The sequence below is a fragment of the Dyella dinghuensis genome, assembly GCF_003977615.1.
Lineage (GTDB): Bacteria > Pseudomonadota > Gammaproteobacteria > Xanthomonadales > Rhodanobacteraceae > Dyella_B > Dyella_B dinghuensis.
Map to the genome: position 1 here is coordinate 633846 of NZ_RYZR01000007.1, position 112945 is coordinate 746790.

Below are 112945 nucleotides of genomic sequence, written 5' to 3' on the forward strand. Positions count from 1 at the left end.
ACCATGTCTTTCTCGCTACCCGTGCCCGCATGGCTAAAGCCGACACCGGATTCGGAAGCCGCCGAGAATATCCGCAAAGGGCACAACCCCTGGACCGATGCCATTCACCTGTTGTGGTCGGTATGGATCTTTTTTGATCCGCTGTTCGACAAGGGGTTCACGCAGAGGTGGTTCGTCACCGTCGGGATTTCGTATCCCATCTTTCTGCTTCTCTATGCGTCATGCATCGTTCGCCCACAGCGGTCTGTTTACCTCTATGCGTGGTGTATTGCGCTGCTCGGTTTCGTGATGTTGCCGTTCAACGCCGGAGCCGGGTGCTGTTATTTCGTCTTTGGCACGGTCATGGTTCGTGCTTGTACGCGGGGTTGGCAGTTCTATCTGGCGAACGTGATCGCGATGAGCGCGATCTTCGCAGCGGCGGCGGCTTCCAATCATCTGCCCTGGCAGATGATCCTCTATCTGCTTGTCATGGTCGCCATCATCAATGGCGTGATTACCGTTGGCATCAATAGTTCCAAGAAAAACGCAGCACTGAAATTGTCACAAGACGAGGTGCGGCGCCTTGCAGCGACCGCCGAGCGCGAGCGAATTGGCCGCGACCTGCACGATCTTCTCGGGCACACACTCTCGTTGATTACGCTCAAGCTCGAGTTGTCGCGCAAGTTATTCGATCGCGATTCCGAAAGCGCACTTCGTGAACTCACCGAGGCGGAAAACGTCGCGCGTCACGCGCTGGCCGAAGTTCGGTCGGCGGTGACCGGCATTCGCGCCACGGATCTGGCGGCGGAATTGGCATCGGCACGCCTGCTGCTGGAATCGTCTGCCGTGCATCTGGATTACGGTGCGTTGCCGGTGTCGTTGCCTGTGGATGTCGAGCGCGGTCTGGCACTCGTCATCCGCGAAGCCGTGACGAACATCCATCGTCATGCAGGTGCCACACAGGCATCTGTGCGATTTGAATCAACACCGGAAAAGCTAACCATGCAGATTTGCGACAACGGACGCGGTGGGCAAGGCACGGAAGGAAACGGCATCAGCGGCATGCGTGAGCGCATCTGCGCGCTGGGTGGAACGCTTTCCATTGAATCGCCGCCCAAGCGCGGAACAAAGCTCAACGTTAGCGTTCCGCTTGGCGCAAAACGTCGACTGCAACAGGATGTCGCCGCAGCAGCGGACCCAGCACCGGATGATCTCGCGCGAGGTGCCGCATGATTCGGGTGCTGTTGGCCGAAGATCAGGCAATGGTACGTGGCGCGTTGTCGGCATTGCTCAATCTCGAGTCAGATATCGAAGTTTTGGGCACCGCATCCGACGGCGAGGCAGCGTGGCGCGAAGTGCAACGGTTGAAGCCGGATGTACTTGTGACGGATATCGAAATGCCCGGCATCACGGGACTTGAACTGGTGCAGCGTATCCAGCGCTACGAATTGCCGGTGAAGTCCATCATTGTCACGACGTTTGCACGTCCCGGTTTCCTGCGCCGCGCACTTGATTCGGGTGTCTCCGGTTATCTGCTCAAAGATGCGCCCGCCGAAAATCTTGCAGAAGCACTACGCACCGTGCATCGCGGCGGACGCTCCATCGATCCACAGCTGGCACTGGAAGCGTGGTCCGAAGCCGATCCCCTCAACGACCGCGAACGCCAAGTGCTGCGCCTCGCTGGCGAAGGTCAATCCGCCAGCGACATCGCCACGAAACTCAACCTCTCCCACGGCACGGTGCGCAACTATCTTTCCGAAGCCATCGGAAAACTGGGTGCGGCTAATCGTATCGAGGCCTATCGGCTGGCGCGCCAGAAGGGCTGGCTCTAAATCATCCGTACAGGTGGCTAGCTCAAAGAATGCGATAATGACCGGTGTTATACCCGTCACGAAGCGCGTACTTTGAAGAAATCCGATTTCCATTTCGATCTGCCGCCCGAGCTGATTGCGCAGGCGCCGCTGTCTAAGCGCAGTGCCAGTCGTTTGCTGGTGCTCGACGTGCCGGTGCGCACATGGCAGGACCGCAAGTTCAGCGAGTTGGTGTCGTTTCTGCGCAAGGGCGACTTGCTGGTGTTCAACGACACGCGTGTGTTGCCGGCGCGCTTATATGGCCGCAAGGAGAGTGGCGGTCAGGTTGAAATTCTGATCGAGCGCGTGACCGGCACGCACGAAGCGGTCGTGCAGTTGGGTGTCAGCAAGAAGCCCAAAGAAGGCGGCGTGATCGTGTTGGCCGATGGCAGTCATGCCACGGTGCTTGGCCGCGATGAAAGTTTTTTTCGCTTGCGCTTTGAATCGCCCGAACCGTTGGAGCGTTTGCTGCAACGACTGGGCGAGATGCCGTTGCCGCCCTACATTTCGCGGAATGCGGATGCGAGCGACATGGAGCGTTATCAGACGGTCTATGCGCGCGAGCCTGGCGCCGTGGCAGCGCCGACGGCGGGTTTGCATTTTGACGATGAGATGCTTGCCCAATTGCGCGACAAGGGTATGGATTTCGGATACATCACGCTGCACGTCGGTGCGGGAACCTTTCAGCCGGTGCGCGCGGAAGATCTGTCGCATCATCAGATGCATCGCGAGTGGCTCAATGTGGGTGCGGGGCTCATCGATCAAATCCATCGCACGCGCAAGAACGGCGGCCGTGTCATCGCGGTGGGGACGACGGTGGTTCGCGCTCTGGAAAGCGCGACGGTAGATGGTGTATTGCGTCCCTTTGCGGGCGAAACGCAGATCTTCATTTTTCCGGGCTACCGCATTACCAGCGTCGACGGGCTGATCACCAATTTCCATCTGCCGCAATCGACGTTATTGATGCTGATTTCCGCGTTGGCCGGCCGGGAATTTATCCTTTCGGCGTACGAGCATGCGGTGAAAGAGCGCTATCGCTTTTTCTCCTATGGCGATGCCATGTTGATCCTGCCGCAAGGCGCGATCTCCGCAGACACGCAATAATAGGCAAATGACTGCCATGCATTTCGATCTTCTAGCCACCGATGGCGCCGCGCGCCGCGGGCGTCTTACCTTTGACCGCGGAACCGTGGAAACGCCCGCTTTCATGCCTGTGGGCACCTACGGCTCAGTGAAGGCCATGACCCCGCGCGATCTGGTCGACGTGGGGGCTGAGATCATTCTCGGCAACACGTTTCATCTGTTTTTGCGACCGGGCCTGGAGATCGTCGGCGAGTTCGGTGGCCTGCATCGTTTTATTGGCTGGAAGGCGCCGATCCTCACCGACTCCGGCGGTTTTCAGGTGTTCTCGCTGGCGCACAAGCGCAAGATCACCGAACAGGGCGTGACGTTCGCGTCGCCTGTCGACGGTTCCAAGGTGTTCCTGTCGCCGGAAGAATCGATGCGAATCCAGACGGTGCTGGATTCGGACGTCGCGATGATCTTCGACGAGTGCACGCCGTATCCGGCGACTGAAAAAGTCGCGGCCGAATCGATGGAGTTGAGTCTGCGCTGGGCGGAGCGTTCGCGTCGCGCATTCGACGATCTGCACAATCCCAACGCCTTGTTCGGCATCGTGCAGGGCAGCGTGTATGAAAACCTGCGCCGTCGTTCTGCGGAAGGTCTGGTGCAGATTGGATTCGATGGCTACGCGGTGGGTGGCCTGGCGGTGGGCGAACCCGAGGCCGAACGCAATCACACGCTGGATTTCACGTTGCCGTTGTTGCCGCAAGATCGTCCGCGTTACCTGATGGGTGTGGGGCGTCCCGAAGACATTGTCGAGGCAGTGCGCCGCGGCGTCGACATGTTCGATTGCGTGATGCCCACACGTAACGCGCGCAATGGATTTCTCTTCACATCCGAAGGCACGCTACGCATCCGCAACGCGAAGTTCGCCGCCGACACGCGGGTGATCGAGGAAGGGTGTGCGTGCTACGCCTGCAGTCAGGGCTTCAGCCGTGCCTACCTTCGCCATCTGGACCGCTGCAACGAGATCCTCGGCAGCCAGCTGGCCACCATCCACAACCTGCATCACTACCAGCGTCTGATGGCCGGCCTGCGCGAAGCCATCGCGGCCAGCAAGCTGGACGATTTCGTGACGGAGTTCTACGCCCGGCGCCGGGGCGACACCGCCTAGGCCGTTGTGCGCTTGCAACAGCCGGCCCCGGCCCCAATCAAGCGGCTGGGAGGGGAAGGCCTGCCCGTGTGCAGAGCACTGGGGCGCATGGCATAATCCAAGGTCTTTTATTGGGCACGCAGCGAAAACTCCTGCTGCGGCCATAACTTGCGGAACGGGCTAATGAATTTTCCGACGACTTTTGTGCTGGCACAGGCGGCACCGGGCGGTGCGCAAAATGGCACCTTCATGCTGATCCTGTTGATCGTCATGTTCGGTTTTATGTATTTCACGATGATCCGGCCGCAGTCGAAGCGGCAGAAGGAGCATCGCGACCTGATCGCGGGCCTGTCCAAGGGCGACGAAGTGGTCACCAACGGCGGTATTGCGGGCCGCATCGACGAGGTGGGCGAGAACTTCGTGACCGTTGAGATCGCGCCGAACGTCAAGATCAAGGTTCAGAGAAGCGCTGTCCAACAAGTGTTGCCGAAGGGCACGTTGAAGTCGTCTTGAGCGCTCCGCTCGCCGGATCGGTTTTCCTATTAATTCACGCTACCGCGGCCGGGCGCCGCGGCTTTTATGGATGCAAGGCATGAGTGATTTTCCACGCTGGAGATACTACCTGGTCGCCGTCGTACTGGTGCTGGGCATCCTTTATGCGCTACCGAATCTGTACAAGCCGCTGCAAGCGGTACAGGTCTCGGCCGCGCAAAGCGGTGCCACGCTCGATCCGACGGTGCAGCAGAAAATCACCTCGGCGCTGCAGGCCGCCAAGATTCCTTACGTCGATGAAAGTCTGAAGCACGACACCAATCGCGGTGATTACGTGCTGATCGGCTTCGACAACGGCGACTTGCAGAAGAGCGCGGCCGACGCACTGAAGACCGCACTGGGCGACAATTACACCATCGCGTTCAACCTCGAATCGACCGTGCCGGGCTGGCTCAGGGCGATCGGCGGCCGTCCGATGCCGCTGGGTCTGGACTTGCAGGGTGGTGTGCGCTTCCTGATGGCAGTCGATCAGGACGATGTCATCGACAAGCAGGAAAATCGTTATACGCAGGACATCACGGCGCTGCTCAAGGACAAGAAGATTCAATTTGTCTCGGTGTCGCGCAATGCGGTGCGCGGCCAGGGCGTGATCGTTGTGCTGGGCTCCGCGGCGGATCGCTCCGCTGCCAGCGATGCCATTGCCAACGAGTACACCGATCTTGCTGTGACGGACGGCACCAATACCGGCGATCGCTATGTTCTCAATGCGGTGATCAAGCCGGACAAGCTGCGCGATCTGCAAACCAACGCTATTCGTCAGAACCTGGCCACGCTAGGCAATCGCATCAATGCGCTGGGCGTGTCCGAGCCGGTTATCCAGGCGCAGGGCCAAGACCATATTTCGGTCGAGCTCGCCGGTGTGCAGGATCCGGCCGAAGCAAAGAAAGTCATTGGCGCTACGGCGACGCTGGAATACGTCGCGGGCCTTGGCGATGTGCGCGATCCCGCCGTGCAAGATGCGGCGAAGACAGGCAACGTCCCGCCGGATGCACACTTGTACTACGGTCCGGAAGGGCAGCCCTATTTGGTCAGCAAGAACATCATCGCCAGCGGTGATGAGCTGGTCGATGCGTCTTCAGGCACGGATTCGCAGTCGGGTACGCCAAGCGTAAATGTCACGCTGAATTCGGCTGCCGCCGCGAAGATGCTGGATTTCACCAGCAATAACGTCGGCAAGCCGATGGCCGTGGTGTACGTGGAGACCACCACCGACACCAAGATCGTCGATGGCAAGGAAGTACGTACGCCAAAGACCACCTATAAGGTCATCAACTACGCCACCATCCAGGGCGTCTTCAGCAACCACTTCCAGACCACGGGCCTCGGAACCGCGAAGGCCGCGTCCGACCTTGCGTTGATGCTCAAGGGCGGTTCGCTCGCAGCGCGCATGGATATCGTGCAGGAAGGCGTGATCGGCCCGAGCCTCGGTCAGGACAACATCGACAAGGGTCTGAAGGCCGTGTTGCTGGGTCTGGGCCTTGTGCTGCTCGCCGCTGCGATCTACTACAAGCTCTTTGGCCTGGTCGCCGACGTCGCGCTGTTCTTCAACCTGGTGATCCTGGTTGCGGTGATGTCGCTGATCGGTGTGACGCTGACGATGCCCGGCATCGCCGGTATCGTGCTGACGCTGGGTATGGCGATCGACGCGAACGTGCTGATCTGCGAACGCGTGCGTGAAGAATTGCGCAATGGTTCCACGCCGCTGGCGGCTATCCGCGCCGGCTACGAAAAAGCCTGGGCGACGATTCTCGACGCCAACGTTACCCACCTTATCGCCGCGCTGGCACTGACCACGATGGGCTCGGGCCCGATCAAGGGCTTCGGTGTCACGCTGCTCATCGGTATTCTGACCTCGATGTTCACCTCGGTCACGGTCACTCACGCGATCACCGCACTGATTCACGGCGGCCGCAAGCTCAAGACGCTGTCGGTGTAATCGGGGAACGACATGGAAATTTTCAATCACAACAGCAATATCCACTTCCTCCGAATCCGCAAGTTCAGCGTCGGCATCGCGATTCTTTTGATGGTCGCATCCATCGCGCTGCTTGCCACGCGCAGCCTGAATTACGGTCTGGATTTCACGGGCGGTGTGCGCATCGGCGTCACCTACGACAAGCCGGTGTCGACGGAAGATGTGCGTTCGGCACTAACCGCCGGTGGCATCGACAATGCCGTGGTGCAGAGTGTCGGCGGCACGCGTGAGGTGGACATCCGCTTTCAGCCCAAGGACGACAAGAAATACGCTGGCCCGGAAGGTAAGGCGCCCAACCTGGATCTGATTGCCAGCGACGTCGCCAAGGCCCTGCAGGTGTCGCGTCCCGACGCAAAGATCGGTAGCCGCGACTACGTCGGCCCGCAGGTCGGTGAGCAGCTGCGCAGCGACGGTGTCACCGCCGCGATCTTCGTGATCATCGGCATCGGCATTTACTTGTGGATTCGTTTCGAACGCCGCTTCGCCATCGCCGCACTCGCCACGGAAGTGCACGACGTGCTGGTGACGCTGGGCGTGATCTCGCTGGTGCAGCGCGAGTTCGACCTGACTGTGCTTGCCTCGGTACTGGCCGTGATCGGTTATTCGATCAACGACAAGGTGGTGGTATTCGACCGTATTCGCGAACTGTTCCGTTCGTCGCGCAAGGCCGATCCGGAAGAGATTCTCAACCGCTCGATCAACAGCACGCTGTCGCGAACCATCATCACGTCGCTGTTCACGGGCATCGCGATGGCTGCGTTGTTCTTCTTCGGCGGCCCGACCGTGCACGGTTTTGCGATCACCATGCTGATCGGCATTCTGGTCGGTACGCTCTCGTCGATCTTCGTCGCCAGCCCGATCCTGCTGTGGCTGGGCGTGTCGAAGAAGGATCTGATGCCGGTGACCAAAGAGAATCCGGAATTGGCGCGCCGCCCCTAAGCGATTTGTGACATACGCGTTTCTCAACGGCCCGGTTATCCGGGCCGTTCGCGTTTTAATGTGTGCAACATCACATTCCCGCAATAAGTGACCTCACGCGTCACATTCGTATGAAAAGACGGCGCGTGTGACGCGTTGATACGTATGAATTTTTCTTGCTTAACTTCGAGGGCCAGCGGTCGATAAGCATGAGTAGGACTATGGCGTCCTGGATGGAGTCCCCATGCTTGTTCTAGTCGGTTCATTGGTGGTGATCTCGTGCGTACTGGGCGGTTATCTGCTCTCGCACGGGCACATCCTCGCGCTTTGGCAACCCTACGAACTGATGATCATCGGTGGTGGGTCGCTCGGCGCATTCCTGTCCGCCAATCCACCCAAGATCGTGAAAGAAGCGCTGAGTGGCATGGCGGGCCTCATCAAAGGTCCCAAGTATCGCAAGCAGGATTACGTCGACTTGCTCGCGTTGCTGTACGACATCTTCAGTCTCATGCGCAAATCGGGTTTGCTTGCGCTGGAACCGCATATCGAAGATCCGCAAACGAGTTCTGTGTTCGCAGCGTACCCGCGGCTCATCAAGGAACATCACCTGATCGAATTCATCACCGACTGCTTGCGTCTGATTGTCGGCGGCAACATGAATCCGCATGAGCTGGAGCAGTTGCTGGAAGTGGAACTGGAAACGCATCACCAGGAAGCCGAAGCACCCGCAGCGGCGGTGATGAAGATGGCGGATGCGCTTCCCGGTTTCGGCATTGTTGCGGCCGTGCTTGGTATCGTTACCACTATGTCGCAGCTCGGTGGCGACACGTCGCAGATTGGCGAACACATTGCGGGCGCATTGGTCGGCACCTTTCTTGGCATTCTGCTTTGCTATGGCTTCGTGGGTCCGCTCGCGGCCGCGATGGAAAGCCGGGTGCATGAAGACGGCAGGGCGTTCGAATGCGTGAAGGTGGCACTGCTATCTTCGCTGCGTGGTTACAACCCCAAGGTGTCGGTCGAATTTGCACGCAAGACCTTATCGGCACACATGAGGCCGAACTTCCAGGACTTTGAAGAACACCTCAAGGGAGCGCGAGCCGGAGCCCCGGCATGAGCGAGGAGGGCGGCGAACAGTTAATCATCGTGCGCCGCGCACGGCGCAAGAAGCACGGCCATCATGGTGGTGCGTGGAAAGTCGCGTACGCCGACTTCGTGACCGCGATGATGGCGTTCTTTCTTGTGATGTGGCTGATCGGCGTGGGCACGCGAGAGCAGCGTGCTGCGATTTCCGAATACTTCAAGAATCCGAGCATGGTCCAAGGCAATGCCACGGTCGCGCCGCCAGGCAAGATGGGGCCGGGCGGAGCGAGCGACAGCGCCATCAAACTGGGTGGTGCGATGGATATGGCGCACGGTCCCGGCAAAGATCGTCGCGCCGCGCAGAAGGCCGAAGTGCCGAAGGACGTGGAGAAGCTCGCGCGCGACAAGGAAAAGCAGCGGCTGGAAGATCTGATGGAGCAACTGCACGCCGCGATTGATAAAAGTCAGGCGCTGGAGCCGTTCAAGGATCAGCTATTGCTCGATATTACGCCGGAAGGTCTTCGCATCCAGATCGTGGATAAGCAGAACCGCCCGATGTTCGACACCGGCAGCGCGACGTTGAAGCCTTACACCACGGCCATTCTTCACGAGCTGGCGACCTTTATCGATGAAGCACCCAACAAGATAAGCATCACCGGGCATACGGACGACGCGCAGTACATCGGAGATCAGGGCTATAGCAACTGGGAGCTTTCTGCCGATCGCGCAAACGCGGCGCGTCGCGCGTTGCTGAGCGGCGGTCTGGTTTCCGACAAAATTGCGCGTGTGGTGGGACTTGCCGCATCCGTGCCTTTCGACAAAGGCGATCCGAGCGATCCGATCAATCGCCGCATCAGCATCATCATGATGACCAAGCAGGCGCAGGACGCGGCGCTGTCGCAGGAAGAAGGCGAAACAATGGTGACGCCGCCAACTCCCGCTGTACCGCCCGTCAACGCTGCGATGCATGCAACACCGGTTGCGCCCAGTGCGCCCTGAGCAGACTGCAATCAGGTCGCTGTGTTGAGTGCTGCAAGCCGTTCGGGTGTGCCGACGTCTGTCCAGGCCCCCCGATAGTGCGTACCTGTGATCGCGCCTTGATCGATCGCCGAACGCAACAGCGGTGCCAGTTTGAAGCGCGGTGGTTTGGCGCTTGCGTCGGGGTTATCGCCGATCACGCCGCGCCAGTTGTCCAATAGTTCGCGGCGATACACACCTATTCCGCTGAACGTCAGTCGTGCTTCGCCGTCGTTGTGAACGACGCCCTGTTGATCGAGCGCGAAGTCACCTTTCGGATGGTGGCCTGGATTGTCGACCAGCAGCAGGTGCGCGAGGCCGCGCGGTTCGACAGGTAATTGGGCGAGGTCGGCGTCGGTCCAGATGTCGCCATTGATGGCGATAAATGGTTCCGGGCCCAACAGTGGTAACGCATTCAACATGCCGCCGCCGGTTTCCAGCGGAACAGGTCCTTCATACGCATAGCGAATACGCAAACCCCAGCGAGAACCATCGCCAAGCACTTCCGAAAATTGATCGGCCAAGTGCGAGGTGTTGATCACGACGTAGTGCACGTCGACAGCCGCCAGTTTTTCCAGATGCCACACAATCAGCGGCTTGCCACGAACGTCAAGCAATGGCTTGGGCGTGCGATCTGTCAGCGGGCGCATGCGTTCGCCGAGTCCTGCGGCAAAGATCAGGGCGTGCCTCATGCGTTTGCCACCTGCGTCAGATCGCGGTTTTGCACATGGCGTTCAAGCAATGCGACGAAGTCCGACAATTCGGGATAGCTTCGGGCGACAGAAACAACGTAGTGATACACGCGCGGAACATCGGACAGATAACCCGGTTTGCCATCGCGATACCACAGCCGATAAAACTGGCCAAGCACGCGGATATGGCGGTGTAATCCCGTCAGGTCGAACCAACGCTGAAACTGAGCGCGATCGACGTCGGCTGCAAGCGCATTCGCATCTCTCAAACGCAATCGATACGACTCCACCCAGTTCTCTACGCGCTCACGCTTCCACGCGATATATCCGTCGCGCAGCAGTGAGGCGAGATCGTAAGTCATCGGTCCGGCGAGCGCACCCTGAAAATCGATGACGCCCGGATTGTTGTGATCGACGATCAGCAGATTGCGGCTGTGAAAATCACGATGGACAAAGCAGCGAGGTTGTTCCATCGCGTTCTTGATGATGAGTGCAAACGCGTCGTTTAGAACCTTCTGCTCATGCGAATCAGGTGTGTGACCGAGATGTCGCCGGAGAAACCATTCCGGCATGATGTTCAGGCCGTTGATCAATACAGTTTCATCGAATGGCGGTAGATCGCTGTAGCGCATACGCGTTTGCATATGGAGCAGCGCATCCATTGCATCGCAATAGAGTGCATCGGCGCTTTCGTCATTCAAGGCCGGCAGATACAAACGGCTGCCAAGGTCTTCGATCAGCAGGAAACCCTGCTCAAGATCCTTGTCGTACACCTTGGGTACGTGCAAACCAGCCGCGGCGAGCTGTTCGCCGATCTTCAACCACGGGCGCGGATCTTCCTGCGCGGGTGGCGAGTCCATCACGATCACGCTGCGGCCGTCGTGATGCGTGCGCCAATAGCTGCGGAAACTCGCGTCCGCCGAGGCCGGTTCCAGTATGAGCGAGTTGTCGTGGAGGCTGGCGCGCGTCCAGGCGAGGCGGGCGGCTGCGCGATCGGTGGCGTGGTCCATGGGGCTGTTCGCAGATAACACGCGAACAGCTTAGAGCCTGTGCGCCATCGGCGCACAGGCTGTTCTTGCCTCAGGAAAGGTTGTAGGCGCGTTCTTCGTGCTCGGCGATATCCAGGCCGACCTGTTCCTGCTCGGGACCGACGCGCAAGCCGATGGTTTTTTCGATCAATTTCAGGATCACCCAGCTCAGCACGGCACTCCAGACAATGGTGAAGCCCACGCCTTTGGCCTGTATCCACAATTGCGCCAACGGCGACGTCACGGTGCCGAATCCACCGAGCACGGGCGCGGCGAAGATGCCAGTGAGCAGGGCGCCGATGATACCCGCGATGGCGTGCACGCCGAACACATCCAGCGTGTCGTCGTAGCCAAACTTGTGCTTAAGGCGTGTTGCCGAGAAGAAGCACACCGCGCCGGCGATAAAGCCCAGGATCAACGCGCCACCGGGCCCCGCGGTTCCCGCGGCCGGAGTGACAGCGACGAGACCCGCCACAGCGCCCGACGCAATGCCCAGCACGCTGGCGCGTTTGTGCACCATCCACTCCATCGCGACCCAGCCAATCGCCGCCGCAGCCGTGGCGATCTGCGTCACCAGCATCGCCATGCCTGCGCTGCCATTGGCGGCAACCGCCGAACCCGCGTTGAATCCGAACCAGCCCAGCCACAGAAAACTGGCGCCCATTACGGTGTAGCCAAGATTGTGCGGCGGCATATGCGTATGCGGATAGCCGCGGCGTTTGCCAAGCACAAGACAGGCAACAAGACCGGCGATACCCGCGTTGATATGCACTACGGTACCGCCCGCGAAATCCAGCACGCCCAGATCGCCCAGCAACGAACCCGGACCGCTCCACACCATGTGCGCAATCGGCAGATAGACGAAGGTCAGCCATAGTCCGCTGAACCACAGCATCGCGCTGAATTTCATGCGTTCGGCGTAGGCGCCGACGATCAATACCGGCGTGATGATCGCGAACGTCAACTGGAACATGATGTACACGCTTTCCGGCACCGTCTGGTAAAGCGACGACGGTGTGAGTCCGCGCAACAGAAAACGATTCGTATCGCCAAGAATCGAATGCCAGTTCGTGACACCCGCCGTCATGCCGCCGGTGCCGAACGCAAGCGAATAGCCGTAAACCATCCACAACACAGTGACGAGCGAAGTGATCGCCATGCATTGCATCATCACCGAAAGCAGATTCTTGGCGCGCACCATGCCGCCGTAGAAAAGCGCGGCGCCAGGAATCGTCATCATCAACACCAGCGTACCGGCGACGATCATCCATGCGGTGTCGCCACTGTTGAGCGTTGGTGCTGGTGTTGCCTGTGCGAACGCTGGTAGCGCAAAAAAGACAGCGAGTAGCGCGACGATCGCTCGCATCATGTTGCGTCGCTTTTTAATTCCCGAATCAAAGCGCATCGGCGTCGACCTCCTGCGTGCGAATGCGAATGACCTGTTCGAGATCGCTGACGAAGATTTTTCCGTCGCCCACTTTGCCGGTGCGGGCAGCTTTGGTGATCGCCTCGATCGCCAGCTCCACCTGCTCATCGCTCACGGCCAGTTCGATCTTCAACTTGGGCAGGAAATCGACCACGTATTCCGAACCGCGATAGAGCTCCGTATGCCCCCGCTGCCGGCCGAAGCCTTTGACCTCGGTAACCGTCATGCCTTGCACCCCCGCCTCGCCGAGCGCCTCGCGGACGTCGTCGAGCGTGAAGGGTTTGATGATCGCGGTGATCCACTTCATGCGTACTAGCTCCCCATCGTCCGGCTTTGTTGCGGTACAGCAGATTGCGTGCCATGCGGGGGCGTGTGATGCAAAGCGCAGTGGTAAGCCGTTTGCCCGAATGGGTGCGCGTGTCCGGCAGTACGGTGCGGTTCGTTATGGTGCGCCATCTGCTCCAGGATGGTGCAAAGCTGCAGCGGCGGCGATAGCTTCAGATTGACCCCAAAGCCGTTAATCAGTACCATTTTAGTCTGGATTAACGCGGTGCCTCCCCATGTTCCGTGTCAGCCGACTGACCGACTACGCCACCGTGGTGATGACCTGCATCGCCGCGCACCCTGATGACGTCCTCAGCACGGCGCAAATTGCCGAGGAAGCGCATCTGGAATTGCCCACGGTCAGCAAATTGCTGAAGTCGCTTGGGCATGCTGGACTGGTCGAGTCGTTCCGCGGCGTCAACGGCGGTTATCGTCTCGCGCGTCCGGCCAGCGACATCAGCGTCGCCGACATCGTCGAAGCGATGGAAGGGCCGCTCGGCATGACCGAATGCAGCATGAGCGACGGCCATTGCGAACGCGAAAAACAATGTGGCGTGCGCGGTAGCTGGCAACGCATCAACAACGTCTTGGATAACGCATTGCGCTCGATGAGCTTGGCCGACATGTTGCGCCCCGCTGCGCACGCGCCCGTCGCCACCGTCGCGCTTCCCGAATTGAAAGGCAGGACTGCACCATGACCATCGAAAACGATAGCCCCGCCGTGCTGCGCGACAACGCAGAAGTCGCCGCCGCGCTCGGCCGTCGCTACGAAGCCGGCTTCATCACCGACATCGAAACCGACAGCTTGCCGCCGGGTCTGTCGGAAGACATCGTGCGCCAGCTCTCCGCGCTCAAGGGCGAGCCGGAGTGGATGACCGAGTGGCGTCTGAAGGCCTATCGTCACTGGCTGACGATGCCCACACCGCATTGGGCGAAGCTCAATATCGCACCGATCGATTTTCAGGCGATCAGCTATTACGCCTCGCCGAAGAATCGCCCGAAGTCGCTCGATGAGGTCGATCCGAAACTGCTTGAAGCCTACGACAAGCTCGGCGTGCCGTTGCATGAGCGCGCGAAGCTCGCGGGTGTCGCGGTCGATGCCGTGTTCGACTCCGTTTCCGTCGGCACCACGTTCCGCAAAGAACTTGCCGAAGTCGGCGTGATTTTCTGTTCGATGAGCGAAGCCATCCGCGAATATCCGGAACTGGTGCAGAAGTACCTCGGGAGTGTCGTACCAACCGGCGACAACTACTTCGCTGCGCTGAACTCGGCCGTGTTCTCCGATGGCTCCTTCGTGTTCATTCCGAAGGGCGTGCGTTGCCCGATGGAACTGTCTACCTACTTTCGCATCAACGCCGGTCACACCGGCCAGTTCGAGCGCACGCTGATCATCGCGGAAGAGGGCGCTCAGGTGTCCTATCTCGAAGGCTGCACGGCGCCCATGCGTGATGAAAATCAGCTGCACGCGGCGGTGGTGGAGCTGGTGGCGCTGGAAAAAGCGAATATCAAATATTCCACGGTGCAGAACTGGTATCCGGGCGACGAAGAAGGTCGCGGCGGTATCTACAACTTCGTGACCAAGCGCGGCGATTGCCGCGGCGACGATTCGAAGATTTCCTGGACGCAGGTCGAAACGGGTTCTGCGATCACATGGAAATATCCGAGCTGCGTTTTGCGCGGCGACCGTTCAGTGGGCGAGTTCTACTCCGTCGCGCTGACGCATCATCGCCAGCAAGCCGACACCGGCACCAAGATGATCCACATCGGCAAAGGCACGAAATCCAAGATCGTGTCCAAAGGCATCAGCGCCGGCCGCAGCTCCAATAGCTACCGCGGTCTGGTGAAAGTGGAGAAGGGTGCCGATGGCGCGCGCAACTACACGCAGTGCGATTCGCTGCTGATCGGCAAGAAGTGCGGCGCGCATACCTTCCCGTACATGGAAGTGAAAAATCCGAGCGCCATCGTCGAACACGAGGCAACCACATCCAAGATTTCCGACGACCAGCTCTTCTACTGCCGCGCACGCGGTATCAGTGAAGAAGACGCGGTCTCGATGATTGTTGACGGCTTCTGCAAGCAGGTGTTCCGCGAGCTGCCGATGGAGTTCGCGGTCGAAGCGAAGAAACTCCTTGAAATCTCACTGGAAGGGGCAGTCGGATGAAACTCTCCACAAAGCTTTGCGTGGCAGTTTTTGCTGTGGCTTTCGGCGGCATCGCTACCGCCGGTACCGCGCCGGCACCCGCGGCCACAGCGGCGGCTTCGAGCGACAAGTGCATGGACAACGCTCAATCGCAGGCGGCTATGGACGAGTGCGCATCCAAAAGTCTGGCGGCCGCAGACAAAGAGCTCAATCAGGTCTACCAGCAGGTGCTCGCCAAGTACGCTTCGGACAAAGTGTTCACCGCAAAACTGCGTACGGCGCAGAAAGCGTGGGTGGCATTTCGTGATGCCGAACTGGAAGCGCGTTATCCCGCTAGCGACAAGGGTCTCCAGTACGGCAGCGTCTATCCCATGTGCGCCGACAATGAGCTCGAAGCGATGACCCGTAAACGCATCGAAGAACTGCGAGCGTGGCTGAAGGGCACCCAGGAAGGCGACGTTTGCGCCGGCTCCTATCAAAGCAACAGCTGAAACGGATTAACGAAACGTGGTGGCATCGCGTGATGCCGCAACAGGAAACAACATGCTGAAGATCGAAAACCTGCACGCCCGCGTCGAGGGCAAAGACATTCTCAAGGGACTCACGCTGACCGTGAATCCGGGCGAAGTGCACGCCATTATGGGCCCCAACGGCGCGGGCAAATCCACGCTGGGCAACGTGCTTTCCGGCCGTGACGGCTACGAAGTGACCGAAGGCTCGGTGATCTTCGAAGGCCGCGATCTGCTCACCCTGGAACCGGAAGAGCGTGCCGCGGCGGGCTTGTTTCTGGCGTTCCAGTATCCGGTCGAAATTCCAGGTGTGAACAACACCTACTTCCTGCGTGCAGCGCTGAATGCGCAGCGTAAGCAGCGCGGTGAGCCGGAACTCGATTCCATGCAGTTCCTCAAGCTCGTGCGCGAGAAGTTGAAGATCATGCAGATCTCCGACGAGCTGCTGCATCGCGCCGTGAACGAAGGTTTCTCCGGTGGTGAGAAAAAGCGTAACGAGATTTTCCAGATGGCGGTGCTTGAGCCGAAGCTGGCGATCCTCGACGAAACCGACTCGGGCCTGGATATCGATGCGCTCAAACAGGTGGCACAAGGTGTCAACGCGCTGCGCTCGCCCGATCGCGCCTTCCTTGTCATCACTCATTACCAGCGCCTGCTCGATTACATCGAGCCGGATTTTGTGCATGTCCTGTCCGATGGCCGCATCGTCGAAAGTGGCGACAAGACGCTGGCGCTGAAGCTTGAAGAACACGGCTACGCCTGGATTGCCGATCGCGATCCAGCGCTCGCTTCCGAGGCGCGTGTATGAGTCCGACGCCGGCACCGGTTCCGTTTATCGACGGCCTGCGTGACATTGACAGCGTGCGTTTGGCCGGCAGCGGGCACGCGTGGCTGGATACGGCGCGTCGTGAAAATCTCGAAGCATTCATCGCGGCGGGTTTGCCCGATACGCGTGCCGAGGCGTGGAAATACACGGCCCTGCGTGCGCTGGGTCAACGGCGGTTTACGCATGGCGATCCCGGCGCACCGACGCGCAACGTTGATCCAAAGGAACTCGTGCTTCCGGGTGTCGATGGTCCGCGGCTGGTTTTCGTCAACGGTGCTTTCCGTGCGGATCTTTCACGTCTTGAAGCGCTTCCTGCCGGTTTGACGTTGCAGCCGCTTTCAATGGTGCTGAGCAAGGACCCTGAGCCGCTGCGTTTTGCGTTGAGCCGTCACTATCGCGAAACGAGCGATGCCTTCGCACGCCTCAATGCGGCGCTGGCCGGCGATGGCGTCGTGCTGCGCGTTGCACCGGGCACACGCGTCGGCAAACCCGTGCAGCTGTGCTTTGTCGGCACACCAGCAGAAGGCGATCTTGCATGGCATCTGCGGAATGTCATTGAGCTGGGTGAGGGTGCCGAGCTCGATCTCGTCGAGCATCATGTGTCCAACATCGCACACAAGCATCTTGGCACCGTGGTCACCGATATCGTTGTGCACGACGGTGCGCGCCTCCAGCACGCGCTGCTCCAGAACGCAGCCGAAGAAAGTACCTTGATTCGTCGCGGCAGCTTGCATCTCGGCGCCAAGGCGCACGCGGCACTGCACGTGCTGGAACTCGGCGGTGCGCTGGTGCGTCACGATCTGCATGCCGAACTTCGTGGCGATGAAGCGCGTCTGGACACGCGCGGTGTATTCGTATTGCGCGGCCGTCAGCACGTCGACACGCAGCTGTCGATCCGTCATCAGGCACTCAATACCGCGTCGGAATCGACGTGGCGTGGTGTCGCCGACGAGCGCGCCCACGGCGTGTTCCGTGGCGCCATCGTCGTTGCGCAAGGGGCGGACGGCAGCGACGCGAACCTCAGCAACAAGAACCTGCTGCTTTCCGGTCTGGCGGAAATCGATACCAAGCCGGAACTCGAAATCTATGCGGACGAAGTGAAAGCCGCGCATGGCGCCACGATCGGTCAGCTCGACGAGCGCGCGCTGTTCTACCTGCGCTCGCGTGGCCTGCCATACGCCGAAGCGCGCGCGTTGCTTACGGCAGCGTTCTGCCGTTCGGTCTTCGCATCGCTGCCCAATGAATCCCTGCGCGAACACTTCTCCGAAGCGCTGCTCGCACACTTGCCGTAAATCGATCCCCTATGAACGCCAAGCCCAATCAGCCTCTCGACTTCGACGTCCAGCGCATCCGCACGGATTTTCCGCTGCTTGGCCGCAAGGTGCATGGCAAGCCGCTGGTGTACTTCGACAACGCCAATACCAGCCAGAAACCGCTGCAGGTAATCGAAGCGGTCGATCGTCACTATCGCGAGCACAATGCGAATGTGGCGCGCGCCGTTCATCAGTTGGGTGAAGAGGCGACGGCAGCATACGAAGGCGCGCGCGACAAACTCGCAGCATGGATCAACGCCGCTTCGCGCAACGACATCGTGCTTACGTCGGGCACGACGCAGTCGATGAATACAGTGGCTTACAGTTTCGCGCTGCCGCGCTTGAAGCCGGGCGATGCAATTCTCACGACGGTGATGGAGCATCACGCCAACATCGTGCCGTGGCAGCTTGTGGCGGCGCGTGCAGGCGCCACCGTGAAAGCTGCGCCGATCAATGAACGCGGCGAGCTTATCCTTGAAAAGTTTTTCGAAATGCTCACGCCGGAAGTGAAACTGGCTTGCGTGACGCATGTTTCCAACGTGCTCGGTACGGTCAATCCCGTGCGCGAGATTGCACGCGAATGCCGTCGACGCGGTATTCCGTTGCTAGTGGATGGTTCACAAGCGCTGCCGCATCGGCCTGTCGATGTGCAGGCACTTGGTTGCGACTTTTATGCGTTTACCGGCCACAAAATGCTGGCACCGACCGGCACGGGCGGCTTATGGGCCAAGCGTGAGCATCTGCAATCCATGCCGCCGTTCTTTGGTGGCGGCGAGATGATTCGCGAAGTGCGTTTTGACGGCACCACCTTTGCCGAGCCACCGCACAAATTCGAGGCCGGTACACCGAACATCGCCGGCTTCGCCGGTGTGGGTGCGGCTATCGACTACGTGCAATCGATTGGCTTCGATGCCATCCGGGCTTGGGAACACGAGTTGCTGGCGTATGCCACCGAACGCCTGCGTGAGATTCCGGGGCTGCGCATTTTTGGCGAGGCCGCGGAAAAGGAGCCGGTTATTTCCTTCCTCATCGAAGGTGCACAGGCGACTGACATGGCCACCTTGCTCGATCTTGAAGGCGTGGCCGTTCGCTCAGGCCACCACTGTGCGCATCCGCTGATGCAGTTCTACGGTGTCCCCGCCACGCTGCGCGCATCGCTCGCGTTCTACAACACGCGCGAAGAAGTCGACGTTTTCATCGCGGCGCTGCTTAAGGTCCGCAAGCTGCTGATGTGATAAATGGTAACTGTTCAGTGCGCTGCTCGCCCACGCACATCGAGCAGCTTACTGATGAGATTGAATACGAGCAGGCAAGCGATGAGTGCCACGATCCATTCATTCGCTATGGCTCTTAGGGGTAAGTTGGATTGAGCAAGCTTCAGCCAACCTGCACCGAAATACATGACCAAGCCTCCCAGCATTAGCACCAACACACCGCAAAGTGTCAAGCTGAGCACCAGCTCGAAGTACATATTGATGGAAGCACGTTGCCGCGCCCGATTCGCAACGTGACGGGCAAAGTCAGTCGGAAGGTTTTCATTCAATGGTTGGCGCAATGCGTGCGCGATCGCGTCATAAGACGTCGGTGTCGCATCATCCGGCTGCGCTTCAATCCGTCCGGCTTCGGCAGCCCTTTCCTGCATCAGCCATTCGCGTTCTTCGGCTTCGTTGCGTGGCGGTTGCGGTGTGTGGTTCATGGCAGGACTCCATGTGCGGATTCGAGCACTCCGCGCAAATGCAGGCGTGTGCGAAACAGGTGACTTTTGATCGTGCCGATGGCGAGACCGGTAATGGCGGCGATATCGCCGATCGGCAATTCGTCCAGATGATAGAGCGTGAGCACGGTGCGTTGCAGCGGGGGTAGCGTTTCGATCGCTGCATGCAGACGTGTGGCCATGTCCTGATCGGCGTAGGCCGCTTCCAGGTCGAAGCCGTCGCTCACGTTCTCGACCAGGGGAGGCAGATCGTCGTCCTGGACGGCGTCGAAAACGACGATGCGCTTGCGCTCCAAATAACGCAAGGCGATGTTGTAGGCAATGCGTCCAATCCACGACTTCAGCGCGCTTTCGTAGCGGTACTGATGCAGGGTGCGATGTACGCGCAGGAATGTGTCCTGGCACAGGTCGCGCGCATCCTCCGGGTGACGAACCATGCGATAGATGATGTGCCAGCACAGATCCTGGTGCTCGCGCACGAGCCGCTCGAACGCGCCGGGCGCATTCGCCAGGACGGCTTCAACCAATGGACGGTCCGTGGATGGGCTCATGCGGCATCGGGTTCCCTGATACCTTACAGATACAGGCAAGACGAATTCGGTTGCAATGGGGTAGCTGCAACCGGGGGAGTGGTAACTGTATCTATATCCCTGCAAGCGCCAAGACCGGCGCATCCTGAGTCGGGAGAAGTCGATGGATAAGGGAACAGTTGTCCCGGTGTTGTTGTTTCTATGCGTAACGTACGGTGTGACCTATGTGATCAAATTGCTGGTGGACGCCCGTATGCGTATCAAGATGTTGCAAGCATCCGAGTCGAAGGAACTCATCGAATCGGTGATACGCGGTGACGACCACCGCGGCCGCATGAGCTCGCTGCGTTGGGGGCTGCTGCTGCTGCTTGGGGGGCTCGGCTTCGCGATCATTCAATGGGCCGGTTGGACTGACATCACTCCCGGAGCGCTTGCGGTGCTGCTCGTCGCGTTTGGATTGAGCAACCTCATTTATTTCTTCGCCGCGCGACGCATCACACCCTAGTAACGCGTCTGCTGCCCGGCGTGTTCGCCGGGCTTTTCCCCGCATTGTCGAGTCAGGCAACAACGGTGGCATGTCGCCATGCCGCCCGGGGCTTTCTGCGCTCTTTTTCTGGAGAACGCTATGCATCTGCGATGGATAACCATGGGTTTGCTGTGCATTCCATGTCTTGCGATGGCGCAATCGGTCCATCGCTTCAAACTCTTTAACGACATGCCAAGCGAGATTGTGTCGTTTACCGTATCGCAAGCCGGCGGCGAGTCCTCGGCTAAGCTGGTTTTCGACGACCCAGACCGGCCATTCAAATACGGTGCGGCCACGATGATTGATGTGCACGGTGGTAACGGTTGCTTGTTTGATCTCCAGACGCGACTTTCGACCGGGGAGCGGGTCACGACGCGTAATGTCGATCTATGCGCCATCCGCGTTTACCGGCCGGGTTTGCGTATCGATGCCGTGCATTTTGGCTCGCCTTGGGCGCCATAGCCGGACAACGCACAGGTTGCGGATTATCATTGGCGAATGACTGCCGCCATCGCTCCTGTGTTCCGTATTGCCGCGCAAGCCGACGTCGACGCCGTGGTTGCGCTGGTAGAGTCTGCCTATCGCGGCGAATCCGGACGCCGCGGCTGGACCACCGAATCCGATCTCCTGGACGGTCGTCGAACCGATGCTCGGCTGGTGGCCGAGTTGCTGGTCTCGCCGGACGATGGCGTGATCCTGCTGGCGATCGTGGATGGTGTGCTACGTGCGTGCTGTCATCTTGAGCGCCATGATGATTCGGCCTATTTCGGCATGTTTGCCGTCGATCCATCCTGTCAGGGTGACGGACTTGGAAAATACGTTTTGGCTGAAGCAGAGCGCATCGCTCGCGAGACATGGCGGTGCCGCGCCATGCACATGGCGGTGATCGACCTGCGCAGCGAATTGATCGCATGGTACGAGCGGCGCGGCTATCGCCGTACCGGCGAATACAAACCGTTTCCTTATGGTGATGAACGCGTTGGCATTCCGCGTCGCGACGATTTGCGATTTGAATTGCTGATCAAGGAATTTTCAGGAGTGGCGCCGTGAGCGAGGTATGGGTGGAAGTGGGTACGCGTTCGGAATTGCTGCCCGGCGAATTCAAAGTGGTCTGGGACGGCGATACGGCCATTGCGGTGTTCAATGTCGATGGTGATCTGTACGCGGTGGAAGATATCTGCACGCACGATGGCGGCGAACTGGCGGGCGGCGAAATTATCGGCGTCGAAGTGGAATGCCCGCGCCATGGGGCGCGATTCGATCTTCGCACCGGCATGCCGACGTGTCCGCCGGCATATGAGCCGATTGCGCGTTTTCCCGTTATGGAGAAGGACGGATTGATCTGGACGCGCGACGATCGTTGAGTTTTTAACCGCTCGTCATTCCGGCGAAGGCCGGAATCCAGTGGCGTCACCGCTGAATACCTGCCTTATCGCCGAGATGTCTGCTACGAAAGCGAGTCACGTGGCCACGAGGCCTGATTCGACACCGACGTCACTGGATTCCGGCCTTCGCCGGAATGACGAGCAAAAAGGCGCGTGCTAGTGACGCCCGTTACTTCGGATCAAACTTCACCAACACACGCTGACCAATGCGCAACGACGTCGCCGGCACCTGATCAAACGTCAGTACGCATTCAACCGAACGCGTATTGGCGCGTACCTGCGGATCGTCTTCCAGCGTGCTGGCGCCAAACACATTGCCAATGCGCAGCACGTGCGCCTTCAGCGGTGCCAGGCCGCTGCCGCTGTCGTCATCCACTTCGGCCGCCATGCCGTCATGCACGACACCGACGAAGGATTCGTTGAGTTCGGCGCGCACAATGCGCGGAGAGTCGGGCAGAAACACAAAAATGGGGCCGCTCGCAGGCGACACCGAAGCGCCGGGTTGAACCATGCGTTGCACGATCTGTCCATCGACAGGCGCACGCAACGTATGCAGATCGAGTTGATAACGAGACGCGGCGACTTTCTGCGACGCGAGCGCGGCGGAAGCACGTGCGTTATCCAGCTGCGCTTTCACCTGTTGCGCATTTTCGCGAGCGTCATCCGCGCTCTGCATGTCGCCTGCACCAGCATGCGCCGCTTGTTCCAAGCGTGAGGCACGCAGTTCGGCGGACTTCACGCGTTCTTCCAGCGCCGATGCCTGAGCACTGGCTTGCTGCTGTTCGGCGACCGCCGAATCCAAGGCGAGCTTTGCAGGTTCAAGATCGAGCTGCGCAAGCACCTGGCCTTTCTGCACATGCTGGCCTTCGTGGACAGTCACGCTTTGCACGATGCCTTCGCTGGGCATCGTCAGCTTGAGCAATCCGCCTTCGATATCGATGCGCCCGCGCGCAACGGCGACATAGGCCGGCGTTGTTGCCTGGGACGTCGCCGGCGCTTCATCGTGCGAGCAACCGGCCATCAGCACAGTGGCAAGCAGAGCAAGCGGAAGGCGAGGGTGGCGCAGATTCATGCAGAAGGCTCCTTGGCCTCGGGTGCTTTGGATGGCGCAGGCGGGACATGGTCGCTCAGAATTCGGCCGTCTTCCATCGCCAGCACGCGGTCGGCGTGGCCGACGAGGCGAGGGTCGTGGCTGACGCACAGCACTGTGGTGCCGTGATTGCGCGCAATGCGGTGCAGTATGTCGATGATGATCTGACCGTTATCCGAATCCAGCGCACTGGTCGGCTCGTCGGCGAAAAGCAGTTCGGGTTGTTTGGCGAGCGCGCGCGCAATGGCCACGCGTTGCTTTTCGCCACCGGAAAGTTCGGTGGGACGAAGACGCATGCGCGACCCGAGGCCGACTTCTTCCAGCGACTCCACCGCGCGCTTTCGCGCCATGCCCTTGGGAAGGCCCATATAACTCAGCGGCAATTCCACCTGCTCCAGCGCGGTGAGCGCGGGAAACAGGTTGAAGCCCTGAAACACGAAACCAGTGTGTTGCAGGCGAAAGTATTCCAGGTCGTTGATGCTCAAGCCGCTTAGTTCTTGCCCCAATGCGCGCACGCTGCCGCCATCGGCAGGTTGCAGACCGCTGAGAATGGCGAGCAGTGTGCTTTTGCCACAGCCGGATGGGCCGGAAATAAGCGTCAACTCGCTGCCGCGCACGTCGAGTGTGAGGTTCTGCAAGACGGTGCTTTGAACGCGGCCGGAAACAAACGATTTGCTGACGCTGCTGGCCTGCAGTGTCACGTTCGCGTTGGGAGTGATGTGAGGTGTCGACATGGTCACCTCAACAGGCTTGCCGGATCGGCGCGACGCAGAATCCGCATTGCCGCCAGCCCTGACACAATCGCCAAAGCCATGCTCAATGCAAGGCATATCGCAGCGGTGAAGGGATGCAGCTCCATCGGCACGCTCCGGTTGCGCGCGACGATCAACAAGACGATGCCGACGACGACGCTGCAGATCATGCCCAGCGCGCCCACCCAGAACGCCTGCTCCATGATCACCTTGCGCAATGCGCCGCGGCCCACGCCCAGTGCGTTTAACGTGGCGTATTCGCGGATCGAGCCGATCACGGCGGCAATCAGCGTTTGGCTGGTAATGATTGCGCCCACCAGGAACACAATGCCCGCGAGAAACAGCACGCCGGCGCCGGCGCCGGTATCGAGCATCCAGTAGATTTGCGATTGCCGTGCAAACTCTTTGGCCGTCCAAACGTTGTAGGGGCCGAATGCAGCCGATCCGTTCAACCGCCTGGCGACCATCCTGGCCTTGGACGGATCGCGCAGTTTCGCGACGAAGTATGTCATCATGCCGGCATCTACAGGATCGATATCCAGCACGCGCGCCGTTTCCAGCGACGAAACGATGTTTACGCCACCCAATGCACGCAATCCGCTGCTTACGCCGACCACACGGACGCGCTGACCGTTGATCGCTGCGGTATCGCCGATGTTGACGCCAAGGCTGTCGAGGTCAGCCTTGTCGACGATCACGGCGCCGGGCTCGTTCAATCGGGCACGCAATGCGGGCGGCAATGCGTGTGAAAACATCATGCCATCAGGGCGCGAGTCGATACCGGACACAAACACGGATACGCCGCCTGTATCGCGAGGCCCACGCCAATCGGCGTCGACCCAGCGGAACGGCTCGACCTTGGTGACGTCCGGGTCCATGCGAAGCCGCATGGCAATATCTTCATTGATCGGGCGTCCAAGATTGACGCTCTGCGTGCCGGGGTAACCGGCCCACAAGTCGGCCGACGAGCCAGTGATGTAAACGCTCGCGCTACCGAAAATGCCCAGCACCAGCGCCGCCTGCAGCAATTGCAGAAGACTTGCGAATCCGACAGCGAGAATCGCCGGCAGAAACCGTCGCCATTCATAGACGAGCGTCTTGCGCGCGAGAGCGACCATCAGTCGACACTCTGCTTGACGTTGTTTCTGGCGTTCAATCGAGGGGCATCGTAGTCGGCGGAAACATCCGGCGTCTGGACCGGTGCGCCGCCCAGTGCCTTGTACAGCGAGACGTAAGCGAGATCGCGTTCGGTGCGCGCGGACACAAGCTCCAGTTGCGCCTGCTGCTGTTGGATCAGTGCGTCCTGCACGTCGAGCGTGCTGCTGAGTCCTAACTTGCTGCGCTTCTGCAACGCGAGGGTGTTGCTGTCGAGTGATTGCGTCACCTGTTGGGCGGCCGCTTCACGGTCGTGCAGTATCTGCAAATCGCCCATCGCGGTTTCCGCTTCGGCGACACCTTGCAGAACGGCCTGGCGGTACGCGTAAACGGCCGCAGTGAGCTCGTGGTTCTTCGCGTGTTCCTGTGCGACGCGCGAACCCCATTCGAACAGCGGCATGTCGATAACGGGGCCCACCGAAAAAATGCCTTCGCTCGAACGGATGTGGTGGTTGTGCGCAATGTTCAACGACCAATCGAGCGAACTGCCCAGGCCGATATGCGGAAAGATGTCTGCGCGGCTCAAACCGGCTTCGCCCGCGGCACGAAGTACATCCGCTTCGGCGCTAGCGATTTCCGGACGTGTGCGCAGCATGTCGGCCGGTGCACTGGTCAGCTGCCAGTTGCCGAGCTGCGGTTGTGTGCCGCCGACGAGCCACGACGGATCGGGTTCGGGTTGTCCGACTAGTACGGCAAGCTGCTGCGCATTGGCATTGATTACGCGCGCGGGACCGGCAAGTGCTACCTCAGCGCGCGCCAGTTCCGCTTCGCTGGTAGCGACGTCCGTGGGTGAAATCAGTTTCAGATTGACGCGAACTTGCAGCAGCTGCAGTTTTTCACGGTCCGCATCGCGGACGGCCGCCAGCAGGCGAGCCTGTTCCTGCGCCGAGCGCAATTCGATCCAGCAGCGTGCGACCTCGGCAACCAACGTCACGTCGGCGCTTTGCAGCTGCGCTTGGGCGGAGTCCAGTTGACCCGTGGCAAGCCGGCGATTGCTCTTCAGGGCACCAAAGAACGGGATTTCCCAAAGCGCGTCAAAACCGGCGATGAAATACGACGCACTGGCATCGGGCTCGATCACCTGGTTCGTATCGCCCTTCAGACTGGGTAGATACTTATCGTTGGAGTGGCGATAGAGGGTGCGAACGGCAAGCATGCGCTCGCGCGCCGCAGCGACGTCCAGGTTGTTGGCCAGGGCGCGCTGGACGAGATCGTTCAAGGCGGGGTCGTTAAAGGCCAGCCACCAGCTATGCAGGTCGGGTTGTGCGGGGTCTTGCTGCGTCACGGCGCCATTGCGCCAGGTCTGGGGTGCGGGCGGTTTCAGGGCAGGCAAGGGCGCGGCGCTGCAGCCCACCAGCAGGGCCATGACCACTGCGGGAAGCAGGCGCAGCGGGGCCGTTTGAAGGCGGCTCCTGCGGTTTGTGTTACGCAAGGCAAAATCGTGCACGGAGGGCGGGCCGTTAAAAGAGAGCGTGCAAACTGTAAGCATAGCCGGTTAGGCCAAGCTGATGGGCTTGCTTACGCAGGGCTTGCGGGGCCGGAAAGGCGACCGAAAGGGGGTACTGGCCAAGATGGCAGTCACTTTTGATGGAGTGTCTGCGTGACTGCCTGGAACATCCTCTGCGACTTCGACGGCACAATCTCGGTCGAAGACGTGATCGACTCGCTGTTGGACCGCTTCGGTCGTCCCGGATGGGAAGCACTGGAGCAGGACTGGCGCGCCGGTCGCATTGGTTCGCGTGAGTGCATGAGTGGGCAGGTTGCCCTGCTGGACATGAAGCGCGACGAACTCGACACGCATCTGGATGGCCTGTGGATCGACCACGCTTTTCCTGCCTTCGTGGCGCGCGCTGGCGAATTGAACACGCCGATCCGGGTCGTTAGCGACGGCCTCGATTACGCCATTCATCGCATCCTGGGCCGCTACGGTCTGGATAACCTGCCGCTGGCCGCGAATCATCTGGCACCGGCGACACCGCCGCGTCAGTGGCAGTTGACCTCGCCGTTCAAGGCCGAAGGTTGCCGCAGCGGCACCTGCAAATGCGCGTGTGTTGCGCAGGCGCGCACGGGCGGTGCCAAGACGCTTCTGATTGGCGATGGTGCGTCGGATTTCTGCGCTGCCGATCGCGTCGATTTCGTGTTTGCCAAGCATCGTCTGATTGAGCATTGCCGTTCGGCAGGTATTCCGTACGTGCCGATTACCGGCTTCGAGGATGCGCTCGAACTGCTGCCCCGTTTGCTCGACGGCACCTTGCTGGCCGAGCACGAACCGCACGCATTGCCTGCTGTTTCCAACTTCTGATCCATTCCCCTTCTCGGGTTTTCCAATGAACGCTTACGATCCGAACGCCGCAACCGGCGTGATACCTGATGCGCAGCTGCTTGCAGACGAAGCGCAGTACAGCTCCTTTGGCGATACGGTTCACTACGTCGATCCGCCGAAGATTTTCCGTCATGGTGAAGGCAGCTGGATGTACGACACCGCTGGCGTGCCGTTCCTCGATCTGCAGATGTGGTACTCGGCCGTCAACTTCGGTTACAGCAACAAGCGCCTCAACGACACGCTGAAGCGTCAGATCGATGTGCTGCCGCAGGTAGCCAGCCAGTATCTGCACCAGACACGTATCGAACTGGCCAAGACGATTGCCGTCGATGCGCAAGAGAAGTTCGGCCTGAAGGGCCGCGTGCACTTCAACGTCGGCGGCGCGCAGGCGGTTGAGGATTCGCTCAAGCTGGTGCGCAACTACAAGAACGGCAAGAGCCTGATGTTCGCCTTCGAAGGCGGCTATCACGGCCGTACGCTGGGTGCGTCGTCGATTACGTCGAGCTATCGCTATCGCCGCCGCTTCGGCCATTTCGGCGAACGCGCGATGTTCATTCCGTTTCCGTATCCGTTCCGCCGCCCGAAGGGCATGACGCCGGAAGAATATTCCGATGCGTGCGTGCGTCAGTTCGAGCGTCTGTTCGAAACCGAATACAACGGCGTGTGGGATCCTAAAGTGGGTCAGGCTGAATATGCCGCGTTCTACGTCGAGCCGATTCAGGGCACCGGCGGTTACGTCATTCCGCCGAAGAACTTCTTCAAAGACCTCAAGAAGGTGCTCGACAAGTACGGCATCCTCATGGTGGTCGATGAAATCCAGATGGGTTTCTGGCGTACCGGCAAGCTGTGGTCGATCGAGCATTTCGGCGTGACGCCGGACGTGATCGTGTTCGGCAAGGCGCTGACCAACGGTCTCAATCCGCTGTCGGGTCTGTGGGCGCGCGAAGAGATGATCAATCCGACCATCTTCCCGCCGGGCTCCACGCATTCCACGTTCAATTCGAACCCGCTCGGTACGTCGCTCGGTCTTGAAGTGATCAAGATGGGCTACGAGTTGAACTACGAAAAAACCGTGGCAGAGAAGGGTGCACATTTCCTCGACGCGCTGAAAGATCTGCAGAAGCGCCACAAGGAAATCGGTGATGTCGACGGTCTGGGTCTGGCGCTGCGCGCCGAGATCTGCACTGACGATGGCTTCACGCCGAACAAGGCACTCTTGGACAAGATGGTCGATATCGGCCTGGCTGGGGACCTCGAGCATAACGGCAAGAAGATCGGCCTCGTGCTGGACGTGGGCGGTTGGTACAAGAACGTGATTACGTTCGCTCCGTCGCTGGATATCACGCACGAAGAGATCGATCTGGCCATTGCCTTGCTCGATCAGCTGCTGACCAAGGCGAAGAAAGCGATGTGATGTGTTGCTACGGACGTCCAGACGTCCGTAGCCGAGTGCGGTTCTTGTCGTAATTTCCCATGCAGGGGAAGCTGGCAAACCCGGCGGTGCTCAGGCACCGCCGCTTTTTTATGGCTTTTGCATAATCGGGAAAACGATCTCGACGCGCAGGCCGCCCTCGTTGCCAGTCATGTAACGTGCGCGTCCGTCATGCCATTCCGCTATGCGTTGCACGATGGCGAGCCCGAGACCGCTGCCTGCTTCTTCAGCACCCGGGACGCGGAAGAAGCGTTCGCCTAAACGCTCCAGCCACGCCGGTGGCACGCCTGGGCCGTTGTCTTCGACGGCCAGACAGATTTCATTGCCTTCCTGCGCAAGCGATACCGTTATCATGCTGCCGCGTCCGGCGTAACGCAGGCCGTTGTCGATCAGGTTGTCCAGCAGTTCCTGCAGGCGGTGACGATCGCCGTCGATCCACAACGGACCGGACGGTCCCTCGTAACCCAGATCGACATCGGCAGCGAGTGCTTCGTGCACGCGTTGTCCAACCAGCTCGGGGATCACGGTGGCCAGATTGAGCGGTTCCGTATCGCCCGCTTCGTGTTCGGTGGTCTGTGCGCGCGTCAGTGCGAGCAACTGGCTGGACGTGCGGTTAGCGCGCTGGATCAGACGCTCGATATGGTTCAGTGCGTCCCGAATGGTTTCGGGATCGGAGCTGGCTTGCGCACGTTCGGCGTGCACGCTCAGGCCTGCCAGTGGCGTGCGCAACTGATGCGCGGCATCGGCGATAAAGCGTTCGTGCAAGGCCAGCATGCCGCGTAGACGTCCAAAGAGACCATCGATGGTGCGCGTCAACGGAAGAATCTCCGCGGGTACGTTTTCATCGCCGATGGGTGCGAGATCGTGCTCTCGGCTGGCAATTTGCATCGTCAACGGATCGAGCTGACGAAGCCCCTTGCGAACACCTAGCCACACCAGTACGAAGGCAACAAGCAGCAGCAGCGTTTGCGCGGGAATGCTGAGGAAAAGAATCTGCCGCGCTTCCTGGTGGCGATCGCGCAGTGTTTCTGCGACGGTGACGAGCAACTGATCGCTGGGGTCACGCGTGTTGGTCATGACCAGGCTGGCGGCGCGCAACGCACGCTTTTCGATCTGCACATCGTAAAGACGCGGCTGATCGCTGTCGTCGCCATCGGGAAATAACTTGCCTGGCGGTTGCAGTACGGGATTGCCGGCGATGAAGCCACGCTTGGCGCTGAAGACGCTGAAGTAGTTGTGTCCGCCCGGTTCGTATTCCAGCAAAAACTGAGCCTGTGGCGAGACACCGCCATCTGGACTCTCGGTCGCCATCATTTGCACGAGGGTCAGCGTATCGTTGAGCAGGCTCTCGTCGTGAACGTGATTCGCGTAGATCAGTGCGCCGAAATAGGTGATCAGGCTGTTGAAGATCAACAGTCCCGTCAGCGGCACGAGCAGCGTGGTCAGCAGGCGTTTGCGCAGGCTTTGACGCCCTTCGCGCAACAGCGTGCGGTGGTTCATGCCTGCTTGACCTCTTCCAGCAGGTAACCCAGTCCGCGAATGGTGCGCACCTGTGTGCCGGAATCGGTGAGTTTGCGGCGTAACCGGTAGATGGCAATGTCCAGTCCGTTGTCGGTGAGTTCCTCGTCCCAACTGCACAGCGCTTCGATCAATTGCGCGCGGCTGGTGACGCGATCGGGCCGTGCAGCAAGCGCTTCGAGCAAGCCGAATTCGCGCGCAGTGAGTTCGAGCGGGGTCTCGTCGACCCATGCGCGATGACCGGGAAGATCAAGCCGCAGACGGCCGAGCGTCAACTCCGGTGCACCTTGCGTGGTGTAGCGGCGAAGCAATGCGCGCACGCGTGCTTCGAACTCGGCCAGCGCGAACGGTTTGACGAGGTAGTCGTCGGCACCCAGATCCAGCACGCGCACACGCTCGCGCAAACCTTCGCGTGCGGTGATCACCAGCACAGGCAATCCACTTCCACGCTTGCGCACGCGTTGCAGCACTTCGCTGCCATCCAGCGCAGGCAGGCCAAGATCCAGCACGAGTAGATCGTAAGGTGTGTCTTTCAGTGCGGCATCGGCGCGTGCGCCGTCGGATACGTGATCCACGGCATGCCCACCCTGGCGCAGCGCAGCGCTTACGCCTGCGGCGATGGAGGGGTCGTCTTCGGCGATCAGGATACGCATGAGTTACTGGGCTCCGTCAGGCCTGGTCTACTAAAGCGGGGTATTTCCATGGATTTCAGTATCTTCCAACGTTGTGCATGAACACTGCATGCCCGGATGCGCGCAGCTTAGCGCCTGCCGTGAAATGAGCACAGCCGTGCCCTCGTTGAGATAAGGGCGGCGACCGGACGAGTCAAATGCGTTGGACCGATGAAACAGCCGCTTGTTCTTGCACGAAGCTGTGCAGAAAGCGGCTTGGGTCAGGTAGTGTGTGACCTTTGGCCGATGCCGCTTTCGGTATGCTTGGCGCAGTCTCGGCGAATATCTCGAGGGAGAGGGGCAATGAAGTCTGCTATCGGTAGGGGTGGGCCCTGGCTCGCCGCGTTGGTGGTGATGTGGGCATGTCAGGCTGGCGCACAGGGGGCGACGCATGCCGCCAAGCCGCAACCTGCGGCGTCGTCGAGTGTTGCGGTGCCAACAGACATACCGTTTGCGCCCGCACACGACACGATCATTACCCAGCAAAGTTCACCGAACGCTTGGGGTGGCGAGCGTACCGGCAACGAGCCGACGCTTTCCGATCGCGTGGTGAGTTACACGATCAATGCCGATCTGGATGCAGCGAAGCATGCGGTCACCGGCAAGGAACATATGACCTGGCGCAATCGCAGCGATCGCGACGTCAGCAGTGTTTACTTCCATCTGTATCTCAATGCGTTCCAGAACGAAGGCAGCACGTTCTTTACCGAGCGCCGAGTGCTTACGGCGCATGGTTCGTCGCGTGGTGCCGCGGTGCTGGAAAAAGGGCAGTGGGGCGGGATTCGGCTGCAAAACGTGCAGCAGGACGGCGCGCCGGTGAAATGGACTTTCGTGCATCCAGACGGCGGTCCGGATACGGATCAGACCGTGGTGCGTATCGATCTTGCCCGGCCGGTTCCGGCGGGCGGCACGCTTGCGCTGGATATCGATTTCATCAGCCAATTGCCGCGCGTGGTGGAGCGCACGGGCTGGTTTGGCAATTTCAATCTGATCGGCCAGTGGTTCCCCAAGATCGGCGTGCTGGAATTGCCCGGTGAACGCGGTGCCACACAGGTGCGCTGGAACGTGCATGAGTTCCACTTCGAAAGCGAGTTCTATGCGGACTTCGGCTTGTTCGATGTGCATATGACGGTGCCAAGCGATTACACCGTCGGTGCGGTCGGTCAGATGCAAGGCACGCCGGAACAGAAAGACGGCAAGACCACCTATCACTTCGTGCAGGGCGATGTGCACGATTTCGCATGGGTGGCTGCCAAGGATTACAAAACGCTCGATGGTACGTACACGGGTCCTGGTAGCCCGAAGGTCGCCGTCAGGGTGATCTATCCGGCGGAATACGAACCGTCTGCGGCGCCGACGCTCAAGTCGACCATCGACGCGGTGGCCTATTTCTCCAAGACATTGGGGGCGTATCCGTACAACACGGTGACGGCGGTTATTCCGCCGTATAACGCCGAAGAAGCGGGTGGCATGGAATATCCCACCTTCTTCACGTCCGAAGGGTACACGTACGTGGAGCCGGACACGGCAACGCAAATGGCCAGCGACTTCGTGAACATCCACGAATTCGGTCATGGTTATTTCTACGGTTTGATTGCGTCGAATGAATTCGAAGAACCCATGCTCGATGAAGGGCTCAACGAGTTCTGGGACAACCGCATGTTGCGCGAGCGCAATCAGGATGCGGTGCTTGCCAATCGCTTCACCAAATGGCTTGGCGTTACACCGCATATCGGCGGTTTCGATTTTGAGCGTGCGACGGCAACGCTGGACGAGCCGGCAGATCCGCTTGCGCAGAACAGCTGGGATCGTTTGTCGGGTACCAGCTACGGTACGGTCTACTCGCGTACGACAACGGCCATGCACGATCTGGAAGCGCGTCTTGGCACACCGGTACTGGAGCGCGCGTTCCGCCTCTATTACCAGCGGTGGCGTTTCCGTCATCCGTCGGTGGCCGATTTCCGCGCGGCGCTGATTGATAGCTCGGGCAATGCGCGCGATGTCGATGCGATTTTCAGCGAATACGTCTACGGCACCGGCAAGATGGACGATCGCGTGGATGCCATCGACACCTACGAAGTGCTGCCCGAAGCGGGCGTGACGTGGAAGGATGGCAAAGCGACCGAAGTTGTTGCGTCGGATCTGGACAAACAGATCGATAAGCAACGCGACGACTGGAAAAAGGCGCATCCGGATGCCAAACCCGGCGCGCCGGGTCCGTTCCCGTGGCATAACACGGTGACGGTCATTCGTGACGGCGTTGCCGCGCCGGAAGTATTGCGTGTGACGTATGAAGACGGCACGCACGAAGACATCACGTGGAACGACGATCGTCGCTGGGTGCGCTTCGATTTCATCAAGCCGGGCAAAGTGGTTTCCGCCGAACTCGATCCGGATAAGCACAATCTTCTGGACCACAACCGCCTCAACAACAGCCTGACGACCGAACCGAACGGAGCCGCCTCGCGGCGCTGGACCGCCGACGTCGCTGCTGTCGTGCAGACTTTCTACTCCCTGCTGGAGACACTGTAATGGCCTCCAACAACGCTCGTTCGACCGGGTTTGGTTCTGTGCTGTCTGCCATGGCGTCTGCCGTGCAGTGGCGTCTGCTGCTGCTTTGGCTGGTCATCATGCTTATTCCGGCAACCATCGTCGCGTTGCCGCTGCGGCATATGCTTGGCGGTTTGCTGGATAACTCCATCCATGCAGACGACTGGGCGCAAAACTTTAACGCCACGATGTTTAACGACACGATTGCGTCGCTGATGAAACATCCCGGCTGGCTTGGCGCGACGGCAACCATCGGCGTGCTAACGACATTGCTGCTATCGCCGTTTCTCAACGGCATGATCGTGGGCAGTGGCCGTGCGGGACGCGCGCTTGGTTTCGGTGCGTTGCTGCAGAGCGGTTTTGTCGAGTACGGCCGCATGTTCCGCGTCATGCTTTGGTCCTTGTTGCCGTATGCCGTCGTGCTGGGCGTGGCTTCGGTCGCCATGCATATGGTCGACAAGCATTCCGAACAAGCCGTGCTGGAATCACAGGTCGATACGTATCACAGCATCGCTCACTGGGTTCTACTGATTGTGTTTGTGCTGGCGCAACTCATTGTGGAATCGGCGCGTGCGGCATTCATTGCCGACACGGGACTGCGTTCCGCCACGCGTGCATTGGGGCGCGGTTTTAGACAGGTGTTCCGGCGGCCGCTATGGACGGTGGTGTTTTACCTGGTCGTGACGCTGATCGGCTTGCTGATTGCTGCAGTGTTTAGCATGGCGCGTATTCACGTCACCGCATTCGGTGCGCTCGGGTTTCTGTTCGCCCTCGTGCTGAGCCAGCTTATCGTCCTCGCGATTGGCTGGATGCGTACGGCGCGTCTGTTTGCATTGGCCGACGTGGCGCGGTCTATCGTGGTCGCCAAACCGCAAGCGGAATATCGATAAACGTCAATGCGTGATGGCGAGTTGGACCAGCACCAACTCGCCAGCGCCTTCGATCCGTACGCGCTCGCCAGGCAGCGCATCGATCCAGATACTGTCGGTCGGTTCCAGCGCTTCGCGGCCATCGTCCACACGCACATCCGCACGGCCGGCAAGCAAGTGGGCGAACCAGCACGATTGCTCGCGCACCGGCAACCACATGCTGCCGTTGAGCGGCCGCGCAATCACTTCACCGTGCGCACCACCGCGCAACATCACATTAAAGGCGCGCGTGGCACCTTCCGGTAGCGAGGCCTTCGGTGTATCGGCGCCATCAAAGTGCGTGCCGGACAAACGCAGCAGTTCGACGTTGCGGCCATCGCTGAAATGCAGAGTCAGTGGCGCATCCAGCGCGACGATCTGGCGTCGCGTGCCCGGGTAAGCGGAGAACGTACAGTCCTGGGTGATGTCGGCGATGCTCAGCCGCCATTGCCAGTTCGTCTCATGCGGTCCGCTGGCGATGACGGTCGTCGTGCCTGCGCCATTGGCCCACGCTTCGGTGCGCAACGATGCGACCGGCACGGGGCGCAGCCTGTTCATGCAATGGCGCGGCGCGACTGACGATGTGGTGGGTAGTAAGCGAAGACGTGATTTTCGCTGCCGAAGAAGTGAATGTCTTCGATGTGCTCACCGCCGAGGCGTTCGGCGACGCGATCGGATGCATCGTTGCCCACGCGCACCAGGCTGATGACACGCTGCATGTGCAGGTGTTCCCACGCGTAATCCAGCACAGCGGTGCCGGCTTCGGTGGCGTAGCCATGGTGACGATGGTCGGGCTTGAGCATCCAGCCCATTTCGACATCGGGCCAGCCTTCCGGATGCAGCAAGCCGGCGCGGCCGATGAATTCACCTGTGGCCTTCAATTCCAGCGCCCACATGCCGTAACCGCGCAATTGCCAGTGACCAATCAACATGGCCAGCGAACGCCACGCGTTGGTGCGATCGAGCGGTAAGCCGTCGCCAATCCAGCGGGTGCTGTCCGGGTCAGCCAGCATGGCCGCGTAGTCGTCGAAATGGCGTTCGTTGAGCGCCGTTAGGCGAAGACGTGATGTTTCGATGGTAGGGATAGTGATCATTTCGGATCAGTCAGTGAGGCTTGCGCTATCCAGCACATGGGCCAGTGCGCGAGTGGTCGTCATCAGACTCTCGTACCAGGACAGACCTACGATTCTCTCACCCGTGGCGGTATCGATAAAGTCTTCCTCTTGCCCCGGCGGCAGCAGATGCCGGTAGTCCACGGTGATTTCTGTACCCGTAGGCAAGTCGTGCATGGCAAACACAAAACCCAGATGCCACAAGCCGCTGGGCTCAAAACTGTGGTTGATGTAGCACTCGTCCGGCCAATCGGGCGAGACGGTGTAACGGTCTTCGAACCAGCGTGCGCTGGCATACATCAAATCCGGCTGCGCAAGGACTTCTTTCAAGCGAAACGTCTTATCGATGGTGTCAGGCGCCGTGATGATGTGCCCGGCACTCACCGGTTCTTCGAGAAACAGCCCTTTCCCGGCGCCAGTGATTCGTGAAGCATCGATGCGGTAACGCGGGACAATCATGATGGCGCAGTCTTGCCTGGGCATTGGGGTCCGCGCGGAGTGTATTCGCAAGTGGTACGGCCCGCCATGGGCCGTACCCGTTTGTGTCGGGCTGCTCAGCCCCCGGTTGCATCGGCCGCTGCGGCCTTGGGCTTCTTGGGGTGCTTGGCCTTGGAGGCGGCGGCTTCGGCAGGCGTTGCGCCTTGGCCGGTGAGCAGGATGGCGTCCTGATTGCGCTTCAGGGTGGCCGCGCCGATGCCCTTGACCTGTGTCAGATCGTCAACGTTCTTGAACGGACCGTGTTCTTCGCGGAAAGCCACAATGGCCTTCGCCTTGGACAGGCCGATGCCATCCAGCGCGCTGGCGATGGTGGCCGCGTCGGCGGTATTGATGTTGACGGGTGTTGCGGCAAAAGCGGGCAGGGCAAGCGTGAAGGCCAATACGGCAGCAACGAGGATCTTCTTGAACATGTCGTGATTTTCCTTGGTCGATGAATGAGCGGCACGTCCCATGCCGCGCCAGCACTTTGCGCCAGCGCGGTTTTTGCGCGCAGTCGGACGATCACGTTCTTGCGATGACGCAGGCGGCACCGTGCGTCGTCGGCTCAAGCCGCTGAACGTGTGAGTAAGTGGCCCGCGACACGTAGACAGGCACGAAACGTCAGGCTGGTAGAATCACCCTTTCACTTTGTCGATGGAGTCCCGATGGATACCCCCCGTCTGACCCGCTACATCAGCGATCTCTGGGACGCTGAAATCGTGCCCCAGCTGATGGACTACATCCGGATTCCGAACAAGTCGCCCATGTTCGACAAGGACTGGGTCGCGCACGGCCACATGGACGCGGCGGTCAAGCTGATGGAAACGTGGGCGCGCACCAAGCTGCCGGCGTTGCCCGGCGCCACACTTGAAGTGGTGCGGCTGGAAGGGCGCACACCGCTGATCTACATCGAAGTGCCGGGGCAGAACGACGACACGGTTGTGTTGTACGGTCATCTGGACAAACAACCGGAAATGACGGGCTGGTCGGAAGGCCTCGGTCCGTGGATTCCCGTGCTGAAGGGCGACAAGCTTTACGGCCGCGGCGGCGCCGACGACGGATATGCCATTTTCGGTTCGCTCGCTGCGCTGCTGGCGCTGCAAGAGCAGGGTATTCCGCACGCACGTTGCGTGATCCTGATCGAAGCGTGCGAAGAATCGGGCAGCTACGACTTGCCCTATTACGTGGATCATCTTGCATCGCGTATCGGCAATCCGTCGCTGGTGGTGTGCCTGGATTCCGGTTGCGGCAATTACGAACAGTTGTGGCTGACAACATCGCTGCGCGGTATGACCGGTGGCGAGTTGACGGTGCAGGTGCTGGAAGAAGGCGTGCACTCTGGCGATGCATCCGGCGTGGTGCCATCGAGCTTCCGCATTCTGCGCGATTTGCTTTCGCGCCTCGAAGACCCGGAAACCGGCCGCATCAAGCCCAAAGAGCTCTACGCAGAGATTCCGCAGCAGCGTATCGATCAGGCGAAAATTTCCGCTGGCGTGCTCGGTAAAGAGATCTACACCAAATTTCCGTTTGTCGAAGGCATGCATCCGGTGACGGATGACCTCACCGAGCTGGTGCTCAATCGCACCTGGCGCCCGCAGTTGGCCGTCACCGGTGCGGAAGGTATGCCGCCACTGGAAAGTGCCGGCAATGTGTTGCGTCCGAAGACGGCGGTGAAACTCAGTCTGCGCGTGCCACCTACGCTCAATGGCGCGAAGGCGGGCGAGTTCGTGAAGCAGCTGCTTGAAAAAGATCCGCCATACGGCGCCAAGGTCAGCTTCAAGCTGGAAAAAGACGGCAGTGGCTGGAATGCACCGCAGCTCTCCCCGTGGCTGGAAAACGCCGTGGCCGACGGGTCGGAGCGCTTCTTCGGCAAGCCGGCCGCGTATATGGGCGAGGGCGGTTCGATTCCCTTCATGGGGATGCTCGGCAGCAAATTCCCGCAGGCGCAGTTCCTGATTACCGGCGTGCTGGGCCCTCACTCCAACGCGCACGGTCCGAACGAATTCATCCACATCCCGACCGGCAAGAAGGTCACCATGGTGGTCGCCGACGTGGTGGCGCGTCATTACGAACAGGCGGCGAGGGGATGATGCGTTGATCGATACCGCGCAATTGGCGGCCAATTGGGCGGCAGTCCTTGGACGTGTCGACGAAGCCTGTCGTGCGGTAAAGCGTAATCCGGCAGATGTCACCGTACTGCCGGTGAGCAAGACCTTCGGCGTGGATGTGATCCGTGCCGCGATGTCGATGGGCCTGCGCCGGTTCGGCGAAAACAAGGTCCAGGAAATCAAGGAAAAGGCCGAGGCGCTGGGTGACGACACGATCGAGTGGGTCGTCATCGGCCACCTGCAGACGAACAAAGCCAAGGATGTGGCGAGGCTGGCCAGCGAGGTGCAGTCGCTCGATCGCCTTGAACTGGCGGACGCCTTGCACCGTCGGTTGGAGAGCATCGGCCGCCGCCTGAGCGTCCTGGTGCAGGTGAAGACCGCCAAAGAGGAATCCAAGTACGGTCTGCCGGGCGCAGAGCTGCCTGCGTTTCTCGACCAGCTCCATGCCTATCCCACCCTGCGCGTACGCGGCCTGATGACCATGGCGACGCTCTCGGAGGATCCCGACGAGGTGCGCGCCTGCTTCCGTCAACTACGGGAGCTACGGGACCAATGCGAAGCCAAGGGCCACGTGCTACCCCGGCTTTCGATGGGTATGAGTGGCGATTTTCCGCTGGCAATTGCTGAAGGCGCCACGGAAGTGCGGGTCGGAACAGCTGTTTTTGGTAAGCGGTAACCCCACTGAAATGTGCGCCACGTCGAAATTTCAGCGTAAAAATCACGAAAAATTCTGAACGCCATACGCTCGCGAATTTTTTAGGTGCGCATTTTATTTAATTAATTCATGGTGTTATGTTGCATCCTTAAGCCGTGACGAATTCTAGAACGATGGGGTTTAGTTAACTTCATCCGAACATGCTGGGCGGAGTGCTTTGTTACCTTCACTCCTTAGTCACGGCCGCCGCAGGGGGCGACGGTCGGACAAGTAACCGCCCAGAGATTCAACCCACATGCCAAAAACGCGACTTGTACTCGCCGCGCTAGCCTCGGCTATGTGCTTTTCCACACCAGCCCTGGCTGCCACAGTCGACAGTGGTCTCCAGGCTCAAGTGTCCGCAAAGATCTCTTCGTCGTTGCTGAGTCCGCTTAACGCCTTCACGCCCGCTTCCACCATCGCCCAAGCCGCACTGCCCACGCAGCTGCCGATTGGTGCATTGGCGACTGCCAAGGCCGACACCGCTGATACCGCCGACAAGACTGCCGCTACCGATGTTTCCAGCGACACCCAGCTGGCGCGCGATCTGCGCGACACGCTGATCGGTCTGGCGATGGATCTGCGCCACACGCGCTACGTGCGCGGTGGCCACGATCCGTCCACTGGTTTCGATTGCAGCGGTTTCGTGCGTTACGTCTTCGAGCACGCCATTGGTTTGCAGCTGCCAACCAATTCGGCATCGCAGTTCATGATTGGTCATACCGTTGCCCGCAATGACATGCAGCCGGGTGATCTGGTGTTCTTCCGCACCGCAGGTCGTCATGGCAAGGGCCGTGTGTCACACGTCGGCATTTACCTGAGCGATGGTCATTTCATCCATTCGCCGCGTCGTGGTGAATCGGTGCGCGTGGACAGCCTCGCCGACAGCTACTGGTCGCAGCGCTTCGCCGGTGCACGCCGCCCGGCAGCTATGGCTTCGATTGATTCGGGTACGCACAACGGTTGATTCATCGCCGTTGCGAAGCGACATGAAAGGCCACCCACGCGGTGGCCTTTTTGTTAGGCAGCGCGTCATCGATACTACGCATATCCCTTGGTGAGGTTTCCATGCCCACGCGCCTGCCGCCCGTTACGCTTTACTTGCTGATCGCCAACATTGCTGTATTCCTGCTGCAGCAGGTGATGAACGGACCGTTGATCCAGCATTTTGCGCTGTGGCCGTTGGGGCCTGATCACGTTTTTCAGGGCGACGACGGCAGCGCGATATCGGTTGGATTCCGGCCTTGGCAACTGGTCACCTATGCGTTCATGCATGGCGGGTTTCAGCACATTTTTTTCAACATGTTTGCGCTCTACATGTTCGGCGGCACGATTGAGCAGACGTTCGGTTCGCGCAATTTCACCATCTACTACTTCGTTTGCTCGATCTTCGCGGCGCTGGCCCAGCTCGTGGTGGTGGAATACTTCACTCACGGCTTTGCACCCACACTGGGTGCGTCCGGCGCCATCTTCGGGCTTCTGCTCGCTTTCGGCATGCTGTATCCGCGCGAAAAGCTGATGCTGATGTTCCTGCCCATTCCGATACCGGCGTGGCTATTCGTGATTGGCTACGGCGCGATCGAACTGGTGCTGGGCGTGACCGGCCGTCAGGCCGATGTCGCCCACTTCGCCCATCTTGGCGGCATGTTGGGCGGGTTCCTGATGATCGAATATTGGCGCGGAAAATTTCCGATCAAACCCAAGCGCCGTTTGCTGCGTTGACGCGCCTTCTCTCCGGCTAAGGAGAGAAGGTCATCCATGGTTGCTCAACGCAACGCGAGGAAATCTGCGCTGACGACAAAGCGCACGGCATCCAGTCGCAGGCGCGCTTGCGGCAAAGCGCCAAGCAAAGCCGACCGCTCGTGTTCGGCACCAGCGATCTCACCCTCGCTGATCGATGGATTCACCGCGCGCAACGCGTGCAAACGTGCCACTTCGGCGTCGAGTGTTTCCCTTGCTTCGTTGATCGCATCGGCAATGCTGCTCTGCGCACGCAATGCCGCCGCCGCTTCTGCTTTCTCAAGCATGGGCGGCACAAGCTTGGCGAGGAATTTGCGATAGCGCGGCACTTCGATATTGCGATCGGCCGCGCGGCGTAGCGATGCATCGCTAGGTTGAAAGCTTGCGCGTTCGGCGAGTTTAGTGTCGATCGTCGCGAGAATGGGCTGAGTCGGCAGGAACCGCTCTGCATCGAGGCTACGATCTGCTACGCATTCCAGCACGTAGACCGCTTGCAGCAGGGCGCTGCGTGGTGGCAGTCCGTCATCCACCATGAAAGCGGCGTTACCGCGCTCGCTGGAGAGTGCCAGGTCGAGCGCGCCGATGATCATCGGATGATCGATTCGCAATAGCGGGAGATCTTCCCGTGCCAGTGCGACATCGCGCGCAAAGGTCACGGATACCGGGCCTTCGGCAAAGCCGGGCAGGGCATCCGTCGAGAGGTATTGCGGATCGAGCAATATTACCTTGCCGCCGAGTTCTTCGGCGTGGATGCCGAACGATTCGAGCAGGCGCTGCAGGAATGCATCGCGTGAGGGATCGTCTTCCTCACGGCGAAACGCCTGCGCCAGGTCGTCGGCGTGCAAATCGCGGCTGGATGCCAGTTCGAGCAGGTGATCGCGGCCTGCGCGAATCAGCTCGGCCATCTGTTCGTGAGCGCTGCGCGTTTCGGCGAGCAGCACGTCCAGTTCCTGATCGCGTTGATCGTCGCCGCGTGCGTGCTCGTCGGCGAGGCGCGACAGCGTGTCGCCAAAGCGGCGCAGCAATTCGCGCCCATCGGCGGGACTGGTGCGAAATGCATCCACACCTTCGTCATACCAGCGCGCCAACACGTGCTGTGCACTGTCGGTTGCGGCGATGATGTGAATGCTGATGTCATGCTGCTGGCCGATGCGATCGAGGCGGCCGATGCGCTGTTCGAGCAGGTCCGGATCGAGCGGCAAGTCCCACAGCACAAGGCGATGTGCGAACTGGAAGTTGCGTCCTTCCGAACCAATCTCCGAACAGATCAGCAAGCGCGCACCATCGGGCTGTGCGAAATACGCAGCATTGCGATCGCGCTGGATGATGCCAAGGCCTTCGTGGAAGCGCGCGATACCGGCACCCGTGCGCGTGCGCAAGGCTTCTTCAAGCGCAAGCACTTTCGCCTGGCTACGGCAGATCAGCAGAAACTTGTCTTGCGGATGGCGTTCCAGCAATGCGACCAGCGTGTCGATGCGCGGATCGCTGGCGTAGTCGAGTTCCATCACGGGCGTGGGCTGCTGGATATCGGCGTGAAATTCCGCGAGCAGCGCCTGACGCGTGCTCTCATCCAAATGGTCCGCTTCGATCAATTCCCACTGCGGCAGACGCTTGGGAAAACCGCCGATACCTGCACGGCGATTACGGAACATCGAGCGCCCGGTGCCGTGACGATCGATCAAGGCAGCGAGCAATTCGCGGCTGTGTTCGGGCTTGGTCGTATCGGCGAGGCACGCTTGCAGTGACGCATCGCCTTCAAAGGCCTGCTTGAGCTGTTCGAGCTCGGTGTTGTCGAGCGACTGGCGCTCCAGCAGCTTGTCGGCAACGCGTGAGAGCGCCTGGAACTGTTCGGACTCGGCAAGATACGTGTCGAGGTTGTGATAACGTTGCGGATCGAGCAGACGCAGACGCGCGAAATGCCCGCTACGGCCCAACTGCTCAGGTGTTGCCGTGAGCAGGATGACCCCCGGCGTGATCGCCGCAAGCTTTTCGACGAGCGTGTAGCGGGGGCTGGCGGCTTCCGGCGTCCACGCCAGATGATGCGCTTCATCGACCACCAGCAGATCCCAGCGCGCGTCCAGCAATTGCGCGGCGTGTTTCGGGCTGTGCTCGAGGAAGCTGAAATCGGCGATGACAAGCTGCTCGTCATCGAAGGGGTTATGCGAGGGATCGGACAGCTCAAGCGCTTCGCAGCGTTCTTCGTCGTAAATGGCGAAGCTGAGGTTGAAGCGCCGCAATAGCTCGACGAACCATTGATAAACCAGCGTATCGGGCAACAGCACGAGCACGCGCGACGCGCGTCCGGTGGCAATCTGGCGAGCGATGACCATGCCCGCCTCGATGGTTTTACCCAGCCCCACTTCATCGGCAAGCAAAACGCGCGGTGGATGACGTGATGCCGCAATCCCCGCCACGCGCAGCTGATGCGGCACCAGGCCGATGCGCGAGGCGCCGAGGCCCCAGCTAGGCGAGCGACGCGCGTCCGCACGGCGCTTGAGGCCTTCCAGGCGCAACTCGAAGTGCTGCACGGCGTCGGTGCGGCCGCCGATCAGCCGATCATCGGCCTGACTGACGCTCTGCTCGTCATCCAGCTGCCCTTCATGCAGCTCGCGACCCTCGCCGCGGTAGACCAGCAGGCCTTCACGTTCCTCAATGCGCTCCACAAGGAAGGCGATGCCCTTGCCGGCAATGCGCTGCCCCGCGCGGAATTCCGCACGCACAAGAGGGGCCGAATCCACCGCATAAGGGCGCAGGACGCCCGATTTGGCGAACAACACCTGCACGCCACGTCCTTCGACGCGTAGCACGGTGCCCAGACCAAGCTCCGGCTCGGCAGTGGATATCCAGCGTTGACCCGGTACGAACATTGCACAGCCGCGTAGGTTTCGAGGGCTGTCGATTATCCGCGCAATAGCGGTGGCTGGCTATGGTCCCTGGTTTGTGGATGTCTTGTGAGGAATTTCTGTCCCGTGGCCGCGCCAGCTCCCGAAAAACAAAACGCCACCAATTAGGTGGCGTCTGTTGTTTGGGCGTCGAGCGAATGCCTGTACTTCTGGGACCGATGGTTCACGCCACCGAGGTTCGGGAAAAACTTACCAGCAGCCGGTGTTCGGTGTGACGCTATTTCCTTGAATGCCCGTGTCGGTGATGGTGAAGTTTCCGCACGCATCCGTTTTCTGAGTGCTGTTTGAGATCGGTGTGGCCGTTGCCGTGAAGTTGGCGTTCGCGTTGGCCATCGTGACCGTAATGGTGTAGTAATCCGAGGACGGCGTATTGTTAGGCACAGTGAAGCTTGTGCCACCGCCTGGATAACCCAGCGAGTCCAGGTTTGATGTGTAAGCGTTGTTGGTCGAAAAATATCGTTCTTCACGACTGGCCAGGTCGAGCAACCCCGTTCTCGCCGCCGTGCGCCGCGATTCCTGCACCTGCTTTTGATAGATAGGAATCGCAATGGCCGCGAGGATGGCGATGATCACCACGACGATCATTATTTCTATCAGCGTAAAGCCGGCATTGCCGTTTGCACGCACGTGGTGATGGCGTGCAAAAAACGGTTGCGTGCGAATGTTCGTTCCCATGGTGCGTATCGTTCCTGGGTTGTAAGCCGTCTTCATCGTCGACATTGCCATGTCCTTCATCAATGCAGCTGAATCCAGGTAACGCGCGAACCGTTGGCAGTCTGTTGCGGATTCACCTCTTGGCTGCCGCCACTACCACTACCGCCACCGCTACCACTGCCGTTCATGTAGACGAGATTCGCCTGACTACCCACCGACAAGATGCTGGCGCTACCTGTTGCATTGAGCGCCACACCGGCAACCGATGCGCCGTTGACTTGCGTGAACGTACCCGCCGGTGCTTCGAAGAACGATTCGGTGAACGCACCGCCTTCGGCCGGATTGAGCGCCATCGTCCAACCCTGTGCCGTCAGTGCCGAGCAAGTGAGCGGCGAATTGTTGGCCGGAATGGTGGTATCCACGATAAAGGCGCCGTCGAGTTCGACCGGGTTGTAGATCACCTGTTCGGTTTGAGTCGGCACACCCGTTGTCGTGTTGACGCCGACCTGTGGCACGCCCGTAAACCCGGGCAGGTTCATATACCAACCGTATTGAGTGCCGGCCGTGGTTGAGCAGGTCATGCCGACGAAGCAGATCGTATTCTGCGTGACCGTACGGTAGCCCTGCACCGTTGTGTTGCTCGATGTGTATGAGCCCGCAGCCAGTGTCGTGGCGACCTGTTGTTCAAGAGTAGTTAGAGTGATCGGCGTACTGGCGCCTGGTGCGGAGGTTCCAGTCAGTCCCGCATAGGTCGTTCCCGGCGTACCCGCTGCGCCGCCTTGCTTCCAATCCCAGATGCCATAGAGCGCTTGCTGGCCGGCTGAATAAGAAATGGCGGTCGTCGATGTTTGCGGTTGTACGGAGCCTGTGCCGAACTCGAGCATCACGTAGTACTTGCCGTTGGTGACGGGCTCGGTAGCCAGCGCAAGCACCTGAGTGGTGATCGGCTGATACGTCGTGGCATTGACGGTGTTGCCGTTAACGCGTGTGGAGTACGACGTTTGCGGCGTGCTGAACAACGCGCCGTTGGTGGTGTTGGGATATCTCGTCACCGCCCAGCTGGCGGGGGTGGCGCTCGTCAGGTCGAAGCGCCAGAGGTTGCCATAGACATCCCCCGCGTAGACGTAATCCGTAATGTGGTCGCCATCCAGATCTGCAGCCGTGACATACGCAATACCGTTGGGACCTTCCGCGTTACTGGAGCCGGCCGGAGCGCCAACACCCGTGCTCAGGAAGTACACGGTATCAACGCCACCGGAACTGTTGATCGTCATCACGTAGATGCCGGCAACACCGGTGGAACTGTTCAGTCCGTTACCGAAAATGACACCCCATTCGCCATTGTGCAGGCGACGAATCTGCGGAGTGCCGTAGGTCTGGCCGAGATTGGTCATGCACTGGCTGGTCGTCGTATCCGTGCCGCAAACCAATGGACTGTTGGCGGAGTTGGACCACTCGCCAATCACATTGCCTGCGCCCAGCGTGCTGCTACCCGGGCCGCCTGCGGGAACACCTGCCGTAATGGCGGTTGGATTGGTGACATCCAGGGCGAAGATCGCATTGCCGCCGGCACCCAGACCGCTCACCAGCCATGTGTGCCACACGCCGCCGTAATAGAGATCGCCTGTTCCGGGTGTCGAGTCGACGTAGTAGTTGTGCGCGTAATGGGTGGAGGAATAATCCAGAGTGTTATCGCTGGTGTTATGGATGGTTTGCAGGACGGCTTGCGGCATGTAGCCGATCATTTCGTAACCGTCGTTATACGTACCGGTAAACACGCCGTTCGAGGTCGTGCCGACGTAGTTGCCGCTCGCGTTGTAGTAACCAGTCTCGAAGCCGTGCATGAAGCCGTCGTTCGCACCTTCGTACACCACGTTGATACGGGAGGCGTAATTCGTCATGAACGTCGAATAAGTTTGTCCCGAATTTTCCGAGGCTACCTGGGTAGGATGGAGGAGATCCTGCCAGCTGTTTGGGTAATCGGTGGACGGCGGTCCCACCCACGTCGGGCTCGAATCGATGATGTCGCCCAGCACGCTCGTGCGAGCGCGGAAGATGCCGGTGCCGCCAGTCGTTACCTCGTTGGTACGATCGCCTTGCAGATAAGCGGTTCGATTGGCGCCTTGGCTGTCATTGTTCAGCCACCCCTGTTCTGTGGACGTGAGGCGTCCCCAGGTGAGGGGAATTCCGGCCGTGCCGCTCCACGTAACAAGATTGCGCGAACCCGTTCCTTGCGCGGTTATGCCGGTTGCACCTGTCGATGGGCACGAACCGCCGGTGAGAACGCACGAAGCGTCCCAGTTGGGTGTGTTGCCCAGCGTTATCGAGCCATCGCTATTGGCGTAGACCTCGACCGACTGCAGCTGGCCCCACCAGTTGTTGGTGTGATAGAAGCCGAGGTAAATCTGCGTACCGGTATCGACCTGTGAGGTCTCCTGCACGTTGATACCGACTGAGCTCGCTGCCTGTGTTGCCGGCGTTGCCTGGAAGCAGGTGATTTCATGCACGTTGTCGCTACCACCGGTCGAACCACCGAAACCGAACAGGAAGCTGCCCGGCATCGTGCCGTTCGAGGACGCAATGCTTTGGCTGGTGAGTACCGGAATGTAGTTGCCGCCGTTCCAGCTATACCAAAGGCTCAACAAGCCGTCCTGCGTAATCTGAAGCTTGTACGACACAGGCGTTGCCGTGGCGCGCGACGTTGCCGTCTCATTGGCGAGAGGAGTAGTCGAAGGCAAATTAACATAACCATTCGGAATTGCCGCATAGTCGGCGAACGTCGTCGTCGACATAATGGGTGTGGAAATCTGACTCGACGTTATAGTGATAGGAACATAGCTGCTGCCATGAAGCCCGTATGGATTACCCGTGCCGGTATAGCCATCAGAGGTCGTCGATGTCGTACCCGCTGCTGTGTAGCTAACGGTGCCATTCTTGCTGGTGGTTTGCTGATAAAGGGTACCTGAGTAGCTCACCGCGCTGCCGCTGCCTGAGATGCGTGTATACGCCCATTGAGTGGACGTATTCGTCCCAGACTGATATGTATATGTACCGCCATTGCTGCAGACCGTTTGAACGTTGCTCGTTGTCGCACTCGGATTGACAGCTTGCAGCGATATCAGATTGATGTTGCCGTAGCCGCGCAAACCAATACGACCTGGTTGATATTCAGGGCCGCCGCCACCGGTCGTTCCGGAGTAAGGGCCGCTTTGCACGCCTGTACCACTCGCTGCATTCGCTGCGTTGAGAGCACCCGTGCCCGTGTTGTCGCCTGCATTGAGGAAGTTACCGAATTCGTCCATGCCCAGGCCGATGTACGCATCGGTCATGCCCGGATAAGGACTGTTCGTGTTGGAGCAGCTGTAGCCCAAGCTACCGCCCCATGAACCGAGGGTCCAGGTATTCGTGCCACCCGTGTTGCTGGGGTTGGCGGCAGCAGCGGTTACTTTGGCGGCGTCGGCACCATTCAATAGATAGAAACCGATACCGTCAGCACCGTGGCCACCGGAATTGTCGCCACCGTAGGTGTACGTGGTGAACGTGACCTGGATACCTTCGGCGGATGAGAAGGGCGTTTCAGAAATAATCGCGCCGTTCTGATCGTAGTAGCACGTACCGCTGTGGCAACCATTCGTAAGGCGCAGAGCGCCGTTAGGGGCCGTGTCCGCATTGCTGGTCAGGCCCGTCTGCACCTGGCTGCCGTAATAAGCAAGCTGACTGCAGGTGGGAACGGAGCCGGTAGCAGGAACGGCACCGGCAGTCAGGCACGCGCCATTGAACGACGCCCACTGCAGGTTGGCTGCCGTGCCGGTGAAGGTGTCGGAAACGACGTTGGATGTCTGCGCGAGCGTGAGAGGCGCGTGGGTCCACAGGGCGATCAACGCCGCTCCAATGGCAACAAATCGGATCGCTTTCATTAGGGCCCCCCCAAGTTGCAGACGGTAGGTAAGAGTTGATAAGTGCTTTGAACCATGGCGACCGTGTTGGGCGACGCGCCAAAGGCAAGCGCGGTCACTTCGTACAACGCAGGTTTCGAAGTGGGGCAGGTGGTTGCCGTGGTTGTGCCCAGGTATTGCACGTAGTACTCCGGTTCCCGGTAGTACGTGTTTTGTCCTGGGGTTGTGCTGATGGCGACGGACGTGTCCTGGTTATCCGGGTTATAGGTCATGGCGTTTGTGAGCGACCACTCCGGATTGCCAGATGATGGCGGCACTATGACTACGTGCTCCGTGGAGAGAGAGCCGCAGACGGTGAACGTGCTCGATGGCGAGGGTGGCGCAGTACAGGTCGTCGGAAAGATGCCCAACCCGCGGGTCAGCAACTGATATTCGGCGTACTGCAGCGTGCTCTGCGCCATCTGGAAAGCGCGGCCTTTCTCTTTGGTGTTGGCCGTCATGTTCTGTTGCGTCGTGAAGCTGTGATACATGGCGACCGCCATGAAGGTAAGCACGACCAGCATCAGCATGCTGGCGATGAGCACAAAGCCGCGCTGCTTAACATGGTGGAATGGGATTGAGCGTCTCATAGGCGTATTCGATATCGCTTAAGGGCAAGGCTAGAGTGACGTCGTCGTCTGCGTGACGGCGACGATGCGCTCAATCATCGGCAATTCTGCATTTTGTCCGGCCTGGCCGGACAAAGGATTGGGAAAGGTCAGTTGAAGCTTGACGGAGCGGACGTTAGACCAATAGCTGGCTGAGGCCACTTCCGTAGCGGTCATGTATTCGGTGGCCGAACCCGTATTGCCGGGATCGACACCGTAGTACGCCGTAAACAGCGAAACGCCGCTTACCACGGGCATGGCCTGAGTCGTTGTAGTGGTACCGCCGGACGTTGTCGCCGTCACCGCGCACGTTAGATTGCCCGCGGTGCTTACGGTGTAAGTATTGGTGACGACTACCAGGTTAGGCTGAAGCTGTCCGAGGCAATCGAGTGCGTTACCGTCCGACATATAGCGCACCGCAACGGTGTCGCTCGTAGTACCGCCACCATATGTTCCCGTTATGTATTGTCCGGCCGTAAACGAATAAGTGGACGAAGTGCTGGCGGGAAAAGCATTCGTTGACGTCAACGTTGGGCTGGGCGGACTCGTCCCATAATTTTCTGCAATGGGGTAATAGCCGCTGTCTTGGACGGTATTGGCCATCACGGTAAGCGCCATGCGCTCATTGTCCTGCAATTGCGCCAACGATCCTTGTGCATTGAGTGTGTTGCGCGTTTGAAGCCACAACGTGAATAGGCCGGCGAGCAGGAACGCGCCGATCGTCAGCGCGATCATCAGCGAGATCAGACTCATACCGTGTTGCTTGGCTCGTGTCGTCATCATGGCTTTTAAAGTTCGTTGACAAGCGTGTAAGACACGGTGGTCGCCGTCGCCGGTGAGCTGCTGGTAGATGTGGTAGCAGCATTGATCGCGACGGATTTCTTCTGCGACCAGTTCAACTGGATCGTGCACACCGGTGGCGTGCTCGCGGTAAGACAGGAGATCACCGCATTGGACTTCGGAGCTTGCGCGAAATAATTTGCTGCCCAATCTCTGACGTCATACACCGCCATGTTCGCCGCAGAGCAAGCGCTGTCCAGGCAGCTAGTCGAGCCTGTAAATGTTCCGGCCGAGGCACCGCTAAAGGTGACGGATGTGCCACTTGATGCTGGCGACACGATGACCGACGAAGGTGCGGCTGCACTGGCCCAGAATGCGCTATTCGCCAGCATGGCATCAGCGAGGCTACGCGCCTGCAGCGCAACCAGCGATTCGGTTTGCGAAGTGTGCGTTCCGGATAAGGCCGTGGCTTGCATCGCCGCAATGCCAAGCACCCCGATCGAAATGACGACCAAGGCCACCAGTACTTCCAAAAGGCTGAAGCCGCGATGCCGGATCAAGGAAACGTTGATTATGGACATGGTGGAGGATTCTTGGATGCGGTTTGTGGCGATGTGACCGTGATGGCTCCCACTTCCGAGATCGTCAGGCAGCGGAGCGTGCTTGCGTCGAAGTTCGCATCGTTGAGAGTCAGCGCGCCAATATTCGGAGCCGCGGTTTCATTGGCGCCGAACGAGGCCGTGCCGCCCATGCGATTGAAAACGATGCTGTTGACGGAGCCGGAAGGATTCGTTGCACCCTGCAAGGCATTAAAAGACTGCAGCGTGTCGGTGCCCGAAAAGGCTGCATGGGCGCGAAGCACCGTATCGACGCCCGTCACGAACGACGTACTGTTGGCTTCCGTATACATCACCCAGCCAGTGTTCCATTCGTTGGAGCCGGTGCAAGTAGGAACGCTTGCCGCGGGACTTGCTGTCGGACACATGGCTACGTCGACACCAGTGCGAATTGCCGAAGAGCGAGCCAGCTCCACATCCGACTGGATCTGGGCGAGCTCATCGGTCATCCGGTACTGTGTGACCATGTTCTTGTAGGTGGGGAGCGCCCAGACCATAAGGACGGCAGCGATGACGATCACTACCATCACTTCGATCAAGGTAAAACCGGCCATGGCCCTGCGATGCGTGTGCATCGTGCTCATGCTTCCCCCATGTGGCGTTTAGCCGAGTTGGATTGCATCAACCGGAGAATGTCCGGCCGCCCCTTTGTTCCCATGCCTCGTCCGGGTGATTAGCAGGCTTGTTGGCTCGACAAGGAGCCAGAAGCGCGGATTACGCCCGAAGATAGACGCATTATCTTGTAGGGGAAATCCGAATTGAATAGCCGCCCGTCGGACGAAAACGGCCGCTTGTCGCCGGAATGTTGATGGCCATCAAGAATTTGGCTTTTGGCGGTCTGGGTGACGCTGAGCTATCCCTCGCTCAAACGTCGGACCACATTCTCAACAGGTTGTGGTAGCAGCCTGTCAGCCGCACGCGGGCGGCTTCGTCCGCGTTGGTGGCGGTGAGCCGCTGGATGGCGTTGTCCAGGTCGAACAGAAGGGTGCGCTGTCCGTCGTCGCGGATCATGCTTTGCACCCAGAAAAAGCAGGCTACGCGCGTGCCGCGGGTGACGGGGTTGACCTGGTGCAGACTGCTCGCTGGATAAAGAATCATGTCGCCGGCAGGCAGTTTGACGGTCTGCGTGCCGTAGGTGTCTTCGATCAGGAGTTCGCCGCCTTCATAACTATCGGGTGCTGCGAGGAAGAGGGTGGCGGAAAGGTCGGTGCGGATCTTCTCGCCCGTGCCGGGCATCAGGCGCACCGATCCATCCACGTGACTGCCGAAATGCATGCCGCCCTGATAGCGGTTGAACATCGGTGGATAAACGCGATGAGGGAGTGCCGCACTGATGAATAGCGGGTGCCGCTCCAGCGCAGCGAGCACGACGTTGCCCAGCTCGATCGCTGTGGAAGATCCCTCGGCGATCTGCTGGTTCTGTTTGACATGAACACCTTGATGCCCGGCGGTGACACGCCCATCGACCCACGGTGCGTTTCCGGCATCGAGTTGCTTGCGGAAATGCGCGAGTTGTTCGCTGTTGAGCAGGGCGGGCACATGCACCAGCATGAAGTGCTCTCCGTCAGTACTTATAGGTGAACGTCACCATTTCCGTGCGGCCGATACCCGGCACAGAACGGCCGCCGTCCGACTGAATCAGCGCATCGAAATAGCGCTTGTTGGTCAGGTTGAGTACGTTGAGTCGAATATCGTAACTGGGTTGATGGTACGCCACCGTGCCGTCCCAGCGGGTATAGCCGCCGACACTGACGAGGTCGGTGTTGGCTGCATAACGTTGTGACATGTACGTCGGGCCGCCGCCGGCTTCCCAGTTTTGCGCGAAGGTGTAGGTGCTCCACGTCGTGAACGTATTGCGCGGCGTGTTGGCGGGCACATTGCCTTGCGTGCCGTCCATCGCTTTCACGATTCTGCCGTCCATGTAGCTGTAACCGGAGAAGATCTGCCAGTGCGGCGTGATGTGACCGACAACACCCAGTTCGGCGCCACGCACGCGAATGTTGCCATCCAGTACGTATTCGCCCGATGAGGTTTCGGTACGCGCATTGGTTTGTTCAAGGTTGTACAGCGCGGCGTTAACGGCCAGCACGTCGTCGATCAGATTCCACTTGCCGCCGATTTCGTACGAATAATTCTTTTCCGGCGCCAGATCCTGCGTTCCATTCGTCAACGTCAGCTGTTCCAGCGACGGATCGAACGAGGTGCCGTACGACACGTAGTAAGACTGCTTTTCGCTGGGCTGATAAATCACGCCGCCGCGCACGCTGGTGAAATACACCGTTTGCTGCGCATAGGAGGGCAGCGATACGGTATTGCTGATATGCGCATCGAATTCATCGCGGCGAAGGCCGGCGACGGCGATCCATTGATCGTTCAAACGCATGGTGTCGTTTGCGTAAACCGCGGCGGTGTTGCCGGTGGATTGCGCGTAGTTGCCGACGGTCGTGGTGACGTTCGAAGGCGTGGATTCCTGCACGGGATCGACCAGCGACAGCAACGGCAGACCGTTTCGCGTGTAGCCCTGGTTGTTGTACGTCTCATGCGCAAACTCGGTGCCGGTAATCAGCGTGTGCTGAATGAAACCGGTGTCGAACTTGGTGGTGAGATCGGTCTGGCTGTCGAGAATCTTGTCGTGAATGATGCGATCGTGACTGGCCAGCTGCACGTACAGATCCGACAGCGGCAAATCGGTGGGATTGCCCAGTGTTTTGTTGAGCGTCACGCCGCCGGCTGTCACGACACTGTTGGCCGCCGTTTCGCGTGCATTCGTCGTGTAATCGCTGTATTGCAGCTGCGTGCGCAGATTCACGTTGTCCGTGAAAGCATGTTCAAGACGTGCGTTGAATTCGTTGACGCTCTGGTTTGTGCGATCGTCGGTCAGTCCATACCAATTCTTGTAGCTCACATTCGCCGGTCGGCCGTTGATCGGTGGTAGGCCGTAATCGGGCGTGTCGTGATTGCGCTGGATCAACGCCGACAAGGTGATCTGCGTCGGGGTGCCGATGCCGAATCGGACCGACGGCGCAATGCCAGCGTCCTGATTCTTCAGCACGTCACGCGTGGAATGCATGTCCTGGCCGTACACGTTCAAACGCACGGCAGCGGTATCGGACAGCGGCTGATTGAAATCGGCGGTAGTGCGGTAACGGTCGTCGCTGCCGACGGTTGCGGTGATCTGGCCGAACGGCTTCAGCTCCGGCTCTTTCGTCACCTGATTGATCACGCCGCCGGTCGAGCCGCGGCCGAACAACATCGATGACGGTCCCTTGAGCACTTCGATCGCCGACAGATCGAACACGTCGCGGTAGTACTGGCCCGGATCGCGAAAGCCGTCCAGGTAAATGTCTGTGCGCGCCGTGAAACCGCGCAGGTTGATGTTGTTGCCGATCTGCCCGCCCTCAGCGCCACCAATCGTGATGCCTGGGACATTGCGCAGCGCATCCGACAACGATGTCGCGCCTTGCGCGTCCATCAGATCGCGATTCACCACGACGATGGTTTGCGGGATGTCGCGTAGCGAGGTGGGCACCTTGGCGCCGACGGTCGAGGTGTCGGTGTCGTAGTCGTTACCGATCACACTGCCGGTAACGTGCACCGATTCCAGCGTTTTCGTTTTGCTGGAAGTCTGCGTCTCGTTCTGTGGCGTGCTGGTGGTGTCGGTGGCAGGGGTGGTGGTCTGTGCGTGCGTTGCGGCGGGGAGGGCCAGCGCGAGGAGCAAGGCGGCCTGGAGGGTCGTCGGACGGAAGTTAGCGGGCATGGTCAGCAACTTGGCGAAGGTGAAGGAGCCCGAACACCGGTGGGTTGGCTCGCCTGAGGGCTTCAATCCCTCATCCCGCTTGCTATTCCACACATCACTGTGTTCGATGTAAATGCGAATCGTTGTCATTATCGCATGCTGTTACGAACTTGTGAAGTGTTTCTTGCGTAAGGCTGTCGTAAGAAGAAATGAAAAGGCCCCACACTTGCGTGCGGGGCCTCGTTGCTTTCAGACCGGGGCGATTACACCGCGGTGGTATCAGCCACTTACCAGATCTTCACTTGCTTGTCGCCCGAGCGAACCATCGGGTCGGTGGGCTTGCACTGGAACGCCGTGGCGAACGCCGCCATGTTCGACGGGGCGCCGATCGCGCGGAATTCAGCCGGCGAGTGCGGATCGATGTTCAAGTACAGCTCGGCCGTCTTCGGACGGATGTTCTCGCGCCAGACGCGGGCCCAGCTCAGGAAGTAACGCTGGTCCTGGGTGTAACCGTCGATCTTTTGGTCCGCTTCGGCCGGGTTCTTCTTCAGCGCGTTTTGCAGTGCGTCGTAAGCGACATTCAGGCCGCCTAGGTCGGCGATGTTTTCACCCAGTGTCAGCTGACCGTTGACGTGCACGTCCGGCTTGTCCTTGAGCGGTGCATAGCCGTTGAACTGGTCGACCAGCTTGCCGGTGCGCGACTTGAATTGTGACTTGTCCTGTGCCGTCCACCAGTCGGCCTTGTTGCCGTCGCCATCGAACTGCGAGCCCTGATCGTCGAAGCCGTGGCTGGATTCGTGGCCGATCACTGCGCCGATGCCGCCGTAGTTGATTGCGTCGTCGCCGTTGGCATAGAAGAACGGCGGCTGCAGGATCGCGGCCGGGAAGTTGATCGTGTTGGTGCTCGGATCGTAATAAGCGTTGACCGTCTGCGGGGTCATGCCCCATTCGGTGCGATCGGTCTGCTTGCCGATGTGGGCGACATCCCAATCGTGGTTGAACTTGGCGGCGGCCGTCACGTCGCCGTAGTAGTCCCCCTGCTTGATATCCAGGCCGTCCCAGGTACGCCAGTGGTCCGGATAGCCGATCTTCGGCAGGAACTTGTCCCACTTTTCGAGTGCTTTCTGCTTGGTGGCGTCGCTCATCCAATCCGAATTCTGGATGTGCTCTTTGAGCGCCTCGCGCACGTTGGTAACGAGTTCTTCGGCACGCTGTTTGGCTTCCGGCGTGAACTCCTTGGCGACGTACAGCTGGCCAAGCGCCTCACCCATCGACTCGTTCACGGCGCCAAGCACGCGCTTCCACAACGGGCGCTGTTCCGGCTGGCCGGAGAGCGTCTTGCCGTAGAAGTCGAAGCGGTTGTCCTGGAAAGCGGTGCTGAGGTACGGCGATGCGCTGTCGATCGCGTGGAAGCGCAAGTAAGCCTGCCATTGGTCGATCGGTGCGCTGGCCAGCAGCTTGTCGAACTCGGCGAAGAACTTCGGCTGCGACAGCGAGAAGCCCTTGCCGACATTGATGTTCTGATCGGAGAAGTACTTGTCCCAGCTGAAGTGCGGGGTGATCTTGTCGGCCTGCGCCACGCTCACGAAGTGATATTCGTTGTCCAGGTCGCGCAGTTCGGTCGGCGAGAGCGACGCCTTGGCGAGCTGGGTTTCGAACGCCAGAACCTCGTCGGCCTGCTTTTTCGCGTCCGCATCGGAGACGCCCGTCAGTGCCAGCGTCTTGACGATGTGTGCCTTGTAGGCGTCACGAATGTCGGCGTACTTGGCATCGGAGTAGTAGTCGCGTGTCGGCAGACCCAGGCCACCCTGGTTGGCGAAACCGATCTGCAGCTTGGCATCCTTGAAGTCGGCGCCGGCGCCGAAGTCGAACACCTGCATGTCGCCCTGGGCGTCACGATCGGTGATGTACTTGGCGATGTCGGCCGGTGTCTTCAGCGCAGCGATCTGATCGAGCTGCGGCTTCAGCGGGTCGAAGCCAGCCTTGTTGACGGCGTCCTGATCCATACCGGCCTGATACAACCAGCCGATCTTCTGCTCGATCGAGCCGGCCTTGGCCTGTGCGGCATTCTTGGCAGCGGCGTCGACGATGTCGTGCTGCGTGTTCAGACTCTGCTCGGCGAGCTGATTGAACGCACCCCAGCTGGTGTGATCGTTCGGGATCGGATTTGCGGCGATCCACTTGGCATTGACGAAGCTATTGAAGTCCTGACAGGCATTGATGCTGCTGTCCAGCTCATTCACATCAAAAATGCTGGCCGGCTTGGCGGCAGCAGCGGTGGTCGCAGCGGCGGCGGGTGCGGCCGTGGATGCCGGGGCAGGTGCCGGTGCAGCGGCTTGTTCCTGTTTGCCGCAGGCGGTCAGGGCCAGGGCAACGCTCACAGCGAGCACTAGCGGCTTCATAGGCTTGTTAGTCATGAAAATCCCTCTGGAAGTGTCGATAAATCGCCCGCAAGCGATTGTGTTTACTCAGGCTGGCCCGTCGGTCTCTCCCCCTCTGGCCGCCATGACCGTTCACCCTAGGTCAAAGGTCATGGAGGACACAGTGTCAAAGGTCAGGGGTGGTTTGTCGGCGCGTGCGCCGTCGGTTTGTGCGCTGCAGCCGCATCGTTTTTGCCAAATCGTTTTTATCGCCGTCGCATGGTTGTTACCAGCCTGTCATCGCGGCTGGGTATGGTCGTTGACTATCACGCTTAGGGGAGCGTGCCCATCGACTGTCACCGGAGGACTGCCATGCGCACTCGTCTAGCTGTTTGTCTTGCCGCTTGCTTGTTAACGCTGTCCGTAGCTTCATCTGCCCAGGGCCCTGCTTCACCGGACTTCCGTCATGGTGATCACGCCCGCACTGCCACCCCGATCAAGCATCTGGTGGTGATCTTCCAGGAAAACGTTTCGTTCGATCATTACTTCGGCACCTATCCTTATGCGGTCAACGCAGCAGGCGAGCCGGCCTTCTACCCGTCGCCGTTCACGCCGCGCGTCAACGGCCTGACTCCTTCGTTGCTGGCGCATAACCCGACGGCCTCCAACACCGGCAACGGCACCGGCGCGATCAATCCGTTCCGCCTCGACCGCACGCAAGCGGCGACGGCCGACCAGGATCACGATTACCAGCCGGAACAGCAGGCTTTCGACAACGACAAGATGGATCTCTTCCCGGAATTCACCGGTTCGGGTGAAACCCTGCCGGGCGCGCCTGCCGACGAAGACGGCAACGGCCAGGTGATGGGTTATTACGACGGCAACACCGTCACCGCGATGTGGAACTACGCGCAGCACTTTGCACTGAACGACAATAGCTACGGTTCCACCTTCGGTGCGTCCACCCAGGGTGCGATCAACCTGATTTCGGGCCAGACCAATGGCATCGTCGCGTCGAGCAATGCCAGCGGCGTGGAAGTCGCCGACGGCCAGGGTGGTTTCACGCTGGTGAGCGATGCCGACCCCGTGGGCGACGTGTGCTCCACCACCAGCGGCGCCGTGGTGCAGCTGGGCGGCAAGAACATCGGCGATCTGCTCAATGAGAAAAACATCACCTGGGGCTTCTTCGAAGGTGGTTTCGATCTGAGCACGGTCAATAGCAATGGCACCACCAGTTGCAAGCGCAGCACGCTTTCGACGGTGACGCAGACGGTGAAGGCCGACTACATTCCGCACCATCAGCCGTTCCAGTACTACACCTCGACGGCCAACCCGACGCACGCACGTCCTACTTCGGTAGCGACGATCGGCCATCAGGGTGATGCCGGCAACCACCAGTACGACATCAACGATTTTTACGCCGCTGTTCAAGCCGGCAACATGCCTGCAGTGAGCTTCCTGAAGGCGCCGGGTTATCAGGATGGTCACGCCGGTTATTCCGATCCGCTCGACGAGCAGACGTTTGTCACGACCGTGATCAACTTCCTCGAAAAGCAGCCCGATTGGCAAAATACGGCGGTCATCATTGCGTACGACGACTCCGATGGCTGGTACGACCATCAGGCTGCGCCGCACGTCAACGGTTCGCTGACGGCTGACGATGCGCTGACCGGCACCAATCAATGCGAAGCGCGCAATACGCTTCCGGGTATCGCTTCCGGTAACAAGCCGGTGCAGGGCCGCTGCGGTTTTGGTCCGCGCCTGCCGATGCTGGTGATCTCGCCGTGGGCACGTCAGAACTACGTCGATCACACGCTGGTCGACCAGACCTCGATCACCCGCTTCATCGAAGACAACTGGCTGGATGGCCGTCGCCTTGGTGGCGGTTCCTATGATGCCCAGTCTGGCAACATCACCAACATGTTCGACTTCTACTCGCCGTGGCCCATGGCTCGCCGCTTGTTCCTGGACACGCAGACGGGCGAGAAGGTTAGCCAGAACTGAGACGAACATCGCGCCTCATAAAGCGCGGTTTATGATCAAGCATCGCCCCATTTTTTGGGGCGATGCTTTTTGCATATCTGAATTTGCCGGGATGAGTAACTGTGCCGCCATCACGCCGTGAGTTTCTGAAGTGGTCTGTTCTGGGTCTAAGCGCCAGCGCGTGGCCGATGCGCATGCTCGCGCACGACATGGATGACATGAAACCCAAGATGGGCGGTGGCGCGTTGTGCAAACACATGGTCGCCGACCAAGCCAAGGTGCCGCGTTTGCTCAACCCGATGCAGTTGAAGCCGTTTGTCGATCCGCTGCCGTTGCCGCCCGTGTTGAACGCAAGCGATGGCAAGGTGCTTCAGGTCAGCATGAAAGAAACCGAACAAAAACTGCATCGCGATCTGCCGCCGACGCGCGTATGGACGTACGGCGGTTGCATGCCCGGTCCGACCATCGAAGTGCAAAGCGGCAAGGTCGCGCGCATTGATTGGCGCAACGATCTGCCTGCGAAACACTTTCTTCCGATCGATCACCATATTCACGGCGCCGAGAAAGACAAGCCGGAAGTGCGGGGCATCGTGCACGTGCACGGCGCGCGCGTGCAGACCGATAGTGACGGTTATCCGGACGATTGGTACGTGCCCGGGCAATCGCGCTTGCATATGTATCCGAACAAACAGGATGCGGCGGCGCTTTGGTATCACGACCACGCGATGGGCATCAATCGCCTGAATATTTATGCGGGCCTGTTTGGCAACCTGATCATTCGCGATGAGCATGAGCAGTCGTTGAATTTGCCGCATGGAGAATTCGAAATTCCGCTTACGCTGAGCGATCGACTGCTTACGCAGGACGCGCAGCTTTACTATCCCGTCTCCGGAAATAGCGAGGCGCCCTGGGTTTCGGAAGTCTTTGGCGACGCGATGCTGGTGAATGGCGCGCTGTTGCCTTATCTAGAGGTGCAGCCGCGTCGTTATCGTTTCCGCGTGCTGAATGCCGCTAACGCGCGTTTCTTCCATTTGAAACTCGCCGGCGAGCGCCCGTTCCAGCAGATCGGCAGTGATCAAGGGTTGCTCTCAGCGCCGCTAACGCAGAAAGCCGTGCTTATCGCGCCGGCTGAGCGTGTCGATCTCGTCGTCGATTTTTCGACGATGGCCGGTCAGCATATTGCGCTTTACAACGATGCACTGCCGATCATGCAGTTCCGTGTCGGTGGCGGCAACGTGCGCGACGGCAGCGTCGTGCCGGCTGTGTTGCGCGATATCCCGCGCATGCCGGAATCCGCGGCGACAAATCAGCGCTTGATGACGCTGGACGAATACGACGATTGCGTCGCCGAGCCGATGTTGATGTTACTCAACGGCAAGCGGTGGCATGAGCCGGTGACGGAAAAACCGGTGCTTGGAAGCACCGAGATATGGAGTTTCGTCAACCTCACGGATGACACGCATCCGATTCATTTGCATCTGGTGCGGTTCCAAATTCTGGACCGCCGCCGCTTCGATCAGGGCGAATGGCTTGCTTCAAAAACCATCCGCTACACGGGGGCGCCGGAGCCGCCGTTGCCCAATGAGATGGGATGGAAAGATATCGTGCAGGCATCGCCGGGTGTGGTGACGCGCATCATCGTGCGTTTCGATGGCTATGTTGGTAAGTACGTCTGGCATTGCCATCTGCTTGAGCATGAAGCGAACGAGATGATGCGCCCGTTCGAAGTGGTGCCCGCTTAAGTCTTCTGATGTTACGCATTCCGACAACATATGTTCTCACCTCGCCGTCATTCCGGCGAAGGCCGGAATCCAGTCTAAATACGTTGTGCGAAGCACTCAAAACCTGTGCGGTGTCCTTCGGACAATCAATTTGAACTGGATTCCGGCCTTCGCCGGAATGACGGTGAGGTAAAGTGGATGCGCTACTTTGTACCGAGAATTGCCAGCTGCGCGGCATTGAGCCGCAATACGGGATAAGCACCCACCGCCTGCACCGTGTACCAAGGCGAACGCTCAAAAAAGAATGCCAGGCGCGCACGACTACTCGCGGCAAAAGCCGGATCATCATGCAGCCTCTGCTCAAACTCCGCCTTGAGCTTCGGATCCTTCGCCATCATGTCGCGCGCCAGTTTTTCCAGCACGCGCTGCTCACCGAATTCCTTCGCTTCAAAAATCGCGTTGAGATAGCCCCAGTGCAGCAACGAATCGGGTGCCTGCGGTTCAAGCAGTTCGATAGCGACGTTCGCCGCGCGCTGATTCATCGGCACGACAACCGATCCTGCCGGCAGCGTCACTTCGGTGGGTTTCGCCTGCAGTGAGAAGCTGCGAAGCATCAGGTGACCTTCAAAGGGCGTATCGGCCCACTTCGGATCGCTGAGCTGATACGCCTCTGCATCGATCTGTTTCATCGGATGACCGATGCGCAGATAGGCAATGCCATGCTCATCGAGCTTCTCGATGATGACCTTCCACTCCGCTGGAATCACGTAAGCCGCTGGCGGCGTGATCGAGAGGTCGGGCAGCAAGCCATTCCAGTTGTCGATGCGATACGTCTGCGGTTTGGTCGGGTCGTATTGAATCCAGGTGTCGTTCGAAATATCGCTGTGTGTCTGGGTGAAGGCATAGCCTTTCAGTTCGAACGGTGCCGGTGTTGGATCGGGCTTGAACGTCAAGGGCACTTGCGCCTTGGCGTCTTTTGAGCGCGCAACCGTGTCGGCATCGGCTTTGCTCGTCGCGGCAAGCAACGCGGCGGGATCGCGATTGATGTCGTCGAGCAATGCGTGCAGCAGGTCGTAGACGGCATAAACGCGTACTGCATACGACTTGAGCATGTGCGTTTCGATCAGCAACGCCGGCCGGTTCTGAAGTGCGGCATAACCTGTGGAGAAGCGCGGCCCAGAGCCGAAATTTTCGATGCCCTTGCGCGGATCGCGGCCATCCTTGAATTCAAGATAGATTGACGCGAGATGGCCGTGCTTCTCGTACGCAGGCATCGCTTCGTCAACGATGGTTTTCTTCTGCCATGCTGCGATAGCCGGATCGAGTTTGTGCGGATCTTCGGTGTACCACGTCAAGTCGTACTGGTAGTCCGCGCCGTCGGTGGTGTGCACATCGATCAGGAAATCCGGCAACCATGTCTGCCAGAGCTTCAGCCATGCAAGCATTTCCGGCGCGTCGGCCTTGATGTAGTCGCGGTTGAGATTGAGATATTGCGCCTGTCCACGAAAGCCCATGCTTTCCGGACCGTTCTGATTGATGCGGTTGTAAGGCGAGCTCTGTTCGTGACCATCCACGCTGAAGACCGGGATGTAGACCAGCACGACATGGTCGAGCAGATGCGGATACTTGTTCTTGACCGCGACATCGCGCAGCAACATCAAGCCCGCATCTTTGCCTTCAATCTCGCCAGGATGGATACCTGCCTGCACCAGCACAATCGGCTTGTGCGCAGCGCGTGCGGCTTCGGGCGTAAACGTGCCGTCGCTGCTGGCAATCACCACCGTCATCGGGCGTCCTTGCGGTGTGATGCCGAACGTTTCCAGCTTGATCTTTCCGGGCGCTGCCTGTTGTAGCTGCTGCAGATAGGCGAGCGTTTCTTTGTAGGAGGGCGTTGTGCGGAAATGCGAGGTTTCCGCGGGCGTGATCCAGTCGTTGTCGTTCGGGCCGGCTGCATGCGTAGTCATGGCAAAGGCTCCCACCAACAGTGATAGCAAAAGGCGACGCATGATTTAGTCTCGATCCTCGTTGATGTTTGCGTGCAACGTACTGGGCGATGCCGGCAATGTATCCGGTGCCACGGCACCGCCGGAAATAATGAACGCCATGGCTTGATCCATGGTCCAGTCGGTGGGTGTCAATTCATCCAGCGGCACCACTTCGAGGTAACCACCTGTCGGATTGGGCGTGGTGGGAATGTACACAGCGGCCATTTCGCGGCCGGTACCTTCTTCCATCATCGTACGCGTGACGAAGCCGACGACTTTCATCCCCTTGCGCGGAAAATCCACCAGCACCACACGTTGCAGACCGCTCGGTTTACTCTGCAACACCGTCGTGAGTTTCTTCGTTCCGCCATAAATGGTTTGAACTAGCGGAATACGTTGCAGCAGTGTGTCAAACGCGTGCAGCAAACGCTGGCCGATCACCCAGTTTGCAAAGAAGCCGATGAGGTAGAGCGCAATCAGCGTGAGCACCAGCGCGATGCTGTTGGTCATCCAGCTCTCATCGAGCTTCGCTGCTGTCTGTGGCGCCCATAAATTGAGCAAGGCTATGAAGCCGGAAACCAGCGGGGCTCCCATATTGGCCAGCAAGCCGAACACGAATTTGAAGACCAGAAACGTGACCCATAAGGGCAGGAAGGTCAGCAGGCCGGTGATGAGATAGCGTTTGAGGCGCAACCGCGGCATTGGGGAGATACCGATGGAGTGGGGAGGCCCATTGTAGGGGAGTGGAGGGAGGGACGATGGACCGATGCGCCACGCAACCATTTCCCGTGGTCCAATAAGTCGTGCCCGGTAAATACGGTACTGGTGTGCAAAAAGCGCAATTGATACTTGAGCACATCGCGCGCTTACCGTGAGAATGAATCGCTTACAGCGCTAACAGGGGAAGCGCATGCGTCGTCTCGAGGGTAAGGTGGCCTTGGTCACCGGTGCCGCGCGTGGCATCGGCGAAGCGATAGCACGCGCTTTTGCCAAAGAAGGCGCTCACGTCGTGTTGAGCGACATCCGCGATAAAGAAGGTCAGGCTGCTGCGCAGGCCATCGGGGGCGATGCGTCTTACAGTCACCTGGATGTACGCGTGGAACTCGATTGGAAGCGCGTGATGGTGCAGATCCTGCTCGATCAGGGTCGGCTGGATGTGCTGGTCAACAATGCAGGCGTCACAGGTTTCGAAGACGGCATGCGTCTACACGATCCCGAGCACGCTTCACTCGAAGACTGGCATGCGGTCCATCGCACTAACCTGGATGGTGTGTTTCTGGGCTGCCGACAAGCCATACGCGCAATGCGCGACCAAGGCGCGGGTTCTATCATCAATATTTCTTCTCGCTCAGGTTTGGTAGGTATTCCTGCGGCGGCAGCTTATGCGTCATCCAAGGCGGCCGTGCGCAATCACACCAAGACGGTAGCCTTGTATTGCGCGGAACAGGGCCTGGCGATTCGCTGCAACTCGATTCATCCGGCAGCGATCCTTACGCCGATGTGGGAACCGATGCTTGGCCGTGGTCCGGAGCGCGAAGCGAACATGCGCGCGTGCGTGCGCGATACACCCATGCAGCGTTTCGGTGCCCCGGAAGAAGTGGCTGCGCTGGCAGTGATGCTCGCTTCCGACGAAGCCGCATATATGACGGGCACCGAGCTCAATATCGACGGTGGCATTCTCGCCGGTTCCGCGGCTACGCCTGCGCTGGAAAATTAGCGGCTTTTCGGTTTCAGCCGCACGTAGATTTGCTTGCGAACGATGGCGACGATTTCACCGTCGGCTGTCTTGATCGGCACTTCAAACCAGCGCAGTACTTTTTCACCGCCGGCCGCCGCTGCACGCAGTTCATCCAGCACGCCCGGTTCGAGCTTGAAATGCGCATAGACATCGGCGCGTCCCGGTGCGACGAAGTCGATCGTGCCTGCCTTGTCCCAGACGTAATGATCTTTCCCCAAATGCTGGATGATCAGCAGCATCCAGAACGGATCGGCCATCGCGAACAAATTGCCGCCGAATTGCGTCCGCACGTAATTGCGATTCCATGGGCGCAAGCGCAACACCACACGCGCTTCGGTGTAATCCTCGTCCAGACTCACCACGCGAATGCTGTTGAAGAAAAACGGCGGCCACAGGTTCAGCAACCGGCGAAATGTCGATGCGCGCATCCCTCAGCTCCCGGGAAAGAAAGCACAAAGCCTACCATGCGCACGCGTATGGTAGGCTTTGTTTTGGGGTTTTCCCGCAGAACTGCGTTTGAGCTGTTTAGAACAAAAGCGACGTCATGCGGCGGCGATAGCGTCCAACGAGTTCGGCATCGTCCAGCGTGTTGAATGCTGCTAAGAGGCGCTTTTTTGCCTGACCGTCGTTCCAGTCGCGCGCCTTTTCGAGCATCAGCAGCCAATGCTCCATGCCAGCGCCGGGATCGTTGCCAAGCAGAAGGCGTACACCGAGGAGATCGTGCGCTTCCCAATCCTGCGGGTTGGCTTGCACGCGTTGTTGCAGCACGTCCAGCGCAGGCGTGCCTTCGAGGGAGTGGGCAAGATCGAGCTGACTGCGTAAACGAACTGCGCGGGTATCGGTCGCGAGATTCGCTGGCAGTGCATTGAGTTCGGCCTCGGCCGCCGATGCCTGGCCGGCCTGTGCCAGCGCCACAGCAAGATCGAGCTTCAATTCGGGACGATCGGCATCCGCAGCGATGGCTTGCTGCAGGCGATTGATGGCTTGTTCGGGCGATTCGGGTGCAGCATCTTCGATGTCGTCAGCGAGATCGCCTTCGAGCGGTTGCACGTGGCGTGAAAGAAATTCGCGCAGCTGGCCTTCGGGCAGGGCACCTGCGAAACCGTCGGCAATCTGGCCATCTTTGACCAACATCACTGTCGGAATGCTGCGGATACCGAAAACGCCAGCCAGTTCCTGGTTCTTGTCGACATCCACCTTGCCCAGGCGAAACGCGCCGTTGTACTCGGTGGCCAGTTTTTCCAGCATCGGACCCAGCGTTTTGCAGGGGCCGCACCAGGTTGCCCAAAAATCCACCAGCACTGGGGTCTTTAGCGAGGCCTGCAATACGTCGGTCTCGAAGTTTTCCTGGTCGACATCAAAGATAGGCGAAGTGACGGCGGCGTTCACAAATAGGGCTCCCTGAGGATTATCCGCACATAAATCGGGGCATAAGGGAGCTTATCAAGTATGCGCACGGTTGCCGCGGATTTGCGAGAATCGCCCGCATGAGTTTGCCGCCTTCCAGCATCGAGCACACGCAGAAAGCGGCAACGCCCGAATTGCTGATCTGTGAGTATTGCGACACGGTGCATCGCCGCCGTTCCCTGGCGTATGGCGAAGTGGCTCGCTGCCTGCGCTGTCAGGCTGTGTTGGAGCGGCACCAGCGGATCGGCGTCAACGGAATGTTTGCGCTGGTGGTTACGGTGATGGTGGTGTTCGTGCAGGCCAACGTGTGGCCGATCATCACGCTCGGTTTCAACGGCGAACAGATTCGCACCACGTTGTGGGGCATCATCATCATGATGTGGAAAGAGCACTCGCAGGTTGTGGCGGTGCTTGCCGCCGGGACGCTGTTCTTCTTTCCGCTGTGCAAAATGCTCACGATGGGGTGGTTGCTCGCGTACGGCCGCGTTGGGCGGCGTGCACCGGGTTTCGGTCGCCTGATGGTGGTGATGCATTACATCAACCCATGGACGATGAGCGAAGTGTTTGTGCTCGGCGTGCTGGTGTCGATCGTCAAGGCACATCTTTATTTCGATGTGAAGCCCGATATCGGTGTTTTCGCTTATGCCGCGCTGGCGGTGCTGATCACCATTTTTTCTGGCATCGATGTGCGTCAGTTATGGGACAAGATTCCGGAGCAGGCGCCATGAGCGCGTTGCCGCGTGCCCACGAACTGGGGCTGATCGGTTGCCACATATGCGGCCAGGTCTGTCGCGATACCGGTATCGATGACGCCGCATGTCCGCGTTGCGGCGCCGAGCTGCATCGGCGCAAACCCAATAGCTGCGCCCGGACATGGGCGTTATTGATTGCAGCGTTTCTGCTGTACATTCCCGCCAATGTGCTGCCGATCATGCGCACGGTCAGTCTGGGCGATGTGGATGACAACACCATTCTCAGCGGCGTCATCGAGCTGTGGGTGAAGGGGTCGCCGGATCTGGCGGTCATCGTCTTCACGGCCAGCATCGTGGTGCCGATGATGAAATTCCTGGTCATGGGCACACTGTTGCTGAGTGTGCATCGCGGTACCAATTGGGCGCGCGCGCAGCGGTCCAAGTTGTTCCGGCTGGTAGAGTTCATCGGTTACTGGTCGATGTTGGATGTGTTCGTGGTGTCGCTGTTGACCGCGTTGGTGCAGTTCGGATTTTTCAGTCAGGTGGAACCGTTGCCGGGCGTCGTTTACTTCGGCTTGACGGTGGTGCTGACCATGCTGGCTTCCATGAGTTTCGACCCGCGCTTGATCTGGGATTGCAAGGACGAAGATGAGTGACGAGACCAAACCCGGTTTGAACGACCATTTGCCAGAGCCGGTAGTGCGGCGTCGCCGCGCGACGCCTGCGCTCATCTGGCTGGTGCCGATCGTGGCGGCGCTGGTGGGCCTGTCGCTGGTCATCAACGCATGGGTGCAGCAAGGGCCGACCATCACCATCAGCTTCCAGAACGCGCAAGGCCTGGACCCTGGCAAGACCGTCGTGAAGTACAAAGATGTGGTCATTGGCAAAGTGACCACCATCCGTTTGAGTCCGGATCATCACAACGTGTTTGTCAAAGTGGATCTGGAAAAGAGCGCGGAGGGCATCGCCGTATCGGACACGCGTTTCTGGGTGGTGCGTCCGCGCATCGGTCTGGGCGGTGTGTCGGGCATCGACACGCTGCTGTCGGGTTCGTTTATTGGTGTGGATGTGGGTAGTTCCCAACAGCCGCAATCGAACTTCACCGGACTGGAAACGCCACCCTCCGTCACGCATGACGAGAAGGGCAGAAGCTTCATGCTGCATGCGGTGGACTTGGGCTCGCTGGATATTGGTTCACCCATTTACTTCCGTCGCATACAGGTTGGTCGCGTCGCGTCCTACAAACTCAATGACGATGGCAAAGCGGTCTCGCTACAGATTTTCATCAAGGATCCCTACGACAAATTCGTGACGACCGATTCGCGCTTCTGGAATGCCAGCGGTATCGATGTGTCGATCGGCGCGGATGGCTTGAAGCTCAATACGCAATCATTGGCCACGGTGCTGGCCGGTGGCGTGGCTTTTCTTGATGCGCCGGGTCCGCATCCCAGTACGACGCCCGCGGCGGAAGGTACCAATTTCACGCTATTCGACACGCAAACCAATGCGATGGCGCCGCCGGATGGCGAGCCGCATTACATCCGCATGCGTTTCGATCAATCGCTGCGTGGTCTGGCAGTGAATGCGCCAGTGGAATTCAAGGGCATTCCGCTGGGTAATGTCGTGTCCATTCGCATGGACTACGACGAGAAATCGCAGACCTTCCCGATCTATGTCGGCGCGGTGATCTATCCGGATCGCCTGGGCCGCGCGCACGAAAAGCTGGTGCAGGTTGCCAAGGCGCAGGGTGATAACGACGAAATCTCGCACTTGATCGGCACCCTGGTTGCGCGTGGTCTGCGCGCGCAGGCGCGCTCCGGAAATCTGCTGACCGGTCAGTTGTACATTTCGCTCGATTTCGTTCCCAAGGCACCGAAGGTCGCCTATGACCCGAATGCGCGCCCGCTGGAAATTCCGACCGCACCGGGCGATTTCGACAAGCTGCAGGAACAGATCGGGCAGATAGTCGACAAGATCCAGAAGATCCCGTTCGACAGCATCGGCAAGAATCTCAACGATTCGCTGGCAGAACTCGACAAGACCCTCAAAGAGGTCAATGGTCAGGTGTTGCCGGAAATGCGTAACACGCTGAAGGGTGCGAACGAGACCTTTGGTACGGCAAACAACGCGCTGTCGCCCGATTCGCCGCTGCAACAGAATCTGACGGGTACCTTGCAGCAGCTGCAACGCACCGCGCAATCGTTGCGTGCGCTGACCGATTATCTGAGTGCGCATCCGGATGCGTTGCTACGCGGCCGCCGCGCCGATCCGGCACCGGCCACCGACAACAGCGCACCGGCAGCGCCATCCAACAACGCCAAGCCGCAACAAGGGAGCAACCCATGATTCGCCTGCGACACCTCATGGTCGTGCTCGGCGCAGCGATGTTGGCGGCGTGCTCGTCCGCACCGATGCATTACTACACGCTCGTTCCCGCACCGGATACGGCGCAAGCTGATACAACCCTTCCGCCGGCCAGCTTCCAGTTCGAGCTGCTGCCGGTGGGCATTCCCGCCCAGGACGACGTGCCCCAGCTCGTGGTGCGTCAGGGTGGCCAGGCGGTCGACCTGCTCAACGGCGAACGCTGGATCGCGCCATTGGCCGATGAAGTGCGTAGCGCGCTGTCGGTGGACCTTTCCCGCCGCCTGAATGCGCAGGACATCACGACCGGGCTGCCGGTGGATGGCAAGCCGATCGTACGCATCAAGGTCGAGCTGCAGCGGTTCGATTCGTCGCCCGGCAATTACGCGCTGATCGACGCCACTTGGACCATCCGTCCTTTGAAGGGGGAGGGCGTACTCACCTGCCGCAGTCGGATCAACGAGGACGCCGGTCAGGGTTACGCAGGGCTCGTGGCCGGTCATCAGCGCGCACTGTCGGAGCTGGCCGAGCGAATCGCCAGCGTGGCGCCGGCCATGGCGGCGGGCAGCACGCCGGCATGCCCGGCGGGATGACGGAATAAGCGCTGCCCGATCCAAGGATTAGCCCATTTCTGCTAGTCTGGTCCGTTCAATGCAGCGCTCGGGGAAAGCCCGTTTTGCGCTGACGAATAAGCATAACGGCGCCGGATCATGCAGGACATTCAAGACCAGGGTTCCCAGAACGATTACAACCCGCAGGCGGTGGAATCCGCCGCGCAGCAGTATTGGAATGCGCAACGCGCGTACGAGGTGACGGAAGACCCCGCAAGGCCCAAGTTCTATTGCCTGGCGATGCTGCCTTATCCCTCTGGCGCGCTGCACATGGGGCACGTGCGCAACTACACCATTGCCGACGTCATCAGCCGCTATCAGCGCATGAACGGCAAGAACGTACTGCAGCCGATGGGCTGGGACGCATTTGGCCTGCCGGCCGAAAACGCCGCGATCAAGAACAACACCGCACCGGCCAAGTGGACGTACAAGAACATCGACCACATGCGCGAGCAGCTCAAGTCGCTCGGTTATGCGATCGACTGGTCACGCGAATTCGCTACCTGCCGCCCGGACTATTACCGCTGGGAACAGCAGATGTTCACGCGGTTGATGAAGAAGGGGTTGGCGTATCGCAAAAACGCGGTCGTGAATTGGGACCCGATCGATCAAACCGTGCTCGCGAACGAGCAAGTGATCGATGGCCGCGGCTGGCGTTCCGGTGCCTTGGTCGAAAAGCGCGAAATTCCGCAGTGGTTCTTGAAGATCACCGACTACGCGCAGGAGCTGCTCGACGGTCTGGATACGCTGCCCGGCTGGCCGGATGCGGTGAAGACCATGCAGCGCAACTGGATCGGTCGCAGCGAAGGTCTGGAAATTCACTTCGCCGTCGAAAACGAAGCCGAGCCGCTGACGGTTTTCACTACGCGCCCCGATACGTTGATGGGTGTCACCTTCGTCTCGATCGCAGGCGAACATCCGCTCGCGTTGAAAGCCGCGAAATCCAATCCGAAACTTGCCGCATTCCTGGATGAACTCAAGCACGGCGGCGTGTCCGAAGCCGAACTTGAGACGCAGGAAAAGCGCGGCATGGCCACCGGCCTGTTTGCGATTCATCCGATCACCGGCGAGAACCTGCCGATCTGGGTCGCGAACTTCGTGCTGATGGGTTACGGCACGGGCGCCGTGATGGCTGTGCCTGGTCACGACGAGCGCGATTTCGAATTCGCGCACAAATACGATTTGCCGATCAAGCAAGTCATCGCCATCAGTGGCGATGATGCGAACTACGATCCGCAAGAGTGGAAAGAGTGGTACTCGGACAAGACACGCACCGACATGCGCGTAGTCAACTCCGGCGATCTCGACGGCAAGAATTATCGCGAAGCATTCGACTTCCTCGCAAGGAAACTGGAAGCCGAAGACAAGGGCCTGCGCCGCGTGAACTGGCGTCTGCGCGACTGGGGCGTCAGCCGCCAGCGTTACTGGGGTTGCCCGATTCCGGTGATCTATTGCGGGAAATGCGATGCCGTGCCGGTACCGGAAGATCAATTGCCGGTGGTGCTCCCGGAAGACGTCGCGTTCTCCGGCGTGCAGTCGCCGATCAAGGCCGATCCCGAATGGCGCAAGACCACCTGCCCGCAATGCGGCGGTCCGGCTGAGCGCGAGACCGATACGTTCGATACCTTCATGGAATCGAGCTGGTATTACGCGCGCTACACCAGTCCGGGCGCGCAAGGCCAGGTCGATGAACGCGCCAACTACTGGTTGCCGGTCGATCAATACATCGGCGGCATCGAACACGCGATCCTGCATCTGCTGTACTTCCGCTTCTATCACAAGTTGATGCGCGACGCGGGTATGGTGAAGTCGGATGAGCCGGCCACCAATTTGCTCTGTCAAGGCATGGTGATCGCCGAGACGTTCTATCGCGACAATGCCGACGGCTCGAAGGACTGGATCAACCCGGCCGACGTCGACATTCATCGCGACGAAAAAGCGCGTGTCGTCGGGGCGGTGTTGAAAGCCGACGGCAAGCCGGTGCAGATCGGCGGCACCGAGAAGATGTCCAAGTCCAAGAACAACGGTGTCGATCCGCAGACGATGGTGGATAAATTCGGTGCGGACACCGTGCGCCTGTTCTCCATGTTCGCCGCGCCGCCGGAGCAATCGCTGGAATGGAACGAAGCCGGCGTGGAAGGCATGGCGCGTTTCCTTCGCCGTTTCTGGCGCGAAGTGACGACGCATGTCGGTCAACCCGATCATCCGGAAGTCGATCCTGCCGCGCTCGATGCGGGGCAAAAGACGTTGCGCCGCCAACTGCACGAAACCATTCAAAAGGTGAGCGACGACTTCGGTCGCCGGCATGCGTTCAACACGGCCATCGCATCACTGATGGAATTGCTGAACGCGGTGAACAAGTTCACCGACCAGAGCGATCAGGGGCGTGCGGTGCGCCATGAGGTACTGCAGACCATGGTGCTGTTGCTGAACCCGGTGGTCCCGCACGTCAGCCATACCTTGTGGCAGGCGTTGGGTCACAAACAGGCGGTGGTGGATGATCAACCATGGCCGGCCGTGGATACCGCAGCGCTTGTACGCGATTCGCTGACCCTGGCCGTTCAGGTCAATGGCAAACTGCGCGGTACCATCGAGGTCGCGGCCAATGCGTCCAAGGAAGATGCCGAGGCTGCCGCCCGCGCACATCCGCAGGTTGCTGCGTTCCTCGAAGGTCAGGCTATTCGCAAAGTGATTGTTGTTCCGGGCAAGATCGTCAACATCGTCGCAGGATAAAAATTCATGAATCGCTTGCTCAAGCCGTTACTGCTGTTGCCCGTTCTTGCACTCGTGGCATGCGGTTTCCACCTGCGAGGAAGCACTGCGTTGCCAAAGGGCATGGAACGTGTGCATCTCACTGTCGGCGGCGGTGGCGATCTGCAGCGTAAGATCGCGCGCGCATTGCTTGCGTCAAACGTGACGGTTGAAAAGGACAGCGGCACCGGCATCGCCGAGCTGCATGTTCCCATTCAGAACTTCTCGATCCAGACGCTGACGGTCAATGGCGTTGCGCAGGTGACTGAGTACGCCGTTCACTACCACGTCTTGTTCAACGCACAGGATGGAACCGGCAAGACGATCATTCCGGGCGAAACCATCGACATGCAGCGCGAGTACAGTTACGACGCCAGTCAGCCTGTCGGTACGCAAGCACAGGTCGAAGCCATTCAGGCCAGCTTGGTCGACGACATGGTGCAGGCCATCCTGTTCCGTCTGCAGGCAGTCAGAAAGCACGGTGAAGAAGCAGCTGTGAAGGCTGCAGGTACGGCAGCACCGGCGTCGGCGGCTTCGACGATGAATTCGTCGCCGCAGGCTGTCCCGTCCACGTCGATTCCCTGACCACATGCCGCTGAACAGTTCGCAGTGGCAAAAGACGCTGGCTGCAGACAGCCTGAGTCCGGTGTACCTGCTTGCTGGCGAGGAATTGCTGGTGCTCGAGGCCGCCGATGCCTTGCGCGCACAGGCGCGCAAGCTCGGTTACACCGAGCGCGATGTGCTGGATGTCGGCGCCCACTTCGACTGGGATGAACTGGCTCGTGCTGGCGCAGGCATGTCGTTGTTTGCAACACGCCGTCTGATCGATCTGCGCTTGCCAACAGGGCGCCCCGGTACGGAAGGCGCCAAAGCCATCACCGAATTTTGTGCCAATCCGCCACCGGATGTCTCCCTGGTGATCTCGGCGGTGGAGTGGAGCAACAAGCACGAAGGTGCATGGACCAAGCAGGTCGATAGCGCCGGCACCGTCGTCGTCTTCAACGCGCCGCGACCGCATGAATGGGAAGCGTGGATCGGCACGCGACTGGCGACACGCGGTCTCACTGCCACGCCGGAGGCTGCAGCGCTGCTGGCTGAGCGCGTCGAAGGCAACCTGCTCGCAGCCGCACAAGAAGTGGACAAGCTTGCGATCCTGCACGGGCAGGGCAAGATCGGTGCGGACGAGATGGAACATCTTGTCGCCGACAGCGCGCGTTATGACGCGTTCAAGCTCACCGATGCAGCGCTGGGTGGCGATGGCGCCCGTGCGCTACGCATTCTGGATGGCTTGCACGCCGAAGGTGAAGAGCTGATCGCATTGATGGGCTGGGTCGTCAATCAGCTGCAGCTGGCCTTGCGTCTGGCCAATGCCCATGACTTCAGCGCGCAGGCGCGGGCAGAGCGTTTATGGCCGGCGCGCGAACAACTGTTCCGAAAGGCTTTGCGCCGTGCGCCGCGCGAGCACTGGATGCAGTGTCTCGCACGTGCCGCGCGTATCGATCGCATTGCCAAAGGGCGTGAAGGTGGCGATGCATGGCTGCAAGCACAGCGTCTGATTGCGGCGATGGCCGAGCCAAGGGCTGCCCAGGCACTGGCATGATCGCACCACGCTCGACCCGCGACGTAAAATCTCCCTCGTTGCAAGACAGAGCAGGACAGGACGCTTTGGTATGAAACCGCTTGCGCTATTCGGCGGCACGTTCGATCCGATTCACATCGGCCATCTCAGCGTCGCCTGGGAAGCTTCCGAGCTGCTCGATGCGGAAGTGCGACTCATGCCGGCCAGCGTGCCGCCGCATCGCTCAGCACCTACTGCCACCGCCGAGCAACGCGTGGAAATGCTGCGCGCGGCATTGCGTGGACAATCCCGATTGACGCTCGACACACGCGAACTCGATCGCAGCGGCCCGTCTTACACCATCGACACGCTGGAAGAGCTTCGCGAGGAATTCGGCGATCGTCCGCTGGTGTTGCTGCTCGGCGCCGATGCCTTCGCCGGCCTGCGCAGCTGGCAGCGCTGGCGCGATCTGTTCGACGTCACTCACATCGGCGTGATCAATCGACCCGGTGTCGACACCTTCCGCTCTGTGGAACTTGAACGCGCGGTCGCGCCGCGCCGCACGGACGATCCCTCGGTGGTTCGCTCGCAGCCGGCGGGCCGGGTGATTGAACTGACTGTCACGCCGCTGGAAATTTCAGCCACGCGCATCCGCGAGCTGCTGGCAGCAGGGCGTGATCCGCGTTATCTGCTGCCAGCCGGTCTGTTCGACGATCCGTCGCTGTTGGCGCCGTACCGCGAACTTTCTTCGCCGTAACTCAGCTGTACGCGACAAACCGCATCGCGACCGAATTCATGCAATAGCGCAGGCCAGTCGGTTGCGGGCCGTCATCGAAGACATGACCCAGATGGCTGTCGCAACCTGCACAACTGACGGCGGTGCGGTCCATGCCGAAGCTGTTGTCGGTCGACGCGATGACATTCTCTTTGGCAATGGGCTGCCAGAAACTGGGCCAGCCCGTGCCGGAATCGAATTGCGTCGATGCGTCGAACAAGGCGGTGTCGCAACCCTGGCATCGATAAAGACCCTTGTGATTGGGCTTTTCGTGCTGCCCGCTGAAAGCGATTTCGGTGCCCTGGCGGCGCATCACCGTGAAGGCTTCATCCGAAAGGCGCTGATGCCACTGCGCATCGGTCAATACCAGCTTGCGTACATGGCATAGCCCCATGCGATGGCCATCCTCATCAGCAAAGCAGACGAGCAACAGATCCGGCGCTTCGGCGGCTGGCATCGCGGCTGCCACTGCCACGGGGCGGGCATCTTTCCCGCCAAACAGACGCAAGACAGATAGACCGCCGAGCGCGAGCGCTGTTCCGCCGCCCACCGCTGCTAGAAGAAAACGGCGCCGGTCCAGTCCTTGATGATGCGATGTGGATGTCACGCAGACCTCCTGATGAATTATCGATGTTTCAGCCGAACGTGAAGGCATAGGCACGTACGTTCGGATCAAGAAAAGTGATTTCAAAAACGCGGTCGCCCGTGCCCTGCGATTGACGAACGAGCTGATAAAGACGCTGACTCGTGATGGTGCCATTGCCGTCGGCATCGACATCTGCGCCGTGATCGGCACCCGGTGCTTTGCCGTCTAGCGTGATGCGGAAATGTATCGGCTTGCCGTCTTCACCCGGACCCAGCACGAGATGCAGATCGCGGCCGCGGAAGCGATAGACGATGCTGCCATCGGGCTTGTCGAGCATGGCGCTCTGCTCGCGCACCGTCCAGGTTCCGTTGAACGCCCATTGATTGATCGTCAACGAAGCCGGTGCGTGGTAGTTCCAGCTGTCGCCATGCGCGATCTGGCCGCCTGCGAAATTTTCGCTGCGCGCATAACCGACGTAGGTTTCCGGCGAGCGATTCGTGTCGTTCGAACTGGCGGCCTCGGCACCGGTCGCACCAGGCTGCACATAGCCCTGCGGCAAATCCTTGTAACCGGCATCCGTCAGCAACCGGCGAATCACATCTTCGCTTTGCGCGTAACCGCCTTCGCCGAAGCTGTGATCGCGAATCTGTCCCTTCGCGTCGATGAAGTAATGCGCCGGCCAGTATTCGTTATTGAAGCCTTGCCAAATGGCGTAGTTGTTATCCATCGCCACGGGGTAGTTGATGCCGAAATCCCTGATCGCCTTCGCCACATTCGCCGGATCTTTTTCAAACGCGAATTCCGGTGAATGCACACCGATCACTACCAGGCCGTGATCGTGGTATTTCTGCGCCCACGCATTCACATATGGAAGCGAGCGAATGCAGTTGATGCAGGAATACGTCCAGAAATCGACAAGTACCACTTTGCCGTGCAGCGACTCCGGCGTGAGCGGTGCGCTGTTGAACCATTGGGTGGCGCCACTGAGTGACGGAAGTTCGCCTTCCACCGGCAGCGCTGCATTGGCGCCAGGTGCAGGTGCGGCGGCAGCCGGGGCAGGGCGAACCGCATCGATCAGCTTTTGCTCGACGCTGCTGGTGCTGGCCAGCGATACGCGCGTCAGCAAACCAGTGTCCACGCCGAGAGCGATGACCACCACGCCACACAGCACCAACGCACCCAGTGCCCGGCGCACCCATTCACCCGTGCCCAATGAGCGTTTCATGATCGAAAACACCTGACCGCCCACCAGCAGTGCAAGCGCCAGCGAAACGGCTGCACCGCCTGCGTAGGTGAGCAACAAAAGCGTGGTTTGCACGCTCGCGCCTTTCAGCGCTGCACCGGTCAGCAGCAGTCCAAGAATGGGGCCGGCGCAGGGTGCCCACAGCAAACCTGTCGCGACGCCCAAGCCAGCGGCCGACCACGGCGAATCATCGTGTTCGTTCGAACGCGCCGTAAGCCGATTGCCGAGTTTTACAAACGGACGGCTGATCCACTCGGCGAAGTGCGGCGACAGCAGCGTGAGGCCGAGTATCGCGAGGACTGCCAACGCAATGTAACGGCCGTATTGATTCGCACGTACTGCCCAGCCACCGCCCACCGCAGCGAGCGTAGCGACCAGCGCGAAGGTGAGCGCCATGCCGATCAGCATCGGCAAGCCGTTGCGCGCGAACGGACGATCCGCACGCGCAAACACAAACGGCAAGAGAGGCAGGATGCACGGGCTGAGGATCGTCAGCACGCCACCCAGGAAAGCAAGAATCAGCAGGATCATGAGGCGGCTCGTTGATACCGATAAGGATGGGGAGTCCTGATGACTATTCGTCGTCAGCGCGGTGGCGGTTACGCCCAGTGTGCGACGTCGCGCCATGCAAGGTAACCGTGGGCCCATGTGAAACGAAATAAATCCTGAAGCACCTATGACGGATCGAGCATGTCGCCAACCCTGGCCATCAGCACCTTGACCTTTCGGGGCCCGTGGGTACTACTACGCGGACTCCCGGACCGGGTTCCGGGTATTGATCAGGCTGTGTCGACCGAAAGCATCAACGCCAACGAGCAGGCTGACCGGCAGCGGGCAGCGTGGATGGCCGCCGCGCAAGCGGGCGACCAGCGCGCCTATTCGCGTCTATTGAGCGATTCGGTGGCGTTGATTCGTGCGGTCGCCCGGCGCCAGGGTGTGCAAGTCGACGCACTGGATGACGTGGTGCAGGAAACGCTGCTCACCGTGCACCGCGTGCGCCACACGTTCGATCCTTCGCGTTCTTACGATGCCTGGCTGTCGGCGCTGGCCAGCCGGCGCGCGATCGATGCGTTGCGCAGCGGTGGCCGTCGCGACCGGCGCGAAGTCCATGATGACTTCGCATTCGAGAGCCACCCCGATCGCGACGATGCCAGCAAGCACACCGAGCGCGATCAGGAAGCACAGCGATTGCGTGAAGCCATCAAAACATTGCCACCAGGTCAGCGCGAAGCGATCGAACAGCTTGGTCTGAAAGAGCGCTCGTTGGCCGAAACGGCGGAGCGTACCGGCCGCAACACCGGTGCATTGAAAGTGAATCTGCATCGTGCGCTGAAAACGCTGCGCGATCGACTGCATGGAGAACCTTAGTACCGATGTCTGACGTATCACGCCACGATGCCTTGATCGACGCGCTCGGCGCGGAGCTGACGCCCGTACGGCGTTTGCTGCCGCCGTGGGTGCGTACGGTCGGCTGGCTGGTGATCGTGGCGATCATCGGTGCGGTGATGCTTAGCCGCTACGGTGCGGCAACCATGCTCCGCCGCTGGGACGCGGCGCCGGATCTCGGCATGGCGGCGCTCGGCGCCGTGCTTACCGCGATTACCGCGTCGCTGGCGGCGTTTGCGCTGGCCGTGCCCGGCCGCTCTGCCAAATGGGCATGGCTGCCGGTGCCCAGTGCCCTGCTGTGGATCGGCGCCAGCGGTATGGGGTGTCTGAGGGCGCATATTCCGGGGATGCACGTCCTGGACATGCATGGCGCCAATGACTGCCTGATCTTCATCATCAGCTTCTCGGTCCCGCTATCGGGCTTGCTGATCTGGCTGTTGCGGCGGGCGTGCCCGTTGCGCCCGGTGCTCACCGCGGTCGTGGTGGGCCTAGCCAGTGCTTCCGCCTCGGCATGCCTGCTGGAAATCATCCACAACGTCGACGCAGCCGCGTCGGATTTGCTGATGCATGCGCTCGCCGTCGCCATCGTTATCGGGGCGAATGCCCTGATGGGCGGGCGTCTGCTTTCACGCGCCTGAGTCCGCGGTTCCAACCTCGTACAAATGGCAGAGCCATGACCGTGAGCCCGGTCGATGGTGAAAGCGTAAAACGCCTGAAACAAGGCATTCAGCGAGCCGGATCGTCCCCCCCGAAAAGACGCCGGAATGAATCTCAAATAGCCGATTTTCAAGCAACCACTTGACGTCCCATTACGGTCGGGCGGATATACTGGAGCCGCGCCATTCCGCGCAGCCGATACGCCGCGAGGCCCTAACTCTTGATCACATCCCGTAACGCCAAGGCCGTCACCACGGCCACCCTGCGCAAGTCCGTCATTGCCGCGCTTGAAGACCTCAAGGCCAAAGACATCCGCGAGATCGATGTCCAGGGCAAAACCTCCATCGCCGACCTGCTCGTGATTGCTTCCGGCACCTCGGCACGCCACGTCAAATCCATCGCCGACGAAGTGGTCAAGTTCGCGAAAAAGGCGGGCGTGATGCCGCTTGGTGTCGAGGGCGAGCGGGAAGCGGAGTGGGTGTTGGTGGACCTGGGCGACGTCATCGTGCACGTCATGCTGCCGCGCATCCGCGAGTTCTACGGCCTGGAACGCTTGTGGACAGTTGCCGACCGTGACGAACAGGGCGAAGCCGCTCTGGCCACCGGTTAAGAACATCCGGCATGCGTGCTCGCCTGATCGCCATCGGCGAACGCATGCCCGCATGGGTTGCAGAAGGGTTTGCCGAATACCGCAAACGGCTGTCTCACGATTTGCCTCTCGAATTAGTCGAATTGAAACCCGGTGCGCGCGGCAAGGGGCGCGACGATGCGCGCGCAATTCAGGAGGAGGGCAACGCCATCCTCGCCGGATTGCCGCGTGATATTCACGTTGTTGCGCTCGATGGACGTGGCAAGACCTGGTCCAGCGAAGAGCTTGCCGAACAGCTCGCGAAATGGCGCATGTCCGGGCGCGATATAGCATTTCTCATCGGTGGCCCGGATGGCCACTCGCCCGATGTTTTGGCCCGCGCCGATCAAAAGTGGTCATTGGGTCCGCTGACCCTCCCGCATATGCTGGTCAGGCTTGTACTCGCCGAACAGCTTTATCGCGCTACGACTTTGCTCGCCGGTCATCCCTACCATCGAGCGTGAGTCGACGAAGGTTCGAAAGCGGGCACGCAACATCGCATCGCACTCGGAGCCTGCATGAACATCCAGATTCGCCAAGCCACCATCCACGATCTCGATGTGCTGGTTCCTTTGTTCGATGGCTATCGGCAGTTCTACAAGCAGGCGTCCGATCCGGCGCTTGCACGCAGGTTTCTCAGCGAGCGTTTTGCACATCACGAGTCGCTGATCTTGCTCGCCTCCGATGCGCAACAACGAGGACTCGGTTTTACTCAGCTCTATCCATTGTTTTCATCAGTGCGTGCGGTGCGCACGTATTTGCTCAATGACTTGTTTGTTGCGACGGATGCTCGCCGTCACGGCGCAGCGAAGTCATTGCTGTTGGCCTCCGCCGATCATGCGCGGGCTTTGGGAGCCGCGAATCTTTCGCTTGCAACAGCGTTGGACAACACACCTGCACAGGCACTTTACGAGTCGCTTGGATGGCAGCGTGATCGGCAATTTTGCGAATATGGTCTCGTGCTTTAGCGATTTTCGGTTCTTTCATCCACGCACCCCGCGGTTTTATTCCCGTCAGCGCAAGGCTGACGGTGACGTCTGTTGCGCAACCCCTTGACGCCGGTTGCCATTGTCACAAAGATGCAACCTTACGATAAGCTGACGAGCATCTTGGCGAATGATTTTGCCGAAAATGCAAGCCGATATCGCGGGTAATACTTTTCTGAAAACAACAGCTTAGATATGTGCTCTGCGCAAGTCGTCGGATTACATGAAGGAGAGCACCGTCTCATGGACTAGCCCTTCATAAAGCAGAGCATGGCTCGATCACGAGACGAAAGTTTTTGCGAAATCGAGGGCGATCTATGGGCGCGTTCAAAGAAGCTGGCAGCGGGAAGGGCGCCGTTTGGCATCGCGCATTGAGCGTTGGCGTAAGACTGCTGGCGCTTGCACTTATCTGCGTCTTGCTCGCGCGGCACCTCGATCCAGCGCTGCACGCTGGATTCAATCCGGGATTGGTATGGCGGAATGCATTTCCACTCTTCTTGATAGCGCTGCTGCTGTATGGCTTTTTCGGCCGAATTGTCCTCACGGCCGTTGTGAGTGCTGCGCTTATCGCACTCGTCTACAAGATCAATGCCATCAAAGTAAGAAACCTTCATTCGCCACTCACGCCGGACGATGCGGCGTTGAGTCATCAGGTGGCGGGCGATATCGGTTTCTTTGCGCACTACACGGGCTATCACGTCGTCGCGTTGGTATTGGCGCCGGTTTTACTCATCGTCGCGGCTGTAGTGTTGTGGCGCAGGGAAACACGCCTTTTTAAGCCGCACCGTGTAACGCGGGTGGTATGCGCGCTGTTGGCTGTTCTGGGTTTGTATGCATTGATGCAAGGCTATCGTCCGTGGCGCGAATGGTATGCAAGCAACGCCATGACAGGCTATCAACAGTGGAATCCGATATTCAGCGCACAAAGCAAAGGGTTTACGGCCATGTTCGTGAGAATGTGTCAGGACCGGCAGGTGTCCGTTCCACCTCCCGACAAATCGGTTGTCGCGACGTTTGTAAGTCATCACGCCCAGGACATTGCGCAGCGTGAAGAACGTCAACCACCGCAGGTGCTACCCGACATCGTTATCGTTCAGAGCGAAGCATTCTTCGATCCCGGCGTGCTGAAAAGCGTCGACTACGGCCAGTTCGATCCGAATTTCGAACGCCTTGCAGCGACAGGGATCACTGGCAGTCTAACCACGCCGACGTATGGCGGCGGCACGATCCGAACCGAATTCGAAACGCTCACCGGCTATCCGATGATGGCGTTTCCCGCTGTGCAATATCCTTATTTCGGCTTGGCTCATCGTTGGATGCCGACGATTCCACGACGTCTGCAAGCGCTGGGTTACACCACCGCACTTTTTCATCCGTATGAAAGCGATTTCTGGAATCGCGACGAAACGATGCCCGCGCTCGGTTTTCAGCGCATGTATTTTGAAGATGCCTTCAAGGATGCGTCGCGTGCGGGCCTGTTCGTTTCTGACCATTCGCTTTTCGATGCCGTGCTCGCCTATCTGGATGACTTGCACTCGTCACCGAGTTACACCATGGTTATCACCATGGAAAATCATGGGCCGTGGAATCGCGACCCGGGCCAGCTGGCCAATCTTCTGAAAACGAACCCGTTGCCTGCCGGTCTTTCCGAGGAAGGTACGGAGCAGATGACGTACTACGCGTCGCATTTGATCAATGGCGATGCCGCACTCGCGGATTTTGCGACCAAACTACTCGCCCGCAAGCGCTGGACGATTTTCCTCTTCTATGGCGATCATCTGCCTGCGCTCGATGCGGCTTATCAGGATCTGGGCTTCGACGACAACAGGGCGGCGTATCAGGAGCACACGCGTTACATGATGTTGTCGAATCGCCCGTTCGATTCCCATCAGCGACGCCAGCTCAACTTGTCCGCCTACGATCTTCCAGGCTTGCTGTTTGACGTGGCTGGATTGCCGGAGGATGGCTATCTCGCACTGGCGTCGACAATCCGTTGGGCGTCCATGCATGACGCCATCGCCAATGCCGACGGCTACCGTGACGTGCAATTCAATGCAGCAAGGCTGGAAGTAACGTGCGGACATAAATTGAATTTGGCCGAAAACTGTCCGCCCTGATCTGGAACGTTGCGCGCTTCGTTACCGACGCGCAGGCGGTTATGCTTGCGCCTGGCGTATTGATGGAAGTAGCTCATGCTTTATTTGGCTTCGCAGTCGCCGCGTCGTCGCGATCTGCTTGGACAGCTTGGTGTGGTGTTTTCCGTGCTCGATGTGGATGTCGTGGAGCAGCGGGCTATCGGTGAATCGCCCACCGATTATGTTCAGCGCGTGGCGTGCGATAAAGCGAAAGAAGGCTTCGCTTCCCTTGATGGTTATAAACGAACTGCAGCCGTGGTGCTTGGCGCGGATACGGAGGTCGTGCTGGACGGCGACGTTTTCGGTAAACCCAGTGACACCGCCGATGCAGCCGCCATGTTGCGGCGCCTGTCCGGGCGCACGCATGAAGTCATTTCAGCAGTGTGGTTAGTCGGCGACGATCGCGAAGCCGGCGAGGTCTGCGTATCCAAAGTTCGCTTCGCCACACTCGATGACGCAACGATCGATGCTTACGTCGCAAGCGGAGAACCTTTCGGCAAGGCCGGTGCCTACGCCATTCAAGGGCGCGGCGCGACGTTGATCGAATATCTGGAAGGCAGCTATTCGGGCGTGATGGGATTGCCGCTGTTCGAAACGGCACGACTGCTGCGAAATTTTGGCGCGCATACCGCGTGAGCGTTTATGTGCTGCCTGCAAGGGTGGCGAACAGCGCAATGAGTGCGAACAAATTGTAGACACCGTGTGCCAATACCGCAGGCCACAATGACGACGACTTCAATCGCAGCCACGCAAGTCCTACTGCAAGCAGGATCAAGCCAGGCAGCGCAAACCATTTGAAATCCAGCCCTTCCAAGTGCACGACACCGAACAGCACGGCGGAGATCACGACCGACCATGCCGTCGACAAGCGGCGCATCAACGCCGACAGCAGCACGCCGCGAAACAGCAGCTCCTCGATCAGCGGCCCGACGATCACCATCACCATCGCCAATGGCAGGCGCAGGTTTTCGGGCGCATTGCGGCTGAGTTCTTCGACGTTTTGCGAGACCGTTTGTCCGTGCGCCAACAGCTCAGTGAGCCAACCGCCAACCGGCGGTGTCACGATGCCGACGATAAACGCCAGTACGTACCAGTAGGCCGATGTCGCGGGTGCGAATCCGAATCCCGGCGGTTTTTCGAGCGGCCAGAGTGCAGGCCATTGGCGACGTACGAGACTCAGCATCACCAATGCAATCAGTGGCAATCCCAGGATGATGAATAGCGCATTGCTACCAGGCCGTTTCAATATGGCCATCACGTGGCTATGCAAATCCGCTTGCGAGAGGTCGGGGTGTTGCACGTGCGCAACGACACCCACGATGAAACTGACGGTCGCACCTGCTGCGGCCTGCAGCAGGACATAAAGCACGATCAAGCCTATAGCGATCCAAACGCTCGGCGCAGAGGATCTGGCGGTTTCGTTTGGCGACATGAATGGGTCGGGATTCGCCGGTTTTTCAGTCATGCGTCAGGCGCTGGTTTCAGCTCACCATCATCGCGCGGACGATACCGATACCCGCCATGACAACCAGTGCACCCCATGCCACGATGGCGATCATGTAGCCCGGGCCACGCTTGCTCGCATCCTTCAGGTAGGCCAGCGCGTACCAGACGCGGCCAACGATCCACACAAGGCCCGCAAGACCCGCCCACAGTTCGAAACCGAAGTGGCCCGCCAGCAAAAGGACAGGCAGAAACATGACCGCGCTTTCCAGCGTATTCATCTGCACGCGATAGGCGCGCTCGAACGCCGGATGCCCGCTGATTGCCGGAGCTTCAATGCCGTATTTCGCCCGCGCACGTCCCACCGCATACATGGTGCCGAACATCAGGAGAACCGTCAGCAAGGTGACCAGCTCAGGCAGATAATGGATCATGGAAAAACTCAGCGAGGAAGGTGGTGCCACTGTAGCGGTTTGGTGCCATGCTGGGGAGGATGGCCGGAAGGGCCGGCCGACACGTTTGACGACACGTACGGCGGAGGTCTTATGGATTGGCAGAAAGGCGAACGCAGTCAGAATGTCGAAGTGGACAGCGGCGGCGGTGGTGGCGGAGGCGGCGGTTTTGGTGGGGGACGCATGGGGATCGGTGGCCTGATCATCCTGGCCATCCTCGGGTGGGTCTTCTTCAAGAACCCGATGGCGCTACTCAATCAAGACAATACTCAACCCGGTGCCTACGCACCCTCCGGACAACCGGCGCAGGTGGATCCGCAGCAGAAGGATTTTGTCAGCGCGATCCTGGGTTCGACCGAAAAAACCTGGAGCGACATTTTCAGCGGCATGGGTCGTACCTATGTCGATCCGAAACTGGAGCTTTTCAGCGGCGGCGTAAACACCGCGTGCGGTGCGGCGTCGACGGCCGTTGGCCCGTTCTACTGTCCGGGCGATCAGAAGGTTTATCTGGACCTGGATTTCTTCCGCGAACTGGATACACGTTTCCATGCCAGTGGCGATTTCGCCCGCGCTTATGTGATTGCGCATGAAGTCGGACATCACGTGCAAAACCAGCTGGGCATTTTCGACAAAGTCGCGCAGATGCAGCGGCAGGGCGCGCGCATGGAAGGTGCGGATGGTTTGTCGGTGCGTCAGGAGCTCCAGGCCGATTGCTTTGCGGGCGTCTGGGCCAATCGCACGCAACAGCGATTGCAGTGGTTGCAGCCCGGTGACGTCGAGTCGGCCTTGAATGCTGCGAGCCAGATCGGCGACGACACCCTGCAACGCGAAGCGCGTGGCACGGTCGTACCCGATTCCTTCACGCACGGCACCTCGGCGCAGCGCGTGAAATGGTTCAAGACCGGATTCCAGAGCGGCGATATTCAGCAATGCAACACATTTAGCGGTGCGCTTTAAATAGGCCAGTGGCCCCTCTGCGGAGGGGCCGTTGCGCTCAGCCGGTGATTGACGGATGAATAGAATTCTCGCAATGCGCCGGGAGCGCCTGTAGCCACCGTTATGACCCATCCATGCTTGCGCTGCGGTGCGTGCTGCGCCCATTTTCGTGTGGCCTTCCATTGGTCTGAAGCACACTCGGACCTGGGTGGTGTCGTGCCCGTTGAATTGACCGAGAAGCTCGACGCGCATCGCCTCGCCATGCGCGGCACATGGGCGCAACGTCCGCAATGCATCGCGCTGGAAGGTGAGGTAGGCGGCAACGCGTGTTGCAGCATTTATGCGCGGCGGCCGTCTGTCTGCCGGGATGTGCAGCCTTCATGGGAAAACGGCGCGCCCAGTGAGCAATGCGACAGGGCGCGCATGGCACACGGTCTGGAACCGCTCACGCCGCAAGTTTGGATTGAGTTCGCAGTCGCTGCGGCGTCGTGATGCGTTAACAGCGTCAGCGCATCGGCGGATTTGCCGCATCGTTCTCAAATGCAAGTACAAACTGGCGAAGATCATCCTCGTTGACATCCGAGACAGCGACATACTGCATATTGGAGGACGCCCAGCGAATCACGGTATATCCGTGCCATTGCGTGATGTCCTGTGCCGAGGGCGCCGATGCCGATGGCCATTGATAAAGATTGATCACATGCAGCCGGCGCTTGTAAACCAGTGCCGCGACACTGTGGCCATCCAATGCATCGAGTCGTCCACCTATCAGCGGAAAACCTTCGCTGGCCAGATCTTTCACGCGCGGTGAAAAATCTAGCTTGCCTTCGAACCATGGCTTCACGGTGTGCTGATCGGTCGAAACGACATCCATCAGATGCTGCTGCTGCATCGATCGGATATGGCTGGAAACCGCTTCGTCGGCAACCAGGTTGGTATCCGCGCCGCGCGGATGCAGCACGTACAACCACATCGGCGCGACAAGCAGCAGCGCGCCCGCAAAACCTGCCGCCATGGCCAAGCCGACAAGTCCGCGGCGCGGCTTGGCGATGACGGGCGAAGCGGCCTGTTTCGGCGTTTCCCACTGCTTGCGCAACGCATCGGGTGCGCGCTGGTAGAGCGACGGTTGCGCCATGGCCTTATGCAATTGCACATAGTCCGCGTAACTGGCGGCGCACGCGGTACAGCCTTGCATATGCCGTGTGATCGCCACGCTTTGCGCGGCGTCGAGTTCGTCGTCGAGGTAGGCGTGCAGGAGCAGCCTCGCGTCATTGCACATCATGACGGCGTGCCTCCGAGGGTTGTTGAGTCAGTTCGGTCTTTAGGCGTTCTCGCGCACGTGCAAGCCGTGACATGACCGTTCCGATTTTCTGTCCGGTGATGGAAGCAATCTCCTTGTACGAGCACTCTTCCAGTTCGCGCAAAATAATGACTTCGCGCAACGGATGAGGAAGTTTTTCCAAAGCCTTTTGCAGCGAACCCACATCGGTTGCGAGCATCATTCGTGCTTCGGGTGACGGCTGCTCGTCGGCGACGGTGTGCACGTCATCGTCGAACGATTCGTGCATGCCCACGGGAGACGTCTTTGCGCGCAACGAATAGAACGTATTCCGAACAATGGCCAGCAACCAGACCCGCGCATCCGTGCCATGAAAACTGTCGAAGTAACGGAAGGCGCGAAGCATGGCTTCTTGCACGACATCCTGTGCATCCATATCGTCGCGCGCCAGCCAGCGAGCGAGGTTGTACGCCGCATCCAGATACGGCAAGACGCCCACCTCGAAGTTGCGGCTTCGATCGGCGTTTGTGCGAAATGGCGTGCTCTGAAAGTCAGCTGGCATAAGAGGTATTACCGCCGTTCAAGCGACTTTATTCCCTTCGCACAAAACCCGGAATAGGCCGGCTACGTCGCCGGTAATGCAGGTGAGGGGGTTGCACGGGCAACGCCCATTCCTTCAAAACGGGACACGAGATCATGCAGGACAATCATGACAGCGAGGCCAGAGGCCGTCGCGACTTTCTCAAGTGCATGGCCTGGGCCGGCGCGGGCACCTTGTGGTTGATGAAAGGTGGCGTCTTGCACGCGCAGCCGCTGGGCGCTGGGGTTGAGGCTGGTGCGAGGGACGCAAGCTTCAGCTTTGCGCAAATCAGCGACTCGCATATCGGGTTCCACAAAGCGCCCAACATGGACGTGGGCGCGACCTTCAAGGAAGCGCTGGCACTGGTGAAAAAGCAGAAGCCGGCGTTCGTCATGCACACCGGTGATCTGACGCATCTATCGAAACCCGAACAGTTCGACACGCTGGCAGGCCTGGTGCAGGACGCGGGTGTCGGTCGCGTGTTCTATGTGCCGGGCGAACACGATGTGATTGGCGATAGCGGTGCGGAATTCTTTCGCCGCTTTGGCGAGCGGCAACAAGCGGGCGGCTGGTATAGCTTCGATCAAGGCGGCGTACATTTCGTTGCGCTGATCAACGTGCTAAATCTGAAAGCGGGCGGATTGGGTTCACTCGGCACCGATCAGCTTGCATGGCTTAAGAACGATCTGGCGGGGTTATCATCCGAAACTCCCCTTGTGATTTTCGCGCACATGCCGTTGTGGTCGGTGTATCCGCAATGGGGTTGGGGTACGGACGATAGCGATGAAGCCATGTCGTATGTACGGCGCTTCGGTTCTGTCAGTGTGCTCAACGGCCACATCCATCAGATTCAGCAAAAGGTGGAAGGCACGATCACCTTCTACACGGCGCGCTCTACGGCCTACCCGCAACCATCACCCGGAGTTGGGCCAGGACCTGGGCCGCTGCAAAGCGTTGCGCCGGATGCGTTGCATCGTTACATAGGCATTCGCGATGTGCGACATGTGCAGGGTAAAGACGCGCTCGCCGTGACCGATGAGGTGCTGTCATGACGGCACATCATCGACGACATGTGTGCTGGATGTGGATGGCGATGCTGATGGCTGTCATCGGCATCGCCCGGCCCGCGCGAGCAGAGGATGCCGCCATGCTGAAAACGAAGATTTATCGCGTGGAGATCCACGGTTTTGCATTCTCGCCCAAAACATTGAGCGTGCCTGCCGGTGCCCGCGTGGTATGGGTCAACAGTGATGACGAGCCCCATGTCGTCACCAGTGCGGGCTCTCTCTTTACGTCGTCCAAAGCGCTGGACACCGGCGATTCGTTTAGCACGACGTTCCAAAAGCCGGGAACGTATGCGTATTACTGCTCGATCCACCCCATGATGGTCGGAACCATCATTGTGCAGTGACAGCGGCTTTCGCGGTGTCGAATCGGTAGATATCCATGGCAAGGAAGCCAAGGTCGACACCTGCATCGATGCGTTGCGCCTTGAACGCTTCGCCTGCTGCGCCCAGTGCGACATAAAGCGGAAGGAAGTGCTCATCGGTGGGATGCGCACGTTCCGCAAAGGGCGCCTGGCGACGGTAATCAAGCAATGCACTCACGTCGCCGTCTGTCATTTTCTGTTCGATCCAGTTGATGAACGGGCGCACGTAAGGTGCCTCGCGTTCGTCGCTGTAACCGGCACGAAAATCGTGGAGGTTATGCGTGATGCTGCCGGAACCGATGACAAGGACGCCTTGCTCGCGCAGAGGCGCGAGCGCTTCGCCAATCGCGTAGTGGTGCGCGGGACCTAGTTGAGGCTGGATGGACAGCGGCACGACCGGGACGTCGGCGTGCGGATAGAGCAGGCGCAACGGTACCCATGCGCCGTGGTCGAGACCATGCGCGGCATCGAGCGTCGGTGCGAGTCCGGCACGATCAAGTAAATCCATCACCTGCGCAGCAACAGCCGGTGCTCCGGGTGCCGGATAGCGAATGTCGAACAACTCACGCGGAAAACCGTAAAAGTCGTGAATGGTTTCCGGATGTGCGGCGCCGCCCACTGTGGGCGAATGCGCGAGCCAATGCGCCGTGGCAATGACGATAGCCTTGGGCTTGGGCAATGCCGAAGCGAGCGCAGTCAAACGCTCGCCGACCTTTCCCGGATGCAGGGCAGTCATCGGCGAACCGTGCGAGATGTACAGGCTGGGCAGTGCGTTCATGGCGCTCAAGGGCTCGTTCAGATAACCCATAAGTATGGGCTGACCGAGCCATTTTCAGCGACAGACGCCAGGAAACGCACTGTTGCGTTGTTTGAACGATCGACGCCCTACTTGCGGCGTGGTGGCTTGCCGCCGCCGGGCTTACCGCCGCCATGTCCATGCGGGCGCGGCTTTCCGCCACCGTAACCACCACGCGCGTGTGGTGGCTTGTGGTCGCCATGCTTGCGCGGCGGATGCTCGCCGGCATCGGCTTCTTTGCCATCCCACTCGCTGATGCGCAGGGTCTGTTGATTCACCCACACCTTTTTCAGGTGCTCGAAGACCTCACCTGGCATGCCGTCGGGCAGATCGATCAGGCTGTAATCGCCGCGAATGCTCAGGCGGCCGATGAATTGGCTCTCCAAACCCGCTTCATTGGCGATGGCGCCGATGATGTTGCCGGGCTTCACCCCGTGTTCGTGGCCCACTTCGATGCGATACGTGCGTTTGCCCGCTTCGGTGGCATGCGGACGAACCTGACGCGGTGAAAAATCGCGCGACTCATCGCCGCGATGGCGCGGTTCGCGTGCTGGACGGCGTCCATCGCCATCTTTTACATGCTTCGGTTGCGTATCGCGCTCACGCGTATGTTCGCGTTCCCGCTCGCGTTCGCGCTTGGCAGGCGGCTCAAGCAACAACGGACGGTCGCCTTGCGCAATACGCGCCAGTGCGGCGGCAATCTCGACAGCGGGAATGTCGTGCTCCTGCTCGAACTGTTCGATCAACTGCTGGAACTGTTCGAGGCCACCCACTGCGAGCGTGTCCTTGATGTTCTGCTTGAAGCGTTCGATGCGGCGATCGTTGACGGCCTCGACCGTCGGCAGCTTCATTTCCTCGATCGGCTGGCGCGTGGCGCGTTCGATAGCGCGCAACATACCTTTCTCGCGCGGCGTAACGAAAAGAATAGCGTCGCCATTGCGGCCCGCACGGCCCGTACGTCCGATACGGTGCACGTAGCTTTCAGTGTCGTACGGAATATCGTAGTTCAGCACATGGCTGATGCGTTCCACATCTAATCCGCGTGCCGCAACGTCTGTAGCGACGAGAATGTCGAGCTTGCCATCTTTCAATTGCTGGATAACACGTTCGCGCTGTGCCTGCGCGATGTCGCCATTGATGGCGGCAGCAGCGAGTCCGCGCGCTTGCAGTTTTTCAGCGAGTTCTTCCGTTGCCTGCTTCGTACGCGCGAAGATGATCATCGCGTCGAACGGTTCGGCTTCAAGAATGCGTGTCATCGCATCGAGCTTGTGCATGCCGCTGACCCACCAGTAGCGCTGGCGGATGTTGGCAGCAGTGGTGGTCGCCGCCTTGATGGTGACTTCCACGGGATCTTTCAGATGTCGCTGCGCAATCTTGCGGATCGGTGGTGGCATCGTGGCAGAGAACAGCGCAACCTGACGTTCCGGCGGCGTGGCTTGCAGCACTTTTTCCACGTCATCGATAAAGCCCATGCGCAACATTTCATCGGCCTCGTCCAGCACCATGAAACGTAGCTCGGACAGATCGAGTGTCTTGCGATCAAGATGATCGATCACGCGTCCCGGTGTGCCGACGACGACGTGCACGCCTCGACGCAGCGCATGCAGCTGCGGACCGTAACTCTGGCCGCCGTAGATCGGCAGAACTTGAAAACCTGGAATGTGCGTCGCGTACCGCTGAAATGCTTCGGCCACCTGGATGGCCAATTCGCGCGTCGGCGTCAGCACGAGTGCCTGCGGTTTGCCGACGCGCATTTCGATGCGGGAAAGAATGGGCAGCGCGAAGGCAGCGGTCTTGCCGGTACCGGTTTGCGCCTGGCCCAACACGTCGCGACCTTGGAGCAGCGATGGAATCGTCGCGGCCTGGATCGGCGAGGGGGCTTCGTAACCTACGTCCGCCAGTACACGCAGCACCTCCGGCTTGAGTTCAAGCGCAGAGAAGCCAGCGGATGCTGGGACGGAGTCGGAAGAGGGGGAGGACATGGGGAAACCTCGACGTGGCATGCACGAGGGCATGCGGGAGAATGGTGTCTATTGTAACAGCCCACAGCGGCTGTACCTTTCGACAGGATGTTATTAATTGGCTGGATTATCTGGAGCTAGCATGCAAAACCGCTTGAAAGACCGTGTGGCGTTGGTGACGGGCGCATCCTCGGGCATTGGGGAAGCCACGGCGCTGGCGCTTGCCGATCAGGGCGCCAAGGTGGCGATTGCCGCGCGCCGCAAAGACCGGCTCGACGATCTGGCTAAAAAGCTCGCCGAAAAGGGTGCAGAGCCCCTGGTGCTGGTGGCGGACCTGTCGCATGAAGCGGAGGCGCAACGCATCGTGAAGGAAACGGAAGCGCGTTATGGCCGTCTGGACATCCTCATCAACAACGCTGGCGTGATGTATCTGGAACCGATTGCCGAAGCGGATCTGGGTCGTTGGCGCAGGATGCTCGAATTGAATGTGCTGAGCTTGATTGCTTCGACGCAGGCCGCGCTGGCGGGCATGCGCGAACGGCGCGACGGACACATCGTGAACATCTCGTCGGTGGCAGGGCGCGTCGCCAATCCCAACTCGGCGGCTTATGCGGCGACGAAATTCGGTGTAGTGGGTTTTTCCGAAGCGTTGCGCCGTGAGGTGTTCAAGGACAACATCCGCGTGAGTGTGATCGAGCCGGGCATGGTGGATACCGAATTGCGCGATCACGTCAGTCACGAAACGACGAAGAAAGCCGTGGATGCGCTCGCTGGCGGAATGCGCCAATTGCAGTCTCAGGATATTGCCGACACGATCCTTTTCTGTGTGACGCGGCCCGACTACGTATGCATCAACGAAGTGTTGCTTCGGCCGACGGATCAGGAGCGGTGAGCTTTGCGACATATAAGCCTGTAATGGCCCCTGCTTTTGTCTGGATATAGGGGTAAATGTGAGCGTTTTCCCCATTTTGCGTACACCACGCACCGTCATTCGGTTGCCTGAAGAGAACGACGCGCCGAAGCTTCTTCGATACCGCGTGGAAAACCAGCTTCATCTTGGTCCCTGGGAGCCGTTACGCGAGCCGGTTTACTACACGCTGGATCACTGCATTACATCGATTGCGGAAGGTCGCGAGAATGTGCGGCTTGATCGCGGTTATCCGTTGCTCGTGTTCGACCGTGACGAGCACATGCTGTTGGCGACTTTCACCTTCGCCAACATCGTGCGCGGTGCTTTTCAAGCCTGTCATCTTGGCTATGGTGTCGCTGCGCACATGCAAGGACAGGGTTTGATGCAGGAGGTCCTTCGCGCCGGTATCGATTGGGCATTCGACGAATTGGATCTGCATCGCGTGATGGCGAACTATCTGCCGCGCAATGAACGCAGCGCAAAGTTACTCGCGCTGCTTGGTTTTGTGCGGGAAGGTTACGCGAAGCAATATCTGAACATTGCGGGAGTGTGGGAGGACCACATACTTACCGCACGTGTTCGGCCGGATGGTTGAACACTGACGAGGCGCCCAGTTTTACTTCGCCGTCCCCGATTTACCTCACCGTCATTCCGGCGCAGGCCGGAATCCAGTGGCGACGCAGAGCAAAAGCACCAGACCAAAAACGTTCTGAGTGCTTTGCACGGCTTATTTTTACTGGATTCCGGCCTGCGCCGGAATGACAGTGAGGGGGTTGAGCGCTTGAGGAGGGCTTACGCCTTCGCCGCAGGCCTACGCCCACCCGGACGGCGTTTGCGATTACCCATCGCATGCTCGCCGCCACCGCCATTCTTATTCTGCGCATGACCATGTGGACGATGCGACGAACCACCCTGGCGCGGACGCTGCTGCTGACGTTGACCCTGCTTCGGACGCGGAGCGTGCGCATCCAGGCGCAACGGCACCGACAATTCAAAACCAGCCACTTCGTTAATCGCGATGTCCTGATTGAGCAGCTTGCGAATATCGCGTAGCAAGCCCGACTCATCGTGGCTCACCAGCGACAATGCCAAACCATCGGCGCCGGCACGTCCCGTGCGGCCAATGCGATGCACGTAGTCTTCCGCAACCATCGGCAGATCGAAGTTGATCACGATCGGCAGCTGATCGATATCGATGCCGCGTGCGGCAATATCGGTCGCGACCAAAACCGTCACGCGGCCATTCTTGAAGTCCGCGAGTGCACGTGTGCGAGCGTTCTGGCTCTTGTTGCCGTGAATCGCTGCGGCGCGCAGGCCGGATTGTTCAAGGTAGCGCACCAGCTTGTCGGCGCCATGTTTCGTGCGGCTGAAAACCAGCGTCTGGCGGCGGCTGTCCTTGCTGAGCACGTGCAACAGCAAATCGCGCTTGCGCGATGCGTCGACCGGGTGCACTTCATGGCTGACCGTCGTCGCGACGCTGTTGGCCGGCGTCACCGACACTTCGCGCGGCGAATGCATGAACTGCATCGCCAGCGACTTGATCTCCGACGCAAACGTCGCAGAGAAAAGCAGCGTCTGACGCTGTGTCGGCAATGCGCTGATGATGCGCTTGAGCGAGGGCAGGAAGCCCATGTCGAGCATGCGATCGGCTTCGTCCAGCACCAATACTTCGATGCCGCGCAGATCGATCGTGCGTTGCTGCATGTGATCGACCAGGCGACCCGGCGTGGCGATGATGATGTCCACGCCGCGACGCAGCGCATTCACCTGCGGGCCCATGCTGACGCCGCCAAAGATCACGGCGGTGCTGACGCGAAGATGCTTGCCGTATTCGCGAATGTTGTCGTTGATCTGCGCGGCGAGTTCACGCGTTGGCGTGAGGATCAGTGCGCGCGGACGGCGGTTGCCCGAAGCGGCGGCCGTTGACATGCGTTGCAGCAACGGAAGCGCGAAGGCGGCGGTCTTGCCGGTGCCGGTTTGCGCGGCAGCCAGCAAATCGTGACCTTCCAGTACGACCGGAATGGCACCAGCCTGGATGGGGGTGGGTTCGGTGTAACCCTGTTCGGCAAGCGCGCGCAACAACGCAGGGGCTAGGCCCAGCGATTCAAATGACATGATGTACTCCAGTGTGCAACCCGGAGCTCATGTACAGAACCGCGTCGCCGTTTCAAAAATTCTAAGGAACCATTCGCAGCAAAATGGCGATATGGAGTTCCGCAGTATACACGATTCGGGCCCGCACGGTCGGCGCTGGCTGAACAACGTGCTAGCCTCCTGCGGTCGCAAACCGGGAGCCCTCCATGTCAGCCCTGTCCGCCCTGCGCGAATTGAACCATGAGCAGCGCCACACCGTGCTGGCGAGCTTTCTAGGCTGGACGCTCGATGCGTTCGACTATTTCCTCTTCACATTCGTGATTGTGGCGATATCGAAGGAATTTCACGCCGACCGTACCGATGTGACGTTGGGTGTCTTGCTCACGCTCGCGGCGCGTCCCATTGGTGCGCTGATTTTCGGCCGTCTCGCCGATCGCTACGGTCGCCGTCCCGTGTTGATGATCGACGTGATCCTGTTCTCGGTGTTCGAACTCGCCACTGCGTTCGCACCGTCGCTGACGATGCTGTTGATCATGCGTTTCATGTTCGGTGTTGCGATGGGTGGTGAATGGGGCATTGGTGCATCGCTGGCGATGGAAACCATTCCGCCAAAATCGCGCGGTCTTGTCTCAGGGTTACTGCAAAGCGGCTATCCGTGCGGTTTTTTCCTAGGCGCGCTGGTGAATTGGTTGCTGGTCGATCACATCGGCTGGCGTGGTTTGTTTGTCGTCGGCGCGATACCCGCATTGTTGGTGCTCTACATTCGGCGCAAAGTGCCGGAATCTCCTGCGTGGGAAGCGACACAAACGCAGCACGGTCGCCGCAGCTTGCTTGATGCTATGCGCGGGCATTGGAAGCTGGCGATTTATCTGATGTGCCTGATGGCTGCGTTCAACATGTTTAGTCATGGTTCGCAGGACATGTATCACACGTTCGAAGAAGTGAATCTGCATTTGCCGACCGGATCGGGTGCGGCTTTTATGCTTGTTGCGTTGCTTAATCTTGGTGCACTCGTCGGCGGAATTTTTTTCGGAGCGTGGTCGGAACGTATCGGTCGTCGCCGGGCGATGATCATCGCTGCATTGCTCGCCATTCCAGTAGTGCCGCTATGGACCTATGGCGGATCTTTCCTCTTACTTGGTTTGGGTGCATTCCTGATTCAAGTGATGGTGCAGGGCGCATGGGGCGTTGTGCCTTCGCATCTCAATGAGCTTTCTCCGGATGCCGTGCGTGGCACATTGCCAGGCTTCGCCTATCAGATGGGCAATTTGCTCGCTGCGGGCACTGCTACGGCGCAGTCATGGCTGGCTGCCCAAGGGTGGGGTCTGCCTTTGGTGATGTCCGTTTGGATTGCATGCGTGGCCTTGCTGCTGGCGTTGCTGGTCTGGCTTGGGCCGGAGGCACGCGGCGTGCGATTTGGGGAGTAAGTGGAGTTGAGCAGGGTCAAGGAGGCATGTGGCATGTACGACATCACGCTTGCGACCGTCGCCGATGTCGACGATATCAGCGAGCTCTTGCAGGCCAACGCCCCCTCGCAGGGTGGTTCGTTGACGGGAGAGTTTCCGCCTGAAACCGTGGCGCGCATGGTGTCGGGCGGTATGCCGGTCATCGTGGCACGGCGAGAGCAGCGGCTGGTCGGAGTGTTGTTCTCGGCTGCCAAGGACAATGCGGCAGCTCCTCTCTCGGTGAAAGCCATGTGGGTGGCGTGGCCGGGTGCGCTCTCTGCCTATGTTTATGGACCGGTTTGTATTGCCGACTCCGAGCGTGGCCATGGTTTGTTGCCGCGGTTGTACGAGGCATTGAGCGCGCGGTGCCACGGTCGCGAAGCAGTGCTTTTTATCCGGCGCGACAACCTTCCATCACTTCGCGCCCACGAGCGCCTGGGTATGCGCGAAGTGGCGGGATTCACCTTGGAAGGCTTCGAATACGCCGTTTATAGCGACGGCGGTCATTAGCAGGCTGTTTTACCGGTAAAAGGGCTGTCACAGGTAGAATAGGGCCTTTACTCAACCCGAGAGACAGGTAATGAAGGCTGGCAAGGACAAGGTCATCGCGTTCCACTACACGCTTACCGTGGACGGCGAGAAGGTTGAAAGCTCGCATGAAGGCGGGCAGCCGTTGTGGATTCTGCTTGGCCATGGCCAGCTGATTCCCGGTCTGGAAAAGGCGCTGGAAGATCACGGCGCGGGCGACTCGCTGCAGGTGGAAATTGCCCCTGCCGACGGTTACGGCGAGCGCCAGGAAGGCCAGATCCAGCGCGTGCCGAAGAAGTATTTCCAGCAGGGTAATCGTCTGAAACCGGGCATGGTGACGGTGCTGTCGCTCAAGCAGGGCGGTCAGCGCGCCGTGACGGTGCACAAAGTCGGTATGAGCACAGTCGATGTGGACATGAATCATCCGATGGCCGGCAAGACGCTCAACTTCGATGTGGCGATCCAGGAAGTGCGTGACGCGACCGAAGAAGAAATCCAGCACGGCCATGCGCATCCGCCGGGTGCAGAAGCGCACTGATTGCGTAACGTACAAGCATAAAAAAACAACGGCGCCGAAAGGCGCCGTTGTTGTCTGAGTTTCCAGGCAAGATCAAACCAGGCTGATCTGCACGTCGACATTGCCGCGCGTCGCATGCGAATACGGGCAGATATCGCGATGCGCCGTATCGACCAGTTCTTGCGCAACAGCGCGGTCGATGCCGGGGAGGCTGACGTCGAGCTTCACGGCAATACCGAAACCGGTGGGTTCGCGCGGGCCGATACCGACATGCGCCGTGACGGATGCATCTTTCAGCGCAACCTTCTTCTCGCGCGCAACATAACGCACTGCACCTTCAAAGCACGCGGCATAACCTGCGGCGAACAGCTGCTCCGGATTGCTGCCGGCACCGCCCGGGCCGCCCAGTTCCTTCGGAACCTTCAGATCGAAATCCAGCACGCCATCGCTGCTATGGATGTGACCTTCGCGGCCGCCCTTGGCGGTGGCTGTAGCGGTGTAGAGAACTTTGGTCGGATTGCTCATGGTCGTCGTCTCATTCTTGGGTGGGGGCGAGTTGGATCGCCAGGGATTTGAGTTCGTCGCGCAGACGTACGAATTCGTCGGCGGACATGCAAAGTTTTTTTGCCAGGCAACGCGGTACTTCGGTGGCACGCTCGTGCAGGCTACGTCCCGCGTTGGTCAACGTTATTTCCACTTCACGCTCGTCACTCTCACGACGTCGTCGTAAAAGCAGATCGGCTTGCTCCAGTCGCTTCAGCAGCGGCGTGAGCGTGCCGGAGTCGAGCTGCAGGCGCGCACCGAGTTCGCGCACCGTAATCCCGTCGCGCTCCCACAACACCAGCATCACCAGATATTGGGGATAGGTAAGGCCCAATGCGTCGAGCAGCGGGCGATAAACCGCCGTCAGGCGTCGCGACGCGGCGTACAGCGCGAAGCAGAGCTGTTCGTCGAGCAACAAGTTGGGTTCGAGGTCAGCCTTCATGTTTCGAAAGATAGCATCAAATTTAATTGTGCACAATATATTTTTTGTGAAGAGAGCAAAAAGACTTCTTTGGGGTTCGAATGATCAGTCGAGCAGGCGTTTGCCGTAGGCGAAATGGTCGCGCCAGTAGGGCCCGTCGATGTCGTCGAGGCGAACGGTGCCGCCGCTGTTGGGTGCATGCACGAATCGGCCTTTGCCGACGTAGACGCCGACGTGGCTGATACCGCCGCCGATGTCGAAGAAAACCAGATCGCCGCTGATCAGGTCGTCCATGCTGCGGACTTTCTGCCCGTCGATCCCGGCCATGTCGCGCGAGCTGTGCGGCAGCATGATGTTGGCCGCATTGCGATAGATATAGTCGACCAGCCCGCTGCAATCGAAGCCGCCTTCGGGCGTGTTGCCGCCGTAGTGATACGGCGTGCCGACCAGCGCCATGGCGCGGAACAGCACATCGTTGGCGGTTCCGACGGAGTTTTCCGGCGCGCGCGCCGGTTCGTCGGCGAGGGCCGAGTGCGAAGGTTTGTAAGTTGCTTCGCGTCGAGGGTTGCTGGCACACGCGGCCAATAACAACAGCAAGCTAGCGATGGCGGCCAGGCGCAGCGCCTGGCCCATCGGTCTGTGCTTATCCGTATCACCCGTGCTGGCCAGAGCCATACATAAACCTCGGCGGCGTTTGCGCCGAGCTTATATCAAATCAATAGCTTGGATGGAAGTTCCTAGAAACTGCAAGAGCTAAGTGCGGCAAGTCGACTTAGGCCCGTCAGTGCATGGCGACGTCGATATTTTCTTGACCAAGCGTGGCCCCTGCGGCATTCCACGCCCGCAGCCGGTAATGACCGGGGTAGAGGTAGAGCACGTTGTGGGAATGACCTTTGAGAAAGGTGTATCGATCGGCGGGAGTAGCGTTGTCCGGTTCGCCGGGGTAATACGCATCCACGACGCAGGGAACCTGGTCTTGGCACAGACTCGTGTCGATGGAAACAGTGGCGCGCTTTCCATCAAGGCTCAACCAGGATGGGCGTTCGCGAACATCGAACGGCTGGCGCGGCAAAACAATTTCCCGGCGCACAGCATCGGCCTGGTTGGCGATACCGTAATCCAGATCGCCTGGAGAAGCCGGCGGCAGAATGACGCTTATGTCGTGCTCGCGTGGCGCGGAAGTCCAGTAGGTGTCCGAATCGAGTTTGCGCAACGCGATGGGTTGGTGCGGCGAAAACTGCAAGGCCATCTTGTCGTAGAAGCCGAAATCGAGTCCGCCCACCGCGACATCGCGAAATTGCACCTGGTCGATGCACAGCGGGTCGTATCCACTTAGCACTTTGAGCTGCATGGCCATCGGCTTGATGTTGTTGCCGAGATTGCCCGCGGCTTTGTCGATGTGGGAATAGCCGGCGTGCACGAATAGTTTTGCCTGCGGATCCTTGGCGAACACCTTTTCGTAAAGCGTTTGCGCTTCGACGGTGTCGCGGCCGGTGGATGTTGGCTCGTCCGGGTCATAGGGCACGATGATGTAGCCCAGCTTGACCGCCTGACGAATGATTTCGCCGTAAAGCGGTTCCAGCAGATATTCGGTGCCGGTTGTCTCATTCGGATAGCCGCGTTGCGTCAGGCCCGGGTCTTTATCGTCCACCGCCTCGGCGGCGAAATACCGAAAACCCATCGCACGCAGGCGTGGAAGCAACTCCAGCGTCAACTCACGGGTGTGCGCATCGTGGTGGGCTTCGTTGACCATCACGATATGGCGGTTCGCGGCCATATCGACGACGGCATCGGCAGCGCTCACGGTCGCCCATGCACCGCGCTGCGGAAGCATTTGAGACCTCGGTGGATTGATGCGGTTGTCGAACGGAAAGGCCATCATGGCTTCGTTATAGAGACCCAACTCGCTATCCACGGTAGCGAGCAGTTGTTCTGCAAACGCGGCATCGTCTTTATCGAGCCTGGGTATCACTTCGGTAAGGTAGTCGTAACGCGCAAGGCCGTTGGGCGCGTCACCGAAGTGCTTGATCACTTCGTCGGTACTGGGGACCGAAGTATCGGGCGCAGGGGTTTGCGCATGCACGCTGGTCAATGCCAGCAGCACGGTCGTGCAAAACAGGCACTTCGGTAAACGCATCGGCATAGTGGGGACAATGTCGTGGTTGCGCGACACCAGCCTGCGACGTTCTTTGTCCGTACGCAAGTACCAATGCAGCAGGATCGCTACAATGGTCGGATGGATGCTTCCCGTTGCGATGTCCTGATCCTTGGTGGTGGTGTAATCGGCCTGTCCTGTGCGCTTTACCTGCTCAGGGGTGGCGCCAGCGTGCGCGTGCTGGAGCAGGGGACGCCCGGTTGCGGCAGTTCACACGGCAATTGCGGCACGATAACGCCCAGCCATGCAGCGCCCTTGGCGATGCCGGGCATGCTTGGCGTTGCGTTGCGTTCGATGCTTCGTTCCGACGCGCCGCTATATCTCAACCCTCGTTTCGACAGCCCCCGACTGCGCTGGCTGCTTGGCTTTGCCAGGCATTGCAACTGGCAGGACTTCAACCGTGCCGCGCAGGCGCGCGCTGCGATCCTGCAGCGTTCGCGTGGTTTGCTGGCCAACTTGATTCGTGCGGAACGCTTGGATTGCGAGTTTGTCGAGGAAGGGGTGCTCTACGTCTATCGCAATGCACAACAACGCGACGCCGACGAACAGCACCACGCACAGTTGCTTGATCGCCTGGGTATCTCTGTGCAGCGCATGCGCGGCGATGAAGTGGAAGCCATGGAGCCTGTACTCAAACCCGGTGTGCAGGGCGGCTTTTTCCATCCAGACGATGCGCGTTTGCGGCCGGATCGCTATGTCGCGGAGCTCGCCCGTCTCGTGCGCGAACACGGTGGTGTGATCGAAACCGGTGCAAAAATCGAAGGGTTTCGCACCGAAGGCCGACACATTGCCGGTGTAAGCACGTCGCGAGGCGACTTCATGGGCGAGCGCGTTGTCATGGCGCTTGGCGCATGGTCGCCATTGCTCGGCAAACAACTTGGACTGCGTTTGCCGATGCAGCCGGGCAAGGGTTATTCGCTGACTTTCACAAGGCCGGCCCATGCACCGCAGCATGCCCTGGTGCTGCGCGAAGCGGCCGTCTGCGTCACCACGTGGGAAAGCGGTTTTCGTTTGGGCAGCACGATGGAGTTTTCCGGTTATGCCGAAGGCCTCAATCGCAAGCGCCTCGATGCGTTGCGTCGTGGTGCTGCAACAAGCTTGCGCGAACCTGAAGGCCCGCAGTTGCAGGAAGAGTGGTGGGGATGGCGACCGATGAGTATGGACGAGGTGCCGATCATCGGCCCTAGTACGCAATGGTCGAATCTGCATCTTGCGACGGCGCACGGCATGCTTGGCGTAAGCATGTCGGCGGCCACCGGTGAACTGGTGGCAGCACAACTCAACGGAACAACGCCTGCATTCGACCCGACAGCTTACGCACCGGCACGATTTGGCCTGTAGCGCATAACCACCCGCATCCCAAAGGAGAGGCAAGATGGCCGACCGCTTCGATCTGATCGTCCTCGGTGCGGGTTCCGGGGGATTGAGCGTTGCGCAGCGCGCGGCGAAGCTGGGCGCACGCGTGGCGATGTTCGATCCCGATGCGTTGGGTGGCACATGCACCAATCGCGGCTGCGTGCCGAAGAAGGCGATGTGGTTTGCGGCGCAGATGGCCGATATGCATCGTCTTGCGGCGGACTTCGGTTTCGAGACGACGCCGATGCGACTGGATTGGGCGCGTTTTCGCAAACTGCGCGATCAATACATCACGGGTATTCGTCACCGTTATAAAGAACGCCTGGAAGCTGCTGGCATTCACGTCGTTATGGAAGCGGCGCGGCTGATCTCAGTCGACACCGTGGAAACGACATCCGGTGCGCGCTTCAGTGCGCCGCACATTGTCGTTGCAACGGGAGCGCGTCCTCACCGTCAGGATTTGCCTGGTTTTGAGTTAGGCATGGTGTCCGACGACATCTTCACGCTGGAAGTGGCGCCGCGGCACATCATGGTCGTCGGTGGCGGTTACGTAGCCGTTGAATTTGCCTGTGTTTTGCGTGCTTTGGGTTGTGAAGTCGATCTTTTGATTCGCGAAAACATGCTCGGCAATTTCGATGCGGAACTCGTTGCAGCGTTGATGGAACGGATGCAGGCGCATGGCATCCGCATCGTGCGCCGTTCGCAGGTGATAGCGGCCGAAGGCAAGCCGGGCGCCATCACGCTAAAAACGGATGACGGTGCCGATTACGGTGTTTACGATGCGCTGCTCTGGGCTATCGGCCGTGTTCCCAATAGCGAACATATCGGTCTGGAGGCGCTGGGCGTTGCCCGCGACGAAGAAGGTCACATCCTGGTCGATGCATTTCAGAACACCAGCGTATCGGGCGTCTACGCGGTAGGCGATGTCACCGACCGCTGGGCACTGACACCGGTTGCCGTAGCTGCCGGACGCTCACTGGCGGATCGCTTGATCGGCGGCGATGCGAATGCGCGCTTCGACGACACCGCCGTTCCCAGCGTGGTGTTCTCCGAACCTCCGCTAGGCATGGTCGGTCTCACCGAACAACATGCACGCGCGCGTTATGGCGATGACATTGCCGTCCACACGGGACGCTACACGCCGTTGATGTTCATGGTTGCCGGACGTTCGCAGCAGAGCGTGGTGAAGATCATTTGCGTCGGCACCAATCACAAGGTGGTCGGCATCCATGTGCTGGGGCCCGGTAGCGATGAATTGCTGCAAGGGTTTGCCGTGGCGATGCAAAAGGGCCTGTATTGGCGCGATCTAAAAGCGTCGATTGCGATTCATCCCACGGCTGCCGAGGAGTTGCTGTTGCTGCATTAAGTGCGAACGGGTCAAACTGCGCCCATGGAAACGTTCACCCTTACACGTGGCAGCGCGCCGCTACTCATCAGCCTGCCGCACAACGGCAGCTTCATTCCTGACGATCAGGCCAAGCGCATGTATCCACGTGCGCGCCGCTCGCCGGACACCGATTGGCACGTCGCGCAACTGTACGAACCGCTCGCGGCCGATTTCGGGGCGAGTGTGATCAAGCCCGTCGCGTCGCGATACGTCGTTGACCTCAACCGTCCGGCGGATGGTCACGCGCTTTATCCGGGGCGTCGCGAAACGGGGCTGGTGCCAACGATCAGTTTCGACGGTGAGCCGCTTTACTTCTCCGGCCAGGAGCCGGCCGCCGAGGAAATCCAGCAGCGTGTGGAAACATGGTGGCGTCCTTATCACCAGGCGTTGGCGCAGGAAATTGCGCGACTGCTAGAGGAGCACGGCCGGGTAGTGCTGTGGGAAGGTCACTCCATCCGCAGTCGTGTCCCGATGTTGTTCGAAGGACGCTTGCCCGACTTCAACCTGGGGACTGCCGATGGAGCCAGTTGCGGCCCCGATCTGCAGTGGAGTCTGACCAGCGTGATGGAGGCCCAGTCCCGCTACGACTTCGTGCTCAACGGCCGCTTCAAGGGGGGCTATATCACCCGCCAATATGGCAAGCCGTCGGAGGGGATCCAGGCTATCCAGCTGGAGCTTGCCCAGTGCCAGTACATGAACGAGGAGAGCTTTGCCTGGGATGCCAGCAACGCGCCGATGGTGCAGGGCATGATCCGCCGATTGCTTGAAAAGTGCCTGGACCAACCGGAAAAAAACGAAATTTGAAGGTTCAAGCCACGGCTTGCTTAATTTGTAACCAGATGGGCTTTTTTTCTGAATTCTGTTCAGTTGCCGTATGCCGAGAACCATGCATTGTTGCTACCGTCACGCCGCCCGAGTTTGCCGGGTTCCGGCCGGGTCCGTGGCAATCAAAAATCTCGAGGCTCATGATCATGATGCGTAAACTTGCGATCGCTTCTCTGCTCGTTGCTGGTGTGGCGCTCTCCGGTTCCGTCTTCGCCCAGTCGGCCGCTTCCTCTTCGGCAGCACCGGCATCGTCGACGTCGACCGCGAAGCACCACAAGGCTGCTAAGTCCTCGTCTTCGTCCACGTCGACCAAGAAGTCCCACAAGAAGTCGAGCAGCACGCCGGCTTCCAGCAGCACCGCTGGTGGCGCGAAGTAATCGTTGCAATACGGTTCGGTATACCGAGAAAACCCCGGCTTCCAAGCCGGGGTTTTTTTATGCTCAGTGGTCGGCGGAGGGAAGCGCCGCGATGCATTTGAGCTCGATGGCGATCGGTGTCGGAAGCGCCGTGATGCCTAGCGTCGTGCGGCATGCATCGACGCCTTTGAAGTATTCCGCATACAAGCGGTTGTAGATCGGAAAGTCGCGTGCCATGTCGGTGAGAAACACGGTGACATCGACAAGCTGTTCCCAGCGCGCTCCGCTGGCTTCCAACACGGCGCGCACATTCGCAAACACCTGCCGGCACTGCTGTTCGATGTCGTAGCTGATCAGCTTGCCGTCGGCATCGTGCACATTGCCCGGAATGACATTGGTGCCGGGCTGACGTGGGCCTACGCCCGAAAGAAAAAGCAGATGGCCGACCCGGCGCGCATGCGGATAAGCGCCCACCGGTGTGGGCGCCGCATCGGTGCGTACGACGTCGCTCACCGCATTTCTCCGGCGTGGCGCATCACGTGATGGAGTGCCTGCTCGTAAACCGGACGCAGCGACTCGCGCGAATCGACATGCATGCCGAGGTCGTGCATGTGTCCATTGGACAAGCTGTAGCACCACGCGTGCACCGAAAGCGGCTGTCCGCGCTCCCAGGCTTCCATCACGACGGTGGTCTGGCAGACATTGACGACCTGTTCGATCGCATTGAGTTCGCACAAGCGCGTGTTGCGCAAGGGCATCGAAGGGAGCGAAGCAAGCACTTCGCCGTGTTTCTGCGCGACATCGCCGACGTGACGCAACCAGTTGTCGACAAGGCCAAGTCGACGCTCGTCCAGCACAGCCTGCACACCGCCGCAGCCGTAGTGGCCAACAACGATAATGTGCTCGACTTTGAGCACGTCCACCGCAAACTGGATGGCGCTGAGGCAGTTGAGATCGGTGTGCGAGACGACGTTGGCGACATTGCGCTGAACGAAAATCTCGCCGGGCGGGAGATCGACAATCTGCGTAGCGGGCACGCGCGAATCCGAGCAGCCGATCCACAAGTATTTGGGTGACTGCTGTTTGGCGAGGCGCTCAAAGAATTGCGGATCGGCGCGGGTCATGTCGGCCGACCAGCGGCGGTTGCTGTCGATCAGATCCTGTAGTGGGCTGCTCAAGATGAATTCCTCAATAGCGAATACAAATATTGCGCGGCTCGGTGAAGAAGCGCAGCGCCTCAACGCCGCCCTCGCGACCGACGCCAGATTGTTTGCTGCCACCGAACGGCGTGCGCAGGTCGCGCAACAGCCAGCAATTGATCCAGACGATGCCGAATTCCAGCTGGTTGGCCATGCGATGTGCGCGTGAGAGGTCCGTCGTCCACAACGATGCGGCAAGGCCATAGCCCGTGCCGTTCGCAATCGCCAAGGCTTCGGTTTCGTCTTCGAACGGAATTAGCGTGACAACGGGGCCGAAAATTTCCTGTTGGTTCGTCATCGTGTCGTTCGACAAGCCATCGATCACGGTTGGCGCGACAAACCATCCGTTGGTGCAACGGCCGTTGAGTTTCAACGACTCGCCGCCAATGAGAACGTTGCCACCTTCATCGCGCGCCTGCGCAATGCAGCGCATGACTTTGTCAAAATGTTCGCTGGAGACGAGCGCACCAAGGTCGCTGGATGCTTCTTGTGGATCGCCGACGCGCAAAGCTTTCACACGCGCCAGATAGCGCTCGCGGAATGCGTCGTAGATCGAGCGTTGCACCAGCAGACGCGAACCGCACAAACAGATCTCGCCTTGATTGGCGAAGCCCGATCGCACAATGGTGTCGAGATTCTCGTCCGAGAGATCGGCATCGGCAAAAACGATGGCGGGATTCTTGCCGCCAAGCTCCAGCGAAACCTTCTTGAATTGCGGTGCCGCGATAGCTGCGATGCTGGCGCCTGTACGCGTGCTACCGGTGAAGGAGACGGCCTTGATGGCGGGGTGTTCCACGATTGCCTGACCGGTGGTCGGGCCACGGCCCTGCACAATGTTCAATACGCCCGGCGGAAAACCTGCTTCGATACTGAGTTCGCCCAACAGCGCAGCTGTGCAGGGCGTGATTTCCGACGGCTTCGCGACCACCGCATTGCCACTCGCCAGGGCAGGCGCGATCTTCCACGTAAACAGATAGAGAGGAAGGTTCCACGGGCTTATGCAGCCGACAACACCCAGCGGCCGGCGCAGCGTGTAATTGATCGCACCGGTTTCCATCGCGTGCGATTCGCTATCCCACGCCGTGATGGCGGCAGCGAAAAAGCGCAGGTTGGAGATTGCGCGCGGAATATCCAGACGCTTTGCGAGCGCAACCGGCTTGCCGCTATCGCGCGATTCCAGTTCGGCAAATTCATCCAGCCGCGCTTCGATCAGATCGGCGAGACGATTGAGGTAACGTGCGCGTTCGTCGGAGGGTGTGGCAGCCCATCCCGGCGCGGCTTTTTGTGCCGCTTGTGTGGCGGCATCGACGTCGGCAGCGGTGGAATCCGGGCAGTGTGCGAACAACGTGCCGGTGGCCGGCTCGTAAACGTCGAGCCAGTGATTTTCCAGGGGCGCCTGCAGGCGACCGTCAATGAGATTGGCGAGGCGTGTGCTTGGCATCCTTGCAAGCTTAGAACCTGCGCGCCCGGATTGCACCGGACGCGTGCGTACAGGCTTAACTCAGCGACTTGGTGCGGCCGCCATCGACCGCGATGCTGACGCCGTTGACGTAGGCGGCCGCCGGTGTGCACAGGAACGCGATCACTGCGCCCACTTCGCCCGGTTCGCCGAAACGGCGTGCCGGAACGGCAGCCACCATCTCCGCAGCGAGCTCTTCTTCGCTGCGCCCGGTCTTCTTCATTTGCGCATCGAGGATGCCGTCAAGGCGCGCGGTACGTGTGTAGCCCGGCAGCACATTGTTGACAGTGATGCCGTCCACAGCGAGCTCACCGGCGAGGGTTTTCGCCCACGCGGCAACCGCCGCACGAACGGTGTTGGATACGCCAAGACCCGGAATCGGTTCTTTCACCGACGTGGAAATGACGTTGACGAGGCGGCCGTAACCACTCGCTCGCATGCCGGGCAATACGGTTTGCAGCAATACCTGGCCAGCAATCAGGTGCTGGCGGAACGTATTTTCGAATGCAGCAGGTTCGGCCGTGTGAGCAAGGCCACCTGGAGGGCCGCCTGTGTTGTTGATCAGGATCTGCACTGGATTGGCCGCGACAATGTCAGCTGCCGCGGCCTGCAAGCCTGCGGTGTCCTGCATGTCGACGCTGCGCCAGTCGTGCCGCTGCGACGCGTGTTTCTTCGGCAGGCTCGCAGCAACCCCCTTGAGCTGATCTGCCGAGCGCGCAAGCAGCGTGACGTTCGCGCCGAGCTCGGCCAGTTCGACCGCCGTTGCGCGGCCAATGCCTTGCGATGCGCCACACACCAGCGCGTGACGGCCACTCAAATCCAATTGCATGTGATCTCCTTGGCGATGTTTTGATCGCTTACGAGTGTGCGCTATGCCACTGCAGGGCGAGCGCCGCAATCCAGCATCCCCACGCGATCCATTGACTGTAGCGCCAGACACGCCAGATGCGCGTGATGGATGCATCGTCGATGGCCGCAATCGCCGGCGATCGCAGCACGTGCTGCATGCGTAGCCACAATTGCGGTCCGCGCGCAGCCTGACTGCCGCCCGTATCCACGATCACTTTCCAGTGCTGGGGATAGTCTTCACGCAAATGTTTGGCAATACGAAACGGCAACACCGCGTGCATGGTGAAGGCCACAAGACCAATGAGCAATAAACCGATGTAGACAACAAATGGAATCAAAGGGGGCCCCAGCTCAAGTGTGACGGCAGATCGCTGCGCAGCGTGTTGAGCACGCCATCACCGGGAGGTGCCTTGCCGCATACGGCCTTGTCGACGGCCTGAGCATACGTCTTATCCATCATGCCTACCCACACGGTGCCATCCGGACCATGCTGGATTTTGTAGCTGCCGCCCATCGTGGTTGCCGCCGGCGTGCTGGAGGTATTGTTAATCGAGAACGTGCTGGCCGTTTGCTCCCAGTACGTGTTGTCGTTTTGTTGCTTGCCCGAGCTGTAGACAACGACGTAGCGCGCGCGCTTGTCCGTGACCGTGACGCTACCGAATGCGCCGCTGTCGCTGTTGCTCCAGCCCATGTATTCGCACAGTTTCACATCCGTCGAATCGATTGGCTGAAATGCACCATCCAGCAGGACGACGCTCGGTGCGAACAGGTAACTGGAATTCGTTACCGAACGCCCCACCAGTTCGGATTTCAGCGCGATCTTGTACGGCAGCTTGGCATCCGTCGGCAGCGCGAAGCTCAGGAAGTAGCTGCGCACGCCGTTGATCGCCGCGACGGGACTGGTTCCTCCCAACACAAATTGCTGCGGATGCCAGGGCAGCGGATTCTGATAAGAAAAATCCGCGAAGCTGGTGCAGCAGGGCGTGGCCTGATCGAGCGCCTTCTTTGCATCCGCCAGCGTTCGGGTTGGCGGACTCTGCGGCAGCAAGGTCGTAGGCAAGGGCAGCTTGACGCTATGGCAAGCGCCGAGCAGTAACGAGAAAGCGATGATGAGTAACGGACGCAGTTGCATGGGATCGATAACTTAGAAGTCGGCACTCCCTGCCGCGCGGGGGTAGGGGATGGCATCGCGGATGTTCTGCAATCCGCACACATACACCAGCAGGCGTTCAAAGCCTAGGCCAAAGCCTGCATGAGGTACGGTGCCATAGCGGCGCAGGTCACGGTACCAACCGTATGTGGCGATATCGAGACCGAACTTGGCCATACGGCGGTCCAGATAATCCAGACGTTCCTCGCGCTGGCTGCCGCCAATGATTTCACCGATGCCAGGCGCGAGTACGTCCATCGCGGCAACGGTTTTTTCGTCGTCGTTGAGGCGCATGTAGAACGCCTTGATCTGCTCGGGGTAATTCATCACTACCACCGGACGGCCGACGTGTTTTTCGGCAAGGTAACGCTCGTGCTCGGTCTGCAGATCGATACCCCATGCCACGGGGAATTCGAACTTCTGATTGGACTTTTTGAGTATTTCGATGGCATCGGTGTAGTCGATGCGTTCGAACGGTTGCGCGATAAAGTTTTCCAGACGCGTGACGGCTTCAGGCAACACACGTTCGGCGAAGAACGCCATGTCGTCGCCACGCTCTTCGAGCACGGCCTTGAAGATGGCCTTCAGGAATGCTTCGGCGCAGTCGGCATCTGCGGCGAGATCGGCGAACGCAATTTCCGGTTCGATCATCCAGAACTCGGCAAGGTGACGCGGCGTGTTGGAGTTTTCGGCGCGGAACGTCGGGCCGAAGGTGTACACCTTGCTCATCGCCAGCGCATACGCTTCGACATTGAGCTGGCCCGATACGGTAAGAAATGCTTCGCGGCCGAAGAAATCCTTGCGGAAATCGATCTTGCCTTTTTCATCGCGCGGCAGGTTCGCCAGATCCAGTGTGGACAGGCGGAACATGTCGCCGGCGCCTTCGGCATCCGACGTGGTGATGATGGGCGTGTTGATCCAGAAGAAGCCTTCGTCGGTGAGATGGCGGTGAATCGCCGTCATCATCGTGTGGCGCACGCGCGTGACCGCGCCGAACAGATTGGTGCGCGGGCGCAGATGTGCGACTTCGCGCAGGAATTCCATCGAGTGTTGCTTGGGCTGGATGGGGTAGGTTTCCGGATCGTCCACCATACCCGTAACGACCACATCGTCGGCCTGGAGTTCGAACGTTTGGCCTTTGCCTTGTGAGGGGACTAGCGTGCCGGTGACGATCACGCCCGCACCGGCGGTGAGATGTTTGACCTCGCTTTCGTAATTTCCGACCGTGGCAGGAACGACGGCCTGGATCGGATCGAAGCACGAACCGTCGCTGACATTCACGAACGACAGGCCAGCCTTGGAGTCGCGCCGGGTACGCACCCAGCCACGGACAGTGACTTTGCTGCCGGCTTCGACTTTGCCGGAAAGGGCCTGTTTGACGCTTACCACCGTCATGGATTGAAACTCCTGGGAGAAGCGCCCATTTGTTAAGGGCAAGCTGGCTAGCTCGCCACTCCTTTGGGCGTGAGGGCAAGCGGGCATGATAATGTAGCCCTTGCCCGCACTGCGACATGCAAAGCGGGTCATTAGTGCCAAATCAGAAACACTGTCCTATGAGCATCTCGATAACCCCCGCCGCCAACCAACGCATGCGCCAGTTCCTTGAACAGACGCCAGCGGCCGCGGGCGTCCGTTTCGGCGTGAAGAAGACCGGCTGCTCGGGCTTTGCCTACGTGGTGGACCTGGCCGAAACCGCGGGCACGGACGATCAGACGTTCCAGATCGACGGCGTGCCCGTCATCGTCGATGCCAAGGCGCTGCCGCTCGTCGACGGCACGGTGATCGACTTCCAGCGCCAGGGCCTCAACGCCAGCTTCGTCTTCCACAACCCCAATGCCACCGGGGAATGCGGCTGCGGCGAAAGCTTCACCGTCGGCTAAGGCCATCCGCAAACCCATTTAGATCAGCACGTTGCGCTGACTGGTTGATCCCGCTTACAATTCCGCTTCTGTCTGCGCGCAAAGGCGTGCGGGTGGGACCTTGCCTCACCGCATCTGCGGGAGGCTGACTGGCCTGTAAGGGCCTCATCCATAAGGAGTTTCCCCAATGACCTTGCGTCATTACGAAGTAGTGTTTCTGGTCCATCCTGACCAGAGCGAACAGGTTCCGGCGATGATCGAGCGTTACAAGGCGCTGATCACGGCCGACGGCGGCAAGATCCACCGCCTGGAAGATTGGGGCCGCCGCCAGCTGGCGTACCCGATCGTGAACCTGGCCAAGGCTCACTACGTCCTGCTCAACATCGAAGTGGGCCAGAACGCGCTGAACGAACTGGAGTCGGGTTTCCGCTTCAACGATGCGGTGCTCCGTCACCTCGTCATCAAGCGTGACGAAGCCGACACCGATCAGTCCTTCATCCTGAAGAGTAAGGAAAAGGATGATGCCAAGTCCTCGCGCCGCCGCGACGACGACTCCGACGGTGATGACCGCCGTGTTGGTCGCGCTGACAGCGACGATGTCGATCTCGAAGACTGATTAGGAGCCTAAAGCCATGTCCAAGTTCTTCCGCCGCCGCAAGTTCTGCCGCTTTACGGCCGAAAACGTCAAAGAGATCGACTACAAGGATCTCAACACGCTGCGCCAGTACGTCACTGAGAACGGCAAGATCGTTCCCAGCCGCATCACCGGCACCAAGGCTCGTTACCAGCGTCAGCTGGCCACGGCCATCAAGCGCGCTCGTTTCCTCGCGCTGCTGCCGTACACCGACAACCACGACGTCTGATCGTCGTTTTTCCTCCTCTCCCCTTTGGGGAGAGGATCGAGGTGAGGGGGCATGCTTGCGATAGCGCTGGTTCGGAGCGTGCTTCGAATCGGCCATGACGCAAGATTGGCCCCTCACCCCAGCCCTCTCCCCGTAGGGGAGAGGGAGTAATTAAGTTAATTAAGTAAGTTGTACGACTTCGGACAACCGTCCACGGCTGCGCTGGGCCACACCGGTGCTAACGAATTAAGGAATTACCATGGAACTCATTCTTCTCGAGAAAGTGCGCAACCTCGGCAACCTCGGCGACAAGGTCAAAGTGAAGCCGGGTTACGGCCGCAACTACCTGCTGCCGCAGGGCAAGGCCGTTCGCGTGAATGCCGACAACCTCGCCGCGTTCGAAGCACGCCGCGCCGAATACGAAGCCAAGGCCAACAACCTGTTGACCGACGCTGAGTCGCGCAAAGCCAAGCTGGCTGACGTGACGGTGACCATCAGCGCCAATGCAAGTCCGGAAGGCAAGCTGTACGGCTCGGTCGGTCCGCGCGAGATCTCCGACGCGCTGCAGGCCGCCGGTCACGACATCCACAAGAACGAAGTGATCCAGGGCGAAGGCCCGATCCGTCACATCGGCGAATACGATGTGGTGATCAGCTTGCACGCTGACGTGCAGAGCTCGGTGAAGGTGATCGTGGTCGGCGAAAAATAAGCCGCTACGTCATCAACCTGATGCAAGCGAACGGGCGCCCATGCGGCGCCCGTTTCTTTTGTGGGTACTCGCAACGTCGGTTATCCCCAGGCGCCCACAAGATATCCACAGACTTATTGTCTCGTTCTATGAGACAGCGCCGCGTATGCTCTCTCTTCGTGCCCGCCGACACGGTGTGCGCCTTTCCTTGCAACAGGGAATGTCCATGTCCTTTGTGCCTGAACGCAAATCCAGTAACAGTGCCATCGAAGCCCTTCGCGTTCCTCCGCATTCCATCGATGCGGAGCAGGCGGTGCTGGGCGGTTTGATGCTTGCGTCCGATGCGCTGGACCGCGTCGCCGACAAACTGGGCGAGCAGGATTTCTATCGCAAGGATCACCGCCTGATCTGGCGCGCGATTACCGAGTTGGCGAACAAGGGCATGCCGTGCGACGCGATCACGCTTGGCGACTGGTTCGAAGCCAATAGCCTGGCCGAGATGGTGGGGGGCGCCAGCTATCTGGTGGAACTGGCTAACTCGACGCCCAGCGCGGCGAACATCGTCGCGTATGCGGAAATCGTGCGTGAGAAATCGGTGCTTCGTCAGTTGATCGACGCCGGTACCGCGATTACCGAAGACGGCTATCGTCCCGAAGGTCAATCGGTGCAAGAAGTGTTGGAAAACGCCGAGCAGCGCGTTTTCCACATTGCCGAGTCCGGTGCGCGCGGACGTAAAGACACGGTTTCCATGCGCGAGGCGGTGAAAGACGCTTTTCGCCTGCTGCATGAGCGTTATCAGAATCGTGGCCAGCTTACCGGCATTTCCTCGGGTTTCACCGATCTGGACAATCTTACGTCCGGTCTACAGCCCTCGGACTTGATCATCATTGCTGCGCGTCCGTCGATGGGTAAGACAGCGTTCTCGTTGAACATCGCCGAAGCGGCTGCGTTGCGCGCCAAGAAACCCGTCGCCGTGTTCTCGATGGAAATGTCGGCCTCACAGCTGGCGTTTCGTCTGATTTCGTCGGTCGGCCGCATCCATCAACAACATCTGCGCAACGGTGATCTGGCCGAAGAAGACTGGCCGCGCGTGACCAATGCGATTGCGCTGCTGTCCGAAGCGAAAATCTTTATCGACGATACGCCGGGTCTTTCGCCGGTGGAATTGCGTTCGCGCGCACGACGTCTGCATCGCGAGCACGGCGGCCTTGGCCTGATCGTCATCGACTACCTGCAGCTGATGCAGGTGCCGGGCAACAAGGAAAATCGTGCGACGGAGATTTCCGAGATCTCGCGCTCGCTCAAAGGTTTGGCGAAAGAGCTCAATGTGCCCGTGATCGCCCTGTCGCAGTTGAACCGCTCGCTGGAACAGCGCGCCGACAAGCGGCCGATGATGTCCGACCTGCGCGAATCCGGCGCTATCGAGCAGGATGCCGACGTCATCATGTTTATCTACCGCGACGACTACTACAACAAGGAATCGCCGGACAAAGGCCTCGCCGAAATCATCATCGGCAAGCAACGTAACGGCCCTACCGATACGGTGAAGCTGACCTTCCTGGGTCACTACACCAAGTTCGAGAACTACAGCCCGGATAGCTATGTGGGGAATTTCTGAGGCGATTGCCTGCGGATTGCCATCGCATTGCCCTGATCTACCGCGCGCCAGCCGATACCCTATGATGCAACGGTCATGCGCTTTCACGCCTTGAAAGCGCCGGGTTCGATCAAGCTGGGTTCGATCAAGTCAGGATCATGAGTCGCACTACTGTCGCCACCATCCATCTGGGCGCGTTGCGCCACAACCTTGAACGGCTGCGCGAGTTGGCTGCGCCAGCCAAGGTCATGGCGGTCGTCAAAGCCGATGCCTACGGGCATGGACTGGAACGTGTTGCGCGTGCGTTGAACGGTTCGGCCGATGCCTTTGCCGTGGCGTCACTGGGCGATGGATTGCGTTTGCGCGCAGCGGGACATCGTCAGCGCATTGTCGTGTTGTCGGGTCCGGATCAGGCGGGCGATATCGCCGAGATGCAGCGTCTGGGCCTTGATGCCGCGATTCATCACGAAAGTCAGCTTCAATGGCTATCCGAAGCCTCGCCGATACGCGGTCGTGTTCGCGTGTGGTTGAAGGTGGATAGCGGCATGCATCGGCTTGGGTTTG

Annotated in this window: 114 protein-coding genes (1 of these 114 running past the window's edge); 63 read left to right on the forward strand and 51 right to left on the reverse strand. The window is 59.7% G+C overall.

The annotated features are described in order from the left end of the window. Positions 1-3 precede the first annotated feature (3 nt). From EKH79_RS16455 to motB, 9 genes are all read left to right on the forward strand, one after another. Complete coding sequence (locus EKH79_RS16455) at positions 4-1212, forward strand: sensor histidine kinase (protein WP_126674900.1); 1209 nt, start codon at positions 4-6, stop codon at positions 1210-1212. Continuing rightward, positions 1209-1811 carry a response regulator transcription factor gene (locus EKH79_RS16460; RefSeq protein ID WP_126674901.1) on the forward strand — a complete coding sequence of 201 codons (603 nt, stop codon included), beginning with the start codon at positions 1209-1211 and terminating at the stop codon, positions 1809-1811. Before EKH79_RS16455 ends, EKH79_RS16460 begins: the two co-directional genes overlap by 4 nt. Positions 1812-1883: 72 nt before the next feature. Then, the gene (gene queA / locus EKH79_RS16465; RefSeq protein WP_126674902.1) at positions 1884-2933 is read left to right on the forward strand and encodes a tRNA preQ1(34) S-adenosylmethionine ribosyltransferase-isomerase QueA; all 1050 of its coding nucleotides are present in this window, start codon (positions 1884-1886) and stop codon (positions 2931-2933) included. A gap of 7 nt (positions 2934-2940) precedes the next feature. After that, on the forward strand, positions 2941-4065 hold the full coding sequence (tgt, locus tag EKH79_RS16470; protein WP_126674903.1) for a tRNA guanosine(34) transglycosylase Tgt: 1125 nt from the start codon (positions 2941-2943) through the stop codon (positions 4063-4065). A gap of 162 nt (positions 4066-4227) precedes the next feature. Further along, positions 4228-4557, forward strand: a complete 330-nt coding sequence (yajC, locus tag EKH79_RS16475) for a preprotein translocase subunit YajC (protein ID WP_126674904.1) — start codon at positions 4228-4230, stop codon at positions 4555-4557. A 79-nt stretch (positions 4558-4636) separates the two neighbouring features. After that, complete coding sequence (secD, locus tag EKH79_RS16480; RefSeq protein WP_126674905.1) at positions 4637-6532, forward strand: protein translocase subunit SecD; 1896 nt, start codon at positions 4637-4639, stop codon at positions 6530-6532. 12 nt (positions 6533-6544) lie between these two features. Then, the gene (secF, locus tag EKH79_RS16485) at positions 6545-7510 is read left to right on the forward strand and encodes a protein translocase subunit SecF (RefSeq protein WP_126674906.1); all 966 of its coding nucleotides are present in this window, start codon (positions 6545-6547) and stop codon (positions 7508-7510) included. Positions 7511-7733: 223 nt separating this feature from the next. Then, a complete protein-coding gene (gene motA / locus EKH79_RS16490) occupies positions 7734-8603 on the forward strand; it encodes a flagellar motor stator protein MotA (RefSeq protein ID WP_126674907.1) in 870 nt (289 codons plus the stop codon). Then, positions 8600-9568, forward strand: coding sequence for a flagellar motor protein MotB (gene motB, locus EKH79_RS16495; protein ID WP_126674908.1), 969 nt, complete (start codon positions 8600-8602; stop codon positions 9566-9568). Before motA ends, motB begins: the two co-directional genes overlap by 4 nt. 11 nt (positions 9569-9579) lie before the next feature. Here the strand turns inward: motB and murU are convergent, their stop codons facing one another. The 4 genes from murU to EKH79_RS16515 all read right to left on the reverse strand — a co-directional run bounded on the left by murU (position 9580) and on the right by EKH79_RS16515 (position 13039). Beyond that, positions 9580-10278: an N-acetylmuramate alpha-1-phosphate uridylyltransferase MurU gene (murU, locus tag EKH79_RS16500; protein ID WP_126674909.1), complete on the reverse strand. Its 699-nt coding sequence runs from the start codon at positions 10276-10278 to the stop codon at positions 9580-9582. Then, on the reverse strand, positions 10275-11288 hold the full coding sequence (locus tag EKH79_RS16505; protein ID WP_126674910.1) for an aminoglycoside phosphotransferase family protein: 1014 nt from the start codon (positions 11286-11288) through the stop codon (positions 10275-10277). Before EKH79_RS16505 ends, murU begins: the two co-directional genes overlap by 4 nt. A gap of 70 nt (positions 11289-11358) precedes the next feature. Beyond that, the gene (locus EKH79_RS16510; protein WP_126674911.1) at positions 11359-12675 is read right to left on the reverse strand and encodes an ammonium transporter; all 1317 of its coding nucleotides are present in this window, start codon (positions 12673-12675) and stop codon (positions 11359-11361) included. 25 nt (positions 12676-12700) lie between these two features. After that, complete coding sequence (locus EKH79_RS16515; protein ID WP_126674912.1) at positions 12701-13039, reverse strand: P-II family nitrogen regulator; 339 nt, start codon at positions 13037-13039, stop codon at positions 12701-12703. 253 nt (positions 13040-13292) lie between these two features. Here EKH79_RS16515 and EKH79_RS16520 point away from each other — a divergent pair, with 253 nt between their 5' ends. From EKH79_RS16520 to EKH79_RS16545, 6 genes are read left to right on the forward strand one after another with little or no spacing between them, the layout of a single operon-like run. Then, the gene (locus EKH79_RS16520) at positions 13293-13754 is read left to right on the forward strand and encodes an SUF system Fe-S cluster assembly regulator (RefSeq protein ID WP_126674913.1); all 462 of its coding nucleotides are present in this window, start codon (positions 13293-13295) and stop codon (positions 13752-13754) included. Next, positions 13751-15217 carry a Fe-S cluster assembly protein SufB gene (sufB, locus tag EKH79_RS16525; RefSeq protein ID WP_126674914.1) on the forward strand — a complete coding sequence of 489 codons (1467 nt, stop codon included), beginning with the start codon at positions 13751-13753 and terminating at the stop codon, positions 15215-15217. Before EKH79_RS16520 ends, sufB begins: the two co-directional genes overlap by 4 nt. Next, positions 15214-15687 carry a lysozyme inhibitor LprI family protein gene (locus tag EKH79_RS16530; RefSeq protein ID WP_199754357.1) on the forward strand — a complete coding sequence of 158 codons (474 nt, stop codon included), beginning with the start codon at positions 15214-15216 and terminating at the stop codon, positions 15685-15687. The genes sufB and EKH79_RS16530 overlap by 4 nt, the downstream gene beginning before the upstream one ends. Before the next feature lie 52 nt (positions 15688-15739). Next, positions 15740-16513, forward strand: coding sequence for a Fe-S cluster assembly ATPase SufC (sufC, locus tag EKH79_RS16535; protein WP_126674915.1), 774 nt, complete (start codon positions 15740-15742; stop codon positions 16511-16513). Beyond that, entirely contained in the window at positions 16510-17823 is a 1314-nt protein-coding gene (sufD, locus tag EKH79_RS16540; protein ID WP_126674916.1) for a Fe-S cluster assembly protein SufD, read from the forward strand. Before sufC ends, sufD begins: the two co-directional genes overlap by 4 nt. Before the next feature lie 11 nt (positions 17824-17834). Next, the gene (locus EKH79_RS16545; protein WP_126674917.1) at positions 17835-19079 is read left to right on the forward strand and encodes a cysteine desulfurase; all 1245 of its coding nucleotides are present in this window, start codon (positions 17835-17837) and stop codon (positions 19077-19079) included. 14 nt (positions 19080-19093) lie between these two features. Here EKH79_RS16545 and EKH79_RS16550 read toward each other — a convergent pair whose 3' ends face one another. Both EKH79_RS16550 and EKH79_RS16555 read right to left on the reverse strand, forming a co-directional pair. Continuing rightward, positions 19094-19540 (reverse strand): hypothetical protein, encoded by a 447-nt coding sequence (locus EKH79_RS16550; protein WP_126674918.1) that lies wholly within the window; start codon positions 19538-19540, stop codon positions 19094-19096. Further along, positions 19537-20109: an RNA polymerase sigma factor gene (locus tag EKH79_RS16555; protein ID WP_126674919.1), complete on the reverse strand. Its 573-nt coding sequence runs from the start codon at positions 20107-20109 to the stop codon at positions 19537-19539. The genes EKH79_RS16550 and EKH79_RS16555 overlap by 4 nt, the downstream gene beginning before the upstream one ends. Before the next feature lie 142 nt (positions 20110-20251). Here EKH79_RS16555 and EKH79_RS16560 point away from each other — a divergent pair, with 142 nt between their 5' ends. The 4 genes from EKH79_RS16560 (at position 20252) to EKH79_RS16575 (ending at position 21978) form a co-directional block, all read left to right on the forward strand. Continuing rightward, positions 20252-20593 carry a DUF6249 domain-containing protein gene (locus tag EKH79_RS16560; protein ID WP_126674920.1) on the forward strand — a complete coding sequence of 114 codons (342 nt, stop codon included), beginning with the start codon at positions 20252-20254 and terminating at the stop codon, positions 20591-20593. Between the two features lie 120 nt (positions 20594-20713). Beyond that, entirely contained in the window at positions 20714-21076 is a 363-nt protein-coding gene (locus EKH79_RS16565) for a hypothetical protein (RefSeq protein ID WP_126674921.1), read from the forward strand. A gap of 36 nt (positions 21077-21112) precedes the next feature. Next, positions 21113-21664: a GNAT family N-acetyltransferase gene (locus EKH79_RS16570; protein ID WP_126674922.1), complete on the forward strand. Its 552-nt coding sequence runs from the start codon at positions 21113-21115 to the stop codon at positions 21662-21664. Continuing rightward, positions 21661-21978, forward strand: a complete 318-nt coding sequence (locus tag EKH79_RS16575; RefSeq protein ID WP_126674923.1) for a non-heme iron oxygenase ferredoxin subunit — start codon at positions 21661-21663, stop codon at positions 21976-21978. Before EKH79_RS16570 ends, EKH79_RS16575 begins: the two co-directional genes overlap by 4 nt. 190 nt (positions 21979-22168) lie before the next feature. Here EKH79_RS16575 and EKH79_RS16580 read toward each other — a convergent pair whose 3' ends face one another. From EKH79_RS16580 to EKH79_RS16595, 4 genes are read right to left on the reverse strand one after another with little or no spacing between them, the layout of a single operon-like run. Beyond that, on the reverse strand, positions 22169-23071 hold the full coding sequence (locus EKH79_RS16580) for an efflux RND transporter periplasmic adaptor subunit (protein WP_126674924.1): 903 nt from the start codon (positions 23069-23071) through the stop codon (positions 22169-22171). After that, the gene (locus EKH79_RS16585) at positions 23068-23823 is read right to left on the reverse strand and encodes an ABC transporter ATP-binding protein (protein WP_126674925.1); all 756 of its coding nucleotides are present in this window, start codon (positions 23821-23823) and stop codon (positions 23068-23070) included. Before EKH79_RS16585 ends, EKH79_RS16580 begins: the two co-directional genes overlap by 4 nt. 2 nt (positions 23824-23825) lie before the next feature. Continuing rightward, positions 23826-24959, reverse strand: coding sequence for an ABC transporter permease (locus tag EKH79_RS16590; protein ID WP_126674926.1), 1134 nt, complete (start codon positions 24957-24959; stop codon positions 23826-23828). Continuing rightward, complete coding sequence (locus tag EKH79_RS16595; protein ID WP_233590364.1) at positions 24959-26362, reverse strand: TolC family protein; 1404 nt, start codon at positions 26360-26362, stop codon at positions 24959-24961. The genes EKH79_RS16590 and EKH79_RS16595 overlap by 1 nt, the downstream gene beginning before the upstream one ends. 234 nt (positions 26363-26596) lie before the next feature. On the opposite strand from EKH79_RS16595, the gene EKH79_RS16600 reads away from it, so the two are divergent. Together EKH79_RS16600 and EKH79_RS16605 are read left to right on the forward strand one after the other, a co-directional pair. Then, positions 26597-27298, forward strand: coding sequence for an MtnX-like HAD-IB family phosphatase (locus tag EKH79_RS16600; protein ID WP_126674928.1), 702 nt, complete (start codon positions 26597-26599; stop codon positions 27296-27298). 25 nt (positions 27299-27323) lie between these two features. Further along, positions 27324-28733, forward strand: a complete 1410-nt coding sequence (locus tag EKH79_RS16605) for an aspartate aminotransferase family protein (protein ID WP_126674929.1) — start codon at positions 27324-27326, stop codon at positions 28731-28733. A gap of 108 nt (positions 28734-28841) precedes the next feature. Here EKH79_RS16605 and EKH79_RS16610 read toward each other — a convergent pair whose 3' ends face one another. Together EKH79_RS16610 and EKH79_RS16615 are read right to left on the reverse strand one after the other, a co-directional pair. Beyond that, entirely contained in the window at positions 28842-30251 is a 1410-nt protein-coding gene (locus EKH79_RS16610; RefSeq protein ID WP_126674930.1) for a sensor histidine kinase, read from the reverse strand. Beyond that, on the reverse strand, positions 30248-30922 hold the full coding sequence (locus tag EKH79_RS16615; RefSeq protein ID WP_126674931.1) for a response regulator: 675 nt from the start codon (positions 30920-30922) through the stop codon (positions 30248-30250). Before EKH79_RS16615 ends, EKH79_RS16610 begins: the two co-directional genes overlap by 4 nt. A gap of 321 nt (positions 30923-31243) precedes the next feature. Here EKH79_RS16615 and EKH79_RS16620 point away from each other — a divergent pair, with 321 nt between their 5' ends. Both EKH79_RS16620 and EKH79_RS16625 read left to right on the forward strand, forming a co-directional pair. Then, entirely contained in the window at positions 31244-33472 is a 2229-nt protein-coding gene (locus tag EKH79_RS16620) for a M1 family metallopeptidase (RefSeq protein ID WP_233590365.1), read from the forward strand. Continuing rightward, positions 33472-34380, forward strand: a complete 909-nt coding sequence (locus tag EKH79_RS16625) for a hypothetical protein (protein ID WP_126674932.1) — start codon at positions 33472-33474, stop codon at positions 34378-34380. The genes EKH79_RS16620 and EKH79_RS16625 overlap by 1 nt, the downstream gene beginning before the upstream one ends. A gap of 3 nt (positions 34381-34383) precedes the next feature. Here the strand turns inward: EKH79_RS16625 and EKH79_RS16630 are convergent, their stop codons facing one another. The 4 genes from EKH79_RS16630 to EKH79_RS16645 all read right to left on the reverse strand — a co-directional run bounded on the left by EKH79_RS16630 (position 34384) and on the right by EKH79_RS16645 (position 36418). After that, a complete protein-coding gene (locus tag EKH79_RS16630) occupies positions 34384-34956 on the reverse strand; it encodes a HutD/Ves family protein (RefSeq protein WP_126674933.1) in 573 nt (190 codons plus the stop codon). Beyond that, positions 34953-35492, reverse strand: a complete 540-nt coding sequence (locus EKH79_RS16635; protein WP_126674934.1) for a GNAT family N-acetyltransferase — start codon at positions 35490-35492, stop codon at positions 34953-34955. Before EKH79_RS16635 ends, EKH79_RS16630 begins: the two co-directional genes overlap by 4 nt. A 6-nt stretch (positions 35493-35498) precedes the next feature. Continuing rightward, positions 35499-35969 carry an SET domain-containing protein gene (locus tag EKH79_RS16640; protein ID WP_126674935.1) on the reverse strand — a complete coding sequence of 157 codons (471 nt, stop codon included), beginning with the start codon at positions 35967-35969 and terminating at the stop codon, positions 35499-35501. 95 nt (positions 35970-36064) lie between these two features. Continuing rightward, positions 36065-36418, reverse strand: coding sequence for a ComEA family DNA-binding protein (locus EKH79_RS16645; RefSeq protein ID WP_126674936.1), 354 nt, complete (start codon positions 36416-36418; stop codon positions 36065-36067). Between the two features lie 234 nt (positions 36419-36652). Here EKH79_RS16645 and EKH79_RS16650 point away from each other — a divergent pair, with 234 nt between their 5' ends. The 4 genes from EKH79_RS16650 (at position 36653) to EKH79_RS16665 (ending at position 40511) form a co-directional block, all read left to right on the forward strand. Continuing rightward, entirely contained in the window at positions 36653-38077 is a 1425-nt protein-coding gene (locus EKH79_RS16650) for a M20 family metallopeptidase (protein WP_126674937.1), read from the forward strand. Between the two features lie 7 nt (positions 38078-38084). After that, positions 38085-38771 (forward strand): YggS family pyridoxal phosphate-dependent enzyme, encoded by a 687-nt coding sequence (locus EKH79_RS16655; RefSeq protein WP_199754371.1) that lies wholly within the window; start codon positions 38085-38087, stop codon positions 38769-38771. Positions 38772-39045: 274 nt separating this feature from the next. After that, positions 39046-39756: a C40 family peptidase gene (locus EKH79_RS16660; protein ID WP_126674939.1), complete on the forward strand. Its 711-nt coding sequence runs from the start codon at positions 39046-39048 to the stop codon at positions 39754-39756. 101 nt (positions 39757-39857) lie between these two features. Further along, entirely contained in the window at positions 39858-40511 is a 654-nt protein-coding gene (locus tag EKH79_RS16665) for a rhomboid family intramembrane serine protease (RefSeq protein ID WP_126674940.1), read from the forward strand. A gap of 44 nt (positions 40512-40555) precedes the next feature. On the opposite strand, the gene rapA is transcribed toward EKH79_RS16665, so the two are convergent. The 10 genes from rapA to EKH79_RS16715 form a co-directional block, all read right to left on the reverse strand. After that, positions 40556-43396, reverse strand: coding sequence for an RNA polymerase-associated protein RapA (gene rapA, locus EKH79_RS16670; protein ID WP_126674941.1), 2841 nt, complete (start codon positions 43394-43396; stop codon positions 40556-40558). A gap of 225 nt (positions 43397-43621) precedes the next feature. Further along, positions 43622-44152, reverse strand: a complete 531-nt coding sequence (locus EKH79_RS19115; protein WP_199754358.1) for a type IV pilin protein — start codon at positions 44150-44152, stop codon at positions 43622-43624. Between the two features lie 14 nt (positions 44153-44166). Continuing rightward, a complete protein-coding gene (locus tag EKH79_RS16680) occupies positions 44167-48003 on the reverse strand; it encodes a PilC/PilY family type IV pilus protein (RefSeq protein ID WP_126674942.1) in 3837 nt (1278 codons plus the stop codon). Further along, positions 48003-48566 (reverse strand): pilus assembly PilX family protein, encoded by a 564-nt coding sequence (locus tag EKH79_RS16685; RefSeq protein ID WP_158621275.1) that lies wholly within the window; start codon positions 48564-48566, stop codon positions 48003-48005. Before EKH79_RS16685 ends, EKH79_RS16680 begins: the two co-directional genes overlap by 1 nt. Positions 48567-48641: 75 nt before the next feature. Next, positions 48642-49412, reverse strand: a complete 771-nt coding sequence (locus EKH79_RS16690; RefSeq protein ID WP_126674944.1) for a PilW family protein — start codon at positions 49410-49412, stop codon at positions 48642-48644. 5 nt (positions 49413-49417) lie between these two features. Further along, on the reverse strand, positions 49418-49990 hold the full coding sequence (pilV, locus tag EKH79_RS16695) for a type IV pilus modification protein PilV (RefSeq protein ID WP_126674945.1): 573 nt from the start codon (positions 49988-49990) through the stop codon (positions 49418-49420). Further along, positions 49981-50610 carry a GspH/FimT family pseudopilin gene (locus tag EKH79_RS16700; protein ID WP_126674946.1) on the reverse strand — a complete coding sequence of 210 codons (630 nt, stop codon included), beginning with the start codon at positions 50608-50610 and terminating at the stop codon, positions 49981-49983. The genes pilV and EKH79_RS16700 overlap by 10 nt, the downstream gene beginning before the upstream one ends. A gap of 280 nt (positions 50611-50890) precedes the next feature. After that, the gene (locus tag EKH79_RS16705) at positions 50891-51577 is read right to left on the reverse strand and encodes a Fe2+-dependent dioxygenase (RefSeq protein ID WP_126674947.1); all 687 of its coding nucleotides are present in this window, start codon (positions 51575-51577) and stop codon (positions 50891-50893) included. Positions 51578-51590: 13 nt separating this feature from the next. Next, a complete protein-coding gene (locus EKH79_RS16710) occupies positions 51591-53912 on the reverse strand; it encodes a TonB-dependent receptor (protein ID WP_199754359.1) in 2322 nt (773 codons plus the stop codon). Positions 53913-54049: 137 nt separating this feature from the next. Next, positions 54050-56179, reverse strand: coding sequence for a M13 family metallopeptidase (locus tag EKH79_RS16715; RefSeq protein ID WP_126674948.1), 2130 nt, complete (start codon positions 56177-56179; stop codon positions 54050-54052). Between the two features lie 315 nt (positions 56180-56494). On the opposite strand from EKH79_RS16715, the gene EKH79_RS16720 reads away from it, so the two are divergent. Further along, entirely contained in the window at positions 56495-58126 is a 1632-nt protein-coding gene (locus EKH79_RS16720) for a phospholipase C (protein ID WP_126674949.1), read from the forward strand. Between the two features lie 101 nt (positions 58127-58227). Further along, positions 58228-59847, forward strand: coding sequence for a multicopper oxidase family protein (locus EKH79_RS16725; protein ID WP_233590367.1), 1620 nt, complete (start codon positions 58228-58230; stop codon positions 59845-59847). Between the two features lie 182 nt (positions 59848-60029). On the opposite strand, the gene EKH79_RS16730 is transcribed toward EKH79_RS16725, so the two are convergent. Together EKH79_RS16730 and EKH79_RS16735 are read right to left on the reverse strand one after the other, a co-directional pair. Continuing rightward, entirely contained in the window at positions 60030-61832 is a 1803-nt protein-coding gene (locus EKH79_RS16730; RefSeq protein ID WP_126674950.1) for a M14 family metallopeptidase, read from the reverse strand. A 3-nt stretch (positions 61833-61835) separates the two neighbouring features. After that, on the reverse strand, positions 61836-62513 hold the full coding sequence (locus EKH79_RS16735; RefSeq protein WP_126674951.1) for a DUF502 domain-containing protein: 678 nt from the start codon (positions 62511-62513) through the stop codon (positions 61836-61838). A gap of 208 nt (positions 62514-62721) precedes the next feature. Between EKH79_RS16735 and EKH79_RS16740 the strand changes: the two genes are divergently transcribed. Then, a complete protein-coding gene (locus tag EKH79_RS16740) occupies positions 62722-63528 on the forward strand; it encodes a glucose 1-dehydrogenase (protein WP_126674952.1) in 807 nt (268 codons plus the stop codon). On the opposite strand, the gene EKH79_RS16745 is transcribed toward EKH79_RS16740, so the two are convergent. Then, the gene (locus EKH79_RS16745) at positions 63525-63977 is read right to left on the reverse strand and encodes a DUF4442 domain-containing protein (RefSeq protein ID WP_126674953.1); all 453 of its coding nucleotides are present in this window, start codon (positions 63975-63977) and stop codon (positions 63525-63527) included. The genes EKH79_RS16740 and EKH79_RS16745 overlap by 4 nt on opposite strands. Before the next feature lie 97 nt (positions 63978-64074). After that, positions 64075-64938: a thioredoxin gene (trxA, locus tag EKH79_RS16750; protein ID WP_126674954.1), complete on the reverse strand. Its 864-nt coding sequence runs from the start codon at positions 64936-64938 to the stop codon at positions 64075-64077. 98 nt (positions 64939-65036) lie between these two features. On the opposite strand from trxA, the gene EKH79_RS16755 reads away from it, so the two are divergent. From EKH79_RS16755 to nadD, 8 genes are all read left to right on the forward strand, one after another. Next, entirely contained in the window at positions 65037-65684 is a 648-nt protein-coding gene (locus EKH79_RS16755) for a paraquat-inducible protein A (protein ID WP_126674955.1), read from the forward strand. Further along, entirely contained in the window at positions 65681-66304 is a 624-nt protein-coding gene (locus EKH79_RS16760) for a paraquat-inducible protein A (protein ID WP_126674956.1), read from the forward strand. Before EKH79_RS16755 ends, EKH79_RS16760 begins: the two co-directional genes overlap by 4 nt. Beyond that, the gene (locus tag EKH79_RS16765) at positions 66297-67994 is read left to right on the forward strand and encodes a PqiB family protein (protein WP_126674957.1); all 1698 of its coding nucleotides are present in this window, start codon (positions 66297-66299) and stop codon (positions 67992-67994) included. The genes EKH79_RS16760 and EKH79_RS16765 overlap by 8 nt, the downstream gene beginning before the upstream one ends. Next, on the forward strand, positions 67991-68602 hold the full coding sequence (locus EKH79_RS16770) for a PqiC family protein (RefSeq protein ID WP_126674958.1): 612 nt from the start codon (positions 67991-67993) through the stop codon (positions 68600-68602). The genes EKH79_RS16765 and EKH79_RS16770 overlap by 4 nt, the downstream gene beginning before the upstream one ends. Positions 68603-68719: 117 nt before the next feature. Next, a complete protein-coding gene (gene leuS / locus EKH79_RS16775) occupies positions 68720-71353 on the forward strand; it encodes a leucine--tRNA ligase (protein WP_126674959.1) in 2634 nt (877 codons plus the stop codon). Positions 71354-71359: 6 nt separating this feature from the next. Continuing rightward, entirely contained in the window at positions 71360-71956 is a 597-nt protein-coding gene (locus EKH79_RS16780; protein ID WP_126674960.1) for an LPS-assembly lipoprotein LptE, read from the forward strand. A gap of 4 nt (positions 71957-71960) precedes the next feature. After that, positions 71961-72971 (forward strand): DNA polymerase III subunit delta, encoded by a 1011-nt coding sequence (gene holA, locus EKH79_RS16785; RefSeq protein WP_126674961.1) that lies wholly within the window; start codon positions 71961-71963, stop codon positions 72969-72971. A 70-nt stretch (positions 72972-73041) separates the two neighbouring features. Continuing rightward, on the forward strand, positions 73042-73686 hold the full coding sequence (gene nadD, locus EKH79_RS16790) for a nicotinate-nucleotide adenylyltransferase (protein ID WP_126674962.1): 645 nt from the start codon (positions 73042-73044) through the stop codon (positions 73684-73686). A 1-nt stretch (position 73687) separates the two neighbouring features. Here the strand turns inward: nadD and msrB are convergent, their stop codons facing one another. Both msrB and EKH79_RS16800 read right to left on the reverse strand, forming a co-directional pair. Beyond that, complete coding sequence (gene msrB, locus EKH79_RS16795; protein WP_233590368.1) at positions 73688-74311, reverse strand: peptide-methionine (R)-S-oxide reductase MsrB; 624 nt, start codon at positions 74309-74311, stop codon at positions 73688-73690. Between the two features lie 28 nt (positions 74312-74339). Then, positions 74340-76064, reverse strand: a complete 1725-nt coding sequence (locus EKH79_RS16800; protein WP_126674964.1) for a cytochrome c biogenesis protein DipZ — start codon at positions 76062-76064, stop codon at positions 74340-74342. 312 nt (positions 76065-76376) lie between these two features. Between EKH79_RS16800 and EKH79_RS16805 the strand changes: the two genes are divergently transcribed. The 7 genes from EKH79_RS16805 (at position 76377) to EKH79_RS16835 (ending at position 81961) form a co-directional block, all read left to right on the forward strand. After that, on the forward strand, positions 76377-76901 hold the full coding sequence (locus tag EKH79_RS16805; RefSeq protein WP_126675070.1) for a sigma-70 family RNA polymerase sigma factor: 525 nt from the start codon (positions 76377-76379) through the stop codon (positions 76899-76901). Positions 76902-76906: 5 nt separating this feature from the next. Next, the gene (locus EKH79_RS16810; RefSeq protein ID WP_126674965.1) at positions 76907-77557 is read left to right on the forward strand and encodes an NrsF family protein; all 651 of its coding nucleotides are present in this window, start codon (positions 76907-76909) and stop codon (positions 77555-77557) included. Positions 77558-77796: 239 nt separating this feature from the next. Then, complete coding sequence (gene rsfS / locus EKH79_RS16815) at positions 77797-78186, forward strand: ribosome silencing factor (protein ID WP_126674966.1); 390 nt, start codon at positions 77797-77799, stop codon at positions 78184-78186. A gap of 11 nt (positions 78187-78197) precedes the next feature. After that, entirely contained in the window at positions 78198-78668 is a 471-nt protein-coding gene (gene rlmH / locus EKH79_RS16820; protein WP_126674967.1) for a 23S rRNA (pseudouridine(1915)-N(3))-methyltransferase RlmH, read from the forward strand. 54 nt (positions 78669-78722) lie between these two features. Beyond that, the gene (locus EKH79_RS16825; protein WP_126674968.1) at positions 78723-79172 is read left to right on the forward strand and encodes a GNAT family N-acetyltransferase; all 450 of its coding nucleotides are present in this window, start codon (positions 78723-78725) and stop codon (positions 79170-79172) included. 335 nt (positions 79173-79507) lie between these two features. Beyond that, positions 79508-81307, forward strand: a complete 1800-nt coding sequence (locus tag EKH79_RS16830; protein WP_126674969.1) for an LTA synthase family protein — start codon at positions 79508-79510, stop codon at positions 81305-81307. A gap of 75 nt (positions 81308-81382) precedes the next feature. Further along, positions 81383-81961, forward strand: a complete 579-nt coding sequence (locus tag EKH79_RS16835; protein ID WP_126674970.1) for a Maf family protein — start codon at positions 81383-81385, stop codon at positions 81959-81961. Positions 81962-81965: 4 nt separating this feature from the next. Here EKH79_RS16835 and EKH79_RS16840 read toward each other — a convergent pair whose 3' ends face one another. Then, positions 81966-82757: a CPBP family intramembrane glutamic endopeptidase gene (locus EKH79_RS16840; RefSeq protein WP_158621276.1), complete on the reverse strand. Its 792-nt coding sequence runs from the start codon at positions 82755-82757 to the stop codon at positions 81966-81968. Positions 82758-82806: 49 nt separating this feature from the next. Beyond that, a complete protein-coding gene (locus tag EKH79_RS16845; protein ID WP_126675071.1) occupies positions 82807-83199 on the reverse strand; it encodes an MAPEG family protein in 393 nt (130 codons plus the stop codon). Between the two features lie 114 nt (positions 83200-83313). On the opposite strand from EKH79_RS16845, the gene ypfJ reads away from it, so the two are divergent. Together ypfJ and EKH79_RS16855 are read left to right on the forward strand one after the other, a co-directional pair. Continuing rightward, the gene (gene ypfJ, locus EKH79_RS16850) at positions 83314-84177 is read left to right on the forward strand and encodes a KPN_02809 family neutral zinc metallopeptidase (protein ID WP_126674972.1); all 864 of its coding nucleotides are present in this window, start codon (positions 83314-83316) and stop codon (positions 84175-84177) included. Positions 84178-84279: 102 nt separating this feature from the next. Then, positions 84280-84648, forward strand: coding sequence for a YkgJ family cysteine cluster protein (locus EKH79_RS16855; RefSeq protein WP_126674973.1), 369 nt, complete (start codon positions 84280-84282; stop codon positions 84646-84648). A 13-nt stretch (positions 84649-84661) separates the two neighbouring features. Here the strand turns inward: EKH79_RS16855 and EKH79_RS16860 are convergent, their stop codons facing one another. Together EKH79_RS16860 and EKH79_RS16865 are read right to left on the reverse strand one after the other, a co-directional pair. Next, positions 84662-85438 (reverse strand): anti-sigma factor family protein, encoded by a 777-nt coding sequence (locus EKH79_RS16860; protein ID WP_126674974.1) that lies wholly within the window; start codon positions 85436-85438, stop codon positions 84662-84664. Then, entirely contained in the window at positions 85425-85997 is a 573-nt protein-coding gene (locus EKH79_RS16865) for a sigma-70 family RNA polymerase sigma factor (protein ID WP_126674975.1), read from the reverse strand. Before EKH79_RS16865 ends, EKH79_RS16860 begins: the two co-directional genes overlap by 14 nt. Positions 85998-86131: 134 nt before the next feature. Between EKH79_RS16865 and EKH79_RS16870 the strand changes: the two genes are divergently transcribed. Continuing rightward, a complete protein-coding gene (locus EKH79_RS16870; protein ID WP_126674976.1) occupies positions 86132-87067 on the forward strand; it encodes a metallophosphoesterase family protein in 936 nt (311 codons plus the stop codon). A 35-nt stretch (positions 87068-87102) separates the two neighbouring features. Further along, positions 87103-87426, forward strand: a complete 324-nt coding sequence (locus tag EKH79_RS16875; protein WP_233590369.1) for a cupredoxin domain-containing protein — start codon at positions 87103-87105, stop codon at positions 87424-87426. Here EKH79_RS16875 and EKH79_RS16880 read toward each other — a convergent pair. Together EKH79_RS16880 and EKH79_RS16885 are read right to left on the reverse strand one after the other, a co-directional pair. Continuing rightward, positions 87413-88222, reverse strand: a complete 810-nt coding sequence (locus EKH79_RS16880) for a DODA-type extradiol aromatic ring-opening family dioxygenase (RefSeq protein WP_126674977.1) — start codon at positions 88220-88222, stop codon at positions 87413-87415. The genes EKH79_RS16875 and EKH79_RS16880 overlap by 14 nt on opposite strands. Positions 88223-88329: 107 nt before the next feature. Continuing rightward, positions 88330-90222: a DEAD/DEAH box helicase gene (locus EKH79_RS16885; RefSeq protein WP_126674978.1), complete on the reverse strand. Its 1893-nt coding sequence runs from the start codon at positions 90220-90222 to the stop codon at positions 88330-88332. Between the two features lie 121 nt (positions 90223-90343). Here EKH79_RS16885 and EKH79_RS16890 point away from each other — a divergent pair, with 121 nt between their 5' ends. Next, positions 90344-91093 (forward strand): SDR family NAD(P)-dependent oxidoreductase, encoded by a 750-nt coding sequence (locus tag EKH79_RS16890; protein ID WP_126674979.1) that lies wholly within the window; start codon positions 90344-90346, stop codon positions 91091-91093. Between the two features lie 58 nt (positions 91094-91151). Beyond that, positions 91152-91706, forward strand: coding sequence for a GNAT family N-acetyltransferase (locus EKH79_RS16895; protein ID WP_126674980.1), 555 nt, complete (start codon positions 91152-91154; stop codon positions 91704-91706). A 197-nt stretch (positions 91707-91903) separates the two neighbouring features. Here the strand turns inward: EKH79_RS16895 and EKH79_RS16900 are convergent, their stop codons facing one another. Then, positions 91904-93226 (reverse strand): DEAD/DEAH box helicase, encoded by a 1323-nt coding sequence (locus EKH79_RS16900; protein ID WP_126674981.1) that lies wholly within the window; start codon positions 93224-93226, stop codon positions 91904-91906. 185 nt (positions 93227-93411) lie between these two features. On the opposite strand from EKH79_RS16900, the gene EKH79_RS16905 reads away from it, so the two are divergent. The 3 genes from EKH79_RS16905 to EKH79_RS16915 all read left to right on the forward strand — a co-directional run bounded on the left by EKH79_RS16905 (position 93412) and on the right by EKH79_RS16915 (position 95716). Beyond that, on the forward strand, positions 93412-94632 hold the full coding sequence (locus tag EKH79_RS16905; RefSeq protein WP_126674982.1) for an MFS transporter: 1221 nt from the start codon (positions 93412-93414) through the stop codon (positions 94630-94632). A gap of 33 nt (positions 94633-94665) precedes the next feature. After that, positions 94666-95160 (forward strand): GNAT family N-acetyltransferase, encoded by a 495-nt coding sequence (locus EKH79_RS16910; protein WP_126674983.1) that lies wholly within the window; start codon positions 94666-94668, stop codon positions 95158-95160. A 70-nt stretch (positions 95161-95230) separates the two neighbouring features. Then, positions 95231-95716 carry an FKBP-type peptidyl-prolyl cis-trans isomerase gene (locus EKH79_RS16915; RefSeq protein ID WP_126674984.1) on the forward strand — a complete coding sequence of 162 codons (486 nt, stop codon included), beginning with the start codon at positions 95231-95233 and terminating at the stop codon, positions 95714-95716. Between the two features lie 72 nt (positions 95717-95788). Here the strand turns inward: EKH79_RS16915 and EKH79_RS16920 are convergent, their stop codons facing one another. The 4 genes from EKH79_RS16920 to EKH79_RS16935 form a co-directional block, all read right to left on the reverse strand. Then, positions 95789-96220 (reverse strand): organic hydroperoxide resistance protein, encoded by a 432-nt coding sequence (locus EKH79_RS16920; protein WP_126674985.1) that lies wholly within the window; start codon positions 96218-96220, stop codon positions 95789-95791. 10 nt (positions 96221-96230) lie between these two features. Then, positions 96231-96680 (reverse strand): MarR family winged helix-turn-helix transcriptional regulator, encoded by a 450-nt coding sequence (locus EKH79_RS16925; protein WP_126674986.1) that lies wholly within the window; start codon positions 96678-96680, stop codon positions 96231-96233. A gap of 84 nt (positions 96681-96764) precedes the next feature. Continuing rightward, on the reverse strand, positions 96765-97292 hold the full coding sequence (locus EKH79_RS16930; protein ID WP_126675073.1) for a C40 family peptidase: 528 nt from the start codon (positions 97290-97292) through the stop codon (positions 96765-96767). 148 nt (positions 97293-97440) lie between these two features. After that, complete coding sequence (locus tag EKH79_RS16935; RefSeq protein WP_126674987.1) at positions 97441-98862, reverse strand: hypothetical protein; 1422 nt, start codon at positions 98860-98862, stop codon at positions 97441-97443. 33 nt (positions 98863-98895) lie between these two features. Between EKH79_RS16935 and EKH79_RS16940 the strand changes: the two genes are divergently transcribed. The 3 genes from EKH79_RS16940 to hutG are packed head-to-tail and all read left to right on the forward strand — an operon-like array spanning position 98896 to position 102361. Next, complete coding sequence (locus EKH79_RS16940) at positions 98896-100155, forward strand: NAD(P)/FAD-dependent oxidoreductase (RefSeq protein ID WP_126674988.1); 1260 nt, start codon at positions 98896-98898, stop codon at positions 100153-100155. Between the two features lie 34 nt (positions 100156-100189). Next, the gene (gene gorA, locus EKH79_RS16945) at positions 100190-101536 is read left to right on the forward strand and encodes a glutathione-disulfide reductase (RefSeq protein WP_126674989.1); all 1347 of its coding nucleotides are present in this window, start codon (positions 100190-100192) and stop codon (positions 101534-101536) included. Positions 101537-101560: 24 nt separating this feature from the next. Continuing rightward, positions 101561-102361, forward strand: coding sequence for an N-formylglutamate deformylase (hutG, locus tag EKH79_RS16950; protein ID WP_126674990.1), 801 nt, complete (start codon positions 101561-101563; stop codon positions 102359-102361). Positions 102362-102365: 4 nt separating this feature from the next. On the opposite strand, the gene EKH79_RS16955 is transcribed toward hutG, so the two are convergent. The 8 genes from EKH79_RS16955 to asnS all read right to left on the reverse strand — a co-directional run bounded on the left by EKH79_RS16955 (position 102366) and on the right by asnS (position 108790). Next, positions 102366-102740: a hypothetical protein gene (locus tag EKH79_RS16955; protein ID WP_126674991.1), complete on the reverse strand. Its 375-nt coding sequence runs from the start codon at positions 102738-102740 to the stop codon at positions 102366-102368. Between the two features lie 82 nt (positions 102741-102822). Then, positions 102823-103251 carry a RidA family protein gene (locus EKH79_RS16960; protein ID WP_126674992.1) on the reverse strand — a complete coding sequence of 143 codons (429 nt, stop codon included), beginning with the start codon at positions 103249-103251 and terminating at the stop codon, positions 102823-102825. Beyond that, positions 103248-103862, reverse strand: a complete 615-nt coding sequence (can, locus tag EKH79_RS16965) for a carbonate dehydratase (RefSeq protein WP_233590376.1) — start codon at positions 103860-103862, stop codon at positions 103248-103250. Before can ends, EKH79_RS16960 begins: the two co-directional genes overlap by 4 nt. A gap of 64 nt (positions 103863-103926) precedes the next feature. Then, on the reverse strand, positions 103927-105378 hold the full coding sequence (locus EKH79_RS16970) for an aldehyde dehydrogenase (protein WP_126674994.1): 1452 nt from the start codon (positions 105376-105378) through the stop codon (positions 103927-103929). A 55-nt stretch (positions 105379-105433) separates the two neighbouring features. Continuing rightward, positions 105434-106225, reverse strand: coding sequence for an SDR family oxidoreductase (locus EKH79_RS16975; protein ID WP_126674995.1), 792 nt, complete (start codon positions 106223-106225; stop codon positions 105434-105436). 28 nt (positions 106226-106253) lie between these two features. Continuing rightward, positions 106254-106583: a hypothetical protein gene (locus tag EKH79_RS16980; protein ID WP_233590370.1), complete on the reverse strand. Its 330-nt coding sequence runs from the start codon at positions 106581-106583 to the stop codon at positions 106254-106256. Beyond that, positions 106580-107377 (reverse strand): MalM family protein, encoded by a 798-nt coding sequence (locus EKH79_RS16985; RefSeq protein WP_126674996.1) that lies wholly within the window; start codon positions 107375-107377, stop codon positions 106580-106582. The genes EKH79_RS16980 and EKH79_RS16985 overlap by 4 nt, the downstream gene beginning before the upstream one ends. A gap of 12 nt (positions 107378-107389) precedes the next feature. Then, on the reverse strand, positions 107390-108790 hold the full coding sequence (asnS, locus tag EKH79_RS16990; protein ID WP_126674997.1) for an asparagine--tRNA ligase: 1401 nt from the start codon (positions 108788-108790) through the stop codon (positions 107390-107392). Positions 108791-108948: 158 nt separating this feature from the next. Between asnS and EKH79_RS16995 the strand changes: the two genes are divergently transcribed. From EKH79_RS16995 to alr, 6 genes are all read left to right on the forward strand, one after another. After that, on the forward strand, positions 108949-109275 hold the full coding sequence (locus EKH79_RS16995) for a HesB/IscA family protein (RefSeq protein ID WP_126674998.1): 327 nt from the start codon (positions 108949-108951) through the stop codon (positions 109273-109275). Positions 109276-109441: 166 nt separating this feature from the next. Continuing rightward, positions 109442-109870 carry a 30S ribosomal protein S6 gene (rpsF, locus tag EKH79_RS17000; protein ID WP_126674999.1) on the forward strand — a complete coding sequence of 143 codons (429 nt, stop codon included), beginning with the start codon at positions 109442-109444 and terminating at the stop codon, positions 109868-109870. A gap of 16 nt (positions 109871-109886) precedes the next feature. Continuing rightward, entirely contained in the window at positions 109887-110117 is a 231-nt protein-coding gene (gene rpsR, locus EKH79_RS17005) for a 30S ribosomal protein S18 (RefSeq protein ID WP_111983860.1), read from the forward strand. A gap of 238 nt (positions 110118-110355) precedes the next feature. Continuing rightward, the gene (rplI, locus tag EKH79_RS17010) at positions 110356-110805 is read left to right on the forward strand and encodes a 50S ribosomal protein L9 (protein ID WP_126675000.1); all 450 of its coding nucleotides are present in this window, start codon (positions 110356-110358) and stop codon (positions 110803-110805) included. A 205-nt stretch (positions 110806-111010) separates the two neighbouring features. After that, positions 111011-112402 carry a replicative DNA helicase gene (locus tag EKH79_RS17015; protein WP_126675001.1) on the forward strand — a complete coding sequence of 464 codons (1392 nt, stop codon included), beginning with the start codon at positions 111011-111013 and terminating at the stop codon, positions 112400-112402. Positions 112403-112539: 137 nt separating this feature from the next. Next, positions 112540-112945, forward strand: partial view of an alanine racemase gene (alr, locus tag EKH79_RS17020; protein WP_126675002.1) — the start only. It continues 683 nt past the right edge of the window; the window shows 406 of its 1089 coding nt (coding positions 1-406); the start codon lies at positions 112540-112542; its stop codon lies off the right edge, out of view.

Excerpts from the sequence above, each read along its gene's own strand:
- nadD (WP_126674962.1), top strand. The coding sequence starts at position 73,042 with ATGAAACCGCTTGCGCTATTCGGCGGCACGTTCGATCCGATTCACATC.
- EKH79_RS16995 (WP_126674998.1), top strand. The coding sequence starts at position 108,949 with ATGAGCATCTCGATAACCCCCGCCGCCAACCAACGCATGCGCCAGTTC.
- can (WP_233590376.1), bottom strand. The coding sequence starts at position 103,862 with ATGACCCGCGCCGATCCGCAATTCTTTGAGCGCCTCGCCAAACAGCAG.
- EKH79_RS16885 (WP_126674978.1), bottom strand. The coding sequence starts at position 90,222 with ATGTCCTCCCCCTCTTCCGACTCCGTCCCAGCATCCGCTGGCTTCTCT.
- hutG (WP_126674990.1), top strand. The coding sequence starts at position 101,561 with ATGGAAACGTTCACCCTTACACGTGGCAGCGCGCCGCTACTCATCAGC.
- EKH79_RS16770 (WP_126674958.1), top strand. The coding sequence starts at position 67,991 with ATGATTCGCCTGCGACACCTCATGGTCGTGCTCGGCGCAGCGATGTTG.
- EKH79_RS16915 (WP_126674984.1), top strand. The coding sequence starts at position 95,231 with ATGAAGGCTGGCAAGGACAAGGTCATCGCGTTCCACTACACGCTTACC.
- rpsR (WP_111983860.1), top strand. The coding sequence starts at position 109,887 with ATGTCCAAGTTCTTCCGCCGCCGCAAGTTCTGCCGCTTTACGGCCGAA.
- EKH79_RS16735 (WP_126674951.1), bottom strand. The coding sequence starts at position 62,513 with ATGCCGCGGTTGCGCCTCAAACGCTATCTCATCACCGGCCTGCTGACC.
- sufB (WP_126674914.1), top strand. The coding sequence starts at position 13,751 with ATGACCATCGAAAACGATAGCCCCGCCGTGCTGCGCGACAACGCAGAA.
- EKH79_RS16825 (WP_126674968.1), top strand. The coding sequence starts at position 78,723 with ATGAACATCCAGATTCGCCAAGCCACCATCCACGATCTCGATGTGCTG.
- EKH79_RS16550 (WP_126674918.1), bottom strand. The coding sequence starts at position 19,540 with ATGAACCACACACCGCAACCGCCACGCAACGAAGCCGAAGAACGCGAA.
- pilV (WP_126674945.1), bottom strand. The coding sequence starts at position 49,990 with ATGTCCATAATCAACGTTTCCTTGATCCGGCATCGCGGCTTCAGCCTT.
- rapA (WP_126674941.1), bottom strand. The coding sequence starts at position 43,396 with ATGTTCGTACCGGGTCAACGCTGGATATCCACTGCCGAGCCGGAGCTT.
- EKH79_RS16650 (WP_126674937.1), top strand. The coding sequence starts at position 36,653 with ATGGATACCCCCCGTCTGACCCGCTACATCAGCGATCTCTGGGACGCT.
- motB (WP_126674908.1), top strand. The coding sequence starts at position 8,600 with ATGAGCGAGGAGGGCGGCGAACAGTTAATCATCGTGCGCCGCGCACGG.
- EKH79_RS16620 (WP_233590365.1), top strand. The coding sequence starts at position 31,244 with ATGAAGTCTGCTATCGGTAGGGGTGGGCCCTGGCTCGCCGCGTTGGTG.
- EKH79_RS16755 (WP_126674955.1), top strand. The coding sequence starts at position 65,037 with ATGAGTTTGCCGCCTTCCAGCATCGAGCACACGCAGAAAGCGGCAACG.
- EKH79_RS16715 (WP_126674948.1), bottom strand. The coding sequence starts at position 56,179 with ATGACTAACAAGCCTATGAAGCCGCTAGTGCTCGCTGTGAGCGTTGCC.
- EKH79_RS16505 (WP_126674910.1), bottom strand. The coding sequence starts at position 11,288 with ATGGACCACGCCACCGATCGCGCAGCCGCCCGCCTCGCCTGGACGCGC.
- EKH79_RS16855 (WP_126674973.1), top strand. The coding sequence starts at position 84,280 with ATGACCCATCCATGCTTGCGCTGCGGTGCGTGCTGCGCCCATTTTCGT.
- rlmH (WP_126674967.1), top strand. The coding sequence starts at position 78,198 with ATGCGTGCTCGCCTGATCGCCATCGGCGAACGCATGCCCGCATGGGTT.
- EKH79_RS16810 (WP_126674965.1), top strand. The coding sequence starts at position 76,907 with ATGTCTGACGTATCACGCCACGATGCCTTGATCGACGCGCTCGGCGCG.
- EKH79_RS16545 (WP_126674917.1), top strand. The coding sequence starts at position 17,835 with ATGAACGCCAAGCCCAATCAGCCTCTCGACTTCGACGTCCAGCGCATC.
- asnS (WP_126674997.1), bottom strand. The coding sequence starts at position 108,790 with ATGACGGTGGTAAGCGTCAAACAGGCCCTTTCCGGCAAAGTCGAAGCC.
- EKH79_RS16585 (WP_126674925.1), bottom strand. The coding sequence starts at position 23,823 with ATGTCGACACCTCACATCACTCCCAACGCGAACGTGACACTGCAGGCC.
- rplI (WP_126675000.1), top strand. The coding sequence starts at position 110,356 with ATGGAACTCATTCTTCTCGAGAAAGTGCGCAACCTCGGCAACCTCGGC.
- EKH79_RS16975 (WP_126674995.1), bottom strand. The coding sequence starts at position 106,225 with ATGCAATTGGATTTGAGTGGCCGTCACGCGCTGGTGTGTGGCGCATCG.
- EKH79_RS16835 (WP_126674970.1), top strand. The coding sequence starts at position 81,383 with ATGCTTTATTTGGCTTCGCAGTCGCCGCGTCGTCGCGATCTGCTTGGA.
- EKH79_RS16690 (WP_126674944.1), bottom strand. The coding sequence starts at position 49,412 with ATGATGACGACACGAGCCAAGCAACACGGTATGAGTCTGATCTCGCTG.
- EKH79_RS16780 (WP_126674960.1), top strand. The coding sequence starts at position 71,360 with ATGAATCGCTTGCTCAAGCCGTTACTGCTGTTGCCCGTTCTTGCACTC.
- EKH79_RS16800 (WP_126674964.1), bottom strand. The coding sequence starts at position 76,064 with ATGATCCTGCTGATTCTTGCTTTCCTGGGTGGCGTGCTGACGATCCTC.
- EKH79_RS16910 (WP_126674983.1), top strand. The coding sequence starts at position 94,666 with ATGTACGACATCACGCTTGCGACCGTCGCCGATGTCGACGATATCAGC.
- EKH79_RS16760 (WP_126674956.1), top strand. The coding sequence starts at position 65,681 with ATGAGCGCGTTGCCGCGTGCCCACGAACTGGGGCTGATCGGTTGCCAC.
- rpsF (WP_126674999.1), top strand. The coding sequence starts at position 109,442 with ATGACCTTGCGTCATTACGAAGTAGTGTTTCTGGTCCATCCTGACCAG.
- EKH79_RS16520 (WP_126674913.1), top strand. The coding sequence starts at position 13,293 with ATGTTCCGTGTCAGCCGACTGACCGACTACGCCACCGTGGTGATGACC.
- EKH79_RS16905 (WP_126674982.1), top strand. The coding sequence starts at position 93,412 with ATGTCAGCCCTGTCCGCCCTGCGCGAATTGAACCATGAGCAGCGCCAC.
- EKH79_RS16970 (WP_126674994.1), bottom strand. The coding sequence starts at position 105,378 with ATGCCAAGCACACGCCTCGCCAATCTCATTGACGGTCGCCTGCAGGCG.
- EKH79_RS16610 (WP_126674930.1), bottom strand. The coding sequence starts at position 30,251 with ATGAACCACCGCACGCTGTTGCGCGAAGGGCGTCAAAGCCTGCGCAAA.
- EKH79_RS16570 (WP_126674922.1), top strand. The coding sequence starts at position 21,113 with ATGACTGCCGCCATCGCTCCTGTGTTCCGTATTGCCGCGCAAGCCGAC.
- EKH79_RS16985 (WP_126674996.1), bottom strand. The coding sequence starts at position 107,377 with ATGCAACTGCGTCCGTTACTCATCATCGCTTTCTCGTTACTGCTCGGC.
- EKH79_RS16700 (WP_126674946.1), bottom strand. The coding sequence starts at position 50,610 with ATGAGCACGATGCACACGCATCGCAGGGCCATGGCCGGTTTTACCTTG.
- EKH79_RS16530 (WP_199754357.1), top strand. The coding sequence starts at position 15,214 with ATGAAACTCTCCACAAAGCTTTGCGTGGCAGTTTTTGCTGTGGCTTTC.
- EKH79_RS16560 (WP_126674920.1), top strand. The coding sequence starts at position 20,252 with ATGGATAAGGGAACAGTTGTCCCGGTGTTGTTGTTTCTATGCGTAACG.
- EKH79_RS16830 (WP_126674969.1), top strand. The coding sequence starts at position 79,508 with ATGGGCGCGTTCAAAGAAGCTGGCAGCGGGAAGGGCGCCGTTTGGCAT.
- gorA (WP_126674989.1), top strand. The coding sequence starts at position 100,190 with ATGGCCGACCGCTTCGATCTGATCGTCCTCGGTGCGGGTTCCGGGGGA.
- tgt (WP_126674903.1), top strand. The coding sequence starts at position 2,941 with ATGACTGCCATGCATTTCGATCTTCTAGCCACCGATGGCGCCGCGCGC.
- EKH79_RS16745 (WP_126674953.1), bottom strand. The coding sequence starts at position 63,977 with ATGCGCGCATCGACATTTCGCCGGTTGCTGAACCTGTGGCCGCCGTTT.
- EKH79_RS19115 (WP_199754358.1), bottom strand. The coding sequence starts at position 44,152 with ATGTCGACGATGAAGACGGCTTACAACCCAGGAACGATACGCACCATG.
- EKH79_RS16665 (WP_126674940.1), top strand. The coding sequence starts at position 39,858 with ATGCCCACGCGCCTGCCGCCCGTTACGCTTTACTTGCTGATCGCCAAC.
- EKH79_RS16580 (WP_126674924.1), bottom strand. The coding sequence starts at position 23,071 with ATGAATCTGCGCCACCCTCGCCTTCCGCTTGCTCTGCTTGCCACTGTG.
- EKH79_RS16565 (WP_126674921.1), top strand. The coding sequence starts at position 20,714 with ATGCATCTGCGATGGATAACCATGGGTTTGCTGTGCATTCCATGTCTT.
- EKH79_RS16510 (WP_126674911.1), bottom strand. The coding sequence starts at position 12,675 with ATGATGCGAGCGATCGTCGCGCTACTCGCTGTCTTTTTTGCGCTACCA.
- EKH79_RS16720 (WP_126674949.1), top strand. The coding sequence starts at position 56,495 with ATGCGCACTCGTCTAGCTGTTTGTCTTGCCGCTTGCTTGTTAACGCTG.
- EKH79_RS16920 (WP_126674985.1), bottom strand. The coding sequence starts at position 96,220 with ATGAGCAATCCGACCAAAGTTCTCTACACCGCTACAGCCACCGCCAAG.
- sufC (WP_126674915.1), top strand. The coding sequence starts at position 15,740 with ATGCTGAAGATCGAAAACCTGCACGCCCGCGTCGAGGGCAAAGACATT.
- EKH79_RS16605 (WP_126674929.1), top strand. The coding sequence starts at position 27,324 with ATGAACGCTTACGATCCGAACGCCGCAACCGGCGTGATACCTGATGCG.
- EKH79_RS16940 (WP_126674988.1), top strand. The coding sequence starts at position 98,896 with ATGGATGCTTCCCGTTGCGATGTCCTGATCCTTGGTGGTGGTGTAATC.
- EKH79_RS16880 (WP_126674977.1), bottom strand. The coding sequence starts at position 88,222 with ATGAACGCACTGCCCAGCCTGTACATCTCGCACGGTTCGCCGATGACT.
- EKH79_RS16840 (WP_158621276.1), bottom strand. The coding sequence starts at position 82,757 with ATGTCGCCAAACGAAACCGCCAGATCCTCTGCGCCGAGCGTTTGGATC.
- EKH79_RS16680 (WP_126674942.1), bottom strand. The coding sequence starts at position 48,003 with ATGAAAGCGATCCGATTTGTTGCCATTGGAGCGGCGTTGATCGCCCTG.
- EKH79_RS16930 (WP_126675073.1), bottom strand. The coding sequence starts at position 97,292 with ATGGGCCAGGCGCTGCGCCTGGCCGCCATCGCTAGCTTGCTGTTGTTA.
- EKH79_RS17015 (WP_126675001.1), top strand. The coding sequence starts at position 111,011 with ATGTCCTTTGTGCCTGAACGCAAATCCAGTAACAGTGCCATCGAAGCC.
- EKH79_RS16705 (WP_126674947.1), bottom strand. The coding sequence starts at position 51,577 with ATGCTGGTGCATGTGCCCGCCCTGCTCAACAGCGAACAACTCGCGCAT.
- EKH79_RS16890 (WP_126674979.1), top strand. The coding sequence starts at position 90,344 with ATGCAAAACCGCTTGAAAGACCGTGTGGCGTTGGTGACGGGCGCATCC.
- EKH79_RS16710 (WP_199754359.1), bottom strand. The coding sequence starts at position 53,912 with ATGACAACGATTCGCATTTACATCGAACACAGTGATGTGTGGAATAGC.
- EKH79_RS16615 (WP_126674931.1), bottom strand. The coding sequence starts at position 30,922 with ATGCGTATCCTGATCGCCGAAGACGACCCCTCCATCGCCGCAGGCGTA.
- yajC (WP_126674904.1), top strand. The coding sequence starts at position 4,228 with ATGAATTTTCCGACGACTTTTGTGCTGGCACAGGCGGCACCGGGCGGT.
- EKH79_RS16595 (WP_233590364.1), bottom strand. The coding sequence starts at position 26,362 with ATGGCCCTGCTGGTGGGCTGCAGCGCCGCGCCCTTGCCTGCCCTGAAA.
- secF (WP_126674906.1), top strand. The coding sequence starts at position 6,545 with ATGGAAATTTTCAATCACAACAGCAATATCCACTTCCTCCGAATCCGC.
- leuS (WP_126674959.1), top strand. The coding sequence starts at position 68,720 with ATGCAGGACATTCAAGACCAGGGTTCCCAGAACGATTACAACCCGCAG.
- sufD (WP_126674916.1), top strand. The coding sequence starts at position 16,510 with ATGAGTCCGACGCCGGCACCGGTTCCGTTTATCGACGGCCTGCGTGAC.
- EKH79_RS16630 (WP_126674933.1), bottom strand. The coding sequence starts at position 34,956 with ATGAACAGGCTGCGCCCCGTGCCGGTCGCATCGTTGCGCACCGAAGCG.
- EKH79_RS16805 (WP_126675070.1), top strand. The coding sequence starts at position 76,377 with ATGGCCGCCGCGCAAGCGGGCGACCAGCGCGCCTATTCGCGTCTATTG.
- motA (WP_126674907.1), top strand. The coding sequence starts at position 7,734 with ATGCTTGTTCTAGTCGGTTCATTGGTGGTGATCTCGTGCGTACTGGGC.
- EKH79_RS16870 (WP_126674976.1), top strand. The coding sequence starts at position 86,132 with ATGCAGGACAATCATGACAGCGAGGCCAGAGGCCGTCGCGACTTTCTC.
- EKH79_RS16515 (WP_126674912.1), bottom strand. The coding sequence starts at position 13,039 with ATGAAGTGGATCACCGCGATCATCAAACCCTTCACGCTCGACGACGTC.
- murU (WP_126674909.1), bottom strand. The coding sequence starts at position 10,278 with ATGAGGCACGCCCTGATCTTTGCCGCAGGACTCGGCGAACGCATGCGC.
- EKH79_RS16635 (WP_126674934.1), bottom strand. The coding sequence starts at position 35,492 with ATGATCACTATCCCTACCATCGAAACATCACGTCTTCGCCTAACGGCG.
- secD (WP_126674905.1), top strand. The coding sequence starts at position 4,637 with ATGAGTGATTTTCCACGCTGGAGATACTACCTGGTCGCCGTCGTACTG.
- EKH79_RS16640 (WP_126674935.1), bottom strand. The coding sequence starts at position 35,969 with ATGATTGTCCCGCGTTACCGCATCGATGCTTCACGAATCACTGGCGCC.
- EKH79_RS16590 (WP_126674926.1), bottom strand. The coding sequence starts at position 24,959 with ATGGTCGCTCTCGCGCGCAAGACGCTCGTCTATGAATGGCGACGGTTT.
- EKH79_RS16925 (WP_126674986.1), bottom strand. The coding sequence starts at position 96,680 with ATGAAGGCTGACCTCGAACCCAACTTGTTGCTCGACGAACAGCTCTGC.
- EKH79_RS16625 (WP_126674932.1), top strand. The coding sequence starts at position 33,472 with ATGGCCTCCAACAACGCTCGTTCGACCGGGTTTGGTTCTGTGCTGTCT.
- ypfJ (WP_126674972.1), top strand. The coding sequence starts at position 83,314 with ATGGATTGGCAGAAAGGCGAACGCAGTCAGAATGTCGAAGTGGACAGC.
- EKH79_RS16660 (WP_126674939.1), top strand. The coding sequence starts at position 39,046 with ATGCCAAAAACGCGACTTGTACTCGCCGCGCTAGCCTCGGCTATGTGC.
- EKH79_RS16460 (WP_126674901.1), top strand. The coding sequence starts at position 1,209 with ATGATTCGGGTGCTGTTGGCCGAAGATCAGGCAATGGTACGTGGCGCG.
- EKH79_RS16900 (WP_126674981.1), bottom strand. The coding sequence starts at position 93,226 with ATGTCATTTGAATCGCTGGGCCTAGCCCCTGCGTTGTTGCGCGCGCTT.
- EKH79_RS16455 (WP_126674900.1), top strand. The coding sequence starts at position 4 with ATGTCTTTCTCGCTACCCGTGCCCGCATGGCTAAAGCCGACACCGGAT.
- EKH79_RS16730 (WP_126674950.1), bottom strand. The coding sequence starts at position 61,832 with ATGCGTCGCCTTTTGCTATCACTGTTGGTGGGAGCCTTTGCCATGACT.
- holA (WP_126674961.1), top strand. The coding sequence starts at position 71,961 with ATGCCGCTGAACAGTTCGCAGTGGCAAAAGACGCTGGCTGCAGACAGC.
- EKH79_RS16645 (WP_126674936.1), bottom strand. The coding sequence starts at position 36,418 with ATGTTCAAGAAGATCCTCGTTGCTGCCGTATTGGCCTTCACGCTTGCC.
- EKH79_RS16875 (WP_233590369.1), top strand. The coding sequence starts at position 87,103 with ATGGCGATGCTGATGGCTGTCATCGGCATCGCCCGGCCCGCGCGAGCA.
- EKH79_RS16555 (WP_126674919.1), bottom strand. The coding sequence starts at position 20,109 with ATGAGCCCATCCACGGACCGTCCATTGGTTGAAGCCGTCCTGGCGAAT.
- EKH79_RS16740 (WP_126674952.1), top strand. The coding sequence starts at position 62,722 with ATGCGTCGTCTCGAGGGTAAGGTGGCCTTGGTCACCGGTGCCGCGCGT.
- EKH79_RS16860 (WP_126674974.1), bottom strand. The coding sequence starts at position 85,438 with ATGATGTGCAATGACGCGAGGCTGCTCCTGCACGCCTACCTCGACGAC.
- EKH79_RS16865 (WP_126674975.1), bottom strand. The coding sequence starts at position 85,997 with ATGCCAGCTGACTTTCAGAGCACGCCATTTCGCACAAACGCCGATCGA.
- EKH79_RS16765 (WP_126674957.1), top strand. The coding sequence starts at position 66,297 with ATGAGTGACGAGACCAAACCCGGTTTGAACGACCATTTGCCAGAGCCG.